Below are 115,343 nucleotides of genomic sequence, written 5' to 3' on the forward strand. Positions count from 1 at the left end.
CAACAGGTACATATTATTACATTGTTCATTTAAAAGATAGTGGTTTAGCCCCTTTTACTGGCCCTATTTACGTCGCTACAAATTAATACAAAACTTAACCGATGAAGTTATCAAAATACATAAGTATTGCTATACTGTTATTAAGTGTTTCTACTGCATTTGCTCAGCAGTTACCTCAATTTACACAGTATATGTTTAATACCATTTCTATTAATCCGGCTTATGCAGGTAGTAGAGAAACACTTAGTGTTGTTGGTTTACATAGAAGTCAGTGGGTTGGTCTTGAAGGAGGACCAGAAACGCAAACGTTATCTGTGCATTCACCTTTAAGAAATGAAAATATGGGATTAGGAATATCCTTTATCAATGATAAATTAGGGTATGAAAATTTCTCATATTTATATGCCGATTATTCTTATACAATTAAAACTAGTGAGAATACTAAATTAGCATTTGGTATTAAAGCAGGTATGACGCATTATAGTTTAGATGAAACGTTGTTAAACGACCCTACTGTTACAGAAGACCCATTCTTTAACGATATTTCTAACCGATGGAGTCCTAATATTGGTTCTGGTGTATTTTTACACTCAACACGCTGGTATTTAGGATTATCCGCTCCTAGATTATTAAATACTGATTACAATAAAGGTAGTGATGGTGTTAGAGATTTTGTCGCTTTTGAACGTATTAGCTACTATTTTACTGGTGGATATGTGTTTGATATAGATGAAACTGTAAAATTTAAACCAGCTGCATTATTAAAAGCAACAAATGGCGCACCTCTTTCTTTTGATGTTACCGCAAACTTTTTATTCAACGAAAAATTTTGGATAGGAGGAGCATATAGAGTAAATGAGCATGCCGCTGCTATTGGTGGAATTGCAGATTTCCAAATATCAAAACAAATGAGAATAGGCTATGCATATGAGTATCCTCTATCAGACCTTTCAGCCTATACAAGTGGCACGCATGAAGTGTTGCTTATATTTGAAGTCTTTAAAAGCAAACGAATTAAATCACCAAGGTATTTCTAAACACTATAGTAATATGAAAATAAAAATATTAGCACTATTATTAGTTTTAAGTAGTTCGTTATCCTTTTCTCAAACGAAATTAGCCGATAAATTTTTTGAAAATTTCGGTTATGTTAAGGCCATAGAATTATATGAAAAAGTAGTTGAAAAAGGAAAAGCTGACGCTCATGTTTTAACAAGATTAGGTGATGCTTATTATAATAATTCAAATTCTGAAAAAGCAGTTTACTGGTACGAACAAGCATTGAGTCAATATAATAATATTGAAGCAGAATACATATACAAGTACATACAGTCCCTTAGAAGTATTGGCAATTATACTGAAGCTGATGTATGGTTTAAAAAGTTAAGTGAAGCTCAAAAGGGAGATAGCCGTCTAAAGGGTTATAATCCTGATGATGTTGGTGTATTTGACAAACTAACATCCAAAAACATAGACCTTGTAGTAACACTAGAAAATTTACCTTTCAATTCTGAATTGTCAGATTTCGGTTCTTTTGTTAAAGATAGTACATTATATTTTGCTTCTTCTAGAGGTGCTAACAAGAAAGTTTATAATTGGAATAAGGAACCATTTTTAGATATATTTCAAATTGAAATCAATGAAGAGGAAAATGAAGAGGGACAACTTGTTGAAACTTATAACTCGCCATCAGAACTTAAAGGTGAAGAAATAAATACAATTTATCATGAAGCATCAGTTGCTATAACAAATGATGGAAAAACAATGTATTTTACCAGAGATAACGTAAACCATAGACAACGTTTAAAATATGATAAAGAAGGTACAACCCATTTAAAAATATTTAAAGCAAAATTAGTTGGTAAACAATGGACAAAACCAGAAGAATTACCGTTTAATGATGATGTCTTCTCTACAGGTCACCCAACATTAAGTGTAGATAATAAAACACTTTATTTTGTATCTGATCGAGAGGGAGGTATTGGACAAACTGACATTTATTCCGTAGCAATCAATGATGATGGTTCTTACGGAGAACCTGTAAACTTAGGAGATAATATAAATACAGAAGGACGAGAAATGTTTCCTTTTGTAAGCAAAGACAGTACGTTCTATTTTTCTTCAGATGGACACTTAAACTTAGGATTATTAGATGTATTTAAATCGAACATTCTAAAAGAAACTGAAGAAATAACAGCTCCAGAGAACATAGGTGCTCCATTTAATAGTGGCTATGATGACTTTGCTTATTTTGTAAATAATGAAACAAATAAAGGTTATATTTCTAGTAATAGACCTGGCGGCAAAGGTAGTGACGATATTTATAGTTTTACTATATCAAAATGTTTACAACTAATTTCAGGTATTGCTACAGAACACAGAACTGATATAATTTTAAAAGGAGTAACCGTTAAACTTATAGACGAAACTGGAAAAATAATTGAAGAAGTTGTTACAACGGAAGATGGTGCTTATAAATTTGATGTAGAATGTAACAAGACATATACCATTCTTGGAACAAAAGATGATTACCAAGATGACAAACAAACTTTTACAACAAATAACAAAGATGAAGAAGTTAATACAGTTAACTTAATATTAAAACCATTAATTCTAGAAAGTCAAATTATTATAAACCCTATATTCTTTGACTATGATAAATCTGCGATTAGGACTGATGCACAATATGAATTAGAAAACATTGTTAATGTACTGCGTAAACATAAAGAAATGATTATTAAAATTGAGTCACATACAGATAGTAGAGGTCGTGACAAATACAATTTAAAATTATCAGATAAGCGAGCTAAATCAACAGCAGATTATATTATATCTAGAGGAATTGACCCAAGTAGAATAGAAAGTGCTAGAGGTTTTGGTGAAACAAGACTTTTAAATGAATGTGGAAATGGCTCAAAATGTTCTGAAGAAGAACACCAAGTTAATAGACGATCTTATTTTTACATTGTTGATGGAGAAGAAGAAGACAAAGAATAAAAAACCCAAACTAAAATTATACTAAGAAAAGAGCAAGCTTGTAATAAGTTTGCTTTTTTGCTTTACAGAATTACACAAAACGTTATTAAGTATATCTCTACTAAAATATTTTATATTTAACGCACTATTCATTAAACTATGAACTATTTAGCTCTTTTTACCTTTACATGCATTCAAATTTCATTGTATGGGCAGACTCTAGAAGGTGAAGTTTTAGATAGTTCCAATAAAAGAGGTTTATCATACGCTAATTTAAGCATCAAAAACAAACGAATTGGTGTTTATACAGACGAAAACGGAAAATATAATTTAGACCTCTCTAAAATTTCAGAAGAAGACACTTTAATAATTTCACTTGTAGGATACCAGAAACAAAAGATAGCACTTTCTCAATTTGTTGAAGAAAAACCTTATACACTAAACTTTCAGCTAATTTCAAAAATTGAAACTTTAAAAGAAATCTTAATTCTTAGCAAAACTAAAACATACAGTAGTACTGCATTTAAAATTTCAACAGGTAACAAAAATCAAACATTTCCATTTTCTGTGCCTTACGGTAATGAAGTAGCTGTATTAATAGAAAATCCTAAAAATAAAAAGGGTAGACTTTTAGAACTTCAATTAAAATTTAAAAACATTAAAGAAGATAAATTTAAAATTTATCGAACTTATTACAGAATAGCTTTCTATAAGATTGACAGCTTAGGTTTTCCCGGAGATTTGGTTCATTTTAAAAACATTATAATTAAACCAGAAATAGATTTAAAAAATTTAAAAATTGACCTTCAAAACAAATCTATTCCATTTTCTAAGAAAGGTATTTTTGTAGCTATTGAGACCATAAAACCAGAATTTGTTAAACTAGAAAGTAAAATGTACTTAACTACACCTAATATACTATATACTCACACTAAAAATAGTATTGAATATATTCGTTTCCATGCTAATGTATGGCATAAACAAAGTAGAAAATCTCCTTTTAAAAAGAAACACTTTGCTGTACCTTATATTAAGGTAAAGGTTAATTATGAGATGGATTGACACATTAAAACAAAAAAATCCCTAATCAATAAATGTGACTAGAGATTTTTAATTCAAATTAAAATAGATAGCTTAATCTTTAATAATTTTTAATGTTTTTCCATTTTCTGTTTTTAATAAATAAACACCTTTAGACAATTCGTTAATATCTATCAGTTTATTATTTTCTAAAATACCTCGTAGAACTTCCTTTCCTAATATATTATACATTACAAAATTTTGGCTTGTTTCTAAACCAGTAACTTTAATAGTACGTTTTGCCGGATTTGGATAATATTTTAAGCTCATATTAGCTATTTCTAAATCATCGTCAATAGACAACGCATAGTTTTGCAAAGCTACAGTTGTATCTAACGGATCTTCATCCCAACAAATTCCTGCAAATAAAAGGGTGTTTTTAGGGGTAATAGCCCATTCTGATTCCACAAATGTAGAATTTGGACCACTTCCACTATTTCTTTTAACATATGAGTTAGAAAAATTCCAAGATGCATTTTCACCATTTTGGCCATCAAAACCGTAAATATCAATAACTTGATTACTGTTAGAAGAATCTACAAGTCTAACTTTATCACCACCTTCTACACTAGATAAAACTGTACCAATCGTTGTATTTTGTGGCGTTCTAACACCTGGAAAATTATCATCAAAAGCATCAATATCATTTACCACGTAAAGATACGTATCCGTATACTCTCCTACTCCAATATTATTGTTAGTTACCCAATTTGTTGCCGAGGCAAACTGAAATTGAATTTTTAAATCTGTAACATCAACGGTTCCTTCAACATATAACTCAATTACCCTTGGTGCAAGCGAACCGGTTGGACAATCACCTTCTACCATAGTTGTTATTTTTACACTTTGAGAAAAAGATGTTAGAGTAATCATTGATAAAATCAAACTATAGAGTAATTTTTTTTTCATAAATAAGGGTTTTATAATTACTGAGACTAGGGGAATATTTTAAACTAAAATTGGCACTTGTAAGCAGCTTTTATTATCTTTTAATAAACATATTGGTAAAATACCATTTACCTTCTTCATTCTGCTCTGCTGACACATCAAAATCTGTATGATCACCTTCAATATTAGCACGATGACTAGGACTATTTAACCATGCATTAACTACACCATCTGCAGAACTAAATCCATAACCTACATTTTCCGTAACTACGTTTGCACTAGCATTTGCCTGTAAAGTTTCTTTTCTAAGAAAAAAGTAATCATGAGAGACATGTGCTTCTTCAATCATATAATTAGTATGTGTTAAAGCAACTGCCTTAACTGTATCATGATTTTGAAGTGCGTTTAATCCTAAATTAATTCTATGTTCATTAATTAACTCCATAATTTCAATCTCAATTAATTTAGCTTGTGGAGTTGATGGCACTTCTATCGTAGTTATTTCATCTTCCATAGCTTCAGTAGAACAAGATGTAAAACTAAAAAGTACAATTATTGCCAGAAAAGGTAAGAGTTTTAGGGTTTTCATAGGTTAAGGTTATAAGGTTTGGGACCACTAAATTAACCTCACATACTCTTTTAAACGTTAAAGAAATGTTAAAACCGATAAACTACATGTTTTTTGTCGGATTATTTTGCGAAACATCGATGAAATGCACTATTTTAACAAAAATCAATGTAGAACAGCCGAAAAATATTATGTTTCGTCGGTGTTTTTACTTTTAAGAAAGTGTAAATATTAAACTTGAAAGAAGATTTTAAAATCTATATTATTAATGAAGAAAACAATTAATTAATAATCTGGCACTAAACAATTATGGAGATAAACGTTCAATTTTCCAATTGTAATCTTCCTGAAGTTGATAACGTATTCTGTCATGAAGTCGGTTTGGTCTGCCTTGCCAAAATTCTAATTCTATAGGTCTAATTATATAACCTCCCCAATTTTTTGGCCGTTCTATGGTCTTACCCTCATACTTGGCATCTAACTCTTTTAATTTAGCCTCAAGCTCAGCTCTATTCTTTACAACTTCACTTTGATTAGATGCTAATGCTCCTAATTGACTACCTCTAGGTCTAGATTCAAAATAACCATCACTAAGGTTTTCTGAAATTTTTTCAGCTTTACCTTTAATTATAATTTGTCGTTCCGCTGCGTGCCAAAAAAAAGATAAACATACATTTGGATTGGCTTCAATAGCTTTTCCTTTTTCACTGTTATAATTGGTATAAAAAATAAAACCTTCATGGGTATATCTTTTAAGTAATACTACTCTATTTTTAGGATATCCATCTAATCCTAAAGTAGAAATAGTCATGGCATTTGTTTCGTCTATGTTAAAATGTGTATCTACTTCTACAAACCAATCTCGAAATAACTCTAATGGGTTTTCTGGAATATTATTTAGCAATAATTCCCCTTTCTCATAAGATTTTCTGTAATTACTTAAGTCCTTTTCCATAGTTATGCGAAGTTAATTCAATATTTTGTTTCTATCAAAAAAAGCGTAGCTTTAACAACTAACCACCCTTAAAAAATTATTCCCTTAAATGCATTTTGAAAAATCCCTATTATCCAAATCACTATCTTATGAAAAATTAACTTTAGATTTTGGAACTAATTACCTATTTGAAAACTTCTTTATCATGGAAGTAAATGAAGGTGTTCATTTTAACTTTGAAAAGCTAAATGAACTATTATCAGAAATTATAGAATATTATGGTTTTCATAAAAAACTAGCCTACATTGCAAACCGAGTCAACTCTTATTCTATTGATCCCATATTGTGGTCTTATTTTGATAAGGATGACAGTTTATTAGTTGCAGCATCAATTATTACCTATAATGAATCTTCTTTTATGAATGCTAACATTGAAAAGCAATTAGCTTCAATTAGTGTTAAACGTTCGTCTAGTTTAGAAGAAGCCATTGGCTGGGTACAACGTTTGTCTGAATTAAGTTAAAACTCAAAAGACTTACCATCTTTAGCTAAAACTGTTTTATTAAATACAGTTAATGCTTCATTTTTAAACAAGCTATAATCGCTGTAACGCGTTGAGTAATGACCAAGTATTAAAGTATCTACATTGGCTTTCTGAGCTATTGTAGCTGCTTGTTTTGCTGTGCTATGTTTTGTTGTTTTACAACGTGCTTCATCTTTTTCTAAAAAAGTTGATTCGTGATAGAGAACCGTTGCGTCTTTTATTATTGGCAGCATCTCTTCATTATAAACTGTATCGCTGCAATAAGCGTAACTTTTTGGTGGTTTTGGAGCTTTAGTGACTTTTTCATTGCTAATTAAAACACCATCTTCATTGACAACATCAAAGCCTTGTTTTAATTTTCTAAAATAAGCCATATCAATATTAGCTTCTTTTACCAAATTGATATCTAATTTACGCTCGCTTTCTTTTTCTTTAAAAAGAAATCCGTTAGTATAAATTCTATGATTAAGAGGTATGGTATGTACTTCCACTTTATCATCTTCATAAATTAATTCTGATTTTTTTGAAGTCAACTCATGAAAAACAAGCGGATATTGCGTCCAGCCACCAGATAATTTCATCTGTAGCGTTATCACTTCCTTTAAGCCTTTTGGAGCATAAATATGAAGTTCTGTTTCCCTAGTCAATAAACTAAATGTATTGATTAAACCTATTAAACCAAAGTAATGGTCGCCATGGAGATGCGAAATAAAAATATGCTTAATTCTAGCAAACTTAACTTTATTCCGTCTCAGTTCTACTTGGCTACCTTCTCCACAATCAATTAAAAACACATGGTTTTTTATTTCTAAAACCTGTGATGTTGGATTTGTATTAATACGTGGTGTTGCACTATGACAACCGAGAATAGTTAATTTCATTAATTGTTTTTGTTAAGCCGAAAAGAGTGTTGTAGAACAAAATAACTAATCGTCTTTTAAAACCCTAAATCGCGTTCCATATCCTCCATCTCAATAATATCATAAGCTTCTTGGATAGTTGGTACTACTACAATTTCGTCTGGCATATTGTCTAAATCTACTTGGTCTGAAACAATAACAAAACTTTTTTTATCCGCTCTATGATTATTACTTAATCTAAGAAATTCTATAATATCTTCTAACGTTATTTTATCTAAACTAGATAATCTTACAATAAGATGGTAGTTTTTATACTTATCATAAGCCTGTTCTATATTATTTACTAAAGTTTTTACGGATGCTTTTTCTTGAGCTAATATGGTAATATTTCCATCTCTGTCTATAATCATAATCTATTGTTTTATTTTAGAAGCTAACAAATAAATTACCGCCATCCTAACAGCAACACCATTTTCTACTTGGTTTAAAATAATAGCCTGTTTAGAATCTGCTACATCACTTGTAATTTCTACACCTCTATTTATTGGTCCAGGATGCATAATCACAATCTCCTTATTTAAGCTGTCCAATAATTCTTTATTAACTCCAAATTGCTGTGTATATTCTCTCGTAGAAGGAAAATAACTAATATCCATACGTTCATTTTGTACACGCAACATATTAGCAACATCACACCATTCTAAAGCTTTTTTAAGATTAGTTTCTACTTTTACACCTAAGTCTTTTATATATTTTGGCAGTAAAGTTTTTGGTCCACATACCATAACATTAGCACCTTGTAGTTGCAACGCATAAATATTAGAGAGTGCAACTCTACTGTGCAAAATATCTCCAACAATAACAACGTTTTTTCCTTTAACACTTCCTAATTTTTCTCTAATTGAATATGAATCTAACAAAGCTTGTGTAGGATGCTCATGTGCACCATCTCCAGCATTTACAATACTTGCATTAACATGTTTTGAAAGAAATACACCTGCTCCTGGATTTGGATGACGCATTACCACCATATCCACTTTCATAGATAATATATTATTTACAGTATCTATTAAAGTTTCTCCTTTCTTAACCGAAGATTGTGATGCCGAAAAATTAATAACATCAGCAGACAATCTTTTTTCTGCTAATTCAAAAGAAAGTTTTGTTCTTGTAGAGTTTTCAAAAAACAAATTAGCAATAGTAATATCTCTAAGTGATGGTACTTTTTTAATAGGTCTATTAATTACCTCTTTAAACTGATCGGCTGTTTCAAAAATAAGGTTAATATCTTCTTTGGTAAGATATTTAATTCCTAATAAGTGATTGACACTTAATTCGCTCATTTTGTATTGCTTTTAGCTATTGGCTTACGCCTTTAGCAATTCACTTTATATATTGTAGTCTTAAACATTATTTATCTACCAAATAAACAGCATCTTCTCCCTCATTTTCAAGCCATTTTACTATTACTTTTTGATTATCTATTGCATCGACTTGTCGTCCTCTATAATTGGGTTGAATTGGTAAATGTCTACTAAATCGTCTATCAATCAAGGTCAATAATTCTATATCCTTTGGTCTTCCAAAAGATTGAATTGCGGTTAGAGCAGACCTTATGCTTCTACCTGTATATAAAACATCATCAATAAAGACAACATTTTTATCTTCTACAATAAAATCAATTATAGTGGTATTTGCTTCTAATGGTTTTTCACCTCTTCTAAAATCATCTCTAAAAAATGTGATATCTAAATGTCCGAGTTGAATATTTTTAATTTTATAGTCTTCGGTTAGAATTTTCGCTAAGCGATTGGCTAAAAATTTACCTCTTGGTTGAATACCAATTAATGCAGTTTCAGAAAAATCATCGTGATTTTCAATGAGTTGACAAGCCAATCTGTGAAGGGTTATATTGACTTCTTTAGAGCTAAGTAATACTTTTTGACTCATATAATTTCCAAACGTTGTTGGTTTACAAAGTTAGGATAAAAATATTTGTTTGCAATGGATTTTTAAGGCAAAGGCACAAAGTTATAAAGACAATATATCTGAAGTATAAAAAAAGCCTTTCATTTCTGAAAGGCTTTAGTTTATTTAAAATTCTAGGAAATTATTTCTTTCCGTCCATTTTATCTTTAAGCGCTTGTAAAGCATCGTTTGCATCACCTAAAGTTGGTTTAGCTTCTGCCGCTTGAGCTTCTGCTTTTCTTACAGCTTGCTTAACGATTTTAGCTTCTTCTTCTCTAAATACAGCAGTATGAGATGCTACAACACGTTTGAATTCTTTATTAAATTCAATGATTTTGAATTCTGCTTCTTCACCTTTACCAAGTTTAGAACCATCTTCTTTCTCTAAGTGACGTGCTGGTACAAATGCAACGATATCTTCGTTAAAGTCAATTGTTGCGCCTTTATCTACCATTTCTGTAATTGCTGCAGTATGTGTAGTACCTAAAGCAAATTCAGTTTCGTACTTATCCCAAGGGTTTTCAGTAGTTTGTTTGTGACCTAAAGATAATTTACGTCCTTCTACATCTAACTCTAATACAACTACATCTAAGTTATCACCTACGTTACAGAACTCAGATGGATGCTTAATTTTCTTAGTCCAAGATAAATCTGAGATGTAAATTAATCCATCAATACCTTCTTCTAATTCTACAAAAACACCAAAGTTTGTAAAGTTACGTACAATACCTGTGTGCTTAGAACCTACAGGATACTTAGTAGTAATATCTGTCCATGGATCTGGCGTTAATTGCTTAATACCAAGAGACATTTTTCTGTCTTCTCTATCTAAAGTTAAGATAACAGCATCGATTTCATCACCTACAGATACAAAATCTTGAGCTGAACGTAAATGTGTTGACCAAGACATTTCACTTACGTGAACTAATCCTTCTACACCTTCTTCTACTTCAACAAAAGCACCGTAATCAGCGATAACTACGACTTTACCTTTTACTTTATCTCCAACTTTTACATTTTCACCTAAAGCTTCCCAAGGGTGTTTAGATAATTGCTTAAGACCTAATTGGATTCTTGATTTGTTTTCATCAAAATCAAGGATTACAACATTTAATTTCTGATCTAACTCAACAATCTCATTTGGATGGTTGATACGAGACCAAGATAAATCTGTAATATGAACTAAACCATCTACACCACCTAAATCGATAAACACACCATAAGAAGTAATATTTTTTACAACACCTTCTAATACTTGTCCTTTTTCTAGTTGACCAATGATTTCTTTCTTTTGTTCTTCAATATCAGCTTCAATAAGTGCTTTATGAGAAACTACTATGTTTTTGAATTCGTGGTTGATTTTTACAACTTTAAATTCCATAGTTTTATTTACATACTGATCGTAATCTCTAATTGGCTTCACATCGATTTGAGAACCTGGTAAGAAAGCTTCTATACCAAATACGTCTACAATCATACCACCTTTAGTTCTGCATTTTACAAAACCATTAACGATTTCGCCAGTATCATGTGCATTGTTTACACGATCCCAAGCTTTGATTACTCTAGCTTTTCTGTGAGATAATACTAATTGACCTGTTGCATCTTCACGCACATCAATTAATACTTCAACTTTATCACCAACTGCTAAGTTAGGGTTGTAACGGAACTCATTAAGAGAAATTACACCTTCAGACTTTGCGTTAATGTCAATAATTGCATCACGATCTGTGATAGTAATTACAGTACCTTCTACAACTTGATCATCTAAAGTGTCAACGAAATTTTCAGATACTAATTTTTCAAACTCTTCTAATTTTGTGTCAGCAACTTGCTCAATTCCTTCTTCGTAATTGTGCCAATCGAACTCTTTTAAAAATTTTTCTGGGTTTGCTTGAGCTTCAGATACTACAGGAGCTTCCACTGTTACTGCTTCAGTTGCTTCAACTTCAGCTGGGTTTGTTTCTTTTTCAGACATGTGCTGAATTAAAATTTGTATTCTGTAGTTATTAGAAATAAGGCGGAAAATCTACAGAAGATATTAATTAAATTATTTTATTTCCTTTTTTATTTCTTAAATCCGCTAAAAAGGAGTGCAAAAGTATAACATTTATAAGGTTTTACAAAATATTTTTATTCAAAATATAAAGTGTTTTTTTGTGTTTCTTAAGATATTTATTTACAGCTTTTAATTTTACCAAAAGCTAAATGCAGTATCAAAAAAATATTAATTAAAAAGTGACTTATCTATTTATCTTGTTTCATATTTATAAGAATATCAAAATGATGCTCTATTGTATAAAACTTGGCACATATTTTGGTATCTTTACAATACTATTAACAATTAAAATATTATAACAATGGTTAAAGCAAAATACCAAGGCGTATTAGACTTAGGAGAAAAATTAAACATTCAGAACGGTGATGTAAGTGAAAAAGATGGTGTACTACAAGTAAAAGGTACAGCTGCTACGCAATACGAAAAAAACTTAATTTGGGATAAAATTAAAGAAGTAGGTGGTGTAGAGCCAACTGATATTATGGCAGACATTAAAGTTGCTGACGAAACTGTGTATGCAAGACATACTGTTGCTTCAGGTGAAACTTTAGGAAAAATTGCAAAGCACTATTATGGTGACGCAATGAAGTACAAAGAAATTTTTGCTGCTAATTCTGATTTACTTAAGAATCCTGATGTGATTCATCCTGATCAAGAATTAATTATTCCTAACTTATAATAGGAAAGTTAAACTATAAAAAAAGCGACTCAAAAGGTCGCTTTTTTTATTTTACGTAAATATTAGTTTTTTATTTTGAAATAATTTCTTTTGCTAATTCAATTAAACGGTTTAATTGCTCATCTATTGTCATATCAGAATTATCTATTTCTATAGCATCATCTGCTTTTACTAATGGTGAATCTTCTCTTGTAGAATCTATATGGTCTCTAGTCGTAACATTTTCTAAAACTTCATCGTAACTTAATTGATGTCCACGATCTAACAATTCTTTATAACGGCGTTTGGCTCTCGTTTCGGCTGAAGCTGTCATAAATATCTTTAATTCAGCATCAGGAAAAACAACGGTTCCTATATCTCTACCGTCCATCACAATTCCTTTATCTTTTCCCATAAGTTGTTGTTGCTCCACTAACTTTTTTCTTACTTCAGATAAAGTTGCTACAGGACTTACAAATTTTGAAACCTTAAGGGTTCTAATATCAGATTCAATATTTTTTCCGTTTAAATATACTTCAGCAAATCCCACTTCTATATTAAACTTAAATGTAATAGTGATTTCCCCTAACCTATTTATTAATTCTTCTTGTTTAAAAAAATCTTCGCCAATAAGTTCATTCTTTAATGCAAAATACGTTACAGCTCTATACATTGCACCTGTATCTACATATATATAGTTAAGGTTATTTGCTAGTTGCTTAGCTATTGTGCTTTTTCCTGTGGAAGAAAATCCATCTATGGCAATTACAATTTTTTTCATTCTTATGCTGAATTTATTTCAGTAATTAATTTATTGCAAATCTATTTGAAGTCCTAAGAAACTTGTATTTGAAGCTCCAGAATATCTTGCATGAGTATAACTAAATCGCAGTTTATTTAGTTTTATTCCTACACCAAACGACAAACCAGAAAAATTTCTTTGGTCAACAATTCTTAATTCTTCTGCTCTTCTAAAGTTATAGCCTACACGCAAATTAAAACCACCTTCTGGAAACAATTCTGCTCCTAAAATTAAATGACGTAATCCTTTACTAAAAAAACTAACTTTTTCTTCTGTTTGGTTACCATCTAAATCTGTTGTTGTTCTTGCAGGATTTGCCACTGAAATTGGCCACTTCTGTAAATTTTCTAAAGTTAAATGCCAACGCAATGGCATATTTTCTAAAGTTTGTGACATACCAAAATTAATTTCGAAAGGTAAAGGCTCATGTTGCCCTGCGTATGTAGAAAATTGAGTTCCAAAGTTTCTAATGGTTAATGCGGCATGAAAATCTAATTTTTCGTTAATATACATTACACCAAAATCTAAAGCGCCACCTACAGAATTATATTGCTCTAGTAAGGATGTTATAAACTTTGCATTTGCACCAACGTAAAAATCGGTATATGGAATTTGATAATTATAACCTAAAGATATGGCAGTTTCATTACCATTAAATGTTCCGGTTGAGTTTCCATTAAGGTCATAACCATCAAAAGAACCGTAATTAACGTAAGTAACACCAAAATGAAAGGTTTGTACATGCCTATCCCAAGTGTACGCATATGCTGCTGTACCATAACTAATTCCTCCTAAATAACTCGAGTAATTTACGGCGAGTTGATTATTCATTTGGTAATTTATTGAAGCCGGATTATATAAGGCCTCAGTAACATCATGGTCAAAATTAGTGATGATTTTTCCACCTAAAGCGGCTTGTCTAGGTGATGATACCAAATTAAGAAATTGATATGTAGATTCTCCACCTAATTGCGCAAACACAGGTAATGCCAAAAGCATAATACATAAGGTGGAAATCCTTTTTATCATAAACGATGCAAAATAACTAAATCTATCTTAAAACGCAGATATGATTTCTTTATTTTTTGATTCGAAAAATATTCTATTGTAGCTGTAATTTCTGGCCTACAGTTATGAGATTACTTGTTAATCCATTTAAACGTTTTATCTCTTCAACGGTTGTGCCATTGTTTAGTGCTATTCGGTATAAATTATCACCATCTTTAACAATATAAACCGATAGATTATTTTCTTCAAATGAAGAAGTGTCAGATTCTACAATTCTCAATTTTTGACCAATAGTAATTACATTAGAACTTAGATTATTAATTCTTTTTAATTCACTAACGCTTAAATTAAATTGATTCGCTAAACTAAACAATGTATTTCCTCTTTCTACAATATAATATTCTGAATAATTTGTTTCGGAGTAGGTATTGCTTGTGTTAGAAACTGAATGTGTTACTGCATCAAAATTATTAACTCTAAGTCTTTGTCCTTTGTTAATAAGCGTTGTTTCGAGATTATTCGCCTTTTTTAATTCGGTTAATGACACATTATATTTCTTAGACACGTCTAATAAAGTCTCACCTTCTTTTACGATATAAAAATCGGAATCTGAAACATAGCTAACATCACCATTATAAGAATGATTATGTTTGTTTGAATCGTCAGCAGTATGTGTTGTTTCCGATGAAATTTTAACAACTTTATCCTTTGGGTTTACCAATTTAACTTCACCTGTTGCGACATTTAATTTAGCCGGTTTTCCATCCAAAAAAACATCTTTATATTCTACGGTTTCTTGCGCAATTGCAGAAAAACATGTTAATCCGAGGGCAAAAATGGATATAATTAATCTATAACTTCTTTGCATTTTTTACTTTTTGCTTAGTAAGAGCAAGTTTTAAAACATCGCTCATATCTGTTACATAATGAAAGGTTAAACCTTTTAGATATTCAGGTTTTATTTCTTCAATATCTCTTCTATTATCTTCGCAGAGTAAAATTTCTTTAATACGAGCGCGCTTTGCTGCTAATATTTTTTCTTTTATACCACCTACTGGTAATACTTTACCTCGTAAAGTAATTTCACCTGTCATGGCTAAGCTCTTTTTAACTTTGCGTTGTGTAAACAAAGATACTAAAGATGTTAACATGGTAACACCTGCACTTGGTCCATCTTTTGGAGTTGCACCTTCTGGCACGTGAATATGAACGTTATATTTATGAAATATTTCTGGGTTAATACCAAATTCATCTGCATTAGCCTTAATATACTCCATGGCAATAGTGGCAGATTCTCTCATTACTTTACCTAAATTACCTGTAATTGACAAAGTACCTTTTCCTTTAGATAAGATAGACTCAATAAACAGAATATCACCTCCTACACTAGTCCAAGCTAAACCAGTTACAACACCTGCAACATCATTGTTTTCGTATTTATCGCGTTCTAGTCTTGGGCTTCCTAAAATTTCAATAATATCGTCATTGCTAATTTTAATATTGTATTCTTCTTCCATTGCAATATTCTTGGCAGCATAGCGCACCATTTTTGCAATTTGTTTTTCTAAACCTCTTACACCAGACTCGCGTGTGTAACCTTCAACTATTTTTTCTAATTGAGGTTTCGCAATTTTTAATGCTTTATCATCTAAACCATGTTCTTTTAATTGCTTAGGTAATAAGTGTCTTTTTGCAATTTCTACTTTTTCTTCTATTGTATAGCCTGTTACATTAATAATTTCCATACGATCTCTCAAAGCAGGCTGAATAGTATTTAAACTATTAGATGTTGCAATAAACATTACTTTAGATAAATCATATCCCATTTCTAGGAAATTATCGTAAAATTCATTGTTTTGCTCAGGATCTAACACTTCTAACATTGCAGAAGATGGATCACCTTGGTGACCTGCAGATAGCTTGTCTATTTCATCTAAAACAAAAACAGGATTTGATGTCTGAGCCTTCTTTAAACTCTGTATTATACGTCCTGGCATTGCACCAATATATGTTTTTCTGTGACCTCTAATTTCAGCTTCATCGCGTAAGCCACCTAAAGAGATACGCACATATTCTCTACCTAAAGCCTCTGCAATAGATTTTCCTAAAGAGGTTTTACCAACACCTGGAGGTCCATACAAACAAAGAATCGGCGACTTCATGTCGTTTCTAAGTTTTAAAACCGCTAAATACTCTATAATTCTTTTCTTTACATCTTCTAAACCAAAATGGTCACGGTCTAAAATTTTCTGAGCACGCTTAAGATCAAACTTATCTTTACTAAACTCATTCCATGGTAAATCTAAAAATAAATCTAAATAATTACGCTGAATAGAATACTCGGCAACCTGAGGATTCATACGTTGCATTTTGGCCAATTCCTTTTCAAAATGTTCTTTAACTTTCTTATCCCATTTCTTTTCTTTGGCACGTGCTTTCATATCTTCAATCTCCTCTCCAGAAGATACACCTCCACCCAATTCTTCTTGAATGGTTTTCATTTGTTGGTGTAAGAAATACTCGCGCTGTTGCTGATTCATATCACTTTGAACCTTACTCTGAATATCATTTTTAAGCTCTAGTTTTTGGAATTCTAGATTCATAAACTTCAAAGTTTGAAGCGCTCGTTCTTTTAAATCATTAATCTTTAATAATTCTTGCTTCTCCTCTACTGTAAGATTCATGTTAGAAGACACAAAATTCACCAAAAACGAATCACTTTCAATATTCTTTATAGCAAAACTTGCTTCAGATGGAATGTTTGGACTTTCTTTTATAATATCTAAAGACAAATCTTTTATAGCTTCTATAATAGCCCTAAATTCTTCATTCTCTGCCGCAGGTTTTGCCTCAGGAATATCAGAAATTGTTGCCGTTAAATAAGGTTTTTCTGCAATGACCTGATTAATAGCAAAGCGTTTTTTACCTTGAATTATAACAGTAGTGTTACCATCTGGCATTTTAAGCACTTTTAATATTCTCGCAACAGTACCCGTTTTGTATATATCCTTTGCAGTTGGGTTTTCTACTTTTTCATCTTTTTGAGAAACTACACCAATAACTTTTCCGCCTTTGTTGGCATCATTGATTAGTTTAATAGAAGCATCTCGTCCTGCAGTAATAGGAATTACAACACCAGGAAATAAAACCGTATTTCTTAAAGGCAAAATCGGTAAAGATTCTGGTAAAGATTCGTTATTAATTAATTCTTCATCTTCAGGTGTCATTAATGGAATTAATTCTGAATTCTCATCGAAATCCTGAAATGACAGATTGTCTAGATTTAAAAATTTGGATTTTTTCATATATATTATTTAGCCATTCTGTCAGAAACACTTGCAGAACAACATTTTTTTAAATGTATTAAAATTTAACTTTATACTGAATATCAAATAGTTATAAGATATTCAAAGTTATTCACACTATAGTAATTTCAATTGTTATGCCATTACCTTTATCACAGAATAAAACTTTTTTCAAATAAACTGTAACACTTCAAAAAAGACGTCATCTATAAGTAAAAGCAATTGTTTTTTGACATCAACCAATCAAAATATCGAACAGTTATTAATCCTTTGTCAATCTGGTAACCAACGTGCACAGTTGGAAATTTACAACAGATACAACAAAGCGATGTATAACACAGCCATAAGAATTGTTAAAGATTCTTTTAAAGCTGAGGACATTATGCAAGAGTCTTTTTTAACGGCTTTTACAAAATTGAAGTCCTTAGAAGACACCAACATGTTTGGTGCATGGTTAAAACGTATTGTAATAAACAATAGTATTGGCTATTACAATAAAACAGTAAAACAAAATGAAGTGCCATTAGACAACGTAATTTACAAAGTTGAAGATGATTGTGGTATTGTTGAACCAGACCAAAATAATGAGAAAGTGAAACAAATTTTAAACGTTATGAAAACTTTAAAACCTAATTACAGTTTAAGCCTAACACTACATTTAATAGAAGGTTACGATTATGAAGAAATCTGCGAGATTATGAATATCTCTTATGCCAATTGCAGAACTTTAATATCGAGAGCAAAAGAAAGTTTAAGAAAAAAATTAGTACTAAAAGCATCTTAGTTTAATTATGGAAAACGATAATTTAGATAGTTTATTTGATGATTTAAAGGGTCAATTTGATATTGTAACACCTCAAACCAATCATGAACAGCGATTTTTAGATAAATTAAAATCTAATGATATAGCTTTAACAGAAGTTAAAAAATCTTCTGGTTTTAACTGGAAACCTTTTTTAGCCATTGCAGCTTCCATAATTATATGTTTAGGTCTTTTTACCACGTTACAGAATCAACCTGAAGATTTAGATTTAGCAAGTGTATCTCCAGAAATGTCTGAAACACAAGACTTTTTTACAGTTACGATTGAAAACGAATTAAAAAAACTAAACAAAGAACGCTCACCTTTAACTGAGCAGATTATTAGTGATGCTTTAGCACAAATTAAACTTTTAGAAAACGATTATCAAAAATTAAAAACAGATTTAACCGAAAGCGGAAAAAACCAACGTGTTATATATGCGATGATTTCTAACTTTCAAAACCGAATAGATATTTTAAATACTGTGTTAGAACAGATTGAAGTAATTAAAGAACTTAAAACAAATACAAATGAACCTAAAAATACATTATAAAATTGCCTTTTTACTTTTACTCTTACCGAGTATTGTATTAGGAAATTCTTTTGAAGACCTCAAGAAATCTTCGAAAGAACGTAGCATAAAAAAGACTTTTAACGTCTCTTCTAATGCCACACTAAAAGTGGATAATAGTTTTGGAAGTGTAGATGTTATTACATGGGAAGAAAATCGCATTGATTTTGATATTCTTATTAAAGTTACAGGTAATAATACCGAAAAAGTAGAAGAAAAACTAAAAGGAATTAATATAGAATTTTCCTCTAGTAACGACATGGTCTCTGCCATAACAAACATTAGTAAAAACAAAAGCAGTTGGTGGAATTGGGGAAAAAACATGAGCCTTCAGATAGAGATTAACTACGTTATTAAAATGCCTATTTCTGGCAATGTTGATTTATCTCAAGATTACGGCTCTATAAACTTAGACCGTTTAAATGGTGCTAGTAAAATTAGTTGCGATTATGGGAAAATAACCACTAAAGAACTCATGTCTACTAATAACGATATTAGATTTGACTATAGTTCTAACTGTTATTTTGAATATATTAAAGGAGGGAAAATCACAGCAGATTACAGTGGATTTACTGTAGCAAAAACAAAAGATTTAATGATAAAAGCAGACTACACAAAATCTATTGTAGAAGTTGCTGAGCATGTAACATACAATTGCGATTATGGATCTTTAAAGGTAGATAACGTAAACAATTTTGAAGGCAAAGGCGATTACCTAACTTTAAGATTAGGCAATGTTTATAAAAATGTAAGACTAAATGCTAGTTATGGCTCTATAAAAATTGATCGTATGGCTTCTAAAGCTGGCAATATAGATATTACTGCAGATTTTACAGGCATTACCATTGGGCATGATGCAGACTATAAATTCAATTTTAATATAGATTTAGAATATGCATCTTTAAGAGAATCTGATGGTTTTAATTTTACCAATAAAGAAGTAGATCATACAGAGAAAAAATACAGCGGATACTATGGCACTAATAATTCTAACAACCTTGTGAAAATAAATTCTGACTATGGAAGTGTCACTTTTAAAAAGAATTAAATTTAGTTAAAAATATCATCAATTATAAATCAATCTAAAAACGAACAATTATGAAACTATTACAATCAATCACAGTTATTGCCATATTATTAAGCACAAGTTTATCTCATGCACAATGGGGAAAATGGAAAAAAATTAAAGGTAGCGGAAACATTACTACAGAAACATTTTCTACCTCATCTTATGATGGCGTAAAAACTGCTGGATCTATGGACTTTAATTTAGTACCAGGCAAAGAAGGCAACATAACCGTTAAAGGTGATGAAAACCTTATGGAATATATTGTTGTAGAAGTTAAAAACAACACTTTATCTGTACGAGTTAAAGATGGCTATAATCTAAAGCCAAGCAAAACTATAATTGTTACTATACCTTATAAATCTATAAATTCTGTTTCTCTAGCAGGTTCTGGAGATGTTAAAAATTCAGGTACCATTAAAGCCGATAAATTTAAGGTATCTTTAGCAGGTTCTGGAGATATTGAATTAAACATAGATTCTGAAGAAACAGAAAGTAATATTGCTGGTTCTGGAGATATTAAATTAGAAGGAAGTACCACAGAATTAACGGTAAAAGTAGCAGGTTCTGGAGATTTTGAAGGTGATGATTTAGACAGCACTAATGTTACTGCTAAGGTAACAGGTTCTGGCAGTGCTGATGTGGTTTGCAATGGCGAACTAGTTGTGAGGATTACAGGATCTGGTGATGTTAACTACTCCGGAAAACCGACAAACAAAGACACTAAAATTACAGGCTCTGGTAGCGTAAGTAACTAAACTGATATAAATTTAAAAAAAGGATGAGCTTTGCTTGTCCTTTTTTTTTACTTAGTCCCTGTTTGAAAATCAGCTTTCCATTTTCCCCAATCATCAAGGAAGTAATTAAGTATTATTGGATTATCTAAAGTGTTTAATTTTGTTTCTGCAATTTTTATATCTTGAGGAAACACAAAGGTTTGCTCAACTTGATTTGGATTTAAATATTTTAAATCTTTTGGTAAACTTTTAATATCAATTTCCCTAATGTTATTACCATTTCTGGCAATAATAAATCCCCAATCTCCAAACGAAGGAATGTAAGTATGATAAGGCTCTACAGTTTCAAAAACAGATTTTAATGTATTATTAATACAACTAAAAACCGTATTTGAGAAGTAAATTTCGCCAGACTGAGTTACAAAAACACCATCCTTTTTTAAGTTTCGCTTTGCCATTAAAAAAAACTGTTTGCTATATAATCTCGCAATAGCTTGGTTAGTTGGGTCTGGTAAATCTGCTATAATAATATCATACTGCTCATTATTATTAAACAAAAATGTAAAGGCATCTTCTGCTATTAAATTCACCTTAGCATTTAATGCCGCATTTTTATTAATTTCTTTTAGATATCGATTTTCTTTTGCCAGATGAAACATAGTACTATCAATATCTACAACATCTATTTGCTGCACCTTATTATTTTTTAGCACCTCTCTACTTGCCAAATTTTCACCACCACCAAGAATTAAAACGCGCTGTGGGTTAGAATGCATTGCTAAAGGCACATGGACTAAAGACTCGTGATAACGATATTCATCAGCAGACGAAAACTGAATCACACGATTTAAGTACAACCTTACATCATCACTATTCTTAGTCATTACAATTTTTTGGTAAGGCGTTTGTTCATTTAAAACAATAGGGCGTTTATAAATTTTCTGATCCCAGATTTCTAAAAATCGTCCTCCAAATACTACTAATACTAATAAAACAGCAATAACAAGAAATCCATAAATACTATTTTGTTTTTTGTCTTTTAGAATTGAATAATTCAAAATAATTCCCAATAAAATATTGACAATACCAAAAATTAAAGACGAATAATACAACCCAACAAATGGAAGAATAATAAACGGAAATATTAGTGTAGCAATTAATCCACCAATATAATCTAGTGACAAAATATTAGACAAATTGTTTTTTATATTACTATCCTCTAAAGCAAAAGTTAATAAAGGCACTTCCATACCTGTAAGCAAACCAATTATAAAAATTATTGCCAAACAACTTATCTGTAAAACGGTTGGTGAGACATACACAAAAAGCATGTATAAAAGGGGTACTGAAATCCCACCAATAAACCCTAAAAGATACTCAACATTAATAAAAAAAATGAGTGGTTTGTGTTTTAGAAATTTAGTTAAAAATGCGCCTATTCCCATTGAAAATAAGTAAACACCAATAATAATTGAAAACTGTCTAACACCATCACCAAGAAAATAAGTCGCTGTAGTACTAATCAATAATTCATAGATAATAGAACATAATCCTGCAATAAATACAGCAAAAGGAATAATGGCTTTTTTTTTCATAAAAATTTAACTATGTTTGAGGTATAAACAACAGCTCAAAGATGAAGAAAAATTTTATAACAGGTCTTGCTTTAACTAAAAAAATAACTTTAATAGCTGCCGTTGCTGCTACCTTAGCTTTACAAAGTTGTGGTGAAGAAGACGGAAGTCCAAGAATTAAAGATGCGCAAGAAGAAACAATTTACGAATCTACTAAAGGTGTAATAACTGAAGTTGAAGAAATTGAGCCTGGTGAAGATTATAAAATTATTGATGAGCGCCTTATTGATGATAAGGAAAAATCTATAGCTATTGTTCATAATTTAGAAGGAACTGTAGACACCTTATCATTAAGAAAATTAAAAGAGGATAATTCTTCTTCTTACCGTCACTCTGGCCTAAGAAGTATTTTATATTATTCTTTAGCAAGCTCGTACTTTAATAGAAACATGAATAATGTTTCTCCTAAACAGAGCAACTACAAAAACGCTTCGGCTTATAACAAGTCTGCAGGTTTAAAAAATGATTTAAAGAGTTCGGCTACATCTCGTCGTGTTAGTGTACCTGGTTCATCATCTAAAGGCTATGGCAGTGGAAAGTCGTTTAGATCGTTTGGAGGATAATCGTTTTAAGGAAATTAAACGCCTTAAAAAGAAACACGTACCAAATCGTTTACATTGGTTTTTAGGAGAAGATTATTTTTCTGAAGAGCTCCTTGGTATCTACCGTTCAGAAATTGAACAATTACGTCGTATTTCTGATGAAGCCTTCTATTTGTTTCAACGCGCTACAGATAAAATTATTAATGAAGACAGGTTAGGAGATTTAGGTATTCCGCTTTCATTTCAAAAATGTATTATTCATAGCTGGAAAAATAAAATTAAACACCCTTTCCTTTATGGTAGATTTGATATTAATGGTGGACTAAAATCTGATTATGGAAAAATCATAGAGTTCAACGCTGATACTTGTAGTACCATACCAGAAACTCTTTTATGGCAACCACTTCAGCTGGCTGAATTAAAGGGAAATTCACAAAGTTTTAATACGTTAAGTGATGATATAAAATCAACACTTTCTAATTTAAAAAGTACTCTAAACAAGCAAAATCCCACATTTTTAGGCACCTCTTTTGGTTATATTGAAGATGTAGAAAACGTTAATTGTATTATAGACATTGCTTACCAAGCTGGATTTAAACCCATGTACTCAGATTTAGAACATGTTACATTTTCAGATGAAGGTGTTTTCTATGAAATTGGAGGTGAGTTTGAAGAAATCAATGTCCTTTTTAAAATGGTACCTTGGGATTGGATGTTTAATGACGAGCCAGAATTGGCAAGAACCTTATCTGATTTAATTTGCAATGATAAAGTAGTCGTTTTAAATCCGCCATATTCAGCCATTTGGCAGAATAAAAAATTCTTAGCTTATATTACTCAAAATTTTCCTAATAACGTAATTGCAGAAACATATTTACAACAAGAAGCACGATTAGGAGAATATGTAAAAAAGCCCATTTATGGTAGATTAGGTGAAAATATTGCTATTGAAACTGCAACAAAAGCAAGACAAGAATCTGTAGGTGATTTTGGCAACCAAGAAATGATTTTCCAAAAATATTATCCATTAAATCAAGATTTAGAAAAATATTATTACCAAATTGGTATGTTCTTCACATCCAAAGCTTCAGCTCTAAATTTAAGAGCACAAGAGTCTCCAATTATTACAGATGATTGTGAATTTATGTCGCATTTTATCATTTAAAATCTTACATTTTTTTTGTAATAATTTTCCTTGAAAATCTTCAAAATTACATCCAAATTTTATTATTGTAACTTTGCGACGAACTAACGAAAGCTAACAATGATAAGAGATTACTGGAATGAGGAATGGAAAACTGTTGTATTTGATGATAACATCGATGACAATGAGAAATTTAAGATTTCAAACTTTGGACGTATAATTAATTGTAAGACAAGTGAAGAAACGCTTGTAAAAAAATACTACATCAACGGCTATCAAAACTTACCTGTTAAACAGAAAAAAAATGGTAAACAAACCAGTAGATATGTCCATAAACTTGTTGCTGAGCATTTTTTAGATAAAAATGATGGCCTTTACGTTATTCATTTAGATTATGATAAGACAAATAATCACGTGGATAATTTAAAATGGGCTACCAAAAGAGAAAAGGAGATTCACCAATTTAGTAATCCTGCTTATAAAACAATGGTTCGTAAAAAACCATCAAATACTAAGCTTACAGAAACTAAAGTAAAATTGATAAAAAGAAAGATTAACGATCCAAATCGTAGAACAAGAATGAAAATGATTGCAAAACAATTTGGTATTTCTACAATGCAACTTTACAGAATAAAATCTGGTGAAAATTGGAAATCAGTTACAGAGCAATAGGCTCTAGTTAAAACCTGGTGTAATTACACCAATAGCTTCTCCTCTTTCAATCTGTTTGATAATTACCTTGTCTGAACTAAATGAAGACATGAGTAATTTCTGAATTTTTTCGGCATCGAAGGGTTTACAAGAAAAAATATCTACAGCTGCAAATTGATGTTCTGGCCAAGTATGTATGCTTACGTGACTTTCTTCTAATAATATAAAACCTGTAACACCAATAGGTTCAAATTGCTTAAAGGACTCATTCACTTTAGACAATTGTAACTCTTCTACAATAGCATTTAAAACCGTTTTAACTTTTGGAATAAAAGAAATAGTTTCTGCTTTGCAGTTGTAAACATCCCAAGTGATGTGTGTGCCTAATGAAGTTTTCAATATAGATAAAAGATTATTGGGACTTTTAATTATTCTTCTCCAGAATAAGAACTCATCATTAATGCCATAAATTCTTGAGGGTCGTATGCTTTTACTAAACTTGTATAAGACTCATCAGAATCTACTTCTACCATTTCTGGCAATGACTCTCTTGGCCCATAATCCCATGTAACTTCATTAATAACATCTCTAACAACATCATAATTACCTTCCATAGGAATTCCTAAAAAAGTAACTTCTTTATTTGTTAAGTTAGCTGCATAAGTATCTTGATATAATTCTGGTCCGTAATACTCATCTGCCAATAAATATTCTGACAATGATGGATTAACCATATAGACATCAGATGTAAAATTAAATTTAATAATACTATCATTCTCTAATGTTAGTTGATGCTCTCCTTTGCCCATTTCTACCCAAACGACTTCTTTAGGAGGTACTACAACTCTAAGTGTATCTACCACAACTTCTACTGAAAACTCAGTTGGATTGTCTATTGCTAAGTCTACATTATTACTACAAGATGTAAAGAATACTGCAGATAAAATTGAAAGTATAAAGAGCTTTTTCATTGAAAATAATATTTGTTAAACGCAATATAAGAATATTTGTGAGTATTCCCTTTGATTAAACTTCAAAATAAACATGCCAGTCTAAATTCAATAGAATAATAATATGAAAATAAACTCTTATGATAATTGAAAATCATTTATTAAACTTCTTTATTCTCCTTTGGCACTCTAAAAAGCAGAATTATACCAATAAAAAAGAATACAACTAGAAACAAAATTGCATAACGCATAGAGTAATTCTCGGATACTATTGCAAAAATCAACATACCTATTACTATTCCTATCTTTTCTGCAACATCGTAAAAACTAAAATACGAAGTAGTATCTTCTGTTTCTGGTAAAAATTTTGAATAGGTTGAACGACCCAAAGATTGAACACCTCCCATTACTAAGCCAACAAAACCTGCTGCAATATAAAATTCTAAAGGTGTATTCATAAAATAAGCATAAATGCAAAGGCACATCCATAAAAAATTAATGGCAATAAGCGTTTTAACACTGCCAAATTTTGAAGCTGCACGTGAGGTTAAAATAGCACCTAACACAGCGACTAATTGAATTACTAAAATACTAACAATGAGTCCTATTGTTTTTTCACTATCTGTGCCCCAATTAATTTCTTTTTCACCAAAATAAACAGCCATTAACATTATAGTTTGCACTGCCATACTAAAAACAAAAAAAGCATTTAAATAGCGTTTTAATCTTAGATTTAGTTTTAACTGAGACCAAACAGATTTTAATTCTCTAAAACCATTAAAAACTACATCTTTTGTTACTTTATGACCAGAAGAAACTCCTGCTGGTAAAATATAAAATGTGTATTGACTAAATAAAGCCCACCAAATACCAACTGTTATAAAAGAATAACGCATCATTTCTATTTTATCTGCATTATCTTCTTGGCTCATTACCATTACTAAATTTACTATTAACAATAGTACACTTCCTATATATCCCATAGAAAACCCTTTTGCACTAATACTATCTTGTTGCTCTTCAAAAGCAATATCTGGTAGATAAGAGTTATAAAATACTAAACTTCCCCAATACCCAATTAAACCCATAAAATAAAACATAAGGCTTAAGTGAATATAATTACGATCAAACCAAAATAAGCCAATACAACCAACAGATCCAACATAACAAAAGAACTTCATAAAATTCTTTTTATTACCAACATAATCTGCAATTCCGGATAATATTGGAGACATAATTGCGACTATTAAAAATGTAAAAGCTGTGACAATTGTAATTAATGTTTCTTGTTTCATTTCAAATCCAAATGCCGCAACTAATTCTTCTTTCGAGTCAAATAAAGATGAATAAAATAAAGGGAATATAGAGGATGCTATTGTCAATGTATAGACAGAATTCGCCCAATCGTAAAAAGCCCAAGCATTAAGAAGTTTTTTACTTCCTTTTTTAAATTGATTCATAAATATTATTCAGTTAGGTTATAAGCTTAGCTAAAATGATGTTAACTACAAATTAAAGAACTCAATCAGTATTAGCTATTTAGCAAAAAAAAAGCTACTCAAATTGAGCAGCTTCTAAAATAATCAAATATTATTAATCTATTAGTTGATTGGTCTAAATGATGTAACACCAAATTTTTTAGCCTCTTCTTTAGCCCAAGGCGCCAATTCTTGTAAGTTTTTAATTCTGGTATCATTACTTGGATGTGTACTTAAAAACTCTGGTGGAGCTTCTCCTCCACTATTAGCTTTCATACGTTTCCATAGCTCTGCAGCCTCATCTGGATTATATCCTGCAATGGCCATTATAAGTACGCCCACTCTATCCGCTTCTGTTTCATGACTTCTACTAAAAGGAAGCATACCAGCTACGTTAGATACCACACCAAAAGATTGATTAAAAATACCTAAAGCCTGTTCATCACTAGCTAATGCCACATTACCAGCTACGGCTAATCCTTGTTGCAAATATGCAGCACTCATTCGTTGTTGTCCATGGTTTGCTAGAGCATGCACTACCTCGTGTCCCATAATAGCTGCAACACCAGTTTCATTAGCTGCTATTGGCAAAATACCAGTGTAAAAGGCTATTTTCCCTCCTGGCATACACCAAGCGTTAACTTGTTCTGATTCTATCAGTGTATATTCCCATTTGTAATCGTCTAAATAACCATGATTGCCGTTAGCAACCAACCAACGCTCTGCAGCAGCGGCAATACGTTGACCAACTCTAGTTATCATTTCGGCATCTGATGTACCTGTTATTACTTTACTTTCAGATTTTACTTGATTGTATTGAGCGAAAGCCGATGGAAATAATTGATCATTACCAACAAATGCCATTGTTTTTTTTCCTGTAAAAGGATTCGTTGCACAAGCATAAACAACAGCCAAAATGACCACAAGGAATATTACTTTACTATATTTCATGGTAAATAATTTTATTATAAGTTACTAAAATACAAAAATGAATTTGTTTCTATAAGACACAAAACTTACCAAATGGTCACAGCTCTTCATTATAAATCAGACTTTGTACCAATAATATGTAACTCTGAAAAATTCTTGTGTACAACAATTGAGGTTACACCATTAACTTTAATACTTTCTAATTCTAATTTCTCATTATCTAATTGAACTTCGACAACATCAAATGGTAATCCATGAAATTTAATATTAAAAGTCTCATAAGGTGTAACAAACTTTCCTTCTTTGTATTGATTAATGATTAACTCATTAGACTTTCCATTAAGTGAAAAATTTCTTAAGCTATACCTACCTTTTGTATAATCGAAACCATCATTAGCATCACTAAATAACTCACTTTTTTCTTTACCTTCTTTGTAGTAAACATCTAAAGTTATTTCTGTAATTTCCTTTTCACCAACATATTGTTGAATTGGATATTTAGGAATAATAGCACCTTCTTTTACAAAAATTGGCATACTGTCTATATCTGCATCAACCCACATTTCTTTGCCTCCTTTTACAATTTCATCTGTCCAGAAATTGTACCATTTTCCTTTTGGCACGTACATGCGTCTTCCTTTGGCATTTGGTTCTAAAATAGGACAAGCTAAAATTTGCTCACCAAAAATAAATTCATCCGTTCTATAATGCGTTTGTACATCTTCTTGATCATACAACACTAATGATTTTAATAATGGTGTTCCGTGATCGACATAATTCCAAAATGCTGTGTATAGATATGGTAATAATTGATAACGTATTTCAATGAATTTTCTAACAATATCTGTAACGTCCTCATCAAAAGCCCAAGGTTCTTGATCGCCATGATCTCCTGAAGAATGCACTCTGAAAAAAGGATGAAAAATTCCTAATTGAATCCATCTTGTAAATAATTCGCCTTGCGGTTGCTCTGCAAATCCTCCAATATCACTACCAACAAAAGAGAAACCAGACATTGCCATACGTTGCGATTGCATATTGGCAATCCATAAATGCTCCCAAGTTGCAACATTGTCTCCTGTCCAAGTAGACGTATAACGTTGTGTACCTGAATAAGCTGAACGTGTAATAACAAATGGTCGCTTAGGATAAGAATATTTCTTTAAACCTTGATAGGTTGCTCTCGCCATTTGCATTCCATAAATATTATGCGCTTTTCTGTGACTACAAGGGTTTCCATCATAATCGTGACGAACATCGTCTGGAAAAGTTTTGTTTGGCACTTCCATAACAGCAGGCTCATTCATATCATTCCAAACACCTTTTACCCCAATATCTTCAATCAGTTCTTTGAACAAACCAGACCACCAATCTCTTACTTCAGGATTTGTATAATCTGGAAAATAACATTCTCCAGGCCAAACTTTTCCTTTCATATAATCACCATCTGCGCGTTTACAGAAGTAGTCTTTTTCTAAAGCTTCTTTAAATACAGAGTATTCTTTATCTATTTTAATTCCTGGATCAATAATGGCCACAGTTTTAAAACCGTCATCTAACAATTCCTTTACCATACGTTTTGGGTCTGGAAAATATTCTTTGTTCCATGTAAAACAGCGGAAACCTTCCATATAATCTATATCTAAATAAATAGCATCACATGGTATTTGTAGTTTTCTAAACGTAGACGTTATTTCTTTAACCTTACTTTCTGGATAGTAACTCCATTTGCATTGGTGAAAACCTAATGCCCAAAGTGGTGGTAAATGGTGAGGCTTACCAGTTAAATCTGTGTAACTTTCTACAACATCATTCATCTTTGGACCGTAGAAGAAATAATAATTCATCTCACCTCCTTGTGCCCAAAAACTAGTAACATTTCTACGTTCTTGTGCAAAATCGAATGATGACATAAACGTATTATCAAAGAAAATTCCATAGGCTTTTCCATGATGTAAACCTGTATAAAACGGAATAGCTTTATATAAAGGATCAGTATCCTTACCGTAAGCATAAGAATCTGTTGCCCAGTTGCTGTAGCGTTTTCCTTTTAAATTTAAATGATTAGGTTTATCTCCAAGACCATAATAGCTCTCACCATCATTAGACGTTTTGCTCATCTTAACAATATTGCCACCATATTGGTAACTTTCTTCCCAATGAAATCCGCCTTCGTCTTGATTAATAAGAACACCGTCTTTTGCATCGTAGATAGAAACTCTCATATCATCTTTTGAAATTTCGCATCGCAATTTTGATGTTGTTATTTCATAATATTCCTTTCTATCTTCAATCTCTAATTTATTATAACCAATACTTGCATATTTAGTTATAGCATATGAAAAGTCGTTATTAAAATTTCCGACAGTTGTATATCTAAAACGCAACAAACTATCTCTTACAACTGTTAACTCTAAAATAACATCATTTGCAGCTGTAAAATAAAGTTTATCAACATCCTTCTTAAAGTCTATTATATTTGCTGGAAATAAATTTCCTTTATTTTCTAATTCTGTATTTACAATCATTGATCCTTCTTTTGCAAAAATTAATCACAAAAAAACGGAAAAAATCCAAGAATTAAAAGGGTTCTAAAAGGTTATTAAAAATTGTTGTGAACTACAGCGTTATTGAGATAAATTTTTACGATTAAATGAATTAATTAGCATAATTCAATAGTTTTCGTAATTTTTTTACTTTTAAATGAGATTAATAAAAGTCAAAACATAGCATTTTACTCATTCTAACTAAAGGATTTAATGAAATTTTTAACTAATGATACCCTAATTTCATAATTATTAATGCAATACAGCCCAAAATAATTATCATATAGAGCATTTTTAATTTTGTATTTGTACAAAGAAACAGTCCGTTTATAGCTAATACGGACATAAAACCGGTTTCTAACCTAGTAAACAGCACACCAATAATTAGCGCAATAAAAATAAGATGCGACCATGTGTTTTTAGGTTTTATTAAAATAGCCATTGCAGCTATAAACTCAACAAAAATAGTTAACCAAGCAAAAATTTGACTTCGATATCTAAGATTTGGTATAATATCTTTTAGCACAATTGTTTCGCCTAAATTAGGGTTTGTTTTACTTAAGTTCATTAAATTATCCGAATTACTTTTTGCTATCTCAATACTTTCGGGAATAAATTTCATAAAAAATTTAAATAAGGCTCCAAGATTTATAACACTATAATAAAAATCTCCACTAACAAATTGAGGAGATAATACTTTCTGAACAACTGATGCTAAAACAACAATTACAAGAACTAATTGAATATTCTTTACAAAAAACTCCTTCTCCTTATGGTAATAAAAAAATATAACTGCTAGTACCATAAAAAACAGAACAAAATGATGATTGGCTACCCAAAAATAAGAATGGATTAAGTCTATTGAAAGCAGTATTAAAAATGAAAACCAAATGATTGGATGCCTAGTTTTATTCCTATAATTGAACCATAAGATCAACCCAATTATAATAACTGGTATTTTCCAAAATAAAGCGTCTTTTAGTAAAAGAAAAACATAGACTCCCAGAAACAATATTAACAATTGCTGGCCTACTTTAATTTGGTCTTTCCATCTGCTTTTTACATCTAACTTATACTTCACAAACTCGATTTTTTAACTTGAATTTCATGAGATAAAACCCTAGTATAAGTTCCTTCTTTAGAATTAACTATTGGCTTCCAAATCTGTACATTTATGCTATCTACGTGTGTTGTTTCTAAAACTAATTTAGCTACTTTCTCTAAATTATCACTGTTAGGCATTACCAATAATCTACCAAAAGTAGATTGCATTTGCTCATTATCTTTTACTAAAGAATCTACTGAAAAGCCTGGAATATATATTTGATTATATGCATAATGTATTTCTGTATACATACCATAGCCTCCACCTTTCCATCTACTAAGGTCTTTTGTTTTAACCAAAAACAACTGAACAGCTACTATGATTATCGCAAAAACTGGAATTCCATATTTTAATAAAACTATTTTTGTTACGTTCTTCAATTTTTGAATTTGATTAATAAAAGTGATAAAAATGAAAGATTTGTAAACTTAAGAAAACATCTTTTATAATTTTATCCATAATTAAATATTATCCCTTATATAAAAAGCCTAATATATTGAAAAACAAAAGACCTTTCTGGTATAAACTAGAAAGGTCCTAAGTGATTTTAAAAATCTTTAAATTATTTAGACTTCGATTTTGGTTTAACTTTTTTAGTCGATTTTGATTTTGACGTAGTCTTTGTTTTAGAAACGGATTTAGCTACTTTCTTAGATTTAGTGCCCAACTTATGTTCATATTTAAAAGCTACCATTCCTAATGGTGGAATATTAATTTCAATAGATTGATCTCTAAAATGCCAAGGGTCAGCTTTCGTGGTTTTTATACTATTCTTATATTGACCGCTACCAAAGTATTGCTCTAAATCACTATTAAACACTTCTTTTAGTTTTCCTTTTCTAGGCATACCTAATTTGTAATTTTCTTTAGGAACAGGTGTCATATTACACGCAATGATTAAATCATCTTTCTCATTGTTTCCTTTTCTTATATAGGTGAATACCGAATTTTCAGAATCATTATAATCAATCCATTCAAAGCCTTCAGCAGAAAATTGTTTTAGATGTAACGCTGGTTCTTTTTTATATAGTGTGTTTAAATCTTTTATTAATGCCTGTACTCCTTTGTGTGGATCGTATTGCAATAAATACCAATCTAAACTAGCTTCAAAATTCCATTCACTACTTTGCCCAAATTCTGCACCTTGAAACAATAAATTGGTTCCAGGATGAGTAAACATATAACTATATAATAATCTTAAATTTGCAAAACGTTGCCACTCATCACCAGGCATACGTCCTAAAATAGATCTCTTACCATAAACAACTTCATCATGGCTTAGTGGTAACATAAAATTTTCTGTAAACGCATAGGTCATAGAAAATGTTAAGTCATTTTGATGATGTTTTCTATAAATTGGTTCTTTAGCAAAATACTGAAGTGTATCATGCATCCAACCCATCATCCATTTCATACCAAAACCTAAACCTCCCATATATGTTGGCTTAGAAACCATTGGAAATGCTGTTGATTCTTCTGCAATTGTCTGTACATCTGGAAAAGAAGAATAAACCGCTTCATTCATTTCTCTTAAAAATGACATCGCTTCTAAATTTTCTCTACCACCAAACATATTTGGTTCCCATTCTCCCTCTTCTCTACTGTAATCTAAAAATAGCATTGATGCCACAGCATCAACTCTTAAACCATCTGCATGGTATTGATCTAGCCAGAATATAGCATTACTGATTAAAAAAGATTTAACTTCATTACGACCATAATTAAATATTAAACTTTTCCAATCATTATGGTAGCCTTTTCTAGGGTCTGGATGTTCGTAAAGTGCAGAACCATCAAAGAAACCAAGTCCATGAGCATCTTCTGGAAAATGAGAAGGTACCCAATCGAGAATAATCCCAATATCGTTCTGATGTAATTTATCTACCAATAGTTTAAATTCTTCAGGATAACCAAATCGAGAAGTTGGTGCAAAATAACCTGTTACCTGATAGCCCCAAGAAGGATCGTAAGGAAATTCCATTACTGGCATTAATTCTACATGCGTAAAATTCATATCTTTTACGTAGGCAACCAATTCATCTGCCATTTCAACATAAGACATAAATCTGCCTTCTTCAACTTTCTTTTTCCAAGACCCTAAATGAACTTCATAAACCGAATATGGCGCATCTAAAGCGTTGTGCTTTTTACGCTTTTTCATCCAAGACTTATCTTTCCATTTATAATCATCATCCCAAACTATGGATGCTGTTTTTGGATTGTGCTCTGCTCTCCTTGCGTAAGGATCAGCTTTTTCGGTTTTAATATCATTATTGTTACTTTGAATTTTGTATTTGTAGGTACTACCTTTACCTGCACCAGGAATAAAGCCTTCCCATATTCCGCTAGAATCCCAACGCACATTTAGTTGGTGTTCTCCTTCAACCCAAAAATTAAAATCGCCAATGACGGAAACATGCTTTGCGCTTGGTGCCCAAACTGCAAAATAAACACCTTCTACGCCATCAACAGTTGTGATATGAGACCCGAATTTTTCGTATAAACGATAATGTTTACCTGCTTTAAAAAGATTGATGTCGAATTCTGTGAAACGACTGTGTGCAATTACTTCTGCCATAAATTAGTTATTAATTATATTTGATATTCCTTTTAACGGAATAACTGCCCAACGAGGACGTGAATTAAGTTCGTAACCCAACTCATACACTGCTTTCTCTAGCAAAGAATATTTTAATAAAAAAATACGCTCTTTACTGTAACCTATATTGAGATTTGCTTCTTGTACATTTGTAACATATGTCTCTAAAAAGACGCTTTTTAAATATTGGTAAAGGATTTCTCCGGCTTCAAAAAGATGCTCTTGGTTTTGCTTATAGAATTCTGAATTATTAAAAATAGTGGCATAAATTGCATAATGAAATGAACGAAATAAACCAGCAATATCCTTTAATGGTGGCTGTTTCACCTTTCTATCTCTAATAGTACTTTCTGGTTCACCTTCAAAATCTAAAATATAAAAATCATCATCTTTAACTAATATTTGCCCCAAATGATAATCTCCATGTACCCTTATACGTTCACCTTTTAACTTCGTCCAATCAAAATCTACAAAACGTTTACGAATAAGATTCTTTTTTTCTAAAAATTCATTGGCTAATTCTAAGGCTAATCCATCGAGTTTATGCAAACTATTCTCAATGGTATTTAATCTATTTTGAAATTGATATAGCAATCTATTTTTTAACCAAACTTCATAATCACCGTTAAAATGCGATGGTGTAAAAGCTGTATCTTCAAACTCACTGCCCAATGCTATATGCATTTCTGCAGTTCTTTTTGCCAATGTTTGAATTTTTGTAAATACATTGAGACCTACCCAATCTATAATCTGAGCTGGAACATCGCTTATTTTTAAATGACCATAATCTTCAGTTTTTGGTAATTGCGAAATATCTATTCTCTTATATTCTAAATTTGAAAAGACCTTATGAAACTCCGTTAGCATATACTCCCAAGCATCACCTTGGTTCTCTACCATTTCTTGCATTAAGCCTATGGTAATATTAATGTCTTGGTCTTTTATTTGTACGCTTCCTAAATAGGCTGGTGTATTTTTAAAATCTTTTTTATCTGAAAGAAAACGACTCATTTCGTAATCTGGATTACGGTCTGAATATATTCTTCTAAAGAATTTTAAAACATATTTCTCATTGTAAACAATAGATGTGTTACTTTGTTCTAATCCCATATAACGAGAAGACTCATACTTACAGTCTTTAAACAATTCACTTTTGTGATATCTTACAAGTGTTTTGTCTTTAGGAATAGCGGTTAAAATACGTTCGAACACAACTTTTCTAAAGGCTTCTAGGTTTATTGCATCTATAATAAAACCTTCTTGATTTTGAATACTTATAGGTAAAATTCTATCATCTTGAGCAAAACTTTCATCTGAAACAAACGCAATAGGCAAAAAGTAATGTTGATAAAATGATTCGTCAAAATTAACTTCTAATATAAGTCCATAATAAACCTCGCCATCTTTCTGAATTCTAAAAGATTCAGCCAATTCTATATATTTAAGATGACTTGCTTTGCCACCATACCAGCGTTGCTTAACAATATAGTTTTCGAGAACATCAGACAAAAACACCTTTATAAACTCTTTATTTTCTAAAAGTTCTTCCCATTTATTATTAAAATTGTATGAAGATGGTAAGGCTTTATCTATTGTCTCTTTATTTGTCATAACTACTTATTAATTTTAAATATATGAAAAGGTAGTGCTGGATGCAATTCTACATAATTCCATTCGTTATGCCAATTATAGCTACTTGCCGTAACTAAATCTTGTACTTGTACTCTGTGACCTGCTCCAATTCCTAGTTCAGTTAATGGCAACTGTACATTTCCTTGTTGCGAATAATATTGATCTAAACTAATGATGATTAATATTTCATTAGTTTTTGAGTCGTTCCATTTATAAAAAGCAATTAAATTATCATTCTCAACATTCAAAAACTTGATATTATTAGTTTGTTGCAACGCTTCATTTTGATGACGAACGGCATTTATTTTTGAAATCAACAAGGTTAATTTACTCACCTTAAACCAATCGTAGTGTTTAACTTCAAACTTTTCGGACATGTAATATTCCTCTTTACCAGGAATAGCATCATCTATCATTTGCTCAAACACTGGTCCATAAATGCCGATGCTAGAACTTAAGGTTGCTGCCAATGCATATCGTTGTAAATACTTAGCCTCGTTAGCGCCTTGTAAATGGTATGGATTAATATCTGGTGTATTGGGCCAGAAATTAGGTTGCATATATTCTCGCTGATCGGTTTGTGTTAATTCTGTTAGATATTCTATAAATTCTTGTTTAGAGTTACGCCAAGTAAAATAAGTGTACGACTGTGTATAACCTTGTTTTGCTAGCTGTTGCATTACTTTCGGTTTAGTAAATGCTTCTGCCAAAAACAATACATCTGGGTGTTTTTTCTTTACTTGAGCTATAAGCCAATTCCAAAAATAATACGGTTTAGTGTGAGGATTGTCTACTCTAAAAACGTTAACTCCACAGTTAACCCAATATAGCATTGTATCTAAACACTCATTCCACAAATTTTTATAGTCTTTACTCTCCCAATAAATTGGTAAAATATCTTGATATTTTTTGGGTGGATTTTCCGCATATTGAACCGTTCCGTCTGGTCGCCATTTAAACCAATCTGGATGAGACTCTACCCATGGATGATCTGGTGCTGCTTGCAACGCATAATCCATAGCTATTTCTATATTGTGCTTTTTTGCTTCTTTTATTAAATTTTTAAAATCTTCTACTGTACCCAATTGAGGATGTAAATCTTTATGTCCTCCATGTTTAGAACCAATTCCCCAAGCAGAGCCTGCATCACCATCTTTAGCTTCTGTGGTATTATTTTTACCTTTTCTATTAACCTCTCCAATTGGATGAACAGGTGGAAAATACAAAACATCAAATCCCATTTGTTCTATACGTGGCAATAGACGTTCGCAATCTTTAAATGTTCCGTGTTGTCCTGCAATTTCTGAGGCAGAACGAGGAAAAAATTCGTACCAAGTACTAAATCTAGCCTTCTTTCTATCAACATAAACTTCAAGTTCTTTAGACTCATTAGCTAAATGTTTGTCTGGGTATTTTGTAAAAAGTGAATGTAATTGAGAACTCAACGCTTCTTTAATGGCTTCGTTATATTTGCTTTCGTCATTAAAACAAGCGATACAATAGTTTAGATAATCTTTTTCTTCTTTAGTTGCATTTTTTAATAAAGGCTCTAGTAAGGTTACACCTTCTAATAATTCTGATTTAACATGTTGATTATCATCAATTTTTCTATCAATACCATGTTGCCAATTAAGAGCGTGATCTACCCAACCTTGTACTTTATAGGTGTAGAACCCTTGTTTTTCTAAAGAAAACGACGCTTTCCATTCGTCATTTCCGACGTCGTACATTCTAACTTCGCTCCAAGTTTTATTTTTTTCATGCTTGTATAATACAGAAGCAGCAATAATATCGTGCCCATCTACAAGGACGTGAGCATCAACATTTACAACCTCATTTACAATACGTTTTATAAAAAATTCTCCGCAGTTAATTTGAGGTTTTACTGCTTCAATGACAACTCGACTTTGGTTTAGCATTTTGTTGGTTAAATTTAGCGTTACAAAAGCAAAGCTAATAAAATTAGCTTCGTTTTTTTTAGTATAGAAAAAGTTATTACCGTTAAGAACTAACTATTGTATTATTGTACCTGAAGGAATATGAGCATCCTTTTTTACCACAACAATTCCGTCTTTAACAAAATAAGTATCAGTCTCTTGGTCCTTAAGTTTTTTACCACCATTAATTCTAACATCATCACCAATTCTACAATTTTTATCTAGAATAGCATTTTTAATAAAACAACGTTCTCCAATACCCATAAATGTACTTACTTTATGTTGCTGTACCTCCTCTAATGACTCATAACGGTCATTACCCATCATGTAACAATTAATAACTGTTGATTCTGCTCCTACTCTAGAGCGCAAACCAATAACAGAGCGTTCAATTTTAGCTGCATGCACTATACAACCGTCTGATATTACTGCTTTTTCTAATAACGTTCCAGAAATTTTAGATGTAGGCAGTATTCTTGCATTGGTGTAAATACGCTGTTTATTGTCGTATAAATTAAACTTAGGAATTGCATCAGTTAATCCTAGATTAGCTTCAAAAAAAGAATCTATGTTTCCTATATCTGTCCAATAACCTTCATATTGATAACTTAATGTTTTGTGTTTATTTATGGCTTCTGGAATAATTTCTTTTCCAAAATCTACAGTTCCATCATCCTTCATTAATTCAATTAACAAGTCTCTATTAAATATATATATTCCCATAGAGGCTAAATAATGACGTCCTTGATTATTCATCTCCTCACTTACATTAGAAGTCCAATCTGGCAATAATGAAGCATCTGGTTTTTCAATGAAGGATTCTATAATATTATTCTCATCAGTTTTCATAATACCAAAAGACGTTGCATCTTTTGCAATAACAGGATAGGTTGCTATTGAGATTTCTGCACCACTATCTTCGTGCGCTTCTATCATTTCATTAAAATCCATTTGATACAATTGATCACCAGATAATATTAAAGCATATTCAAAATCGTGCTGTAAAAAGTGATGCATACTTTGACGAACTGCATCTGCGGTGCCTTGAAACCATTCTCCACTTTGAATTGTCTGTTCGGCAGCCAAAACATCGACAAATGCCGAACTAAAAAAACTAAAATGATAGGTATTCTGTATATGTTTATTTAGAGATGCAGAATTAAACTGTGTTAACACAAACATTCGTTTTATATCTGAATTGATACAATTAGAAATTGGTATATCTACCAACCTATACTTACCAGCAATTGGTACAGCAGGTTTAGAACGATTTTCGGTTAAAGGGTATAATCTAGATCCTTGCCCACCTCCAAGAATAATGCTTAATACTTTATTATTTATCATTGTTTATTTTTATAGATTTATAAATAGCTTCTGTTTGTTTTGCAATGGCTTTCCAGTCGAAAAAATCTTCTACACGTTTTCTTCCATTTTTTGCCATTTTAAGTTGTAATTCTTTATCATTAATTACTTGATTAACACCTGCTGCCAAATCCCTAGAAAATTGGTCTGGATTAACAGGCTCAAAAGGTGCCAATTTCTGTTGCTCTAAGTTTATTAACAATCCGGTTTCTCCTTCTACAACAACCTCTTTAATTCCACCAACAGCACTTGCTACAACAGCCGTTTCACATGCCATGGCTTCAATATTAATAATCCCAAAAGGTTCGTAAATGGAAGGACAACAAAATACATCTGCATGAGAATAAAGTTGTATCACATCTTTTTTATCGAGCATTTTATCAATCCAAATAATATTATCTCTAGTTTTAGATGCTTCCTTAACAGCATCTTCCATTTCTTTACCAATCTCTTTTGTATCTGGTGCACCTGCGCAAAGTACAACTTGTGTATCCTTGTCTAAGTATTTTATTGCATTTACTAAATGAATTATTCCTTTTTGTCGTGTAATTCTTCCAACAAACAAAACATAAGGTTTGTTTTTATCTATGCCATATTCATCTAAAACGGACATTTCTTCTACAACAACATATTGTTCTAAATCAATTCCATTATATACAACTTCCACTTTACTTTCATCAACATTAAAATGTTTAAGAACATCTTCTTTTGTTTCTTTTGATACTGCTATTAAAACGTCTGCCATTTCAATAGCTGTTTTCTCCACCCAAGAAGACGCGTCGTAACCTCTACCTAACTGCTCTCGTTTCCAAGGCCTTAGAGGTTCTAAAGAATGAGTTGTAATTACTAATGGTGTTCCGTAACATAATTTAGCCATAATACCAGCAAAATGCGCATACCACGTATGGCAATGAACAATATCTGCATCAACTACGTCCGCATTCATTAACAAACCAGTACTTAATGTTTTAAATACTGCTTTTAATTTATCGTCTGCATTATCAAAATTTGGATTATCAAACGGAAAACCTTTTACGCTTAAATTTTTATTTGTAACGTCTTGATCCCCAAAAGCACGCACCTCTACCTCCATTAATTTTGCCAATTCACCAGCTAAATATTCAACATGTACTCCTGCTCCGCCATAAACATATGGAGGAAATTCTCTTGTAAAAAAAAGTGCTTTCATTGCGGTTGGTCTGTAAGGTTTTTAAAAAAGGTAGACTAATAACACAAATTATCAATCAATTAATTAATTAATTAATTAATTAGAACTTCAATTTACAACTAAAAATTAAAATTTTAAATTAAAAATAGAGTTAATTTTCAAGTAAAAAAGAATTTTAAGTAAGTGATAATACCCAAGCCTAACCTATTGTACTTATTCTAGAAATATTAGATTGAAAATGAATCCCTTATCTTTAACAAAGAAAAAAAATATGAAAAATTACATTCTTTTATTTGTTTTTATATTAAGTATAAGTTGCTCTTCAACTGCTCAAAAAAAAACCACAAATGAGAAAAACACTTTTCCCATTACTAAAACTGAAGCTGAATGGAAAGAACAGCTTACAGATGAGCAATATTATGTGTTAAGAGAAGCAGGAACAGAACGTCCATTTTCTAGTCCTTTAAATAAAAATTATGAAAAAGGCATTTATCATTGTGCAGCTTGTAACACACCTTTATTTAAAAGTGAGCATAAATTTGATTCTGGCTCTGGTTGGCCAAGTTTTGATAGAGAAATAGAAGGAAATGTAGCTTTTGGAACTGATACTAAAATTGGATATACTAGAGACGAAGAACATTGTGCAACATGTGGTGGCCATTTAGGTCACATGTTTAACGATGGCCCAAAAAAAACCACAGGAATACGGCATTGCATTAATGGTGACGCCTTAATATTTGTGCCAAGCAAATAGCATCAAAACTTTATAGCATTAGGTTATTTATATTTTGTTTTTTATTTTTCAAAAAATTAAAACCCTTAATTCCCCTTACAAATAACAATGTTGTGTATGTATTTACACATTTTAAATTAAGTAAATTATGAAAAACAATTTAGCAAAAATTAAATCTGAAATAGAAAATTATGCAAAATCTACTAATAAATCCGAATTAAAAGTATTAGAACAATTAAATGACTATTACTTTAATAAAAAAGTCAAGGATAATTTAAAACTATATAAAAAAGGAGAGAAAAAAGTTAGTGACATAACTAAAGACTTAAAGATTTCACCTCGTAAACTCTATGCTATACTAAAGGAAAAAAATATAGCACATAAAACCTACAACAAAACAAAAACGGAATAAATCAATAATTCTTTTTTATAAATAATTAGTTACTCAATAGTCCTTAAAAATAATAGGCTTTGTAAACGTCATTTTAGATTAATCCATTTAATGACGGTCTTCTTTTTTTAAAGAGACTTAAGAATTGTTCGTTGAGTTTAACGTCTTACTATTATTACATGGTAGTTAGCTGTAAACAAACTAAGTAGAAATAATAATCCCCAAAAAGACGATAAACAATTTATTATTTTTCAACAAATATGTTTTGAAAATGGCTTAAATTAAAACTATCCAAGTATTTCATTTTATATTTTGATTTAGAATTTGTCATTTTAATATTTTGAATTTCATATTTTTGTAGCTTGAAAGAATTTAATAAAAAAACTTACGCATGAGTAAATACGATATTATTGTTTTAGGAAGTGGTCCTGGAGGCTACGTAACAGCAATTAGAGCATCACAATTAGGATTTAAAACTGCAGTTGTAGAAAAGGAAAATCTTGGTGGTGTTTGTTTAAATTGGGGTTGTATCCCAACAAAAGCCCTTTTAAAATCTGCTCAAGTTTTTGAATACCTTAAACACGCTGAAGATTACGGATTAAAAGTAAAAGATTATGAACACGATTTTGAAGCCGTTGTAAAACGTAGTCGAGGTGTTGCTGAAGGCATGAGTGGTGGTGTAAAATTCTTAATGAAGAAAAACAAAATTGATGTCATTGAAGGTTTTGGTAAATTAAAAACTGGAAAAAAAATTGATGTTGACGGTAAAGAATATTCTGCTGACCACATTATCGTTGCAACTGGTGCACGTTCTCGTGAATTACCTAGTCTGCCACAAGATGGCGAAAAAGTTATAGGTTACAGACAAGCCATGAGCTTAAAAAAGCAACCTAAAAAAATGATAGTAGTAGGCTCTGGTGCTATTGGTGTAGAATTTGCTTATTTCTACAACTCAATGGGCACAGAAGTAACTATTGTAGAGTATTTAGACAAAATTGTACCTGTTGAAGATGATGACGTTTCTAAACAATTAGAACGTAGCTTTAAAAAATCTGGTATAAAAATAATGACCTCTTCTGAAGTAACTTCTGTTGATACCTCTGGCAAAGGCGTTAAAGCTACTGTTAAAACTAAAAAAGGCGAAGAAGTGTTAGAAGCTGATTTAGTATTATCTGCAGTTGGTATTAAATCAAATATTGAAAACATAGGACTAGAAGATGTTGGTATTGCTGTAGATAGAGACAAAATCTTGGTTAACGATTACTACCAAACAAATATACCTGGTTATTATGCAATTGGAGATGTTACTCCTGGCCAAGCTTTAGCACACGTTGCATCTGCAGAAGGTATTCTTTGTGTTGAAAAAATTGCTGGGCAGCATGTAGATAAGTTAGATTACGGAAACATTCCTGGCTGTACTTACTGTTCTCCTGAGATTGCAAGCGTAGGATTAACTGAAGCCCAAGCTAAAGCAAAAGGATTAGATATTAAGATTGGTAAATTTCCATTTTCTGCATCTGGTAAAGCAAGTGCCAGTGGCGCAAAAGAAGGTTTTGTAAAAGTAATTTTTGATGCTAAATATGGTGAATGGTTAGGATGCCACATGATTGGTGCAGGTGTTACTGATATGATTGCTGAAGCCGTTTTAGGAAGAAAGCTAGAAACTACAGGACACGAAGTTTTAAAAGCTGTACATCCTCACCCAACAATGAGTGAAGCAGTTATGGAAGCTGTTGCTGATGCTTATGATGAAGTAATTCATTTATAGGAGAAACTCTTCCTTACCTTCCCTGAAGAAAAGATAGATTATTTAATAGATATAAAAAAAAATGCGATTCAAAATTGAATCGCATTTTTTATTTTTAAAACCGAAACCCGGATTTTAACATAAAGCTAGATGGTGAGCCAAAATTATAATTGTAAATATTATTGGTTTGATTTATCTGATAATTAAATGAGCCTTTAAGATATAAATCATTATTAAAATCATATTGCAAGCCTGTAGATACAGACGCACCTACTTCTTTAGACAAACCAGTTTTGGTTTTATAAAAATCTAGCTTAACACCAGACAGAATGCTTAACTTGTCTGTTACTTTTATTTTAAAAAGTATTGGAACTTCAATTAAACTGATTTCGAAATTTTTAAATTCATGTTGCCCAGCCGTTAATGAAACATTTTCTGATAAAAATATTCCATTGACTTGTAAACCCCAGTTATGCGAAGCAAAATCTTCTTGTAACAATTTGAATTGAGATGATTGTTGAGCATAACAAAATATAGAAGTTAGGAGATAAAGTATTAGAGTTGTCATAAAAATAAAATCGTGGTTATTAGTAGTTTTCATAACGTTAAAATTTATAGCCTACACCAAAACGTAGAGTTCTCCGTGCTCCCGAGTAAAATTCCCCAAAATCTACTTGATTGGTAAAACTATAACCATACCTTCCTTCTACAAAAAAGCGCTTGGCAAAATTATATTGCACGCCTATTTCTAACGATAGTCCTAGAGGGTCAAATTTTTCTCCATCACTTACTTCATCAACCAAAAAATCTAATTTTGGACCTGCAAATAAGCTCAACTTCTCATTAAAATTATACTTTAAAAATAAAGGCACTTCTATAAAGTGATAATCATCAGTAAACGAAAATAATAACTCATTTTGAAAACTCCACTTTTCACTTAATCTAGTTTCAGAAAAAAAACCACCGTAAAACTCCAAACCTTGATAACCTGGTGTGTTATTGGCGCTAATATAACTTTGATTGAGACCGCCTTTAAAACCAAAGGTTGTTTGATTTTTAGTAAATTGATTTTGCTCTTGTGAGTGGATTGCAGTAAAGAATGTTATAAAAATAACACTACTTAGTAATAGTTTTTTCATAATTAATTGATTTTAGTTATGACACAAAACTATTCCTCGTCGCTGTTAAATATTACTAACTAGCTCATAATTAAACTAAAAGAAAAAGTTAATTAATTCTAAAAACTCTTAATTTTATTATGAGACTAAAACCAAATATAGAGTTCTTATTAGATTTTATTAAAGGTTTTTATAAAGTATAACCTATACCTAAAAACAAACCATTTGGTGAAATCTCCTTAAAGCCTATTACATACTTCATGTGGAAATCTATTTTGGGAGTCACCTGATATGCTAAACTTAAATCTGCTCTTACTTTTAGTTTAGCATTAAAAAAATCAAAAAAATAATTTAAACTAGGTCCAACTAAAATATGAAAGTTATCGAATACTTTATACTTAAAATATAAGGGAGCGTTTAAGAAATTAAAATCATTAAGGCCAATGTAAATTAACTCCGTCTGAAAACTATAATGTTCTTCAATCTTAAAATCAGCAAATAAGCCACCATAATAACCAGTTTCTGCTTTAGAAAAGCTTCCAAAACTAGCTTGATTTACTTTAAAAAACGTATAATTAACACCACCTTTAATTCCAAATTCAGTTTGCGCACTGCCAGTGTGATACACCAAAAAGATTGCGACAATTAAAATGGAATTAAGGTATAATTTCATGTTTTTTTGAAATTAATCAACTAAGAAACTTTCAATAGCCAAATCATAACTTTTTAAACCAAAACCTAAAATGACTCCTTTGGCATTTGGCGAAATATAGGATTGATGCCTAAACTCTTCTCTAGAAAATGTATTTGAAATATGAACTTCAACAACTGAAGTTTTAATTGCTTTAATGGCATCACCAATACCTATAGATGTATGTGTGTAAGCACCAGCATTAAGAATTATTCCGTTGTATGTAAAACCTACTTCTTGTATTTTATCAATGAGTTCTCCCTCAATATTAGACTGGTAATATTCTAGTTCAATTTTTGGGAACTTTTTCTTTAATATCTCCAAATAATCTTCAAAGGTTTGACTGCCATAAATCTCTGGCTCACGCTTGCCTAAAAGGTTCAAATTTGGACCATTTATAATAATAAGTTTTTTCATACATTTAAAAAAATAACAGACTGCTAATCAAATTTTAAGACAAATTTTAATTTAATAATTTAGAGTGCATAATAGTATATAAAAAACTGATTTAGCTATAAAAAAATAGCCAAATTTTTCACTTTATTTTTATAAATAAAACTCTATCTTTGAAATCTAATCAAATTAATTATAATTATGAAAAAAAACTTATTAAAAGGTGCTTTCTTAGCATTCGCAGCATTATCAATGACAGCTTGTTCAATAACAATGCCTGTAACTGCAACTAGTAACTCTGTTGGTTCTAAAGTTGGTACAGCTAAAGCTACAGTAATTTTAGGAGTTTTTGCTTTTGACGAAGATGCAAGTATCCGTACTGCTGCAAAACAAGGTGGAATTACTAAAATATCTACAGTAGATATTAAATCTACAAACGTTTTAGGCCTTTATGGTACTTACGAAACTATTGTAACTGGTGAATAATTCCAAGTACATAACAAAAATGGGTAAATTTATTTTACCCATTTTTTTTTATTTCTTTTTTAGCTGTGGTAATGAGCAAAAAAGGGAAATACCACTTTTTGATGGTCATATTTACCTATTAAAAACTGGTGAATTAGAAATTAATAAAACCCAAGTTGAAGTTAATGCGTCTAATGAACTAAAAAATATATTTAATAAAAAAGATTTAGTTCTGTTTAAAGCCATTAAGCACAAAGACTATAACACTTATCTTTATATAGATTTAGACACCTTACCAGTAAATAAGAACACCTATAGGACTAAAACAATAGCTAATAACACTATAGTCTTATATCAGCATATGGTAGATTCACTGAGTGAAATAACAGAAATAACACTGTTAAAAAACGATAAATTTAAAAATCGATTTTCCAAAGACTCTCTGACCTTAAACAGATTTATAATTTCAATAGAATCAGATGATCAAAACAAATAAACTATCAGTACTATTTTTAATTGCATTATTTTCTCTTAACGCTTATAATTGTGTTGGTGTTAAACCAGCCTCTACAGGTAAAATATCTAAATATGTAGAAGATTTTTATCTTGGAGATGGCAAAATGCAGTACTTTGTAAAATCGCTAGAGTACATTAGCCAAACTGAAGATGACGCAGCACTAGATGCTACATTTAGACGAGCTAGTAAAAAAAATGATTCTGTTACTGTTAACTTTTCAGTATTATTAAACAAAAACAATTCTGTAAATAAAGTTGTTATTAAAAATGGGGAAAGCGAATATATTCCAGAACCTATACAAACATTCTTCACACAAAAAGAAGATGAAAAAATTCTACATAGATTAAGCATTAAGATGCCTTATGGAGATTATAAAAAGCATTTACTAAATCAAACACATTCTATTACAGTTTTAACTGAAGACGAATCTTCAACAATTTCTTTAACTAAAAAAGGCAAGCAAAATATGGAAAAAATCATTCTCATATTAGATGATTTGCTTTAGACATTATCCATTCTGATTTTTGGCAGTCAATTAAATTTGTAATTATTTACAAGTAGAGATTCCAGTACTATTTTTCTTAATTTTAACCATGAAATGGAATCAAGCCATAACGGATTACAAAAACTATTTAAGAATAGAACGAGGTCTTTCTATTAATTCAATAGAAAACTATTGCTATGACATAAAAAAGTTAATTAAATACTTAGAGGAGCACAGTTTAACTGAATCTCCCATTTCAATAGAAAACACTGTAATAAAAGACTTTATTTATTCAGTTTCAAAAAATATAAATCCTAGATCACAAGCACGTTTAATATCTGGACTTAGAAATTTCTTTGATTATCTAATTTTTGAAAACTACAGAGACACAAATCCTTTAGACCTAATAGAATCACCAAGAATAGGCAGAAAATTACCAGATACATTATCAGTTAAAGATATAGACAACTTAATTAATGCTATTGACCTAAGTTACCAATACAATGGCGTTAATCTTGGCGAACGTAATAGAGCAATTATTGAAACCTTATATAGCTGTGGACTTCGAGTGAGCGAATTGATTAATTTAAAAATTTCCGATTTGTTTTTTGAAGAGGGATTTATTAAAGTCACAGGCAAAGGCAACAAACAACGTTTTGTTCCTATAGGACCGTCTACTCAGAAATTTATAAATATTTGGATATCAATTAGAAATCATATTGAAATACAGCCCAACTCTAAGGATGTAATTTTTTTAAATTTTAAAGGTAAAAAACTAACAAGAGCAATGATTTTTACTATAATTAAAAAGTTAGTTGAAACCACTGGTATTAACAAAACTGTATCTCCTCACACCTTTAGACATTCGTTTGCGACACATTTATTAGAAAATGGCGCAGACTTAAGAGCTATACAGATGATGCTTGGCCATGAAAGTATTACAACTACAGAAATATATATGCATGTTGACCGTTCTCATCTCAGCGAAGTTCTTAATAAATTTCACCCTAGAAAGTAATCTAAAATCGTTATTTTTATCCGTGACAAAATGTTGTCGTTTGTGTCTTAATACAAAGAATAATCCATGAAGCTCTCCGATTTTAACCTAACAAATTATAAATCAAAATTTTACGAAAAGAATAAATTATCTAATCAAAATTTTGAAGATATAAAACATAAAATAGCCTTAGAAATTTCTAAAGTAGGCGTTTGGGACTGGAATGTAAAAACTAATAAAGTTACTTATTCTGAAGCGTCTAATGAAATTATTGGCTACGGTAAAGATGAAATAAAAAACACTGCTGCGGCTTGGAATGACAGAATACATCCAGATGATAAAGAGGCTTATTTTAGTGGATTTAAATCACATTTAAAAGGCGAAATAGATTTTTACGAAAACGAATATCGTATAAAGTGTAAAGACGGAAGCTATAAATGGATACTACATAAAGGCAAGGTTATTGAACACGATACTAATAAAAAACCATCTCATATTATAGGTACTCACACAGATATTACGAAACTTAAAACCACAGAAGATAAACAAAACAAAAACTTATTACTTATTACAAACCAAAATAAGAGACTTTATAGTTTTACACACATCGTTTCTCATAATTTAAAAACGCATATTGGTAATTTTCAAAATCTCTTAGAATTATATGATAATGCCAAAAACGAAATTGAAAAAGGAGATTTAATTCTACATTTAAAATCTATTTCAGATTCATTAACAAATACCATAGTAGATTTAGATGATATTATAAGTATTAAATCTAAAGCGCAAACACATCAAATTAACGAACGTATATATTTATATAACTGCTGTAACAAAGTTATAGAAAGTCTAAGTAGCGAAAGTAAAACAAGAGGAGTTACTATACATAATGCTTTACGTAAAGATGAAGTAATTCTATCTAACAAATCTTATTTAGATAGTATTTTTTACAATTTAATTTCCAATGGAATTAAATACTCTGACCCAAATAAAAATTCACAAATCGTTATACAATCTGTTCACACTAAAGATTTTATAAAAATTCTAATTTCTGATAACGGAATAGGAATTGATATGGATAAATATAAAGACCAAATATTTGAAATGTATCAAACTTTTCATGGCACCAATAGACAAGATTCTAGAGGCATTGGATTATATATTACAAAAACACAAGTTGAAGCTTTACATGGTGAAATACAGATAGAAAGTAAACTAAATGAAGGTACTGCTTTCTCAGTTACTTTAAAAAAACAGAAATAAACAAAAACTGAATTATAAAAAAAGTGCTTATTAAAAAATAAGCACTTTTTTTATATGTAATAATACTTTTTTATTTAGCAATATTTACTGCCCTAGTTTCTCTAATCACGGTAACTTTTACTTGTCCTGGATAGGTCATATCAGTTTGTATTTTTTGAGAAATCTCAAACGATAAACTTGCCGCTTTTTCATCACTTACTTTTTCGCTTTCAACAATAACACGTAATTCTCTACCTGCTTGTATAGCATAAGCTTTCTTAACACCTGTAAACCCAAAGGCAACTTCTTCTAAATCCTTTAAGCGTTGAATATAAGAATCTAATACCTGACGTCTTGCTCCTGGTCTTGCTCCAGATATAGCATCACAAACTTGAATAATTGGAGATAATAAAGTTGTCATTTCTATCTCATCATGGTGCGCACCAATAGCATTGCAAACCTCTGGCTTTTCACCATGCTTTTCTGCCCATTGCATACCTAAAATTGCGTGAGGTGTTTCTACATCTGTTTCAGATGATGGTACTTTTCCTATATCATGCAATAAACCTGCACGTTTGGCAAGTTTAGGGTTTAAACCTAATTCTGCTGCCATAACACCACAAAGTTTTGCAACTTCTCGAGAGTGTTGTAATAAGTTCTGTCCGTAAGAAGAGCGGTATTTCATGCGACCAACCATCTTAATTAACTCTGGATGCAAACCATGAATTCCTAAGTCAATTACCGTGCGTTTACCAACCTCAATAATTTCTTGTTCTATTTGCTTTTCTGTTTTCTTTACAATCTCTTCAATACGTGCTGGATGTATTCTACCATCAGTTACTAACTTATGTAAAGATAAACGTGCTATTTCACGTCTAACAGAATCAAAACAAGATAAGATAATAGCTTCTGGTGTATCATCTACAATAATCTCAACTCCAGTTGCTGCTTCTATTGCTCTAATATTTCTACCTTCTCTACCAATAATTCGTCCTTTAACGTCATCAGATTCTATATTAAATACAGAGACACAATTATCAACAGCTTCTTCCGTACCAATACGCTGAATGGTATTAATAATTATTTTTTTAGCCTCTTGTTGTGCAGTAAGTTTTGCTTCCTCTACTCTATCTTGCACAAATGCCATAGCATCGGTCTTTGCTTCCTCTTTTAAAGACTCTACTAATTGAGACTTAGCTTCTTCTGCAGATAATGCAGAAATCACCTCTAATTGTTTTATTTGACTCTTATGTGCCTTTTCTATTTCTTCTTGTTTCTTTTCTAGAAATTCATTTCTATAATCGTAATCTTTAATCTTAGATTCTAAAGATTGATTAGCTTTTTTAGATTTATTAAGTTCATTTGTAATTTGAGACTCTTTATCTCTAATACGCTTTTCGGCTTCGGCCATTTTCTTATCACGAGAAAGGATTACTTTTTCGTGCTCTGCTTTTAACTCAATAAATTTTTCTTTAGCCTGAAGCATTTTATCCTTCTTAATAGATTCTCCATCAGATTTTGCTTGTCTTAATATTGATTTGGCTTCACTCTCTGCATTAGCAATAAGTTTAGATGCTTTACCTTTTTCTAAAGATTTAGCTATAATAAATCCCAATATTAGTCCTAATATTGCGGCTCCAACTATATATATAATTGTGTTACTGTCCATTGTTTGTTGTTTATTTTAGTATATAAAAAAAGCCTACATCAGCTATCGGTTTTGTATAAACTCCTTAAAACAAGTTTAGGGCTAACAAGCTGATCAAAAATCTGTCTAAGATACCGAAACGAGTTCAGCACTAACAGCACGATTTTACAACTTAAACTCACCCTTTTTAAAGAATTGATCGTTGAGTTTATCAAAAAATGTAACTAATGTAGGCAGTAACCTTTTATTTTAAAGAACGTACGAGTTAAATATGCTGATTTAATAGTTCATTTAAAGCTTCTAACTTTTCTTGAACTTCTTCATTAACATATTCTTTATCTATAGACTTTTGCTCTACTTGAGCCGCAAATTGCAAAGCGCACATAGCCAAAACATCTTGCTTATCTCTTACAGAGTAATTCTGCTCAAATTGCCCAATCATCAACTCAATTTTTTTTGAGGCTTTACGTAAACCTTCTTCTTGAGCCGGATTAATTGTTAAAGGATAAACTCTATTTGCAATAGAAAGTTTAATTTTTAATTGGTCTGGCATATCATCTAAATTTACAACTTTATTCCGATAATTGTCCTATACAATGGTCAATATCTCTAATAAGTGCATTTATCTTGAGCTTCGTTTCTCGTTTATTTTCGTCACTACCAAGCATTGAATTTGCCATTTTGAGTGTGTCATGTTTATCTATCCAACCAGCAATTTCTTCTTGCTGATTCAAAAGCATTTGCTGCTGCTGTTCTATCTGGTTAGAGAGTTTAGCGTTGGTTTGTTTTAAAACCTCTTGCTTATGTAAAATCTTACTGATTTTATTCTCTAAAGCATCAACAATGTCTTCTATTTTACTCATTAAAGCAATTCAATACTATTGAAACAAAGTTAACATACCAATTGTAAAAACACAATTCTTTTACAATTATTTTTTTATTATATAAAGTTAATAGGTTTAATCGGTTAGCTCTTAGACTAAAATGAAAAGCTTTAATCTCAACGCTTATCAATTATCAATTAAAGACTTCATTAATCTTAATTTCATTTTTGGCATAATGTGTACGGCTATTTAAAATAATACACTTTTAACATTTGTAATTCGTTATCAAATTAATATTTTAGCTGATCTAGTGATTAACATGAAACAAATTCTTCTTTTTTTCTTATTTTCTTGTTCTATTTATGGGCAGAATGAATACCCTCAAGATTATTTTAGAAATCCGTTAGATATACCAATTGTTCTTGCCGGAACGTTTGCAGAATTACGTTCAACACATTTTCATGGAGGTTTAGATATAAAAACAAAAAGGAAAGTTGGCCTAAAGGTTTATGCTGCAGCAGAAGGTTATATAAGTCGAATAAAAATTTCTCATTATGGCTACGGAAAAGCCATTTATATTACGCATCCTAATGGTTACACAACGGTCTACGGACATCTTCAAAAATTATCTGAACGATTAGAAGATTACATTAAACAATGCCAATACGATAAGGAAAATTATGAGGTTGAAGTTTTTCCACACGCAGAAGAATTGTTTATTAAACCAAATGAGGTAATTGCATACTCTGGTAATACAGGTAGTTCTGGTGGACCTCATCTTCATTTTGAAATTAGAGACAACCAAGAAAGACCAATGAATCCTCTTCTGTTTGGTTTAGAAGTAAAAGATTCAAAACAACCATATGTCTCAGCAGTATTTGCATATCCTAAAAACAAAAATGCTGTTATCAACGGAAAAAATGAACGTACACAATTACGTTTAATTCCTCAAAACACTGGTGATTACACTGTAGAAGAAGTATCAGCTATTGGAGAAATAGGCTTTGGAATAACCTCTTACGACAAGCAAGATTTAGCACCTAACAATAATGGCGTAAGTAACATACAAACCATATATAATGGTAATAAGAATTTTGAAATAGACTTTAAACGTTTTAGTTTTGACGAAACCAAGCACATAAAAAGGTTTGTTGACTATAACTATTTTAAGTCTAAAAAATCTAGAATTCAAAAACTATTTGTTGAACCAAATAATCCTTTAAGTATGTTCAAAAATGTACAAGATAAAGGATATGTTTTAGTTGAAGACAGCACCTCAACAGTATATAAAATAAGAATTAGAGATTACCATAATAATGAAACTTGGGTTACAATACCCATAAAAGGTAAACCACAAATTGCAAAACAAGATAGTATTATAGATTTATCTGATAAAACATTAGTTTATAGTGATAAAACAACCAAATTAAACTCTGGTTTAGTTACGGTAAATTTCTATGAAAACACATTGTACGATGATGAATACTTAGACTTTAAAGTCAGTTCTGACACACTTTTTCTTCACAAAGACAACATACCACTTCAAAAGAATTTTTATATTAATTATGATTTAAGCAATTACAAATCTGAGCATCTCGACAAGATTTTTATTGCCAATTTATATGGATACTATAAAAAACCAAGTTATGTTACAACCACCAGAAAGGGTAATATTTTAAGTGCTAAATCTAAAAAACTAGGCATTTATACTTTAGCAATGGATACAGTATCACCAACAATAAAACCTGTTAATTTTCAGAATAAAAAGTGGCTGAGCAAATACAGATATTTAAAAGTAAAAATAACAGACGACTTATCTGGAATTAGCAAATATAGAGCCACTGTAAATGGTCATTGGATTTTAATGGAATATGATTATAAAACAAACACATTAACACACGATTTTAATGATAACATCGTTAAAGACACAAAGAACGAATTAAAAATAATTGTAACAGATAATGTAGGAAATAGTTCTACATTTGAAGCTATATTTTATAGGAAATAAAAAAATAGACTTAAGACCGTTTTGCTTCTAAACTAAAGAACACACTTTCAAATAGTTGCTAACAAATATTAAGCATTGATATAGGCTTTTTATTACAATTTAATTTAAAAACCTAATTCTAACTAACATAGAAAAACAGAACATTTGAAACGCTTACATTTTATAGTCCTAATTAGCCTACTTGTTGGTATGCTTTCTTTTTCGCAGTCTGCAATTGTAAGAGGTGTAATTTTAGATGAAGGCAATACACCTATTGAAAACGTTAATATTAAAGCAAGTACAGGAGAAGGTACTGCAACCAATAGCAATGGGTTCTACGAATTAAAAATACCATTTGGTGTTGAAGTTACAGTTGTATTTACACATATTTCTCATGAACGTGTCGAACAGAAATTCAATTTAAAAAACGGACAAGAGTTAGAGTTTAATCCTATTATGCTTTTAGAAGTAGAACAAATCTCTACAGTTGTTATAAACACTAATACAAGATTAAAAACCGAAGGTGTCACCTCTATTTCACCTCAAATGTTAAGAACAATTAAAGGTGCACAACCTGGTGTAGAAAATATTTTAAAAACTTTACCTGGTGTTAATGTTTCTAATGAATTAAGTACACAATACTCAGTAAGAGGAGGAAATTTTGACGAAAACCTAGTCTATGTTAATGAAATTGAAGTGTACAGACCTTTCTTAATTCGATCTGGTAACCAAGAAGGATTAAGTTTTGTAAATACAGATTTAGTTCATAATGTTGACTTTTCTGCTGGTGGATTTCAAGCTAAATATGGAGACAAATTATCTTCTGTTTTAGATATCACCTATCGTAATCCTGTTGATTTTGGCATTAGGGCAGATTTAAGTTTACTCGGCGGAAGTCTTGCTGCAGAAACCATTTCTAAAGATGGAAAATTTTCAGGTATCGCAGGTGTTAGATACAGAGATAACAGCTTGTTATTAAATAGTTTAGAAACCGAAGGGAATGTAGAACCTGTTTTTGCTGATGCTCAAACATTTTTAACTTATCGTTTTTCGAGTAAATTTCATTTAAACTTTCTTGGTAATATTTCATTAAACAAATACAACTTTCAACCAGAAAACAGGCAGACTAATTTTGGTACATTAACCGATCCAGTAGCTCTTTTAGTTTTTTACGAAGGACAAGAAAAAGACCAATACCAAACTTATTTTGGTGCTTTAAAAGCCAATTATTTTGTAAATGAAGATTTAACTTTAAAATTAATAGGCTCTGCCTATCACACTACAGAACAAGAATATTTCGATATTTTAGCACAATACCGATTAGGCGAAGTAAATACAAATATTGGAGATGAAAATTTAGGAGAAGTAGAGTTTAGTGAAGGTATTGGCTCGCAATTAACACATGCTCGTAATGATTTAGATGCATTTATTGTTAATGCAGAACACAGAGGTGATTACAAAATTGATGAAGAAACTACAATTGAATGGTCTGCTAAATACACCAATGAAGATATTAGAGATAGACTTGTTGAATACGAAATTATTGATTCCGCAGGTTTTTCAATTAGACCACCACGTTTTAGCCAACCTAATTACCAACCTTACGAATCGTTTTCTGGCCCATTAAATGCTTTTGAAAATATTAGAGCTTTAAATAGAATTACTATAAATAGATTCCAAGCTTTTGGTCAATACAGTAAAAATACAGACTGGAATGGACATGAAGTTTTTTATAATGCTGGTATTAGAGCACACAGTTGGTCTGTAAGTGGCGAAGGTGTATCTGGTAAAACACAAACCGTTTTTAGTCCAAGAGCTCAATTTGCAATTAAACCAAATTGGGAAAAAGATGTACTATTTAGAGTTGCTGGTGGTTTGTATTACCAACCTCCTTTTTATAGAGAATTAAGAGATTCTACTGGTACTGTTAAGCCAAATGTAAAGGCTCAACAATCATATCATGTCGTTTTAGGACACGAGCAGAGTTTTGAAATTTGGGACAGACCTTTTAAACTGGTTATAGAAGGTTATTATAAAGGTTTAACTGATGTAAATCCTTATACCTTAGAAAACGTAAGAGTTCGATATAGTGCAAATAACAATGCAAAAGCTTATGCTTATGGATTAGACTTTAGACTTAATGGTGAGTTTGTACCTGGCACTGAATCTTGGTTTAGTTTTGGATATCTAAAAACCGAAGAAAATATTGATAATAGAGGCTATATTGCAAGACCAACAGATCAGCGTTTAAAATTTGGTGCTTTGTTTCAAGACTATGTACCCAATATGCCAGATTTAAAAATGTACCTAAATTTGGTATACAACACAGGTGTTCCTGGAGGTTCTCCAAGTTATGCAGACCCTTATGATTATCAAATTAGGTTAAGAGACTATAGAAGAGCTGATTTAGGTATTTCATATCAAATAGTAAATCCAGAAAGAACTTACGATGCAAAGTGGAAAAAATCAGTAAAAGAATTGTCTCTTGGTTTTGAAATTTATAACATGTTTGATAATCAAAATTCCATAACAAATACTTGGGTGAGGGACGTTTACAGCAAGAGTCAATATGCTATACCAAACTACTTAACACCTCGTGTATTTAATTTAAGATTGTCAGCCAGATTTTAAGGCTTAAGAACGAGCAAATTCATTTAACGTTTTAACAACATAATCTATCTCCTCTTTAGTATTATAAATACTAAAAGAAAACCTAACTGAAGGTTGTTTTAACTTATCGTCATTTAAAATTTCAGTTAACACATGCGATTGTTGGCTACTTCCGCTTTGGCAAGCACTTCCCCTAGAACAAGCAATTCCTTTTAAATCTAGTTGAAATTGCAACATAGCTGTTTTTTTTGGCGGAATTGGCAAACACACATTAACAAGTGTGTAAGTACTAAAATTGTAATCTAAACAATTTCCGTTAAAACTCACCTTTGGTAAATGCGTTTTTATTTGTTCTATAAAATAATCTTTTAAGCCAACCACATATGCTTTTTCATCTTCAAGATTAGTGTATGCAATTTTTAATGCTTCATCCATACCAACAATGTTATGTATAGATTCTGTACCAGCTCTATAACCTCGCTCTTGCTCACCACCAAAAATTAAGGGTTTAAGGCCAGATTCTTTTCTTATAAAACAAAACCCTACACCTTTAGGTCCATGAAACTTATGCGCACTTGCTGCTAAAAAATCTATAGGTATTGTTTGTAAATCAATTTTATAATGACCAACCGATTGTACTGTATCTGTATGGAATAAAGCATTATTAGACTTGCATAACACTGCTACACGCTCTAAGTCCAAAATATTACCAACTTCATTATTAACATGCATTAAACTTACAACCGCTTTATTACTCGATTGTAATAATTCTTCTAAATGCGAATATTTTATAAGTCCACATGAATCAATATCTACATAAGTAATTTTAATATCATATTCCTTTTGTAATTGTTCAGCAGTATGTAAAACCGCGTGATGTTCAATTCTTGAGGTAATAATCTCATTATAACCTAAATCTCTAACTGCACTACGTAAAGCTAAATTATCTGCTTCTGTTCCTCCTGATGTAAAAACTATTTCTGAGGCAGACACATTAAAATATGATGCTATATTTTTTCTACATTGCTCTAAAAGCGCTTTAGACGAACGTCCAAAACTATGCGTTGACGATGCATTACCGTAGTTATCTTGTAAAACTTTTGTCATACGCTCAATAACTTTTGGTCGTATAGCGGTAGTTGCTGCATTATCTAAGTATACTTGCTTCATTATTTTGGGGAATAGTTTAACCTGAGTTAATCACAAAAATATTATAAATAAAATTATTTAATTAATGAAGCGTTATAACTTTACAAATCTTTTATTTTTGTTTAAAATTGAATCTATGATACGTCGTTTTTTTATAATCTTTTGTTTAGTGTTTTTAACTACTTGTGATGATGGTGATATTTTATCTATTGACCTGGATTTTGAAGGCGAATTAGAACGTTGTGAAAACGACATCGATTCTTATGTGATATATGATACCCGAGAAAACCCAAATGAAGCGTTATTACTTATTATTGAACGTGATGACACTAATGAATTACTATTTACAAAACCAACTATGGTTGGATCACCAACAGAATTAACAATTACTGATGGTGGTGACACTCAATTTATTTATAGATCTTATAGTAGAGCTATTGAAAGTGGCGAATTATGTGAGGTAATACCTCCTGACGACCTTGTTGTTATAGAAAATTACCCAGCACCAAGCGGAACTGTTAAAGTTACTGCAACTGTTGTAGATGATGACAATGATGGCATACCTAACGAATATGAAGGTATAGCTGGTGAGCCAGATGAAAATGGTATTTACAATCAATCTCAAGATTGGGATGAAGACGGCATACCTGATTACCTTGACCAAGATGACGACAATGATAATGTTTTAACCATATATGAAATTGATAATTCTGATGGTGATGATGACCCAACAACCAATCCATTAGATACTGATGGTGATGGTGATTATGATTATTTAGATGAAGATGACGATGGTGATGGTGTAGATACCAGACTAGAAGATTTAAGTGAAGATGGTAAAGACCCCAGAAATCTTGCTAATAAAATTACAGATACATTAGGTATTGATGTTTATCGTTATTTATATAATTACAATGATGGCGTTATTAACGCTAATGAAGAATTTGATGACACAGGATTTATCTATAATATTTATACAAGATCAGTAACAACAAGTTTTATTATAGAAAACGCAGGTTTTACAATTATTAGCACAGACTATATTGATTTTGGAGATTTTGAAAACTCATTTGACATCACTAACGAACCAGAAGATGAAGACGAAGATTAAGAATCTACATTTTGAAGTATTCTAACTTCCGTAGCTCCTAACCCGTAAGTTTTATAATCTGCGTCGTAAAACCTTACATTGTTATAACGACTAAATAGTGTCTCTAACTCTTGCTTAAGAACACCTTCGCCTTTTCCATGGATAAATACTATTTTAGGTATGCGTTTACGTATGGCAAATTCTAATTGTCCCCTTGCTGTATCCAACTGAAGATTAAGCATATCAAAATTAGACATGCCTCTTGTTGATTTTGTTAAATGATGAATATGTAAATCTACCTCAAACTTTGGTGCATTTCGTTCCTTAGGTTTTACGGTTGGTGCCGACTTTCGTTTTTTAGATTCTTTTTCTTTTTTCACCAAATCAAAGTCAGTATTATAAACCGCATTTTCTAAAGTGTTACCTGTTGAGGATAGCATTATTTCATGCGCTTCAAACTGTAACGCAAAACCATCATTATCTTCTACAGTAATGATATCTTCAGAAATCTGAGTTATAATTCCTAATATATCATCATCAATTGTTTCAACTGTATCGCCTACTTTAAACTTCATCTTCTTTTTCAGTTTTCAAAAAAGTTTCATCTTCATTATCTAATTTACTTGGTATATTTCTAGACGTTCTATAAACCCCAAATATTAATAAAGCAATTCCTCCAATTAATATATAAGCATTTTGATTTTGTTGTGCTTGTGCATAAAACGCTACTAAGCCACCAACTAAAATGCATAAAAAATTGAGAGTTCTAGATAAATTCATAATGGTTAAATTAATTGAGCTACAAAAATAAGGTTTAGAAAAATATTATACGCAATTACGGTAATAAATAGCAAATTCTTACTTTAGCAACATGCTAATAGTTGCAAAAGGAATAGACGATTATATGTTGCCTTGCTTAAACAAAAAGATTTTAGGCTTTGAGTGTATGGGTTGTGGTATACAACGTTCTATTGCTTTAATTTTTGAAGGCAGACTTATTGATGCCTTTTTTATGTATCCTGCTATTTACACTTTAATAGTCTTTTTTGGTTTTTTAATTGTAAACAGTTTTAAGAATTTCAAAAACAGCAATAAAATTATATTTATATTAGCAATATCTAATGTTACCATTATCGTTGGAAACTTTCTAATCAAACTTTATTTTAAACAAACTTAACTATGGAACAACAAAAACTAAATCCTGCTATCGTATACGTTTTGTCAATTATTGGTCTTTTATGCTGCTGTTTTGGAGGACTAGGTATTCTACTTTCTGCACCAGCTTTTTTTATAGCTCAAAGTGGATTGAAAAAAGCCAGTGTTAGTCCAGATGACTATGAACCTGCGAGCGTAAAAGCAATGAATACTGCTAAAATAATAGCATTAGTTGTTACTATTATCTGTGGAATTACCTTATTGTATAATATTTACGATCTATCAACTGGTGGATGGGAAGCAAGACAAGAAATGATTAATGAATTTATGCAAGGTTATCAAAAAGGTATGGAAGAGGCTGCCACCGAATAACAAAAAATTCATTTTATTTATAACAAAAAGAAGCGATTTTCTTAATTAAAAATCGCTTCTTTTTTTTATGATTTAATTCTACTCAGAATTATATTTCAAACGCTTTTAAAGTCTTTGTTATAATTGAAACACAATCTAATAATTGCTCTTTTGTCATCACTAAAGGTGGTGCAAAACGAATAATATTTCCGTGCGTTGGCTTTGCTAGCAATCCATTATCTCTTAATTTAAGACAGATATTCCAGGCGGTATCACTTTCTTCTGTGTCATTAATTAAAATGGCGTTTAATAAACCTTTTCCTCTTACGCTATTTACAATAGAACTTGTTTCAATAAATTTAGATAATTCTGCTCTAAATAATTCCCCTAATTCTTGTGCGTTATTTGCTAATTCTTCATCTTTTATAACCTCTAATGCAGCTATACCAATTGCAGCAGCAACAGGATTTCCTCCAAATGTACTTCCGTGGTTTCCTGGTTTAATAACATCCATAATATCATTATTTGCTAAAACAGCAGACACAGGATATGCTCCTCCAGATAAGGCTTTACCTAAAATTAAAATATCAGCTTTAACTTCTGGTGTGCCAGAACAATGCTTATCTGCACAGCTACAGTTACCACATGTTGCCAATAAACGACCTGTTCTTGCAATACCAGTTTGTACTTCGTCTGCAATAAATAAAACATTATATTTTTCACATAAAGCTTTTGCTTTGGCTAAATAACCTTCGCTTGGCACGTAAACGCCTGCTTCACCTTGAATTGGTTCTACTAAGAAACCTGCAACATTAGAATTAGCTTTTAAAGTATCCTCTAAAGCTTCTAAATTATCGTATTCAATTTTAATAAAACCATTAGTGTATGGTCCAAAGTTTTTACGAGCAACAGGGTCATTACTAAACGAAATAATAGTCGTTGTTCTTCCGTGGAAGTTATTTTCACAAACTACAATTTCAGCTTCATTCTCATCAATGCCTTTTACCTCATAAGCCCATTTTCTACAAAGTTTTAAAGCCGTTTCTACAGCTTCAGCTCCTGTATTCATTGGTAACAGTTTGTCGAAATGAAAGGTCTCAGTAGCATATTTTTCAAACTTACCTAACATGTCATTATAAAATGCTCTCGATGTTAAGGTTAAGGTTTTTGCTTGCTCAGTCATTGCACCAACAATTTTTGGATGACAATGTCCTTGGTTTACTGCAGAGTACGCAGAGAGAAAATCGTAATACTTCTTTCCTTCTACATCCCAAACAAAGACACCTTCTCCTCTACTCAATACTACAGGTAGTGGATGGTAATTGTGTGCACCATACTTGTTTTCTAAATCTATCGCTTGTTGCGATGTTACTTGGTCTAAAACAGCCATTTTAAAAATAATTTAAGGTTTATGCCTCTTTAGAAGGCATCGTTTAACAATGTTACACAATGCAAACATTAATAATTAAATCTCGCTTAACGAGTTCCTTATCTACCTTTATCCTTTCGAGAAGTCGAAAATTCAGCGTGGGAAAGAAATCATCCCTAGAGATCGCAAATTACTAAATTATAGTCTTCAAAAATAAATTAGTTCTTATTTTTTAACATCAATTTTTAAGATATATAACTTTTTTTTCAAAAAAAATCAATTCCTATGGAGCAGTTATAATTACACTTGCTACCACGATTTTAAAAGTTGAGATTTCGTAAAAAACAGACGCATCCATGTGTCTTTTAAAATTTTTAAGTGTCTCAAATATAAATCATTAACTATTCAACTTTAATTAACCCATGGACTATTTAACAGAATTATTTAACAACTTAACAGCATCATTTGGAGAAAGCTTATCTGGTGTAATTGCAGCAATTTTAATACTAATTATCGGTTGGTTTATTGCCGGTTTTGTAAAACGAATGACTACAAAACTTATTAAAAAAACTGGTATTGATGACAAACTAAAAAACTCAAAACTCAAACTATCATCATTTATTGGCAAACTACTTTACTTTTTGGTGATGATTTTTGTGTTTATGCTAGCGTTAGGAAAATTAGGATTAACTGATGTACTAGATCCTGTAAAAAACTTACTTAACGGATTTACAGATTACATTCCTAATATAATAGGTGCTGGTTTAGTAGCTTATATTGGTTATATGTTAGCAACAATTGTTTCTGAACTAGTAGAATTATCTGGTGATACTATTCAGAAATTTACGCCAAAACTAAAATTGCCAGAAAACATCAATGTGGTTTCAATTTTAAAGAAGGTTGTATTTATATTCATATTTATTCCTTTATTGATTTCTGCATTTCATATTTTAGATATGAAGGCGATTTCTGAACCTGCCACAACAATGTTAAGCTCATTTTTTGAAGCTATCCCTAGAATATTAGTAGCAACTATTATCATTTTAGTATTTGTTTTTGTTGGTCGTTTTGTAGCTCAACTTTTAAAAGAATTATTACAAAGTCTTAATGTAGATGGCTTGGTTGCAAAAATGAATATGACCGAATATGTTGGCACTAAAAGCGTAGCAAAACTGATATCTAACATTGCTTATGCTCTAATTGTTGTATTTGGTATGCTTACGGCTTTCGAAAAATTAGAATTCACACAACTCACAGAAATTATTGATACTGTTTTAGCATATGCTGGTAAAATATTATTCGGCATTGTAATTATTGGTTTAGGTTTAGTGATTTCTAACCTATTTAATAAAGCATTAAATAGCAAGAATAATCCTTTTGTTGTCTCTATTGTAAAAATTAGCATTATCGCTATCTTTTTAGCAATTGGTTTACGCTCTATGGGAATTGCAGACGAAATAGTAAACCTTGCTTTTGGTATAACACTAGGAACCGTGGCTCTAACAGTAGTTTTATCATTTGGACTTGGTGGTCGCGAAGCTGCCGGAAAACAAATGGGAAAAATCTTAGAAAAGTTTAATAAGAACTAATTTTTACCCTTAATTATTTAAAACGGCTTAGAGAAATCTAAGCCGTTTTTTCTTTACATTAAACTCAAAATTATTAGCATCATTTTCAACTTTACTATTCGCAAAATTGCAACTATCTTTGCAGCTTAATTAATATAAGAAATGCCAAGAAGAGAACGAAACAAATTTGTAAAACGCGGACAAATCATAGACATCTTAATAGAAGACTATGCCTTTGGTGGCAAAGGCATTGGTCGCATAAGAAATGAGCATGGCGAATTTGTTGTTTTTGTACCAAATACATTACCTGGTCAATTGGTAAAAACTCAAATTAAAAAAAGTAGTAAAAAATATGCAGAAGGAAAACTTTTTGAAGTATTGAAACCATCAGAAGATGAAGTTGACATGCCTTACCAAAGTATACCAGGTGCACCATATATTAATTTACCTATTGAAAAACAACACCAATACAAAAAACAAAGTACTTTAGAATTGTTTAAGCGTATTGGGAAAGTTGTAGATATAGAAGACAAGTTTGATGAATTTGTAACCTCACCAAATACGTTTCATTACCGAAATAAAATGGAATACGGTTTTTCTGCCATTGGATATGATCATGAGAAAAAAACTGATGTAGACGAATTTACACTTGGATTTAAAAAACGTGGTACTTGGTGGTGTGGTGATGATCTTAAAAAAGATTCTGGTTTATTTGATGCCGAATTTGAAAATCATCTAAAAGACATTAAAGCTTATTGTGTAAAAACTGGTTTAGCACCTTGGCATCCTCCTAAACGCGAAGGTTTCTTTCGCTATTTTGTTGTTAGAAAATCTTATAAAACCAACCAGTTATTATTTAATTTAGTAACAACATCATACGATTTACCACAATTTGATTTAGATAAATTTGCTAATTATTTAGTAGAATTATTTGGTGATCGTGTTGCGGGATTATTGCATACTATAAATGATGAAACAGGAGATAGAACTATTGCAACAACAGGAACAATTTCTTTAGTTTATGGTGAAGACAAAATTGTAGAAGAATTATTAGATTTAAATTTTGAAATTAGCATGAAAAGCTTTTTTCAAACCAACCCAAAGTGTGCTGAAAAACTATATACTAAAGTGGTCGATTATGCTTTAGAAAATAAGGAAGCCGTTGACAATACAGTTGTTTTAGATTTATTCTGTGGAACCGGAACCATTGGGCAAATCATAGCCAACAAGGCTAAAAACACAAAAATTGTAGGTGTAGATATTGTTGCAGCAGCTATAGAAGATGCTAAAGAAAATGCAAAACGCAATAATATTGAAGGCTTAAAGTTTTATGCCGCAGATGTTGGTAAATTTTTAACAGAACATCCTGAATACACCAACAAAATAAGAACCATTATTTTAGATCCGGCAAGAGCTGGCATTGCACCAAAAACTCTTAAAAAAATAATAAACCTAAAGGCAGAACGTTTGGTTTATGTATCTTGTAATCCGGCAACCCAAGCAAGAGATACTGAGCAGTTGATGGATGCAGGTTATACTATTAAAAAGTTAAGTTTAGTTGACCAATTTCCGCATACGGCTCATATTGAAACGGTTGTTTTATTTGAAAAAAATTAAATGAAAAACATCAAATTCATCATTTTATTTATTGCTATTTCACTTATAAATTGTGAGCGCGATGATATTTGTGCCTACACAACATCTACAACACCTCGTTTAATTATTGGATTCTACGACACGGATAATCCAGATGATTTAAAAGACGTACCTAAACTAACGGTTTATGGAGAAGGGATTTTTACAGATGAAAATGGAGTTACCACACCACCAACCGAATCATCTGACAGTATTATAGCAGTTTATAACGAGGCTGAAGAGATAGATGATGAACCTTCTTATGTCTTTAACATAAACACTGACAAAATAGCTTTACCATTAAAAATAGGCGACTTACCAGAAGGAGAAAATTTTATTACAACACGTTATATTTTAGAGAAAAACACCAATTTAAGACTTGATGGAACTGGAGAATCTAGTCTCGAAGTTTTAGAAATTAGATATAATACAGAATTGGTTTATGTATCTAGAGCATGTGGTTATAAAAGTACCTTTACAAATTTAGGAATTTCCAGAGATGCAGCCGTTGATAGTGATTCTTGGATTGCTAATATAATTATTGAAGAAAGTATTGAAAGTACAGTAGAAAATGAAAACACAACACATTTACGTATCTATCATTAGCAGCCTAATAATAGTGCTATTGTTTTCTACAATGGCTTATGCGCAAGAAAAGAATAAAACAGTTAACGATACTTTAATTTACAAACAAAAGTACGGACTAAGACTTGGTGCTGATATTAGTAAATTAGCTCGCACCTATTTTGAGGATGATTATTCTGGTTTTGAAATAATGGGAGATTATCGTCTTACCAAACGCATTTATATTGCAGGAGAAATTGGAAACGAAGAAAAAACACTCGAAACTGATTATATTAACAATACTACCAAAGGAAGTTATTTTAAAGGTGGAATTGATATGAACTTCTATAAAAACTGGCTAGACATGGAGAACATGATTTACGCAGGTTTTAGAATTGGCGCAAGTACATTTAGTCAGACTTTGAATAATTATACGGTTTATGACGTGTATAACCAATACTGGAATAATCCATATACAGTTACCGAAGGTGAAGAATTTTCTGGTCTTACGGCACTTTGGACCGAACTTCAAATAGGCTTAAAAGCTGAACTTTTCAATAACTTTTTTGCTGGAATCAATTTTCAATTAAAAATTTTAATTACTGATAAAGAGATTAATAATTACGAGAATCTCTATATTCCTGGTTATAACAGAACTTATGATAGTAGTGCTTTTGGTGGTGGTTTTGGATTTAACTTATCTTACTTAGTTCCTATTTTTAAGAAAGATAAAGTAGTAATCCAAGAAAAAGAGATTGAGGAATAACTGAATGTCATTTGGACAGAGTGAAGCATGAACGACGAGAAATCACGTACTCCTAATAAGTCAACAATTATCAACAAAAACCGCTATGTGATATCTCACTATCGTTCGATATGACGTACTCGTCATTTCGACAGGGCGAAGAATGAGTGACGAGAAATCACAGAATACTAATAAACCAATAACAAATCTTAAATAACTTCATTATTTAAAGTTTCCCATTTTGGATTAAATTCAGATATTAAATTGTTCTTTTTCTCTCTTCGCCATTTTTTTAATTCTTTCTCTCTCGCTATTGCAATTGTTGAAGAATCAAATCCCTCGTAATAAATAAGATAAATACAATTATACTTGCCTGCAAAAGACTTTTTTGCATTTTGACTATCAAAATAATGTTGATCTAATCTTTTTTGTAAATTATTAGTAATACCTATATAAAGCGTCGTTCTGTATTGATTGGTTAGGATATAAACAAAATAATTTTGTAGCATTTTTAAATATACCACTTTTAAAACATTACTTATGAGATGTTTAAGCTATTGCAATAAATTTGACATCCTAAATAAATTCTGATTAAATTGAAATTAATACTCAACTTTTGAGGATGATACGATATCTCACTATCGTTTGATATTACGTACTCGTCATTTCGACAGAGCGAAGCATGAGCGACGAGAAATCGCATACCACTAATAAATCAACAATTATCAACAAAAAACGCTATGTGATATCTCACTAGCGCTCGATATGACTAAGTTTTGTCATTTCAACATAGCGAAGAATGAGCGACGAGAAATCACATTCTACCAATAATTCAATAATTATCAACTAAAACTATTATGCTGTATCTCACTATCATTCGATAAGACTAAACTTCTCTACTTTAAATACTCTAAAACATTAGCTTCTATTCTACTCTGAATATCTGAAACATCTGCTTTTACAAATTTATCGCCTGTGATGTTTTCATATAATTCTATATAACGCTCGCTTACGGATTCTATATATTCATCACTCATAAAAGGTACTGTTTGCCCTTCTAAACCTTGAAAATCATTAGCAATTAGCCACTGTCTTACAAACTCTTTTGACAATTGCTTTTGAGGCTCACCTTTATCTTGACGTTCTTGGTAACCATCTGCATAGAAATAACGTGATGAATCTGGCGTGTGAATTTCATCTATCAATACTATTTTACCTTCTTTTGTTTTACCAAACTCGTACTTAGTATCTACTAAAATTAATCCTCTTGCTGCTGCTATTTCTGTTCCTCTTTGAAAAAGTTTTTTTGTATAATCTTCTAACACCAAATAATCTTCCTCTGAAACTATACCACGTTTTATAATATCTTCTCTAGAAATATCTTCATCATGATCACCCATTTCTGCTTTTGTAGCTGGTGTGATAATGGGATTTGGAAACTTGTCGTTTTCCTTCATCTCTTCTGGCATTGGCACTCCACAAAGCACGCGTTTACCAGCTTTATACTCTCTTGCTGCATGGCCAGACATATAACCTCTTATAACCATTTCTACTTTAAAAGGCTCGCACAAATGACCAACAGCAACATTAGGATCTGGTGTTGCCACTAACCAATTTGGCACCAAATCTTCAGTTTCTTTCATCATTTTGGTTGCAATTTGGTTTAGAATTTGCCCTTTGTACGGAATTCCTTTTGGCATTACTACATCAAAAGCACTTAAACGGTCTGTGGCAACCATTACTAATTGCTCATCGTTAATATTATAAACGGCTCTGACTTTTCCTTTATAAAAACTTTTTTGATTAGGAAAATTGAAATTGGTGTCTATTATAGTATTATTCATTTTTACTGCTTTTAGCTAATGGGTTTTAGCTAGTTGTTTGTTTTGATTTTTAATTTATGGTAAAGCCCTAGCCCAGATTGCAGCGTCATCCTTTTTGTTTATTGACTGAACGAAGTAGAAGTCAGTAAATAAAAAGATATAGCGGAAAGCTGGAAATAGCTTCTTAAAAAATTAATCTCTATTTTCAATACTTTTATAGGCTGCTATGACTTTCTTAACTAATTTATGACGAATAACATCTTTATCATCTAAATAAATCATCCCAATACCTTCAACATCTTTTAGCACCAAAAGTGCTTCTTTTAACCCAGAAATAGAACGACGAGGCAAGTCTACTTGTCCTGGATCGCCTGTTAAAAGAAACTTAGCATTTTTTCCCATACGTGTTAAAAACATCTTCATTTGGGCATGTGTGGTGTTCTGCCCTTCGTCTAAAATAACAAAGGCATTGTCTAATGTACGACCACGCATAAAGGCTAATGGTGCAATTTGAATAACACCTTTTTCTATATAATTATCTAACTTTTCTGCCGGAAACATGTCTCGCAATGCATCATATAATGGTTGCATGTATGGATCTAATTTTTCTTTTAAATCGCCTGGCAAAAATCCAAGATTCTCACCTGCCTCTACAGCAGGTCGTGTTAATATTATTCGCTTTACTTCTTTATTCTTTAATGCTTGTACTGCTAAAGCAACACCAGTATAGGTTTTACCTGTACCTGCAGGACCAATTGCAAAAACCATATCATTTTTACGCATACTTTCTACCAACTTTCGTTGATTGGCAGTTTGGGCTTTAATGAGTTTTCCGCCAACACCATGCACAATAACTTCTCCGCTTTTGGTAGATGTGGTATAATCATCACTACTCTGACTGGTTAAAACACGCTCTATAACATTTTCATCTAACTTATTGTATTTAGCAAAATGTTTAATTAGCATAGTCATTCTACGATCAAACTCTTCGAGTAAATCTTCATCACCATAGGCTTTTATTTTATTACCTCTGGCTACAATTTTTAGTTTTGGAAAATACTTTTTAAGTAATGCAATATTTGCATTTTGCGCACCGAAGAATTCTTTTGGAGTAATTTCTTCGAGTTCTAGTATAAGTTCGTTCAAAAGCGTGCTTTATTTAGTGCGTTAATCTGTTTTCTTTTCTTAATTTTGTACATAGTTGCGTACACACAAAGCTAATAATTTTACAATCATAAATTTCAAAAAAATATCAACAATCAATCCATGGCAATAATCACTTTAACGACTGATTTTGGAGAAAAAGACCACTTTGTTGGTGCCATAAAAGGCGCTATTTTTAGTGAACTTGAGGAGATAAATATTGTTGACATTTCGCATTCCATTTCACCATTTAATATTTCTGAAGCGGCATATATTATACAAAATGCTTATAGTAGTTTTCCTAAAGGAACAATACATTTAATTGGTATAGATTCTGAGTTAAGCCCTGAAAACAAGCATATTGCAGTAAAACTAGATGATCATTACTTTATATGCGCTAATAATGGAATTATGAGTATGATATGTACCGAAATTGTACCAGAGAAACTTGTAGAAATTAATATCCACGACAGAGTTGAGACCAATTTCCCGGTTCTAGATATTTTTGTAAAGGTAGCTTGCCATATTGCTAGAGGTGGAACTTTAGAAGTAATCGGAAAAGTTATTAACACTATAAAGCCTATTAAGAATTTAATTCCGTTTATTAATGACGAGCAGAACCAAATTATTGGCAGTGTTATATATATTGATAATTACGGAAATGTAGTTACCAATATTAAACGTAAATTTTTTGAACAGATACAAAAAGGAAGAGCTTACCAAGTTTTTGCAAGAAATCATAAATTTGAAAAAATCTATAATAGATTTAGCGATATAATTGATTTTGAAATTGAAGAATCTAAACGCAATGTTGATGGTAAAGGACTGGTTGTTTTTAATTCTTCTGGTTACATTGAAATTGCTGTTTATAAAAGTAATTGTACAACCGTAGGAGGCGCTTCTACCTTAATGGGTTTGAAAAATATGGATACGGTAACTATTAATTTTTTAAATGCCTAGATTTTGTTAGTAAGAATTGTAAAACTGAGTTTTGACCCTTTTAAAATTGACGAATTCTTAGCTAATTTTGAAATTGTAAAAGATAAGATTAGAACTTTTGAAGGTTGCCAATTTTTAGAGCTATATAGAGACAAAAATAACACCAACATCTTTTTCACGTATAGTTATTGGGACTCTGAAGATGCTTTAAATAATTACAGAAATTCTAATTTATTTAAAGCGGTTTGGTCTAAAACAAAACCTTTGTTTAACGGAAAACCTGAAGCTTGGAGTGTGCATAAATTGGCAAGTTTGAAATGATAACTATGACGAAAAACAAATCATTAAGTCGGAATGACCTTTTTATACAAGCAGCCAATATTTTTGTGTTAACAGTGGCTTTATGCTTAATTAGTATCATAACTATTGGAGCTGGCCATGGAACAACTATTCCCGCTAAAATAATCTTTCCTTATGCTTACTTAGTTGTAAATTTTATAAATAGCATAAATAACTTTATATATTTTTTAGCTCTTATACAAATACCTACTTACGGGATTATATTCTATAATAAACCAAAATATATGAAGTGGATATTAGTTATGCACATAATAGCTACTATATTTGTTTTAATTAATTAGTCATTTAATCAATGTTAGCAATACTTAAAAAAGAAATAAACACCTTCTTCGCCTCACCAATAGGCTATTTAGTTATTGGTGTATTTTTATTACTCAACGGTCTATTTCTTTGGGTTTTTAAAGGCGAATTCAATATTTTAGATAATGGTTTAGCCAGTTTATCTTCCTTCTTTTTATTGGCTCCTTGGATTCTTATTTTCCTTGTACCAGCAGTAACGATGCGTAGTTTTAGCGATGAGAAAAAACAAGGCACTTTAGAGTTATTAGTTACTAAACCTATTTCGCATTTTCAAATCGTATTAGGAAAGTATTTTGGTGCTTTTATTTTGATTTTAATGGCTTTGGTTCCTACTTTATTATATGTTTACACTGTTTCTCAGCTAGGAAATCCAGAAGGCAACTTAGACATGGGAAGTACAATTGGGTCGTATTTTGGATTGTTGTTTTTAATTGGTGCTTACACTGCCATTGGTGTATTTGCTTCTACGTTGTCAGACAATCAAATTGTGGCCTTTATAATTGCTGTTTTTATCTGTTTCTTTTTCTACTTTGGTTTTGAAGGTGTATCTAACTACAACCTCTTTAACAATCTTGTTTATATGGAAAATCTCGGAATGTCTGCACATTACAATAGTATGAGTCGTGGTGTTATTGACACAAGAGATTTGGTCTACTTTATAAGTATTGCTTTAGCCTTCTTACTATTTACAAAACTTAGAATTCAAAAACAATAACATGATAATTACACCTTTACTCATTATATTTTTAATCGTTGTTTTTGTTCTACTATTTTTATTTTTAAAAACTGTAGATAATCGCAAATGGCTAACTGCTATAATCAGTTTGGTATTAACACCTTTTGTGTTTTTCTTTATGTTTTATCCGTTTTTAAATATTATTAGTAATTATCATCATCAAAAATATTTTAACAGTGAAGCTTGGATTGAAAAACCAGCTTTACGATACGAAATGATTGACAATACTATTGAGACTGACACATTAATTGGGTCATCAAAAGAAAAAATAACAACACTTCTAGGAGAAGCCGAATGGCTTACTTGGGATGATGAAAAAAAAGCACATGATTCTGATAAATGGAATTACGGACTTGGCATAGAACCAGGTGCTTTTAACGACCAAAAAGATTGTGTTGAAATAACTTTTAAAGATGATAAAGTTGTTGCCGTAAAACCTTATCAAGAAGAAATAACCTTCGAGAATGAAAAAGAATAAATCTATACTATATATTATCGCAATTGTTGTAGGGCTTGTTATTGTTAATGCAATATCGAGTTCTGTTTATCATCGATTTGATCTTACTAAAGACCATCGCTACACGCTTTCAGATGCTTCAAAATCATTAATAAGTGATTTAGATTCTCCTTTGATTATCGATGTGTTTTTAGAAGGTGATTTTCCTTCAGAATTTAGACTACTTCAAACGGAAGTAAAACAAATGGTAGAAGAATTTCAACTAGAATCTAACCAAATATTTGTTAATTATATAGATCCAGTTAAAGACGAAGCTACACGACAACAATATATAGAAGAACTCACAAATGCAGGATTAGAACCTTATATAAATACAGATAATAGTACAGGTAAAGTAACACAAGACATTATTTTTCCGTGGGCTTTTGCGAGCTACAAAGACCAAACTTTAAAAATTCCACTTCTAAAACGAAGCATTACCCTTGGATTACCAGAACAAATAAATAATTCTGTTCAGTCCTTAGAATATGCATTTGCCGATGGGTTTAGTAAACTGGTTAAGGCAAAAGAAAAAAAGGTTGCTATACTAAAAGGTAATGGGCAATTAGGTGACATTTACATTGCAGATTTTCTAAAAACCATTAAGCCATATTACAATTTAGCTCAATTTACATTAGATAGTGTTACTACAAATCCTCAAGGCACTTTAGACAAATTAAAGACATATGATTTAATAATATCTGCAAAACCAAGCGATGCATTTTCTGAAAATGAAAAGCTTGTTTTGGACCAGTACACTATGAATGGAGGAAAAAGTCTTTGGCTTACAGAATCTGTAGTTATGGATAAAGATAGCCTATACAATGCTACAGGAACTGGTGTTTCTATTATGCGCGATTTAAAGTTGAATGATTTCTTCTTTAAATATGGTGTTCGTGTTAATCCTACATTAGTAAAAGACTTATACTCTGCTCCTATTATGTTATCTATTGGAGAAGGTAGTCAGGCACAAATGCAACCCATTCAGTGGCAATATTCACCATTAGCTGCCTCTAACCCAAATCATCCTATTACTAAAAATTTAAACTTGGTAAAATTTGATTTTGCTAGCCCTATTGACACCTTAAAAAATGGAATTAAAAAAACGATATTACTACAAAGTTCACCTAAATCAAAAACAGAAGGTGCACCAACAACCATTTCTTTAGATAACGTAACACAAGCACCAGACGAAGCATCTTATAACTTAGGACCACAAAACTTAGCTGTATTATTAGAAGGAGAATTTTCTTCTGTTTACGACAAACGTGTATTACCTTTTAAGGTTAAAAATTATAAAGAGAAAAGCGTTACAACTAAAATGGTTATTATATCTGACGGTAATGTTGTAAAAAATGAAGTCATAAAAAACAGACCTTTAGAATTAGGGTTTGATCAATTTACCGGAAAATCTTTTGGAAACAAAGAATTTCTGCTAAACACGGTGAATTATCTTTTAGACGACACAGGACTTATAAACCTTAGAGCAAAAGAAATAAGTGTAGCTTTTTTAGCATCAGATAAAGTAAAAGACAATAAAGGAACATGGAAATTTATAAATATTGCTTTACCTCTTATTTTATTAGGCATATTTGGATTTCTTTTTAATTATTTACGAAAGCGTAAATACACATCCTAAAAAATAATACAATTAAATTACAAATTGTGTATTCTTAAGTCTATTTTGTTAATAAGTTTCTTTTATTAAACCCTTGTATTAAGATATATTTGTAAGACGAATTAAAAGTATAAAACACCATTATTTAGTATGAAGCATCTAATTAAAAGGGCTAATTTATTTCTCTAAATCCCTTAAAGATGTTACATGTGACCAATAAAAACCATTAATAAAAAAACACATGAAATTTATTGTTTCAAGCACTTATTTATTAAAACAACTTCAGGTATTAGGAGGTGTTATAAATAACAGTAATACACTTCCAATTTTAGATAATTTCTTATTTGAACTTAGCCAATCAAAGTTAACGATATCAGCGAGTGATTTAGAAACTACAATGTCTGCTACTATTGATGTTGAAAGTGATTCTGAAGGAAGCATTGCATTACCAGCAAGATTACTTTTAGATACATTAAAAACATTTCCTGAACAACCATTAACATTTGTTGTTGAAGAAAACAATACAGTAGAAATAAGTTCTAACCATGGTAAATATGCGCTAGCTTATGCTGATGGTGCAGAATTTCCAAATGCGGTTTCAATTGAAGATGCCAGCACTACGACCATAATGGGAGATATTTTAGCAACGGCTATTAGCAAAACTATTTTTGCTGCTGGTAATGATGATTTAAGACCTGTAATGAGTGGCGTGTTCTTTCAGTTTTCTCAAGATAACTTAACGTTTGTAGCTACAGATGCTCACAAATTAGTTAAATATACTAGAAATGATGTGAGTGCAACAGAAACGGCAGAATTCATTATGCCTAAAAAACCTTTAAATCTTTTAAAAGGAATTTTAGCAGGAAGTGATGACGATGTTTTAGTGGAATACAACGAATCTAATGCAAAATTTACTTTTGAAAATTCGGTATTGATTTGTCGTTTAATTGATGGTAAATACCCTAATTACGAAGCTGTAATACCTAAGGAAAATCCAAACAAATTAGTAATAGACAGAACACAGTTTTTAAATTCTGTACGTCGTGTTAGTATTTTCTCTAATAAAACCACACACCAAATTAGACTTAAAATTGCTGGTGCAGAATTAAATATTTCAGCTGAAGATATCGATTACTCTAACAAAGCTGAAGAACGTTTAACGTGTGATTACCAAGGCGATGATATGCAAATTGGTTTTAACTCACGTTTCTTAACAGAAATGATTAATAATTTAAACTCAGATAACGTACAATTAGAAATGAGTTTACCAAATAGAGCTGGTATCTTAACACCAATTGATGGTTTAGATGAAGGCGAGTTTGTAACTATGCTAGTTATGCCTGTAATGCTCAACAATTAAGCGATTCTTGCGAATTAATTAATTCAACTAAAAAAGGCTCACCAATTGGTGAGCCTTTTAAATTCCATTTCTTTTAATATCTAACTAATAAAATTAATAGACAATGGATAGCTTGGTAATTCGCCATTACTAGCTTTAATGGCATTTATAATTGGCATCACAAACACCAATATTCCTATAAGTATCAAGGTTAAAATGCCTAGTCCTAATGCAAATATTAGAGGTATACTTAATATGGAATAGACAAACATACTTATTTGAAAATTCAATATAGCTTTACCATGAGCATCCATACCTTCTACATGTTCTTTTTGAGTTACCCAAAGAATTAATGGAGCAATTAAACCTCCAAAAACTGTAGCATAAGTTAGTAATTGCGATAAATGCGTAATGACTAATAATTGATTGTCTGTGCGTTTAAGCGTGTGATAATTTGATTCCATGATTAATGATTTTACACTAATAGGACGCAAATTGAATAAAAATGTTACAAAGTGATATTCAAATTAACACGAAGAACAACTTCCATCCTCTTTTTTCACTCCTAATTTCATCAAAATTGTCTCTAATAAGCACCATTTTGTAAATGCAGACTGAATTAAATTTAAGCCAATAAATACAGTAAACCACATCCAATTTGGATTAACATATACGGTTAAAACAACGCTTAATAGCACCATAAAACCCACAATTACTCTAAAATATGTATTTAACATTTTAATTATTTTTTAATTTATACAAATTTTTCAATAGGAACTACAATCGCCTTTATAGGATTGTTAGTTTCTAAATTTTTATTAAATTCTTTTATAGCTTCAAACAAGGCATCAATGCGCTCTTCATCAGTAAATGAAAAGAACATACTAGATTCATTTCCTCCTTTTTCTGCAGGAAACCAATTAGAAGCCATTAATAAAGACGAACTATTTTTATGTCCATCAATTTCAGAACTACTAAAGTTTTCAATATCTGCCTTTTTAAAAAGTTTTAAAACTTCTTTTTGATATTGCTCTACTGCTGTAACTATGACTAATTTCATATGTTTCTATTTTATACAACCTGCAAGTTTTACCAACCATGCTGGTTTAGTTTTCAATCTTTCATACCTGCAAGGTTTTGGAAACCTTGCAGGAAAAACTCGACTTACTTATAATTCTTCTTCTCTATCATATAATACACTAATGGCACAACCAATAATGTTAATACTGTGGACACAATGGTTCCTCCCATTAATGAAATGGCTAATCCTTGGAAAATTGGGTCGAACAAGATGACAAATGCTCCAATAACAACTGTTCCTGCTGTTAGTAAAATTGGTGTTGTTCTCACAGCTCCTGCTTCAATAGCTGCTTGTTTTAATGGTATACCTTCAGCTGTTCTTAAGTTGATAAAGTCTATTAGTAATACTGAATTTCTTACCATGATTCCTGCTAAAGCAATCATCCCTATAAATGAAGTTGCTGTAAAAAATGCTCCCATTATCCAGTGTCCTAAAATGATACCAATTAATGACAATGGAATCGCCACCATCATCACTACAGGTGCTTTAAAGTTTTGGAACCATCCAACAATTAAGATATAGATAAGGATTATGGCTCCTAAAAAGGCGATACCTAAATCTCTAAAGACTTCTAATGTAATTTGCCATTCTCCATCCCATTTTACAGTATAATCATCTTCAAATTCAGGCTGACCTAAATACATCTCATTAATCTCATAGCCTTGTGGTAGTGAAATTTCTTTCAACTTCTTTTCCATTCCTAAAATGGCATACGCTGGACTCTCTAATTCTCCTGCCATATCAGCCATCACATAAACCACGCGCTTTTGATTTTTGTGGTAAATGCTTTTTGCAGCAGTATTTTGAGAAATATCTACTAAATCTGAAATTGGTACCATATTTCCCATTTTAGATTTCACCTTTAATTGCGAAATATCAGTAATAGTAGATTTCTCCTTTTCATCTAAAGCTAATACCAAACCAATTTGGTTTACAGCATCTTCATCATATAAATTAGTTATTGCTCTATTAGATAATGCCATATTCATAGTGTAAGCTATTTGTTGTGGCGCAACTCCGTATAACATCGCTTTTTCTTTATTAATATCAAATTGATATTCCGTTTGGTCATCTTCAACCATCCAATCAATATCAACAACATCATCTGTATTCTTTAATATATCTTGAACACTGTTAGCTACTCTAATTTGCTCATCATAATCAGGTCCATAAACTTCTGCAACAATAGTTGACAATACTGGTGGTCCTGGTGGTACTTCTACCAACTTTACATTGGCATTATATTTTGCTGCTATTTTCTGAATATCTGGACGTAGTAATTTTGCAATATCATGACTCTGCGCAGAACGGTCTTCTTTAGACAATAAATTCACTTGAATATCTGCCATATTACTTCCGCCACGCAAATCGTAATGACGTACTAATCCGTTAAAAGTAATTGGTGCAGACGTCCCAACATAATTTTGGTAATTAACCACTTCTGGTCTATTAGATAAATATTGAGAAATCTCTTGAGCAACTACACCTGTTCGTTCTAGGGTTGTACCTTCTGGCATATCAATCACCACCTGAAATTCATTCTTATTATCAAAAGGTAACATTTTCACTGCAACTGAATTGGTAAAAAACAATGCCATAGTTCCTAATAATACAGCGAAGGTTCCCAATAAAAATAACCATCGTTTTCCTTTACTTTCTAAAAGAGGTCTTTCAAACTTATTGTAAACTCTATAAATAAGCGTGTCTTCTATTGCTTTTTCAGGTTTTTCTTCTTCACCTTTCTTGTCCTTCTCTCTTAAGAAAATATAACCTAAATATGGTGTAATAGTTAACGCTACAAATAACGATAAAATCATGGCTATAGATGCTCCAATTGGCATAGGTGCCATATATGGTCCCATTAAACCAGAAACAAAAGCCATTGGTAATACAGAAGCAATTACCGTAAACGTTGCTAAAATAGTTGGGTTACCTACTTCGTTTATGGCATATAAAGCGGCTTGTTTAAATGGTAAGCGTTTCATTTTAAAATGCCTATGCATGTTCTCGGCAATAATAATGGAATCATCGACCACAATACCTGTAACAAATACTAAAGCAAATAAGGTGATTCTGTTCAACGTATAATCCATCATGTAGTAACTCAACAACGTTAATGCAAACGTAATTGGCACTGATAGAAATACAACTAAACCACCACGCCAACCCATGGCTAACATTACAACAATGGTTACCGCAATGATAGAGCCTATAAGGTGCAATAATAATTCTGATACTTTATGAGATGCAGTTTCTCCGTAATTTCTTGTGATTTCTACATGGACATCATCTGGAATTAAAGTAGTACGTAAATGGTCTACCTTATCAATGATTACTTCTGCAATTTTCATAGCATCTGCGCCTTTTCTTTTGGCAACAGAGATAGTAACTGCAGGATATTCGGATTTATATTCAGCAGATGCTTCACTTCCTTTTCCAAAACCTAAACTCACATAATTTTGAGGTACTTCTGGTCCATCAATAATTTTGGCGACTTGCTTTAAATAAATCGGTTGATTCTGTTGCACACCAACCACTATATTTTCTACATCTGTAACCGATTCTAAAAATTTCCCAGTGTTTACCAAAAACTCTGTATCACTTTTATCAAAACTTCCAGCACTTAATTGACTGTTGTTGGCCTTAATCATTTCGGAAACCGACAAGAAATCTAATCCGCTCGCTGCTAACTTATCCTTATCTAAAACCACACGTAACTGACGATCTCTTCCTCCTATTTTGTGGGTAATAGCAACATCATTTACCTTTTTAATTTCGGCTTCTAATTCTTGAGCCATTTGGTTGAGTTGGTAATCGTCGTAATTCTCACTCCACAAGGTTAAACCCAGCATTGGCACATCGTCAATAGCTCGTGTTTTCACTAAAGGAAACGTAACGCCAGCTGGCATTTGGTCCATGTGTTTATTGATTTCGTTGTACATCTTTACAAACGAACGCTCAATATCTTCACCTACATAGAACTGTACGATTACCATACCTTGCTCTTTCATAGACGTAGAATACACATATTCTACACCTTTAATATTTGAGATTAATTGCTCTAAAGGCTTAATAACTCGAGACTCTACTTCTGTAGGACTTGCGCCAGGATAACCTACAAAAATGTCTGCCATTGGCACATCGATTTGCGGTTCTTCTTCACGCGGAATTAAAAACGAACTATATACACCAACCACCATAAATACAATCATCAAAAGCACTGTAAGCTTCGATTGCATAAAGACTTTGGCGATTTTACCTGCGATTCCTTCTTTCATAATTGGCCCCTTTTAATTTCCCCAAAGGGGAAAAACTGTTTTGGGATTTTTTGAGTTAATAATATTTTTAAGCCCCTTTAATTCCCCAAAGGGGAAAATCATTATGGGATAAACTGAAAACTGTTACTTTTACTGCTTTCTCTTATTTGTGTTATTCTTTTATTTTACTTGACCCGATACTGAAAACTGCGACTGTTTACTGAACACTGATTTTAGCACCATTGTATAGCTTTCCTTCTGCTGATACGATATAAGCTTCATCTCCATTTAAACCCGATAATACTTCTACTTGGTCTCCAAAGGTTCTTCCTAAACGTAACCAACGTAATAATGCTGTATTACTTTGGCTTACAGTATATACACCAGATAATTGTCCGTTTGTTATAATAGCATCCGTTGGAATTAAAACCATTGCTGTCGCTGCCTTTCTTTCTACAGGAAATTGCACTGTTGTAAACATGCCAGATAAAATGTTAGCATCTGTTTTGTCTAATGCTATTTTTACTAAATATTGTCCGCCTGTATTTTTGGCAGATGTACTTACTTCGGCTACTTGTCCTTTTAAGGTTTGATTAATTGATTTCACCAATACGTCAACAGTAGTTCCTTTTTTAATCGCAGAAATTTCAGATTCTGGTACCATGGCCATTACTTCAAAATGTCCTGGCGTTTCAATACTAATTAATGGTGCGCCTGGATTTGCCATATTACCAGCTTCTACATTTTTACTTGTAATGGTTCCGTTAAAAGGTGCTGTAATATTACTATATGTAAATTGTGCATTGACTTCATTTTTCATTTGGTTAGCAGATTCTAATCGTGCTTTTGCCATTTCATAATTAGCCGTCATATCATCCATTTCTTTCTGAGATGCGCTATTCTCTGCAAATAAATTCTTAAATCGATTGTAATCTTTTTGTGCATTATTAAAAGCAGCTGTTGCTTCTGTAATACTTGCATTTACTTGTGCGCGTTTGGCTTGCAAATCGCTATTATTAATAGACACTAATAATTGTCCTTTACGTACTTTATCACCAACATTAACATGTACTTTGTTTACATAACCCATCATTCTAGTACTTAAATCTGCACTATTTGCAGCTTGAATTTTTCCACTAACCGCTAAAAACGGACTATTGGTATTAGCTTCTACCTGACTGGTTTTTACAACAATTGCTGGCGAATTATCTTCAACTCCTTTTTTATCTTCACTTCCGCAGCTTGTTATAAAAAATGCTGTTGCTGTAAGCGTTAGTAAATAAATATATTTTTTCATTTTGATTGTTTTTATGTTGACACCTACAAGGTTTTAGAAACCTTGCAGGAAAAATTATTCTTTAGTTAAAAATTGTAAATAAGCTTGTGCGTAATTGTATTCAAAAATAGTTTGATAATACTCTAATTGTTTTTGAGCATATTGTGTTTCAGCTATCAATAAATCAGACGTTTTTTCTAATCCTTCTTTAAATCTATTGGTTCTAATTCTTAAAGATTCTTCAGATTGTTCCAAGGCTAAAGTGTTTAACTGTAATTTATTTTCGGCATCCATAAATGCACGTTTCGCTTTGTTTAATTCTAAATTACTTTGTGATACATATTGCTTGTATTCTAGTTTAGATTTTTCAAATTCAGCTTTACTCTTTTGGGCTTTTCCAAAACGTTTAGACCCTTGAAAAACATCCCAACTTAATTGTGCTCCAAATAAATAACCATTAGCGTCGGCTTGAAAAATTTGGTCATCGTACAACTCATAACTACCAAATGCATTCAATCTTGGAAGAAATGCCATTTTATCAGCTTTATTCATAGCTTCATAAGCGTTAGAGGCTAATTGCATGGCTTTAATATCTGAACGATTTTCGGAAATTGATTTATCATTAATTGTAGTTGTTGTAATCTCTAACTCATCTGTTGGTGTATAAATCACATAACTTTCATCATTCATTAAAAATGATAAATAATTTGAGGCATTCTGCACATTGCTTTTTGCTGATTGTAATTGATTTTTTACCTCAGTAACACGTACTTCAACATTTAGCACATCTGCACGTTGCAAATACCCTTGTTTAAAACTATTATCCGCCAATTTTTTATTAGCATTTGCCGCTTCTAAAGCCGTTTCTAAAACTTCTACTGCTTTATAAGCTAATTGCAATTGCATGTATGCTTTCTCCACTTCAAAAGCTAAATAGTCTTGTGTGCGCTCCGTCTTTAAAGACATTGCTTCCATTTTAGATTTAGCCGCTTTACGTTGATACATACCATCAAAATTGATTAATGGTTGTTGAATTTCGAATTTAGTTGCGTAGTTTTCAATCTGCGAAGGGTCATTTAATAGCGCAGGATTAAAATCGTTTTGTGTTAAAATTTCCTGATTTAATTTAGAACCAAAAGCCATTAAAGGATTAGTTGTCGCTATAGCTGTATGACTAGCTGTAATGTTTGGTAAAAACACAGCATTGGTTTGTCTAAAATCTGCTTTGGCTTGTTTAAACTCTTCTTCAGAAATTTTAATACTGGTGTTGTTCTCCGAAACTTTAGTTAAGACTTCAGTTTTAGTAATGGAAACAACATTTTGAGCCTTCACTGACAAAGAGAGAGCTAAAAAAAATAGAGATTTGTAAATATATTTTTTCATTAATTATAATTTTACAATGCAAACATAGTTTAATGTTAAATTGAAGTTTGTAACCAATGTTACTTGGCGTCCTTTTCCTTTTATAATTGTCTCTATCTCTGGCTTTATAAAAAATGGGACTAGAATTAATAAAGCACATATAATTGCAAAACCAAAAGCTATTATTCTTTTAGTCCATTTTACTTTTATCAATTTTTGGTAAACGGCTGTTACGATTTTCCAATGTAAAAAAACATGAATTATCAATAATCCAAACAACACAAAACCTAAAATAAGATGAATCATTCCCCATTGATGCCTGTCCATATTTAGAAAATAAAGTTCTACATTTTGTCCATACACCTCTTTTCTATCTTGACCTGATAATAGGGTATATTTAATTAGAAACCCAATACCAATAATTGCAGACATACACAAGGTCATCGTTGCATTAAGTATAAAATTCCAAAAAGGTTTCCGAATTGATTTGACAGACTTTTTCATTGTGTTCATACTATTGTGAATTACGATTAAAAGTATCTACTGTAAAGAGACGCTACAATGATATTGGTCATATACTTTAATATGGATAAGACTTTGAATACAAATAAAGTATCTAAATAAAAAAGTTTGGCTTGTTATGACCCAACTAAATACAACCAAGAATAACTAAGCTTTATTAAAACTGATAGGTAACACCAAAAACCCAATAAAATGAATTTTCTAAATCCTCTTCAAAAACGGCATCATCTACTGCTAATGTTGCCGGGTTTTGAGGTAAAACATACGCAGGCAAAAATGAAAATAGCCATGGTTCGTTTACATACCATATTGGCAAACTAAACTCTATTGCCAATAGACCAAACTTTTCACTTTCTGTAAAATTAATATTGGTTGCTGTTGTCTGAGTTAAATTGTTATTTCCTTGGCCGTGTTGAACTCTACCATTACCAAAACGGTTGTTTATATAATATTGCTCATAAAAATTTTGAGAGCCAAAATATAAGCCAGCTGTTGGTGAAATTTGAAATTTTTTATTTTTTGAAACAATATCATGGCTAATTTCTGATGATAAAAAGACATCTAAATTACTATCTGAATTAAAATATAGACTTGAAGCTATTCCTAAATTAACAACATTAAAATCATATATTAATTGAGTTGTAATGTCTGACTCAACTTCAGAAATCACATTATAACTATCTTCATTGAAGAAATATTTAGTAATAGATATATCACCTTCAAACTTTTTTATAGAGAAATCAAAACCTACAGTAATCAAAAACAAATCCACTCTACTTTCATCAATTTTAGTAAGATATGAGAATGAACCAGTACCATAAAATCCTGATTTATGATGATAGGTAACTGAAGGATATAGATAAGGATTAGAAATAGAATCTTTTCTTCCCATAAAAACCGCGTCACTAATAAAATTAACATCAACTGACATATAAGATGAATCTTTTTCCGTTTCGTTTTGACCAATCACTATACCAACACAAAAAAATGCTATTACTCCAATTAGAAATTTAATTGTTTCGAATTTCATGATAAGGCACGTTTAAGAAAAAAAGGTTTTTGGAACTATACCAAAAACCTTTTTTGTTATTAACTATTTAGTTCCCTTTTTATTGATTTTCTTTTGAATTTTAGGCTTTTTTTGAACCTTTTTCTTCATTGTTGTTTTCTTATTCACCATTTTACGATGTTGATAGGTGTTTTTAAACATTTCACCTTCCATATTTAAACATTCACCTTCTCGAAGTTGTAATTTTTTGCCCTCTCTTGTTTGATACGAACCATCAGGATTTACAGTAGTGCCATTGTCAAGATTAAGTTTTTGTTGTAATCTATTTTGCGATTGGTTTCTAATTTGAACCATTTCACCATCAACTAGCATATAGTGAACTCTATTTTGGTTTCTTTCTTGAACTTGAGCTTCATTTAATCCTTTACTTTCTTGTTGAATTTTGTATCTATACTGATATTCATTGCGATACATAATTCCATCATTATCCAAACATTGTCCATCTTTTAAACGTAATCTGTCCTTATCTTTTGTTAAATAAGTACCATCTACACTTACTACTGTACCATCATTTAATGTTACATCATTTTGTAAACGTAAATGAGCGCGTTCTCTAACTTCTAACATTTCTCCATTAACCATTACAAGTTTTGTGCGATCTTGATCTTGGATTCTATCCTGATCTCTTTCTTGAGCGATTATAGCTGTTGCCCCTAAAACAACAAAAGCTATAGTTAAAACTATTTTTTTCATTTTACTCGAGTTAAATATTCATATATATAAATATATAATAATGAATCATTTAAAGAACTGACATCTATCAGTTCATCTAAGTATAAAGGGGTTATGTTACAATTATTACAAACAAAAAAGCACTCCTAAAGAGTGCTTAAAATATAAATTGACCAATTATTAATTACATTGTTCTTGATTACTTGTAATAATTAAATCGAATTCATCTTGAGATATAAATTGCGGTATATAAATATTACCTCCATTCTCAATACCTTGAATAAAACTTCTTAAATGATTTCTTGAGCCACATTGCAGACTTTCAAATACAACTATTAAATCAGGATGTGTTGTAACATCTAAATAAACTTGTAAGTCTTTTATGTCTACATCTTCTATTGTTGCTCCTATTTGCATGCTGTTAGCCACACTAACAGCGCCATCAATTACAAATTGATCATAAAAATTTTGAAGGGTTTGGTTTTCAAATTCACCTGCAGGTTGAATATCATATTCAATATTATTTTGAATTAATAAATCTTCGACCATATTCATATGTGCTTGCTCACTGTCTTTAATATTAGCAAACTGATTTATAGACCATAAATCAGTTAAATAGATATAAGTATCTCTGGCAAGTTTTTCTTCTTCGAGCATATATAACAAGGCAGTTTTATCTTCTAATGAGAGTGTTTGGTTTGTTGTATCATCATCATTATCATCACTACAAGCAGAAAAAAACGTTAGCGAAAAGATTAATACTAAAATAGAAGTTACTCGGAATAATTGTGATGCTTTCATTTTATTAAAACTTTTATTCACATATAAAACTAGACAATAAACCTAAGGCTATCAGCAACTTAAGTTACACAAAAAAGTCACTTATAATTGCTTATAAATGCCTTTTAACTAACCAACCAAAAACTGACAACCTCATAAGTTCACTTTTCTAGTGTCTCCTAATCTAACAATTACAACTATCGTTTTTATAAATTCTGATAATTGATTATAAGAAAGAATTCACCTTTATAAATCTTTAATATTTTGAGTTTTTTTGGGGCACAAATTTTATTTCTTTTTATTACTTAATCAAATTAATAAAAAACCTAAAACCCATTTGATATTACAAAAATAAACTTACAAAAAATAGAACTAAGTAACCAATATTACCAAGCAGAGTAGGATTTTTATTTTTATAAAAAATATAACTTAACAGTTATTGAAAAACCTCAATAAAACCAATGCTTTTTAAGGATAAATTCTATTTATTTTGATTCGCTTTAGTTAAAAATTCAGTACATTTGATATTCATATTTTTTGGAAATTACAATGCCATGAAAACCTTAGAAATTGCAAAATCAAGTCTTGAAAAAAAAGGCTATTTAGATATTGAAACTCCTGATATAGATTATGTAAAGGAGATACAAAAATTAAAGAAAGAAAAGAACGCTGTTTTATTAGCGCATTACTATCAAATTGACGAGATACAAGAGATTGCAGATTTTGTTGGAGACAGTTTAGCATTGGCACAAAAAGCTGCCAAAACCGATGCAGACATGATTGTTTTTGCAGGTGTTCACTTTATGGCAGAAACCGCTAAAATCCTAAATCCAACTAAAAAAGTAGTGTTACCAGATTTATTAGCTGGTTGCTCTTTAGCGGATTCTTGTCCTCCAGATAGATTTTCAGAATTTAAAAAACAGCATCCAGACCATTTGGTTGTTACCTACATTAATTGTTCGGCAGAAATAAAAGCATTAAGTGATTATGTTTGCACCTCATCTAATGCGAGAAAAATAATTGATTCCATACCACAAGACCAACCTGTTATTTTTGCACCAGATCGTAATTTAGGTGCATATCTCAACAAGGAAACTGGCCGAAATATGTTGCTTTGGGATGGCGCTTGTATTGTACACGAAGCTTTTTCAATGGAGAAATTACTGAATCTCTTTAAAGAACATCCAGATGCAGAATTAATTGCACATCCAGAATCAGAGGCTCATATGTTAAAAGTAGCAAAGTATATTGGTTCTACAGCTGGTCTTCTAAATTATGTAAAAAATAGTGATAAGAAAAAATTTATAGTTGCAACTGAAGCTGGCATCTTATTTCAAATGATGCAAGAGAATCCGGAGAAACACATTATACCTGCTCCTGCTGAAGAAGATAATACCTGTGCGTGTAGCGAATGTGCTTTTATGAAAATGAATACTTTAAAAAAACTGTATCTATGCCTTAAACATGAATTACCAAGCATAGAAGTTGATGCAGAATTAGCAAAAAAAGCCATAATTCCTATTAACAGAATGTTAGAGCTTTCAAAATAAACCGATAAAATGGTTAGTGATAAAAAAATATTTGAATCAGATGTATTAGTTATTGGTTCTGGAGTTTCTGGTTTAACCTTTGCTTTAAAAACCGCTATTAAATTCGCGGATGCTAAAATTATTATTGTAACTAAAGACAAGCTTAGTGAATCTAATACCAATTATGCACAAGGTGGAATTGCCACTGTTTTTAATGAAACTTTAGATAGTTTTGAACAGCACATAGAAGACACATTAATTGCTGGTGATGGTCTTTGTGACGAAAAAGTTGTGAGAATGGTTGTCGAAGATGCTCCTAAACGATTACAAGAACTCATCGATTGGGGAACAAAATTTGACAGAAATGATAAAGGTGAATATGATTTGGGTCGTGAAGGTGGACATTCGCAAAATAGAATTTTACATCATACAGATTTAACAGGTGCCGAAATTGAACGTGCTTTAATTGCTAAAGTTAAAACACAACCAAATATTGAATTTTTAGAACATCATTATGCTATTGATTTAATAACAGAACACCAAGCGAATAAAAAGCAAACTAAAAGAAATTCTAAAATTTCTTGCTTTGGCGCTTATGTTTTAGACGAAAAAAAATCTATTGTAAAAACATTTGTTAGCAAATTTACGATGCTAGCTTCTGGTGGAAGTGGCCAAGTCTATGAAACTACAACAAATCCTAGAGTAGCTACAGGTGATGGATTAGGAATGGCCTATAGAGCTAAAGCAGAAATTTCTGAAGTTGAGTTTATCCAATTTCATCCTACTGCATTATATAATCCAGGAGAATATCCAGCATTCTTAATTTCTGAAGCTGTTAGAGGATTTGGAGCAAAGCTAAGAGATTATAAAGGCGAAAAGTTTATGCATAACTACGATGAGCGTGAAGAGTTGGCCTCTAGAGATATTGTAGCCAGAGCGATTGATAACGAATTGAAAAAAAGTGGAGCGCCACATGTTTATTTAGATTGCACGCATTTAGATATGGAAAAGTTTAAAGACCATTTTCCTAATATTACCGAAAAATGTGCTTCATTAGGCATTGATGTTGAAAAAGATTTTATTCCTGTAGTACCAGCATCTCACTACATCTGTGGAGGTGTCAACGTAAACAAAAATGCTAAAACCTCAATAAAAAAACTTTATGCTTGTGGAGAAGTTACAAGAACTGGCTTACATGGCGGAAACAGACTTGCTTCAAACTCGCTATTAGAAGGATTGGTATATGCACATAGAGCTTACTTAAATGTTTGCAAAAAGTTTGAAAAAACTAAAATGCCAAAACATATTCCTGAATGGAATGATAGTGGTGTAATTAAAAACATGGAAAAAATACTAATTACTCACGATACAAACGAAGTAAAAACCATAATGTCTAACTATGTTGGTATTGTAAGGTCTAACGAACGTTTAAAGCGTGCCGAAAAACGGTTACATGTTTTATATGAAGATAATAAAAGATTGTATGACCATTCTGAATTATCTTCTGATTTGTGCGAATTGCGAAACTTAATTACAACAGCATATTTAATTACACAATTCTCTAAAAAGCGTAATGAAAATTGTGGTGGTTTTTATAATATAGATTTGGTTTAATTTTACACGAAAAAGGCACTTATAATTCCTTATAAATGCCTTTCTACTAACCAACCAAAAACTGACAACCACATCAGTTTACTTTTATATTACTGCTTATAAGTTGCATGGCATTGCACACAATAGTTTAATGTATTAGATAAAGCAGTAAGAGATTTTTCTTTATTTCTTTTTTTAAAAATTTCACTCATTTCATCAGCACTTTTATGAAATTCTAATCCTAAATTTTCAAAGCCTTTATCTCCAAACGATGCACACATTAATTTCATCTCTGTTGTAGAACCTAATTTTGTATAAGCTATTTCTGAAGCTTTATCATAATCATCTTGAGAAAGTAATAATGTAATTTCTTGGACGGCCTCTAAATGACTTCTCATATTAGAAAGTTGATGATTTTTCTGCATCTCATTTAAATTAAGTGAAACACGACCATCATCTATTGCTGTAGATTTAAAAACCTCTTCTTCTACCGTTTTAGGGGTTTCTTTTTTAGTTTCGCTTTTACAAGAACAAAAACCTAAAAAACTTAAACCAACAATTGCAATTAATAACTTTCTTATCATTTTATTTAGCCTTTTCTCTTGTCCCTCCATGTCCACCAGCTACAATAACCATAATTTTTACGCTTAAAATTATAAACTTGAAAAACTGAAGAAACGGATTCATCATTCTAAAACGCATTCTTGGTGATATTCTTTTCATAAGACTTTAATATTATTTACTTTTTTACTAACTACCTTAAATTCATAATTATTCTATTCTGGAATCAACCACCAAAATGGTCGCATTTTAGCTTTATAAATAAAGGCATGATGTAGCATTAATTTAAGCCAATGACCTGCCAAACCAATAGACCCAAAGGTTTTCCCTAAATGTCTACCATGCGAATCTGGGTATTTCTTAAAATCTGGAACAATAGGATAAGTCGTTATACTTACTCCACTTCCTTTCCAAAAACCAAATCCTGCTGAAGCTATACATGCAGCTCCCATATTACCCATTGACCCTTTATGATGAGTAGAGATTTTGCCTTTTTTAATAGTATCAATAATATTATCCGCCACTAACTTCGCTGTTATACCAGAAGGCATACCTGTTCTAGGTGGTGCCGGAAAAATATCAGTTCCGTTTTTACTTTTTCTTGGTTTAGAAATAGTGTGAGGTGGCGCAAAAGCAATACCTGGTGCAAAAATGTTATTATAACTTGGATTTTGATACGTTTCTGGCCAATCTTGTACAGTCCACTCCTCATATGGTTTTGGCGTATAATCAGCGTCTACTAACATAAAACCTTTAAATAGTTTTTCGGTAATATCGTTATCATTCTTATCATAAGCTTTAAAACCATGACCAGAAAACGCCGGAATCAACATTGCAAAATCATAAGTTTCTGTTTTATACTCACCTTCTAAATTTTCATAATGAGCAATACCATCTTCAATTTTGTTAACACCTGCACCAATAATCCATTTAATGTCTCGGTCTTCAAAAATCATTTCCACCAATTCACTAGACTTCATAATCATGTCTCCATAACTCATTAACATACCATCCATTCCAAAATCACCTAACTCATATTCATTGGCAATCCAAGTTATTTCTGCCATATCACGTACGTTATGGTTTCGTAATTCTTGTTCTACATTTAATATATATTCAAAAGCAGCACCTTGGCAAGTAGATTTTGCATGACCTGTACCAATAAGAATTTTAGCTTTTTTACCAGCCTTCATTTGTTGAATAACTTCATTTAATCCTTCCCAAGCATGGTCTGCATGTGTATAAGTACAAACAGAATAGGTTTTATTTTTTCCTGGTATTAAACCTTCTGTGGCTTCAAAATTTAATTTTGGACCTGTTGCATTTATTAAGTAATCGTAAGTTATTTTTTCTTGTTTTCCTTTATTATCACCAACAACATATTCTGATAAAACATATGGTTTTGATTCTGTACTATCACCTTCAGGATGAAAAGAAATGGCTTTAGCTTGTTTATAACCAATACCTTTTCTTTTATATAAAGGTGCTAACGGAAATAGGATTTTTTCAGATTTCATTCGGCCTATTCCTACCCAAATATTTGATGGAATCCATTGATAATTGCTGTTTGGCGATACTACTAATACCTCGTGTGTTTTAGATAACTTTCTTCTTAAATGCGAAGCTGCTACGTGACCAGAAATACCTGCGCCTAAAATTACTATTTTAGCCATTTCTTATATTTTGTTGTTGTGAAATTAGTTTATTAGTTAGATTTTATAAATGATATATATCATTTTTAACAATCGTAAAGGTTGAATTTTAAAACCAGTTGAATAGTAACTTTTGTTACATTAAGTATTAGGCAGTTATAGCTTTATTATCCGTTTCTCTATACTTTTTCTGCCGTTTTCAAAAATTAATATATATTCTCCAGATGCCACATCTTTTAAATCTAATGAAATAGTTTTAATACCAATAGACAATTCTAAAACCATTGATTTTACAATTTTACCAGACAAATCATAAACATTGATAGTACTTTTTTCGGTATTAGGTATAAAGACTTCAATTGTAAAAGGATTTTTAGAAGGATTTGGAAATATTTTTAAATTGTAAATAGTGTCTTCATTTAATTCAACCTCATCGATTCCAAGTGTAGTTTTATTAATAAAAACCTTAAAAGCTAAATTACTTGCACTGCTTTGGGTGCCATTATTTATAAAGAAAATATTCTCTTGAGTGCTTTCAATTCCACCAAAAATATAACCAACTTGTGTAATACCATTTGGTAAACTATTAATATCTAAAATACCATTTTCAGAAAAATTAGTGCTAGATTCTAATGGGATAAACTCAGCTCCTGAGCCTAAAAAAGTAGGCATCTCAATATCTAAACTACTCTCTACCATAGACCCATCACTAAACCTTGTTACTTTACTGATGGTTTTTACAAATGGTACATTATCATCTTGAATTAAATTATCATTAGCGTCTAATTTATACTGACTCATTCCACCAAAAAACAAGGTATGCATTGCATTATTTGAGGTGTCATATATTGGAATTTTAGCACTATGATATTGGCTTAAATACTGATTAAATGTATTATTTACTGTATATCCTGAAGAATTTACATCAACGGAATTTAACCAAGGTAAATCTGCTGTATGCTGAAAAACACCACTAAACATAGTAAAACCTTCTGTTCCATCTGGAAAAATTTGAGGTGTCATATTATAATCTCTTCGATGTAAATTGTTGGTGTCATTTTGAGCAGAGTAGTTTACTATTGAAAGGTTGGTGCCATCATCGTTAATTTCAAACGTTCTGATTTCTTCTGTGTAGTTTTGAATAAATCCTGGTCCATGACTAGGTCCTTGCGGATTATAGCGTCCTTCAAAATATTGTCCTCCACATAAATAAAACACATCATTTAACAAGCCCAATTGACCACCTGTAACTGCTAAATTTGCATCTGTAATTTGCCTAAAATAGGATGCAATAGGTGCATTATTTACAACTGCATTAGCTAAACCATCAATATCTACTGCAGTTAACTTATTATAAGTAACATGGTCGTTTTGTGTTGCACTATAGCCATAACCTCCAATAATATATAGAGTATTACCTCTTTGCACAAACTCTTGATTGGTAGACTGTAACTGCTCAAATAAAGATGCCTGTAAAACGTTTAGTGGTGAATTCCATGTTTGGTTAGCCATTGGATCAACAACATAAACACTTTGGTTATTGTCATTTTCTAAAAATGCTGAAAATGGTTGCCTTTGATGCAAACCATCTATTCTACCTCCTAAAATTATCCATTTTCCGTTGCTAGTTTTTCCCCAAGAAAATGAATGGACGTTTGGCGCATTTGAAATCACTAATGGTTCTATTTGTACTGTAAATTGCTCTTGAGAAAATAAACTGAAAAAGGAAAAAAACCCTATAAAAATGGCAATTAAAACTCTATTTTTCATCCTTATTAATTTTTACTAATAAAGATAATTAACAGCAACAGAAATGATTGCTACTTATGTTACACAATACTTGTTAATCGGTTTTTTTATAACTCCACACAGCCAGTCCATTCATAACAAACGCATAAAGTGCTGTTTTAGAAAGTTGAGGAAGTATATCATTAAATCTAGAACCTTTTAGCATCACCATACGCATTACTTCTACAAAGTATTTAATTGGATTAAACTCTGTTATGGTTTGTGCCCATTTTGGCATACTTTCAATAGGTGTAAATAAACCACTCATTAAAATAAAAATAACCATAAAAAACCACGAAATAAACATGGCTTGCTGTTGAGTATCTACAAAGTTTGAAATAAACAATCCAATCCCTAAAACAACAAGAATATAAACAGAAGTATACAAATACATAAGTGGTAAACTCCCAATCATAGGCACGTTAAAAATGACTTTTGCTAAAATTAAACCAACAGTCAATAAACCCATACCAATGACCCAAAACGGAAAGAGTTTCCCAATAATAAACTGGCTTTTTTTAATTGGTGTGACATTTATTTGCTCTAATGTACCTATTTCCTTTTCACGAACAATGTTCATTCCTGATAGAAACAAAGTTATCATAGTAACTAATAAAACCAATATACCAGGCACCATAAAGGTTTTATAATTTAGAGTTTCATTATACCAAAATAAGGGGATGGTTTCAATATTTATTGCTTGAACTTGTTGATCCGTAATTTGCATCAAATCCACCTTTAAATTTTGATTAAAACGTTGCACTATTTGTGTAATATATACATTTTCTAAGCCAGCCGCTGCTCCATCTATAGCATTAATTGTAACTCCTAAAGTGTTGTATTTATCTTTTTGGAAATCACGCTCAAAATATTGAGGAATATTTAGTAACACATCCACTTCTCCTTTTAGCATTGATGCACTTGCTAGTGCTTCTGAAGAAAAATCCGTTAACACATCAAAATAAGTTGAAGCATTAAATTTTTCAACCAAAGCTCTAGATGTAGATGTATGGTCTTTATCTATAAAACCGAATTTAATATTCTTAACTTCAAATGTTGCAGCATTAGATAAAATGACAAGTTGTAAAATTGGCATCACAAAAATAATAGGCAGCATGCCTTTATTTCTAAAGATTTGCTTGAACTCCTTTTGTATGATGTATAGAATTGTTTTCATAACATTTCCCACAAAACTGGGAATCTATTTTTTTAGTTTTTATACCTGTTAGATTTTTAAAACCATAAAAGATTTCTAACTGTTTTTACTCCAATCTAATTTTATATTTCTTTACACTAATGCCAATGAAAAAGATGGTCATGCCTACTAGAATCAAGGTTTCTTTCCATATAAATTGAATTCCAACACCTTTCAACATAATGCCTTTAATTATAATGATGAACCATTTTGCTGGAATAATATTACTAATCACTTGCAGTGGTAAAGGCATACTCGAAATTGGAAAAATAAAGCCAGAAAGTAAAATAACAGGCAGCATTAAACCCATCAAAGAAATCATCATTGCAGTTTGTTGGGTAGCAGAAATGGTTGAGATTAAAATACCTAATGCTAAGGCCGTTATTATAAATAAGACACTTTCTAAACCTAACAAAACCAAACTTCCTAAAACTGGCATTTTAAAAATAAAAATACTTAACACTACAATTACGATTGCATTAATTATAGATAGAAAAATATATGGAAATACCTTACCTACTATAACTTGAAATGGTTTTAAAGGTGACACCAATAAGATTTCCATTGTGCCTAACTCTTTTTCTCTTGCGATTGAAATGGAAGTCATCATTGCGGAAACTAACATTAAAATAATGGTCATTACACCAGGCACAAACATGTACACACTTTTTAATTCTGGATTATAAACCATACGTGTTTGTGGTACAATTTGATAACTGAAAGCGACTTTATTATTTAGTTCTTTGTTATATTGAGTAAGAATGGCATTAATATAATTACTAATTGTATTTGCTGTATTTGGGTCTGTAGCATCTGTGACAATCTGAATATTAGCTTTATAGTCTTTAATTAAATTTTTACTAAAATCCTTTTCGAAATTTAAAACTGCCTTTATTTTTCCCTTTTTAAAAATGGTTTCAATATCAGATTCTTTGTCTATAAATTGATTAATACTAAAATATTTTGAAGCTGAAATTTTATTAATTATTTCTTCCGTATTTGTATCTTTTGAATGGTCTAAAATTGCAATATCTACGTTGTTGATTTCATTGGTTATTGCAAAACCAAACAGCATAATTTGTGCAATAGGCATCCCAAATAGAATAAACAATGAGCGTCTATCTCTAAAGATGTGGTAAAATTCTTTTTTTACAAAGCCAATAAAACGTTTCATCCTCTAGCTAGTTTTAAAAACACATCGTTCATATTGGCCACTTTAAACTGCTCTTTCAATTTCTTTGGCGTATCTAAAGCTTCTATTTTTCCATTAACCATGATAGAAACACGATCACAATATTCTGCCTCATCCATATAATGCGTAGTAACAAAAACAGTAATTCCTTGGTTAGCTGCTTTATAAATCATTTCCCAAAACTGACGTCTGGTAATTGGATCAACGCCTCCTGTTGGTTCATCTAAAAACACAATTTTTGGGTCGTGAATCATAGATACAGAAAATGATAGTTTTTGTTTCCAACCTAATGGCAAAGCACCAACCAATTTGTTGGCTACTTTCTCTAACCCTAATTCTTCAATTAAAACTGCTGATTTTTGTCTTATTCGTTTTCTAGACAATCCATATATTCCACCAAAAAAAGTAATATTTTCTTTAACGGTTAAATCGTCATACAACGCAAATTTCTGACTCATATAACCTATGCTTTTTTTGATACTTTCTGCATGGGTAAATACATCGAAACCTGCAACAGTGGCTTTTCCAGATGATGGAATAGATATTCCTATAAGCATTTTCATAGCTGTTGTTTTCCCTGCTCCATTAGCTCCTAAAAAACCAAATATCTCACCTTTTTCAACTTTAAATGAAATGGCATTTACGGCTGTAAAATCTCCAAATTTTTTGGTTAATCCTTCTACTTGTATGACGTTGTGTATACTCATATCAATTTCACAAAAATGGGTATATTATTTACTCATTTTTACCTGCGAGTTCTTAGTTGTTTTTCATTATTTATTGAAGACTTGTTAAGTCTAATTTATTTACTTGGCTAATTCCATAAAGGTATCTTCAATCGTTGCTACAGTTTTTTCTATACGAATATTTGATAAATTTTTAGATTCTAAATACAGTTTTAATTCTACTGCATTAAATTCTGCTCTTTTATCTGTATAATGTACAAACTCACCAAACGGATAAACGCTATGGATGTATTGATAAGCATTTAAACTATTGATGAGTTTATACATGTTATTTGCACTAACATTATAAATAGGTTTTGGGTAATGCTTTACAATGGCTTCTGGTGTATCTATTTCTAGAATTTTTCCATCTTGTATCAAAGCAATCCTATCGCACAATGCAGCTTCGTCCATATAAGGTGTAGATACCAAAATGGTGATGTTTTTTTGTTGCAAACGCTTTAGCATTTCCCAAAATTCTTTTCTAGAAACTGGGTCAACACCTGTAGTTGGTTCATCTAAAAACAACACTTTTGGCTTGTGGATTAATGCACAACATAATGCTAACTTCTGCTTCATTCCACCAGACAATTTCCCTGCTCTGCGGTCTTTAAAAGGTTCTATTTGCACATAAATATCCTTAATTAAATCGTAGTTTTCTTCTATGGTTGTTCCGAATATTGTGGCAAAAAACTGAAGATTTTCTTCAACAGTTAAATCTTGATACAATGAAAATCGTCCTGGCATATAACCAACACTTTTTCTAATGTTTTTGTAATCTGAAACTACATCCCAACCAGACACAGTTGCTCTGCCATTGTCTGCAAATAAGAGCGTAGTTAATATTCTGAATAACGTTGTCTTACCTGCACCATCAGGACCAATAATACCAAAAAGTTCTCCTACCTTAACATTAAAAGAAATGTCTTGTAAAGCTTTTACGTTTTTGTATGATTTTGATATGTTGGCGACACAGATACTCATTATATGATTAATGAAGATTTTATAAATTCATAGTGTTTCATATTTAATTAGATTTGATAATAATCTTAGTTTCCATTGTAATTTTAGATGTAATGGAATTTGAAATTAAACAGGCTTTTTCTGCTTTTTCTACGATACGTTCTGTGCGATCTCGTTTAGATTCATCTGTAATAACAACTTCTGGAAACAATAGCACTTCACTCATTACAAATTTTCCATCTACTTTCTCCAAAATTCCTTTAGAATTACATTTAAAACTAACAAACTCTAATTTTGAAAACTCTGCAATTGCTAAAAACGTGGTCATTAAACAACTGCTCACAGCTGCAGTAAACAAATGCTCTGGCGACCAAATATTTGGCATTCCTCCAGGAAATTCAGGTGGTGTTGCAACCTCTATACAGTTGGTTTCATTGGTTTCGTTATTGCTAAGTTCTGGTGAACACATTATACCTTTTCGGTTTTCTTTCCAATTTACGTTAACGTTGTATGCATGTTTTTCCATTATTAAAAAATTTAAATTATACGTCTGTATTTTTATTTATTATTATTTTCTGAGTCATTGATCCACATTTCAGCTGGCATCCCAATTTTTAAGCTTCCATCATTTTTTACATCCACTTTTACGGCATACACTAAAGCAACACGCTCTTCTTTTGTTTGTATTATTTTTGGTGTGAATTCTGCTTCTGAGGCAATCCAACTTATAGTTCCCTTGTAAGATTTCATTGCATCTACATCATCAATTTTCACCGTTACTTTCTGGCCTATTTTAATGTTTGCCAATTGTGTCTCACTGATATAAACACGCAGTTGCATAGTGTTTAAATCAGCAATTTTATACAATGGCTTACCGAAAGCTGTTATTTCATTTGGCTCAGTGTATTTAGTTAAAACTGTTCCGTATTCCGGATTTATAATCTTGCTTTTCTGTATTTGGTCATCTATTTGCTTTAACTGTACATCAATAGATTTAAGCTCGTTAACCACTGGCGCATTCTGTATTTCAACACTTCTAATTTGGTTTCTAATAACATCTATTTCTCCAGTTACATCATCTAGTTGTTTTTGTGTGCCTGCGTTATCTTTAATTAAATTTTCAACTCTAATTTTATTAGTATTAGCCGTTTTTAATCTAGAATTTAAAACCGCTATTTGTGATAATACACCTTTAGATTTTGAACTGATTACTGCTTTGGAGACTACTAATTGTTCGCGTTTTAATGCTAATGGAATTGTATCTATATAACCAATGAATTGGTTTTTTTTGAGCACATCACCTTCATTAAGATTAAACTGTATTAACTTTCCATTACTTTCTGCTGAAATGGTAATTTCTGTGGCTTCAAAATTTCCGTAACCATCTGCTTTTCCGTTTCCATTTCCACAGGAAAATAAACTAAAAGCTATGAAGCTCAACCCTAAGATATATTTGTAGTTTTTCATATGATATATTTTCTCACACTGATTTAGGAGATTTATGAAGATTTTAATGACCTTTAATAATATTATAATTTGCTTTTGCTAGTTGTAACTGTATTCTATGTTTTACCAAGGTATTTTCATCTTCATATAAATTAGTAAGTTCTGTAATGTATGCAGAAGAGGTAATTACACCATTTCTAAGTTGTGAATCTGCCGATTGCAACACCTCTTTTCTAAGGGCAATAATTTCTAAATCTGAAGTAATAAACCTTTCAATTTTGGCTATGTCTTTTTCTTGCTGATTCAACTCTATGTTGGTTTTAAGCTCAAAAGTTTTGGTTTCAGTATCTATTATAGCTTTGTTTATTTTTAGAGATTGCTGCTGTTTTTTAACAGAATTCCAGTCAAACACATTCCAATTCAATTTAACACCTACTGTATAAAATGTTTGAAATGAATTATCGAGCATATTTAATCCTGGATTACCATAACCACCAGTTACAAAACCTAACAGTTTAGGTGAATTTTGCTTTGACAATAAGTTTTCTGAAGTTGTTAATTCTTCTTTTTTAAGCTGAAATAATTCTAACTCTGGTCTTGCCAAATTGGTATGTAAATTGGTTTCAACTAATGGATTTTCAAACTTGGTTGAGTCATCTAAAGGATGATTAATTAATCTAGACAAAGATTCAATGAGCATCAACTTATTGCTTTCTAGTCCTTGGAATTGTTGACTTATTTTTAATAATTCTGCTTCTAAAACTTTATCTGAAGATGGTAAAACAAAACCATTTTTTATACCAGATTTTACCTCTTTTAATTTGGCATGTAATTCTGTTTGTTTCGCAGTTAACAACAACTCTGATTCTTGTGCTAATAATACCGAAAAATAAAGTTGATTGATTTGCTGTTTTAATTGATATAAATTAACTTCTACCTGTTTTTGTTTGGTTTTATACTGAGCAGATTTTAAATCGAGAGACGCATCAATTACACCTCCATTATAAATAAGTTGATTAGCCGATAACGTAGCGCGATATTGGTCTTTGTTAAGTGGTTCTATATTAACGTTTGCAATTGGAAATTCAATAACATCAGATTGATACGTTGCATATGCATCTAAGTTAAATTGTGGCAATTTTGAAGTAGATACTACTTCTTTCTCTAATATATTTTGGGCATCCAAAAGTTCCGTTTGTTTTGCTAAAGGGTAATTTTTGTGTACTAATTGATAACACTCCTCTAATGTGATGTTTTGCTGTGCAACACCTGGCAATGCGATTAAAATGGTAAAAATGATTATTAGCTGTTTCATTTTTAGGTTGTCTTTATGGAATTAATAATAAAGTTGGCAACTTCAGTTTTACGCTCTTCTATGAGCTCTTTATAGTGTTTATCATCAGATTTTGTAATTGCCTTTATCAACGGTTTAGCAACAAATGGAAAAATATTTAAAGCCATTATATTAATGAATAATTGCTCTGCACTAATGGGTTTTATAAGTCCTTTATTAATTTCTTCATCCACTTGTTTTTTAAATTTTTCAATACTTGGAAACCCTCTGTCTTTTAATTTTAAAATAAAATCTTGATTTCTATTGAGCTCTTGAATAATAAAATTTGGTAAATACGGATGCTTTATAATAAACGATATATAGTTAGCAGTAAAATTTTTAATCTTGTCTTCAATAGACGAATCATCATTTAAAATAGCGTTTAATTGAGGTGCCAATAACGAAAATGCATTTTTAAAAACAGCTTCAAATAATAGTTGTTTGCTGCGATAATAATAATGCAACATAGCCTTGTTTATGCCTGCTTTATCTGCAATTTCTTGCATTCTAGCGCCATCCATTCCTTTTGTCTGAAATATATTCTTTGCAGCATTTAATATTTGGTCTTCTGTATTTTCGTCTTTTATTTTTTTCATATTAACCACTTAGTTTAACCATATGGTTAACAATAGTACAAAAAATAATCAAACGCTAATCGGTTTGATTATTTTTTAAATATGTTAACTTACTTTTATTGTAATACTTTTTATCACTATCAGTCCTATTATACTTCCAAAAATTGAGACTAAACAATTCACCACAAATAATGAGCTATGAAATATTCCATCACCCATAATAGCCCATGGGTCAAAACCTAATCTTCCAAACGTTTTAATAAATAAAATACTGCCAAATACACCTATTAAAGTATTTCCTGTAAAGCCAAAAGAATACTTGTTTTTAAAATAGGCAAATACGTTGGCTGAAATGATACCTATAAAAATACTTATTAAAGAAATTAAAGTACCTGTCATAACACCAAAACTAATTAATGTTCGCCATAACCAACATCGTCCATTTTTCCTTTAAACACTCTATATTGAATGGTCATATATACACCTACCAAAAATGCAGCAATGACAAACCAATATACACCAACGGACAAACCATATTCATGTGCAGCGACATTATACAGTGTTAAATCTGGATTTATTGCGTTTGTTGAAGGCAATACCTTTGGAAATATAGATGCGACAGTAGAAGCTAATCCTCCTCCCAAAAACAAAGATGAAAACAAAAATCCTTTTCCATGTTTTTTGAAGGTTTTCACCTTAAACATTCCGAACAATCCCGTAAAAGTTATTACTGGAAATATCCATAACCAAGGGTGCTCAATAAAATTATGAAATGGTTGTGGTTCAATAATATGCCAAATTAACAATGACACTATAACTAAAGCTAATAGTACAAAATTAAGAATAAAAACGACCTTCTTTAATTTTTCATTAAGGTCTGAATTGGTTTTAAAAATAATCCAATTGGCACCATGTATGGTTAAAGCAACTACGCCAACTACACCTAATAGAACCGTAAACCAATCTAAAATACCCAATTGTTCTGCTTGTGGACTAAACGTAGGATTCCAAAGCGGTAAAAAGAAATAATGAGCTTCATGAGTAGATACACCATTAACAACACTACCTAAATTTACACCTCTAACGACATTACCCAAAGCGACGCCAAAAAATAGTGCTAATAATAAGCTTGCGATTCCGAAGGCTTTGTCCCAAATGGCTTCCCAAATAGGATTGTGAACCTGACCTCTTAATTCTAAACCGATAGCTCTAAAAATCAATAACCAAAGTATCATAATTAAAGGCAAATAAAACCCACTAAATGATGACGCATATAAGGTTGGAAAAGCAAAAAACAACACTCCTCCAGCAGCAATTAACCAAACTTCATTAGCGTCCCAAAACGGACCAATAGCATTAGTAATTGCTTTTTTATCTTTTTCTTTTTTAGCAAAAAACAAATGAATGATTCCTGCACCAAAATCGTAACCATCTAATATTACATAAACAGCTAACATTGTCATTAAAACGATATACCAAAATAATTCCATAATTAGTGGTGTTGATTAAGTTGTGGTCCTTTATTAATAATTTTTCCGGCTAACATTAAAAATAGCAAGCCTAATAGTAAATACAAGCCTATAAAGCCAAGTAAAGTAAATAATGTATTTCCTGAAGAAACAGTTGGCGAGGCACCATCTGCAGTCCGTAATAAATTATATACCAACCAAGGTTGTCTACCTAATTCTGCCGTATACCAACCTGTTGTATTTGCGATATAAGGAAATGGCAGCATAAACATTATAGACCATAAAATCCATTTGGTTTTGTATAATTTTTTTCTGACTAACTGTACAACAGCCAGTAGCATTAACCCAATAAAAATGGTACCTAAGCCTACCATAATATGATACGAGTAATATAATCCAGGAATATTAGTTGGATGTACACTCTCATCAAATTCATTAAGCCCTTTTATTTGAGCATTCCAATCTTGATACGTTAAAAAACTCAGAATATTCGGTACAGCTATTTTGTTATCTAGTTTCTTTTCTAGCATGTTAGGTTGCCCAATCAAAACAATTTCTGAGCCACCTTCTTCGGTTTCAAAAATACCTTCCATAGCTGCAAATGTTACTGGTTGATGTTCTGCTACATTTTTAGCAGCCCAATCTCCTGTAGGGAAAGCAACTAATAAACTTGAAATTAATCCGAAAATAACACCTGTTTTTAAAAACAATTTTCCGAATTCGTTATGTTTATTATTTAATAAATAAAAGGCTCCAATTGCTGCAACTACAAAAGAAGAGGTAACAATAGAGGCGGCTTGATTATGAAGGTATGAAGGCAATAGCCATGGATTAGAGAATAGTGCTCCAAAATTGTTGAGAATAAATTTTCCATTTTCTAGCACTTCATAGCCAACAGGATATTGCATCCAAGAATGTGTAGCTATAATTAAATAACCACTTGCCCAAGAACCAAGGAACACCAGAAAACCAGTAACAAAATGTAGCTTATGACCTAACAGTTTTTCGCCAAATATAAAGAGTCCCAAAAAGGACGATTCTAAAAAGAATGAAAACATCCCTTCCATGGCTAAAGTCTGTCCTATTATTCCTCCTGTAAGCTCAGAGAACTTCGCCCAATTGGTACCAAATTGAAATTCCATAGGAATACCTGTAACGACTCCCATGGCAAAGTTGAGTGCAAAAATCTTCATCCAAAATTTTGCAGCATCGTTATATTTTTCAACTTTTGTCCTCAGGAATTTCCATTTAAAATAGACTATCATTAAGGATAATCCCATGGTTAATTGTGGAAATAAATAGTGAAATGTTATCGTAAATGCAAACTGCATACGATCGTAGAATAGCATATCTTCCATAATGGAAATACTTTTAGATAGTAATTAACTTCAGTGTAGTAATTAAGTTTTGTAAAGATATTTTAAATGATCCTAAATTATGTAACATAAGTAACGTATTACATTATTTTATTGGTTACTTTATTAGTCAAATAATTAGATTTATTTCAAGCTAAAAAGGTACAAAAAACCGCAATAAATCTATTGATTAAAGCGGTTTTAATTTAACTACAATTAATTATTTTTATTTCTTTACACCAACAAACCGTATCACTTCAGCCTTTCCTTTATGATGCTCTCCCTCAGAGAGTTCTATAGTCTTTTCTTCTATGATTTCAAAACCCAACTGTGAAAACTCTGCGTTGATTTCTTCAATAGAAAACAGCATATCTTTATTTTTAGGTCCACCAGATGCATTACCTAGTTGCGCTTTGGCAAATGCTTCAAAAATAACATGTCCTCCAATTTTTAAGAAACTTAACAAATGTTGATGTGCCTCCTTACGAATTTCTGCCGGAAAATGCACATAACACAGACCGATAACATCAAATTTTTCATCGGATTTAAATTCCTGTACTCCAGTAAGCTCATAAGAAATATCGACAGCTTTCATCTTGGCTAATTTCAAGGCTTTTTCTTTACCTGCAATGCTAATGTCAAAAGCCTTTACTTTCCAATCTTTAGAAGCTGCATACACAGCATTGCGACCTTCACCTTCTGCTGGAAGTAAAATTTTTCCTGGCTGTAATTTATCTAGTTGTTGCTTAAAGAAGCTATTAGGCTCTATGCCATAGACAAATTCTTCATTAGCATAGCGCTCGTTCCAAAAATTAGTTTGTGCGTTTTTCATAAATTACAATTATATAAATCGTTTTGTTTTTATTTTATAATCTGAATATTTCAAAAATTTCTCTTTTAACAATTGCTCTTCATAATTAGATTTAAAATAAAAAAGTAACCATAGCAGTAGAAAAATAATGAATTTAAAAAAAGAAGATTCGTATAGAGCAAATCCAAAAGTTATGGCTAAAACACTTGTATAAATTGGGTGTCTAGAAATTGAATAAGCACCAGATGTTAGAAGTTTTCCTCCTAAAACAGGAGTTGGAAACGGCGACAATTTTTTGTTGAGCTGAAACAAAGCTAATAACCCTAAAACCAAACCCAAGCTTAAAATAAACAATCCCAAATAGTTTAACCATTCGGGAAGGTTTATATAAATTATACGCACTGGCAATATATAAGTTACAAATAGTACTAATTGAATACCTACATAAATATAATCCTTTTTTATCTTCAATACATTTACTATTTAAATTGCTCTACTGCTGTACTTAAATCGTAAACCTTTGTTCCCTCTAATGCTTTTTGTATAATACTTGCTCCTGCAGCACTGCGATAACCACCTGCACAATGTACTACAATCGGTTTATCCTTTGGAATGTTACTTACTGTATCTCTAAGCTCATTTAAAGGATGGGGTTTAGCATTTTCAAAAAACTGTTCTTCTGCTAGTTCGCTTCTATTTCTTATATCTACAATAGTATAATGACTTGGGTGTTTTTTAAAATCTTCTAAATTCAATGTCTCGGAAGTTTCAAATGATGCATCGTCTATGGTTAACGAGCCTATGACTTGTTTTTCGTAGCCAATTTTTGCAATACGATGTAAAATTTCATCTCTATCGTCTACCGAATTTAAAACCACAAAGAATTTTTCTTCAGGTTTAATAATAGAACCTAACCAAGTTTCAAGCTTATCATCCTCGGTTTGTGCCATAATATTTATACTTCCCGAAATATGATTTCTTTTAAATGCTTCTTCACCTCTAACATCAATAACTAAAGCTTCTTCTTTAATATTATTTGCTTTTAAATGAAATTCCGCTTTAGCAATGCTACGTTCTAAATTATCTGCACCAGATTTATTTATATCTACATTATAACCAAAATATGAAGGAATAAAAGGTTGATCTGCTAAAATATGATTTACAAATTGGTCTTCAGATAAATTTTTGAATGCCCAATTTTCCTTGCGTTCTCGACCTAACGTACTAGAAGCATCAGTACTCATGTTTTTACCACATAAGGAACCTGCTCCATGAGCAGGATATACAACGGTATGATCTGGCAATTCATTAAATTTACTTTGTATGGTTTGGTACATGTTTTTTGCTAGTTCTTCGCGTTTGGCTTTCATATTACCAGCTTTTTCTCGCAAATCTGGCCGACCAACATCACCAATAAATAGAGTATCTCCAGAAAACATAGCGTAGTCTTCCTTGTTTTTTGCAATTATGGTAATACTATCTGGTGAATGTCCTGGTGTATTTATTGCCGAAAATGTAACCTCTCCTAATTTAAGGGTATCACCATCATCAAAAGAATTATGTGGATAATTAGCACCTACCAATTTACTAACATAAACCGTAGCACCTGTTTCTTTATGGATTTGTAAATGACTGCTCACAAAATCGGCATGTGGATGTGTTTCAAAAACAGCTTTAATCTTAACATTGTGTTTTTCTGCCAATTGATAATATGGCTTTGAATCTCTTGCAGGATCCACTAATGCCATTTCATCGCCACTAATAATAGCATATGAATAATGTGCTAATGGCTTATCTTCAAACTGTATAATATTCATAGTTTTTCTTTATTATTTTGACAACCTTTAAGGTATAAAAAATCGGTCTAAATTTGAGAATTAGACCGATTTTTTAACAGTAATTTTGGATAGATTTTATCGGTAAATAATCTGCTTAATTTAAGTATGTATAATACTAGAGTTAGTATTAAAATGAATTAAATATTTACAAATAATAACACTAAAGGTTATAATTCTTTTAAAATTTATTTTTTAAGAATTTCGTTTAAAACCAAATCTTTATCTAGCTTCTTAGTGCAGAAAAACCAGTCTTTACATTCTAAATCTTCAGTAGATGTCATTCGCTCTTCAGCTACACCACAAGATCCAGCTGGAGAAACAATAACATCATCTCCAGGATTCCAATCTGCAGGCGTTGCTACGTTAAATTTATCTGACGTTTGCATTGCTATTAAAGCTCTGTAAAGCTCATCGAAGTTACGACCTAAACTTAATGGATAATAAATAATAGCTCTAACGGTTTCATTTGGATCTACAAAAAACACTGCTCTTACAGCTTGTGTTTTACTTTCTCCTGGTTGAATCATTCCGTATTTTTTAGCAACATCCATAGAAATATCTTCAATTAAAGGAAACTTAACTTCTATGTTTTTCATGCCATTAAACTCTATCTTATCCTTAATAGTTCTTAACCAAGCTATGTGACTATACAAGCCATCAATTGATAAGCCAATAAGACTACAGTTTGCTTTTTCAAATTTTTCTTCTAAATGCGCAAAGGTCATAAACTCAGAAGTACAAACTGGTGTAAAATCTGCTGGATGACTAAATAAAATTGACCACTTCCCTTTATAATCTGATGGATAATTTATGTCTCCTTGTGTTGTTACCGCTTTAAACTCTGGTGCTTTGTCTCCAATTCTAGGCATTGAAAATACTTGCTCTTCTTTTGTTGATTCCATAATATTCATATTTTGTTTGTATTTGTTTTATTTATAACAAATGTAAAACATTATAGATTTTAACTATGTAACCTAAGTTACTAAAACGACGTGCTTTTTAATCGCTTTAGATACTCAAAAGAACTTTTAGTTATTCTTTTTTAGTCTTCAACTAATTTAATGAATTTAAAACTATAAGTATACAAAGCTTAAAACTTATAACCGACACCTAAGCCAATGGTTGCAGTGCTGAAGCCATCAAAACGATGATCATAAAAAAGTGTAGGCATCATATAAAAATCAGAACCAAACTCATATTCGTACTCTAATCCTACTCTAGCCAAAACATAAGATTCATTCTCCTCTATTTCAATTCCAGGACCGACACTAATAACAAATCCATTAGAGATATGGTATAGTGCATCTAAGGTTAATACTAATGGATTAATACGTTCAATTTCTTCACCAGAGTTTTTTTCAACGATGAAGCTTTCAATTTCCACATCATTATGTAATCCTATTCCCCATTTATGGTTGAACCAATAATCAACATCAAGTCCCCAAGACGGAATAAAAAGATGACTATCTGTACCTTCACTCTTTATATAAGTATGACCAATAACTACGGCTACCCTAAAACCTTCTCCAGATGACTCTTCGTGTTTATCTGTATGAGATTTATGATTTTCTTGGGCTGAAACATTATTAAAAGTTATTAGAAATAACAATAGAAATGATATTTTTTTAAGCATAATTTAATTTATTAATTAATGATATTTTTAAGGTATGTGAGAAAGGTTTCTTTAAATGTAAAGTTTACCAAAACTCCGTTTGTTTTTTTATTATAAGATCGCAAGATTACATTTTTTCAAACGAAGAAAAACTGACAAATGTCATTCAAATACATTTTATACATTAAAATTATAAAACCCTATATGCTCTTGTTTTTGATTACGGAGTTGTAACTAATGTTACCATATTAATTCATTTTTATTAAGAACTTACACGGCCTAATTAAATTCAATTCTAAAATACATATACTTACAATTTCATGCGTTTCTATTTTTAAAATATGACAAAAGTTAGCCAAGAAATAAATATGCTATATTATATTTGCACCAAATGAAGGTAAACGTTTACATTGTTTTAGTTTTCTTAACCTCTTTGATATTATTTAATAGCGCAAAGGCTTCCCTAACTTATGCGTATTTTGAGTTAGACCCAATTGGTTTTATTGATAGACTATGTGAAAATAAAGACAAGCCAGAATTACAATGTAACGGAAAATGTCACCTAAAGAAAGTCGCAGAATCGCAAGACAAACAGCAAACTACACCAGAAAGTATTGTTGATTTTAAAGAACTGATTTTATACCCAAGTCCATCATCGGATTTTGAATTACCTATTAAAATATTTTTAGAAAAACAGGAGCAAATTGCTTACCAAAACCTATATTCTTTTCATAACTCTAACAACTGTTTTCATCCACCACGCGTGTAATTTTTCTTAATCGATTGGCTGAATTTTCTGCCACAATTATTTAAGTTAATTTTAATTATACTATATATGAAAACATATTTTAGTATGCTATTGTGCATACTACTTTCGACCGTATCTTATGGTCAAGAAAAAAACGAAACTAAACAAGATACTACAAAACAAAAAACAACAAAATTAAATGCGGTTATTGTTACTGGAGATTTAAAAACAGACCCAGTACTTACTATTGTTGCCAATAAATATGATGAAAAAATTGTGCAGCCAAAAAATGTAGCGGATTTATTTAATAACATTAATGGCTTTTCTGTTATCAAAAGAGGTAATTATGCTATAGATCCATCATTTAGAGGAGCACAATACGAGCAACTCAATATTCAATATGATGGTGGTACAAAAGCAATGCATGCTTGTCCAAACCGTATGGATCCGATTACAACACATATAATACCTGAAGAAATTTCAAAAATAGAAATTATAAAAGGGCCCTATACAGTAAGATATGGAGCTACTTTTGGAGGCATTGTTAATTTAGTGACTCAAAAACCAGATTATGAAGATACTGGGTTTCATGGAAAAGTTTCTGGTGGCTACGAAAGTAATGGAAATTCATTGGTTAACTTGGCACAAGTACAATACATTCAAAAAAAATACGATATCGTTGCCAATACAGGTTACAGAGATTTTGGAAATTATGAAGATGGCGATGGCACAGAAATTCCATCATCTTTTAGAAGTTTAGACTATGGTTTTAAATTAGGCTATAATTTTTCTGAAGACCAACGTTTTCAAGCACATTGGAGACAATCTTTTGGAAGAGATGTATTACATGCTGCTTTACCAATGGATACTGAGTATGATAATAGTAGTATTATAGCTTTAGATTATTCACTAGAAAATATAGGTACAACAATACAATCCTTAACCGCAAAAGCGTATTACAGTTATGTAGATCATTTAATGACTAATGATAATAGGCCTTCTTTTATGATGATGGAAGCGGCATCTGCGGTAGATGCAACAACCCTTGGAGGCAAATTGGAGTTAAATTGGCAACCTTCGGAAAAAATCAATGTGTTTTCTGGAGTGGACGCTATGCATGTTGCCAGAGATGGTGGTAGAACGCGTTTGGTAAAAGTAATGAATGGTAATATGTTGGCTACTCCGATGCTGTTTAATGATAAAGTTTGGCAAGATTCTTACATTACAGATATGGGTTTGTTTACAGAGTTAAAATATAGTATTAGTTCTAAAACGGTTTTAACTGCTGGTATGCGTTATGATAATGTAATTGCAGAGATACAAGATCCAGAAGATGACTTTGCCGAAATGTATGATTTAGAAAAACGAACAGAACACAACATCAGTGGAACTGTTTCTGTAAAACACAGGGTTTCGGATTATTTCACTTTTGAAGCAGCCTATGGTCGCGGTGTACGTTCTGCTAACATGATTGAACGTTTTATCAATCATTTTACAGTTGGACAAGATCCATATGAATATATAGGGAACCCAAATCTCGATGCCGAAATTAATAATCAGTTTGAAATTGGGTTTAAAGGCAATACATTATTAAAAAATGGTTTCAACAGTTTAAAATATCAAACCTCATTATATTATTCATTTCTAGAAAACTACATTGTTGGCATTGTAGATGATAATTTAACCCGAAAATATAATCCTACTTTAAATCCTATAAACCCAAAAGTGTTTAGAAACTTAGATAATGCATATAAAACTGGTGTAGAAGCCATGTTGCAATTAGATTTTTTGAATCACTATTTTCTAAAATCTGAATTTTCTTATGTTTATTCTAGAAACAAAGACCTCAACGAATCATTACCACTAACACCTCCTTTTACATCTAGATTTGTTTTTGGATTTGAAAAACCAAAATTCTGGGCTAATGTTCAATACAATATTGTCGCTACCCAACATAATATTTCGCCTAGTTATGGAGAGACTAAAACTGATGGTTACCAAACCATGGATTTAAGATTAGGGGTAAAACCTTTTCATAATTTAACTTTAGGTGTCGCTGTAATTAATGCATTTGATAAAACTTATAATAATCATTTAAATTTTTCTTTCACAAATCAAGCCGATTTTGGAAGAACACCAATTACAGAACCTGGTAGAAATTTTTCTGCTTTTTTACAATACGCTTTTTAAAACTAAGTTATAGTGGTATAGTTTTTGCGACTATACCACTTAATTAATATATTATGTTTAGACTTTTTTTATTTAGTATTATTTTTATCAAATTTGGCTATGCACAGGACAAAAACATTACGGATCCCGAAGCTAGCCATGTAGAAATTGAATCTAAATACTTCAATAATTTATATAGTATCAATGATTCTATTTTGCGTTCTGAGCAACCTAGTAAATCTGGCTTTAAAGAATTGGAAACTGCTGGCGTAAAAACTATTATTAATTTAAGACGTTTACGCGATGATAATAAAAAAGCTGAAGATACTAATCTACAATTAGAGCATTTGCCTTTAGCCACAAAGCAAATAACAGAAGATGATATTATTGAGGTTTTAAAACTAATTACCAGTGCAGAAAAACCCATTTTAATTCATTGTTGGCACGGTTCTGACAGAACTGGTGTAATGGTCGCTGCTTATAGAATAGTTGTTGAAAATTGGACAAAGGAAGACGCTATTAATGAATTTAGAATTGATAAATTTGGTTATCACCAAAAAAAATATCCAAATCTAATTAGTCTCCTAGAAAATATGGATGTGGACACAATAAAAAATCAGCTTTTTGCTGAGAATTAAAAAATAATTAAGAAGGTTAAACTTCAATTAAAACTAAAATATTCATTTAAATTATAGAGCATAAAAAAGAGGGTAATAAAAACTTACTACCCTCTTTTTAAATGAATATATAATTAGTTTATTTAATACTCTGAACTATTGTCTTCATTTAGCTTTTTAGACTCTTCACTTCCTTTGCCTTTAGACATAAAGTGGATTAAAAAACCTACTAAAGTAATACATACTAAAGCGAAAATTGCAATCATTATAACGCCATTAGTCCAACTATATAATGCTATTAATGTATTTATCATACCTATGTTGATTTAGTTTAGAGACTGTAAAATTAAAAACAATTCTTTCTAAGAAAGATGATATTTGTCATTAAATTAAAAAAAAAATCTAATTAATTTAATTAAGCTGAAGTAATCACATTAATAATATCTTCTTTCTGAACCACTCCAGACTGCCGCCACACTTGCTTTCCGTTTTTAAATAACAACAGCGTTGGCACACCTCTTACTTGGTATTTGGTTGCTAAAGCTTGATTTTTGTCTACATCTATTTTTATTATAGAAACACGTTCACCCAAGCTATCTTTAACCTGTTTTAAAATTGGGCTCAACATTTTACAAGGACCACACCAATCTGCAAAAAAATCAACTAAAACGGGTTGATCTTGATTAATAATTTCTGAAAACTTGCTCATACCTGACTTAAATTTTATTTATCGAAAGTGATACTCCAAATACCTCGTACTTCATTAACATTATAACCAATTGCTTTATCCATAGGATATAAACTCTTTATTTTTGTTAATGTTGAATTTTCTAATGTTTCATTAGGCTTTCCGTGGCATTGAAGACACATAGTATTAGTCGTAATAGGATAATAAACCTTTACTTTATTGTCCATCTCCTTTACAATCGGACTTGCCTCTTCTTTATTGGCTACAACCTTTTTAAAGGTATTAATATAACCTAATTCTTCTGTATTTGCTTTGTTATTAGGATTTCTTGGTTTATCCGAAACACGTTTTATTGACGCATTATGTACAACCGCCATACTATCTGTTAATGGGTAAGCACGCTCATTACAAAATGATAATGCTTCTATAGTCCCTTTTTTTTGAATAGTTCCCATTAAGTTTTTACCTAAAACTGCCTTTGTAGTTAAAGCATATTTTAAGCCACGTTCTCCATAAGGTAAATCTTTAAAATTTGTTTCTGCTTGTTGTTTGTGTATTCCTTTTCCATTACCCATTCCATTGCCCTTGCCATGGCCTTTTCCATTTCCCATACCTTTTCCATTATGGTTGCCATTTTCTTTATTAAAATGTTCTTCAAACCATTCAGGTTGCTCAATTTCAAAGTCGTACATATATTCTGCAATTTGTGCTATTGTTTTTTCTGGATATGCCTGCTTTGGCATAACTCCAAATCGTTTAACAGCACCAAACATTTTAGCATCCGCTTCGTTAGGATTTTTTATCCAAGCTTGCATAGAAGCTATAAAGTCTTCTTTTGTCGTATTTTCATCTATATAATGTTTCTTAATTGCAATCATTGGCGGTCCAATTCTATTAGCTTCTGTTGCGGTTGGGTTATGACAGATGTAGCAATTGGTCTCCATTAGTTTTTTTCCAGGATGGTTTGATTCTACAGCAGTTTTACCAACATTGCTATAAGTATCATTCTTCTTTTTATTAGAATTACAGTTCATTAAAACCGCCATTAAAACGAGTAACCCAATACTTTTTTTCATGTAATTATATATTTGAATAAAAATACAACATTATAAATTTTTACTAGGTAACTTATGTTACATTCTAAGGAAAGATATAGCAGAAAGAAAATGTATTTTTACATCATTATATGGATTCACTCACACAAATTGTTTTAGGTGCAGCCGTTGGCGAAGCTGTTTTAGGAAAAAAAATAGGCAACAAAGCTATATTATATGGTGCTATTGCTGGTACAATACCAGATTTAGATGTTTTTGCCTCTCATTTTACAGATACTGTTTCTGCATTAGCTATGCATCGTGGATTTACACATTCTATAGTGTTTTCTGTGCTTTTTGCACCTATTTTTGGTTGGCTTGTATCTCGTTATGAAAAATACAAAGATTTTAAAGGATGGTCTTGGTTATTTTTCTGGGCACTGATTACTCATCCTATTTTAGATGCACATACTACTTGGGGAACACAATTGTTTTGGCCCTTAGATTTAAGACTAGCTTTTAAAACCATTTTTGTTGTTGACCCTCTATATACTTTACCTTTTTTAGTATGTGTTATATTGGTAATGTTTCAAAATAGAACATCAAAAAAAAGACGCCTTTACAATAATATTGGGCTTACAATGAGCACAGTTTATTTAGCAATAACCTTTCTTCTAAAAAGTTTAGCTTTTACAAAATTTGAAAAAGCCTTGCAAAGGGAAAATATTAATTACACTCAATTAGACACCAGACCTTCACCTCTAAATACCATTTTATGGAATGCTAATGTAGAAACAAACGACTATTATCTTTTAGGAGATTATTCTTTTTTTGACACTAAAAATATCACATTTAAAACCTATCCTAAAAATCATGATTTATTAGGTGATTTACTCGAAAATGAAAAGGTAAAACGCATGATTGCCATTTCTGAAGGTTGGTTTACCATTAATAAAATAGATGACAAATTGTATTATAACGATTTACGCTTTGGATTAATGAACTTTGAACCCAATTCTCAAGATTTTGTGTTTAGGTACTTAATTGATGTTGATAATTTTGGAAACGTAAATTTTATTGAAGAAGAAAAAACGCAACGCGATGGTAAAAAACTAATATGGAGTTTATGGGAACGCATTAAGGGAAATTGAGTTTTCACAAAACAATTAATGCTTTTAAAACTTCAAAACTTATTTAAGTTCATTTTTAATGCCATTTTAGTTCTTTTCTTTCTTGCCAATAATCATCTACTGACAAGCCAAAAGAACTTAAGTGTTCTATTTCGGATTTAGATAAATTAAATTGATTAGCTTTTAAATTAGCTTCTAAATGCTCACTATTATTTGCACCACTCAAAACGATAGCATCAGGAAATACATCTATACAATAACGTAGTGCTATAGCATCTGTGCCTACATTATATGAATCTGCTAACTGATTACAATAATTATACAGTGGTTGATATTTTTGATACTTATTATTTGTAAGCAATCTTCCGTTTGCTAGCGCTTCTTTTATGATAATTGGCCCTGAACACTTTGTTAAAGCTTCTGAAAATTTTAAAATACTTTGATCTAGTACATTAAAGGTGCATTGAAAAGATTGAAACAACAACTCGTTATCAACTTGTGTGGATAAAGCTTTTTCTAACACTTCTGTTTGGTTAGCTCCAGTGGTTGTTAAACCTATAGTAATATTATGCTCTTTTTTTAACTCGTGTAAGCGCTTTAAAACTTCCGTGTTTTCAAGCACACCTGTATCTAAGGTTGCTGAATGAATTTGATAAACATCTAAATAAGGTAACAGCTTTTTTGTTGTTTCCCATTGTTCATTTAACTTCTTTAAAGAGTGTTCTTTTACTTCGTGCTGTTTTGCTTTTGGATTAAAATCAGCTACATACGTATAACCCCATTTTGAAGATACTTTAATGCTTTGGTCATTTTTTGTGCTTAACCATTGCAGTAATAATTCTTCTGCCATACCATATCCTGGTGACGTATCAAAATAACGTATCCCTTTTTTGTAAGCATCTTCTAAAACTTGTATACCCTTTTCTTTAAATTTTGATAATGAAAAAGGAGAACGGTCTATTTGTTGTTTAATATTAATATAAACTGGCCTTCCTATTGCTGCAGTTCCTAATCCTATGTTTCTAATTTTCAAAATAACTGAATGTTTAAACTTTTATTTGATAAAACTTTCATCAAATCTTAAGAAATGACAAGTATAACCATTTGGGTTTTTAACTAAATAATCTTGATGGTAGTCTTCAGCTTTCCAAAACGTTGACCAAGGCTCTAACGTTGTTACAACTTTACCTTGCCATTTTCCCGAAGCATTAACAAGGTTAATCATGTCTTCCGCTATAGCTTTTTCTTCATCATTTTGATAGAATATTGCAGATCGATAACTAGAACCTTTGTCATTGCCTTGTTGGTCTATTGTTGTGGGATTATGCATTCTAAAAAAATAATCTAAGATAACTCTAAATGAGGTTTCATTAGGATCATAAGTTAGTTCTATACCTTCCGCATGTCCTGGATGATTTTTATATGTCGGATGGTCATTTTCACCGCCTTGGTAACCTACTTCTGTATCTATAATTCCGGGTTGTGTTCTAAACAAATCTTCCATTCCCCAAAAACAACCACCTGCTATATATGCTTTTTTATAAGTACTCATAATTTTATTCTTTGTGCTAATTTAACTAATCTAAGTCTTTAATTTTATTGTTAAGAGCTACAAGACAACATAGAACAACCTACTTTATGTCTTGCCCATTCTGGTCGTTTTGCAAACCATTTTTTAGATGCTATTTGTTCGTCGTATGGTTTTTTTAACAAATTAAATAATTCATCTATTAATTTATAATCTCCCTTATCTGCATCGTCAATAGCTAGTTGAGCCATATAATTACGAAGTACGTATTTAGGGTTTACTTTATTCATTGCCGTTTTACGTTGATCATCGTTAAGCTCCTCTAATAACAATCGTTCTTTATAAATTTTAAACCATTTGTCCCAACGTTCTTCTATATTACTTTTAATATCATCAGGATGATAAAATGCATCTTCTATAACTTTAAACCATTTTTCAGGTTCATTAATCTTGAAGTTTGCAAGGTTTCTAAAAAAGATTGTCATATCTGTTTCTGAAAGTTGTAAAACATTCTCAAGGTCTTCAATTAATAAGGCGTCGTTTTTATGGTCATTTTTTAATCCTAGTTTAGACTGCATCATTTTTAGATATTCTACTTCTAGATTAGCGTGGTATGATTCTAAAATTTTCTCTAATGGTTCGGCTTCATCTATCAAAGGATAGATTGCATTGGCTAGTTGAAATAAATTCCAAAGTACAATTTGTGGTTGCGTGCCATAACGATATCGTTTATGTGTGCTGTCTGTTGTATTTGGTGTCCAATCTTGATCGTAACCTTCTAACCAACCATAAGGTCCATAATCGATGGTTAATCCTAAAACAGACATATTATCCGTATTCATTACGCCATGTACAAAGCCGACTCGTTGCCAATGGATTACCATTTCTAAACTACGTTGCGCTACCTCTTCCATAAAAGCGATATAAACTTCTTTTGAAGGTACTCCTAAATGTGAATAATGATTATTAATAGTATAATCTACTAAAGATTTTAAGGTTTTATCATCTCCTCTTGCGGTAAAAACCTCATAACTCCCAAAGC

Annotated in this window: 117 protein-coding genes and 1 other RNA gene (2 of these 118 only partly in view); 42 read left to right on the forward strand and 76 right to left on the reverse strand. The window is 31.2% G+C overall.

Annotated features, from left to right (window positions below):
- From HNV10_RS04690 to HNV10_RS04705, 4 genes are all read left to right on the forward strand, one after another.
- Positions 1 to 86, forward strand: partial view of a DUF7507 domain-containing protein gene (locus tag HNV10_RS04690; protein ID WP_173300196.1) — the end only. The gene continues 13,978 nt to the left of window position 1, outside the view; 86 of the gene's 14,064 nt are visible here — the last part of the coding sequence; its start codon lies beyond the left edge, outside the window; the stop codon is at positions 84 to 86.
- Between the two features lie 15 nt (positions 87 to 101).
- Positions 102 to 1,037: a PorP/SprF family type IX secretion system membrane protein gene (locus tag HNV10_RS04695; protein ID WP_173300197.1), complete on the forward strand. Its 936-nt coding sequence runs from the start codon at positions 102 to 104 to the stop codon at positions 1,035 to 1,037.
- Positions 1,038 to 1,050: 13 nt separating this feature from the next.
- Positions 1,051 to 2,997, forward strand: a complete 1,947-nt coding sequence (locus HNV10_RS04700; protein WP_173300198.1) for an OmpA family protein — start codon at positions 1,051 to 1,053, stop codon at positions 2,995 to 2,997.
- Between the two features lie 138 nt (positions 2,998 to 3,135).
- Complete coding sequence (locus tag HNV10_RS04705; protein ID WP_173300199.1) at positions 3,136 to 4,038, forward strand: carboxypeptidase-like regulatory domain-containing protein; 903 nt, start codon at positions 3,136 to 3,138, stop codon at positions 4,036 to 4,038.
- Between the two features lie 72 nt (positions 4,039 to 4,110).
- Here HNV10_RS04705 and HNV10_RS04710 read toward each other — a convergent pair whose 3' ends face one another.
- The 3 genes from HNV10_RS04710 to pdxH form a co-directional block, all read right to left on the reverse strand.
- Positions 4,111 to 4,965 carry a T9SS type A sorting domain-containing protein gene (locus tag HNV10_RS04710; RefSeq protein ID WP_173300200.1) on the reverse strand — a complete coding sequence of 285 codons (855 nt, stop codon included), beginning with the start codon at positions 4,963 to 4,965 and terminating at the stop codon, positions 4,111 to 4,113.
- Between the two features lie 73 nt (positions 4,966 to 5,038).
- Positions 5,039 to 5,533 (reverse strand): CAP domain-containing protein, encoded by a 495-nt coding sequence (locus tag HNV10_RS04715; RefSeq protein WP_173300201.1) that lies wholly within the window; start codon positions 5,531 to 5,533, stop codon positions 5,039 to 5,041.
- Between the two features lie 286 nt (positions 5,534 to 5,819).
- Positions 5,820 to 6,467, reverse strand: coding sequence for a pyridoxamine 5'-phosphate oxidase (gene pdxH / locus HNV10_RS04720; RefSeq protein ID WP_173300202.1), 648 nt, complete (start codon positions 6,465 to 6,467; stop codon positions 5,820 to 5,822).
- Between the two features lie 88 nt (positions 6,468 to 6,555).
- On the opposite strand from pdxH, the gene HNV10_RS04725 reads away from it, so the two are divergent.
- Positions 6,556 to 6,969, forward strand: coding sequence for a hypothetical protein (locus HNV10_RS04725; protein WP_173300203.1), 414 nt, complete (start codon positions 6,556 to 6,558; stop codon positions 6,967 to 6,969).
- Here HNV10_RS04725 and HNV10_RS04730 read toward each other — a convergent pair.
- The 5 genes from HNV10_RS04730 to rpsA form a co-directional block, all read right to left on the reverse strand.
- A complete protein-coding gene (locus HNV10_RS04730) occupies positions 6,966 to 7,871 on the reverse strand; it encodes a ribonuclease Z (protein WP_173300204.1) in 906 nt (301 codons plus the stop codon). The two genes, HNV10_RS04725 and HNV10_RS04730, sit on opposite strands and share 4 nt — an antisense overlap.
- A 56-nt stretch (positions 7,872 to 7,927) precedes the next feature.
- A complete protein-coding gene (locus tag HNV10_RS04735) occupies positions 7,928 to 8,260 on the reverse strand; it encodes a ribonuclease Z (RefSeq protein ID WP_173300205.1) in 333 nt (110 codons plus the stop codon).
- 3 nt (positions 8,261 to 8,263) lie between these two features.
- Complete coding sequence (locus HNV10_RS04740) at positions 8,264 to 9,193, reverse strand: aspartate carbamoyltransferase catalytic subunit (protein ID WP_173300206.1); 930 nt, start codon at positions 9,191 to 9,193, stop codon at positions 8,264 to 8,266.
- A gap of 67 nt (positions 9,194 to 9,260) precedes the next feature.
- Positions 9,261 to 9,800, reverse strand: coding sequence for a bifunctional pyr operon transcriptional regulator/uracil phosphoribosyltransferase PyrR (gene pyrR / locus HNV10_RS04745; protein WP_173300207.1), 540 nt, complete (start codon positions 9,798 to 9,800; stop codon positions 9,261 to 9,263).
- Between the two features lie 160 nt (positions 9,801 to 9,960).
- Positions 9,961 to 11,796 (reverse strand): 30S ribosomal protein S1, encoded by a 1,836-nt coding sequence (rpsA, locus tag HNV10_RS04750; RefSeq protein WP_173300208.1) that lies wholly within the window; start codon positions 11,794 to 11,796, stop codon positions 9,961 to 9,963.
- Between the two features lie 382 nt (positions 11,797 to 12,178).
- Here rpsA and HNV10_RS04755 point away from each other — a divergent pair, with 382 nt between their 5' ends.
- Positions 12,179 to 12,556 carry a LysM peptidoglycan-binding domain-containing protein gene (locus tag HNV10_RS04755; RefSeq protein ID WP_173300209.1) on the forward strand — a complete coding sequence of 126 codons (378 nt, stop codon included), beginning with the start codon at positions 12,179 to 12,181 and terminating at the stop codon, positions 12,554 to 12,556.
- A 70-nt stretch (positions 12,557 to 12,626) separates the two neighbouring features.
- Here the strand turns inward: HNV10_RS04755 and cmk are convergent, their stop codons facing one another.
- From cmk to lon, 4 genes are all read right to left on the reverse strand, one after another.
- The gene (gene cmk, locus HNV10_RS04760; RefSeq protein ID WP_173300210.1) at positions 12,627 to 13,316 is read right to left on the reverse strand and encodes a (d)CMP kinase; all 690 of its coding nucleotides are present in this window, start codon (positions 13,314 to 13,316) and stop codon (positions 12,627 to 12,629) included.
- Positions 13,317 to 13,346: 30 nt separating this feature from the next.
- The gene (gene porQ, locus HNV10_RS04765; RefSeq protein ID WP_173300211.1) at positions 13,347 to 14,366 is read right to left on the reverse strand and encodes a type IX secretion system protein PorQ; all 1,020 of its coding nucleotides are present in this window, start codon (positions 14,364 to 14,366) and stop codon (positions 13,347 to 13,349) included.
- Positions 14,367 to 14,439: 73 nt separating this feature from the next.
- On the reverse strand, positions 14,440 to 15,213 hold the full coding sequence (locus HNV10_RS04770) for a LysM peptidoglycan-binding domain-containing protein (protein WP_173300212.1): 774 nt from the start codon (positions 15,211 to 15,213) through the stop codon (positions 14,440 to 14,442).
- On the reverse strand, positions 15,197 to 17,650 hold the full coding sequence (gene lon / locus HNV10_RS04775; protein ID WP_173300213.1) for an endopeptidase La: 2,454 nt from the start codon (positions 17,648 to 17,650) through the stop codon (positions 15,197 to 15,199). The genes HNV10_RS04770 and lon overlap by 17 nt, the downstream gene beginning before the upstream one ends.
- Before the next feature lie 229 nt (positions 17,651 to 17,879).
- On the opposite strand from lon, the gene HNV10_RS04780 reads away from it, so the two are divergent.
- Genes HNV10_RS04780 through HNV10_RS04795 form a run of 4 tightly spaced genes read left to right on the forward strand, consistent with a single transcriptional unit; the run spans position 17,880 to position 20,847 of the window.
- The gene (locus tag HNV10_RS04780) at positions 17,880 to 18,434 is read left to right on the forward strand and encodes an RNA polymerase sigma factor (protein ID WP_173300214.1); all 555 of its coding nucleotides are present in this window, start codon (positions 17,880 to 17,882) and stop codon (positions 18,432 to 18,434) included.
- Between the two features lie 7 nt (positions 18,435 to 18,441).
- Entirely contained in the window at positions 18,442 to 19,005 is a 564-nt protein-coding gene (locus HNV10_RS04785; protein WP_173300215.1) for a hypothetical protein, read from the forward strand.
- Positions 18,983 to 20,071 (forward strand): hypothetical protein, encoded by a 1,089-nt coding sequence (locus tag HNV10_RS04790; protein ID WP_173300216.1) that lies wholly within the window; start codon positions 18,983 to 18,985, stop codon positions 20,069 to 20,071. Before HNV10_RS04785 ends, HNV10_RS04790 begins: the two co-directional genes overlap by 23 nt.
- Positions 20,072 to 20,121: 50 nt before the next feature.
- On the forward strand, positions 20,122 to 20,847 hold the full coding sequence (locus HNV10_RS04795) for a head GIN domain-containing protein (protein WP_173300217.1): 726 nt from the start codon (positions 20,122 to 20,124) through the stop codon (positions 20,845 to 20,847).
- Positions 20,848 to 20,894: 47 nt separating this feature from the next.
- Here the strand turns inward: HNV10_RS04795 and HNV10_RS04800 are convergent, their stop codons facing one another.
- On the reverse strand, positions 20,895 to 22,421 hold the full coding sequence (locus tag HNV10_RS04800) for a polyamine aminopropyltransferase (RefSeq protein ID WP_173300218.1): 1,527 nt from the start codon (positions 22,419 to 22,421) through the stop codon (positions 20,895 to 20,897).
- A 41-nt stretch (positions 22,422 to 22,462) separates the two neighbouring features.
- Between HNV10_RS04800 and HNV10_RS04805 the strand changes: the two genes are divergently transcribed.
- The 3 genes from HNV10_RS04805 (at position 22,463) to HNV10_RS04815 (ending at position 24,818) form a co-directional block, all read left to right on the forward strand.
- Entirely contained in the window at positions 22,463 to 23,023 is a 561-nt protein-coding gene (locus HNV10_RS04805; protein WP_173300219.1) for a hypothetical protein, read from the forward strand.
- The gene (locus HNV10_RS04810) at positions 22,986 to 24,167 is read left to right on the forward strand and encodes a glutathionylspermidine synthase family protein (RefSeq protein WP_173300220.1); all 1,182 of its coding nucleotides are present in this window, start codon (positions 22,986 to 22,988) and stop codon (positions 24,165 to 24,167) included. Before HNV10_RS04805 ends, HNV10_RS04810 begins: the two co-directional genes overlap by 38 nt.
- A gap of 99 nt (positions 24,168 to 24,266) precedes the next feature.
- Positions 24,267 to 24,818 (forward strand): HNH endonuclease, encoded by a 552-nt coding sequence (locus HNV10_RS04815; protein ID WP_173300221.1) that lies wholly within the window; start codon positions 24,267 to 24,269, stop codon positions 24,816 to 24,818.
- A 3-nt stretch (positions 24,819 to 24,821) separates the two neighbouring features.
- On the opposite strand, the gene speD is transcribed toward HNV10_RS04815, so the two are convergent.
- The 12 genes from speD to glgA form a co-directional block, all read right to left on the reverse strand.
- Positions 24,822 to 25,196 carry an adenosylmethionine decarboxylase gene (speD, locus tag HNV10_RS04820; RefSeq protein WP_173300222.1) on the reverse strand — a complete coding sequence of 125 codons (375 nt, stop codon included), beginning with the start codon at positions 25,194 to 25,196 and terminating at the stop codon, positions 24,822 to 24,824.
- 29 nt (positions 25,197 to 25,225) lie between these two features.
- Entirely contained in the window at positions 25,226 to 25,768 is a 543-nt protein-coding gene (locus HNV10_RS04825; RefSeq protein WP_173300223.1) for a hypothetical protein, read from the reverse strand.
- Between the two features lie 140 nt (positions 25,769 to 25,908).
- Positions 25,909 to 27,207 carry an MFS transporter gene (locus HNV10_RS04830; protein ID WP_173300224.1) on the reverse strand — a complete coding sequence of 433 codons (1,299 nt, stop codon included), beginning with the start codon at positions 27,205 to 27,207 and terminating at the stop codon, positions 25,909 to 25,911.
- Positions 27,208 to 27,348: 141 nt separating this feature from the next.
- Entirely contained in the window at positions 27,349 to 28,176 is an 828-nt protein-coding gene (locus HNV10_RS04835) for a M48 family metallopeptidase (RefSeq protein ID WP_173300225.1), read from the reverse strand.
- 89 nt (positions 28,177 to 28,265) lie between these two features.
- On the reverse strand, positions 28,266 to 30,683 hold the full coding sequence (locus tag HNV10_RS04840) for a glycoside hydrolase family 31 protein (protein ID WP_173300226.1): 2,418 nt from the start codon (positions 30,681 to 30,683) through the stop codon (positions 28,266 to 28,268).
- Positions 30,684 to 30,927: 244 nt separating this feature from the next.
- The gene (locus tag HNV10_RS04845) at positions 30,928 to 31,782 is read right to left on the reverse strand and encodes a hypothetical protein (RefSeq protein WP_173300227.1); all 855 of its coding nucleotides are present in this window, start codon (positions 31,780 to 31,782) and stop codon (positions 30,928 to 30,930) included.
- Positions 31,779 to 32,186 (reverse strand): hypothetical protein, encoded by a 408-nt coding sequence (locus tag HNV10_RS04850; protein ID WP_173300228.1) that lies wholly within the window; start codon positions 32,184 to 32,186, stop codon positions 31,779 to 31,781. The genes HNV10_RS04845 and HNV10_RS04850 overlap by 4 nt, the downstream gene beginning before the upstream one ends.
- Before the next feature lie 182 nt (positions 32,187 to 32,368).
- Positions 32,369 to 34,384, reverse strand: coding sequence for a 1,4-alpha-glucan branching protein GlgB (gene glgB, locus HNV10_RS04855; RefSeq protein ID WP_173300229.1), 2,016 nt, complete (start codon positions 34,382 to 34,384; stop codon positions 32,369 to 32,371).
- A 3-nt stretch (positions 34,385 to 34,387) separates the two neighbouring features.
- Positions 34,388 to 36,016, reverse strand: coding sequence for a maltokinase N-terminal cap-like domain-containing protein (locus HNV10_RS04860; RefSeq protein ID WP_173300230.1), 1,629 nt, complete (start codon positions 36,014 to 36,016; stop codon positions 34,388 to 34,390).
- A 2-nt stretch (positions 36,017 to 36,018) separates the two neighbouring features.
- Positions 36,019 to 37,956 carry an alpha-1,4-glucan--maltose-1-phosphate maltosyltransferase gene (locus tag HNV10_RS04865; protein WP_173300231.1) on the reverse strand — a complete coding sequence of 646 codons (1,938 nt, stop codon included), beginning with the start codon at positions 37,954 to 37,956 and terminating at the stop codon, positions 36,019 to 36,021.
- Positions 37,957 to 38,049: 93 nt separating this feature from the next.
- Positions 38,050 to 39,318, reverse strand: a complete 1,269-nt coding sequence (locus HNV10_RS04870; RefSeq protein WP_173300232.1) for a glucose-1-phosphate adenylyltransferase — start codon at positions 39,316 to 39,318, stop codon at positions 38,050 to 38,052.
- On the reverse strand, positions 39,308 to 40,525 hold the full coding sequence (gene glgA / locus HNV10_RS04875; protein ID WP_173300233.1) for a glycogen synthase: 1,218 nt from the start codon (positions 40,523 to 40,525) through the stop codon (positions 39,308 to 39,310). Before glgA ends, HNV10_RS04870 begins: the two co-directional genes overlap by 11 nt.
- 250 nt (positions 40,526 to 40,775) lie before the next feature.
- Between glgA and msrB the strand changes: the two genes are divergently transcribed.
- The 3 genes from msrB (at position 40,776) to lpdA (ending at position 43,396) form a co-directional block, all read left to right on the forward strand.
- A complete protein-coding gene (gene msrB / locus HNV10_RS04880) occupies positions 40,776 to 41,258 on the forward strand; it encodes a peptide-methionine (R)-S-oxide reductase MsrB (RefSeq protein WP_173300234.1) in 483 nt (160 codons plus the stop codon).
- Between the two features lie 127 nt (positions 41,259 to 41,385).
- Positions 41,386 to 41,649: a hypothetical protein gene (locus HNV10_RS04885; RefSeq protein WP_173300235.1), complete on the forward strand. Its 264-nt coding sequence runs from the start codon at positions 41,386 to 41,388 to the stop codon at positions 41,647 to 41,649.
- Between the two features lie 370 nt (positions 41,650 to 42,019).
- The gene (lpdA, locus tag HNV10_RS04890; protein ID WP_173300236.1) at positions 42,020 to 43,396 is read left to right on the forward strand and encodes a dihydrolipoyl dehydrogenase; all 1,377 of its coding nucleotides are present in this window, start codon (positions 42,020 to 42,022) and stop codon (positions 43,394 to 43,396) included.
- A 94-nt stretch (positions 43,397 to 43,490) separates the two neighbouring features.
- Here the strand turns inward: lpdA and HNV10_RS04895 are convergent, their stop codons facing one another.
- From HNV10_RS04895 to aroQ, 4 genes are all read right to left on the reverse strand, one after another.
- Positions 43,491 to 43,976, reverse strand: a complete 486-nt coding sequence (locus HNV10_RS04895) for a hypothetical protein (protein ID WP_173300237.1) — start codon at positions 43,974 to 43,976, stop codon at positions 43,491 to 43,493.
- Positions 43,977 to 43,980: 4 nt separating this feature from the next.
- Positions 43,981 to 44,514, reverse strand: a complete 534-nt coding sequence (locus HNV10_RS04900; RefSeq protein WP_173300238.1) for a porin family protein — start codon at positions 44,512 to 44,514, stop codon at positions 43,981 to 43,983.
- A gap of 169 nt (positions 44,515 to 44,683) precedes the next feature.
- On the reverse strand, positions 44,684 to 45,166 hold the full coding sequence (locus tag HNV10_RS04905; RefSeq protein ID WP_173300239.1) for an outer membrane beta-barrel protein: 483 nt from the start codon (positions 45,164 to 45,166) through the stop codon (positions 44,684 to 44,686).
- Between the two features lie 12 nt (positions 45,167 to 45,178).
- Positions 45,179 to 45,601, reverse strand: a complete 423-nt coding sequence (aroQ, locus tag HNV10_RS04910; RefSeq protein ID WP_173300240.1) for a type II 3-dehydroquinate dehydratase — start codon at positions 45,599 to 45,601, stop codon at positions 45,179 to 45,181.
- 177 nt (positions 45,602 to 45,778) lie between these two features.
- Here aroQ and HNV10_RS04915 point away from each other — a divergent pair, with 177 nt between their 5' ends.
- The 5 genes from HNV10_RS04915 to HNV10_RS04935 all read left to right on the forward strand — a co-directional run bounded on the left by HNV10_RS04915 (position 45,779) and on the right by HNV10_RS04935 (position 49,303).
- Positions 45,779 to 46,063 (forward strand): TRL-like family protein, encoded by a 285-nt coding sequence (locus tag HNV10_RS04915; RefSeq protein WP_173300241.1) that lies wholly within the window; start codon positions 45,779 to 45,781, stop codon positions 46,061 to 46,063.
- Positions 46,064 to 46,082: 19 nt separating this feature from the next.
- On the forward strand, positions 46,083 to 46,538 hold the full coding sequence (locus HNV10_RS04920; protein ID WP_173300242.1) for a hypothetical protein: 456 nt from the start codon (positions 46,083 to 46,085) through the stop codon (positions 46,536 to 46,538).
- Complete coding sequence (locus HNV10_RS04925) at positions 46,522 to 47,064, forward strand: hypothetical protein (RefSeq protein ID WP_173300243.1); 543 nt, start codon at positions 46,522 to 46,524, stop codon at positions 47,062 to 47,064. The genes HNV10_RS04920 and HNV10_RS04925 overlap by 17 nt, the downstream gene beginning before the upstream one ends.
- A gap of 88 nt (positions 47,065 to 47,152) precedes the next feature.
- Positions 47,153 to 48,061 carry a site-specific tyrosine recombinase/integron integrase gene (xerA, locus tag HNV10_RS04930; protein ID WP_173300244.1) on the forward strand — a complete coding sequence of 303 codons (909 nt, stop codon included), beginning with the start codon at positions 47,153 to 47,155 and terminating at the stop codon, positions 48,059 to 48,061.
- A 66-nt stretch (positions 48,062 to 48,127) separates the two neighbouring features.
- Positions 48,128 to 49,303, forward strand: a complete 1,176-nt coding sequence (locus HNV10_RS04935; protein WP_173300245.1) for a sensor histidine kinase — start codon at positions 48,128 to 48,130, stop codon at positions 49,301 to 49,303.
- A gap of 70 nt (positions 49,304 to 49,373) precedes the next feature.
- Here the strand turns inward: HNV10_RS04935 and rny are convergent, their stop codons facing one another.
- From rny to HNV10_RS04955, 4 genes are all read right to left on the reverse strand, one after another.
- The gene (gene rny, locus HNV10_RS04940; protein ID WP_173300246.1) at positions 49,374 to 50,951 is read right to left on the reverse strand and encodes a ribonuclease Y; all 1,578 of its coding nucleotides are present in this window, start codon (positions 50,949 to 50,951) and stop codon (positions 49,374 to 49,376) included.
- Between the two features lie 57 nt (positions 50,952 to 51,008).
- Positions 51,009 to 51,138, reverse strand: a non-coding RNA gene (gene ssrS / locus HNV10_RS04945) — 6S RNA.
- A gap of 57 nt (positions 51,139 to 51,195) precedes the next feature.
- Positions 51,196 to 51,483, reverse strand: a complete 288-nt coding sequence (locus tag HNV10_RS04950; RefSeq protein WP_173300247.1) for a cell division protein ZapA — start codon at positions 51,481 to 51,483, stop codon at positions 51,196 to 51,198.
- Between the two features lie 19 nt (positions 51,484 to 51,502).
- On the reverse strand, positions 51,503 to 51,793 hold the full coding sequence (locus tag HNV10_RS04955; protein ID WP_173300248.1) for a hypothetical protein: 291 nt from the start codon (positions 51,791 to 51,793) through the stop codon (positions 51,503 to 51,505).
- A gap of 280 nt (positions 51,794 to 52,073) precedes the next feature.
- Here HNV10_RS04955 and HNV10_RS04960 point away from each other — a divergent pair, with 280 nt between their 5' ends.
- Both HNV10_RS04960 and HNV10_RS04965 read left to right on the forward strand, forming a co-directional pair.
- Positions 52,074 to 53,762: a M23 family metallopeptidase gene (locus HNV10_RS04960; protein ID WP_173300249.1), complete on the forward strand. Its 1,689-nt coding sequence runs from the start codon at positions 52,074 to 52,076 to the stop codon at positions 53,760 to 53,762.
- Between the two features lie 189 nt (positions 53,763 to 53,951).
- Positions 53,952 to 56,372, forward strand: a complete 2,421-nt coding sequence (locus HNV10_RS04965) for a TonB-dependent receptor (RefSeq protein ID WP_173300250.1) — start codon at positions 53,952 to 53,954, stop codon at positions 56,370 to 56,372.
- 3 nt (positions 56,373 to 56,375) lie between these two features.
- Here the strand turns inward: HNV10_RS04965 and HNV10_RS04970 are convergent, their stop codons facing one another.
- Positions 56,376 to 57,521 (reverse strand): cysteine desulfurase family protein, encoded by a 1,146-nt coding sequence (locus tag HNV10_RS04970; protein ID WP_173300251.1) that lies wholly within the window; start codon positions 57,519 to 57,521, stop codon positions 56,376 to 56,378.
- A 64-nt stretch (positions 57,522 to 57,585) separates the two neighbouring features.
- On the opposite strand from HNV10_RS04970, the gene HNV10_RS04975 reads away from it, so the two are divergent.
- Entirely contained in the window at positions 57,586 to 58,611 is a 1,026-nt protein-coding gene (locus tag HNV10_RS04975; protein ID WP_173300252.1) for a hypothetical protein, read from the forward strand.
- Here the strand turns inward: HNV10_RS04975 and HNV10_RS04980 are convergent.
- Both HNV10_RS04980 and HNV10_RS04985 read right to left on the reverse strand, forming a co-directional pair.
- A complete protein-coding gene (locus HNV10_RS04980; RefSeq protein WP_173300253.1) occupies positions 58,608 to 59,165 on the reverse strand; it encodes a Smr/MutS family protein in 558 nt (185 codons plus the stop codon). The genes HNV10_RS04975 and HNV10_RS04980 overlap by 4 nt on opposite strands.
- Positions 59,155 to 59,370, reverse strand: coding sequence for a hypothetical protein (locus HNV10_RS04985; RefSeq protein WP_173300254.1), 216 nt, complete (start codon positions 59,368 to 59,370; stop codon positions 59,155 to 59,157). The genes HNV10_RS04980 and HNV10_RS04985 overlap by 11 nt, the downstream gene beginning before the upstream one ends.
- Positions 59,371 to 59,461: 91 nt before the next feature.
- Here HNV10_RS04985 and HNV10_RS04990 point away from each other — a divergent pair, with 91 nt between their 5' ends.
- On the forward strand, positions 59,462 to 59,767 hold the full coding sequence (locus HNV10_RS04990) for a DUF2752 domain-containing protein (RefSeq protein ID WP_173300255.1): 306 nt from the start codon (positions 59,462 to 59,464) through the stop codon (positions 59,765 to 59,767).
- Positions 59,768 to 59,769: 2 nt separating this feature from the next.
- Positions 59,770 to 60,117 carry a CCC motif membrane protein gene (locus HNV10_RS04995; protein ID WP_173300256.1) on the forward strand — a complete coding sequence of 116 codons (348 nt, stop codon included), beginning with the start codon at positions 59,770 to 59,772 and terminating at the stop codon, positions 60,115 to 60,117.
- Positions 60,118 to 60,205: 88 nt separating this feature from the next.
- Here the strand turns inward: HNV10_RS04995 and rocD are convergent, their stop codons facing one another.
- On the reverse strand, positions 60,206 to 61,486 hold the full coding sequence (rocD, locus tag HNV10_RS05000; protein ID WP_173300257.1) for an ornithine--oxo-acid transaminase: 1,281 nt from the start codon (positions 61,484 to 61,486) through the stop codon (positions 60,206 to 60,208).
- Between the two features lie 401 nt (positions 61,487 to 61,887).
- On the opposite strand from rocD, the gene HNV10_RS05005 reads away from it, so the two are divergent.
- The 4 genes from HNV10_RS05005 (at position 61,888) to HNV10_RS05020 (ending at position 65,998) form a co-directional block, all read left to right on the forward strand.
- Positions 61,888 to 63,054: a mechanosensitive ion channel gene (locus tag HNV10_RS05005; RefSeq protein WP_173300258.1), complete on the forward strand. Its 1,167-nt coding sequence runs from the start codon at positions 61,888 to 61,890 to the stop codon at positions 63,052 to 63,054.
- A 141-nt stretch (positions 63,055 to 63,195) separates the two neighbouring features.
- Positions 63,196 to 64,650, forward strand: a complete 1,455-nt coding sequence (gene rlmD / locus HNV10_RS05010) for a 23S rRNA (uracil(1939)-C(5))-methyltransferase RlmD (RefSeq protein WP_173300259.1) — start codon at positions 63,196 to 63,198, stop codon at positions 64,648 to 64,650.
- On the forward strand, positions 64,651 to 65,274 hold the full coding sequence (locus HNV10_RS05015; RefSeq protein ID WP_173300260.1) for a DUF6452 family protein: 624 nt from the start codon (positions 64,651 to 64,653) through the stop codon (positions 65,272 to 65,274).
- Positions 65,240 to 65,998, forward strand: coding sequence for a DUF6048 family protein (locus HNV10_RS05020; RefSeq protein ID WP_241695459.1), 759 nt, complete (start codon positions 65,240 to 65,242; stop codon positions 65,996 to 65,998). Before HNV10_RS05015 ends, HNV10_RS05020 begins: the two co-directional genes overlap by 35 nt.
- Positions 65,999 to 66,186: 188 nt before the next feature.
- Here HNV10_RS05020 and HNV10_RS05025 read toward each other — a convergent pair whose 3' ends face one another.
- From HNV10_RS05025 to HNV10_RS05035, 3 genes are all read right to left on the reverse strand, one after another.
- On the reverse strand, positions 66,187 to 66,501 hold the full coding sequence (locus tag HNV10_RS05025; RefSeq protein WP_394353346.1) for a GIY-YIG nuclease family protein: 315 nt from the start codon (positions 66,499 to 66,501) through the stop codon (positions 66,187 to 66,189).
- 372 nt (positions 66,502 to 66,873) lie between these two features.
- A complete protein-coding gene (locus HNV10_RS05030; RefSeq protein WP_173300262.1) occupies positions 66,874 to 67,821 on the reverse strand; it encodes a phosphoribosylaminoimidazolesuccinocarboxamide synthase in 948 nt (315 codons plus the stop codon).
- Between the two features lie 171 nt (positions 67,822 to 67,992).
- Entirely contained in the window at positions 67,993 to 68,946 is a 954-nt protein-coding gene (locus HNV10_RS05035; RefSeq protein WP_173300263.1) for a PhoH family protein, read from the reverse strand.
- A 120-nt stretch (positions 68,947 to 69,066) separates the two neighbouring features.
- On the opposite strand from HNV10_RS05035, the gene HNV10_RS05040 reads away from it, so the two are divergent.
- From HNV10_RS05040 to dnaN, 6 genes are all read left to right on the forward strand, one after another.
- Positions 69,067 to 69,903 (forward strand): SAM hydrolase/SAM-dependent halogenase family protein, encoded by an 837-nt coding sequence (locus HNV10_RS05040; protein WP_173300264.1) that lies wholly within the window; start codon positions 69,067 to 69,069, stop codon positions 69,901 to 69,903.
- 3 nt (positions 69,904 to 69,906) lie between these two features.
- Complete coding sequence (locus HNV10_RS05045) at positions 69,907 to 70,203, forward strand: putative quinol monooxygenase (protein ID WP_173300265.1); 297 nt, start codon at positions 69,907 to 69,909, stop codon at positions 70,201 to 70,203.
- Between the two features lie 331 nt (positions 70,204 to 70,534).
- Positions 70,535 to 71,257 (forward strand): gliding motility-associated ABC transporter permease subunit GldF, encoded by a 723-nt coding sequence (gene gldF / locus HNV10_RS05050; protein WP_173300266.1) that lies wholly within the window; start codon positions 70,535 to 70,537, stop codon positions 71,255 to 71,257.
- Position 71,258: 1 nt separating this feature from the next.
- Positions 71,259 to 71,756 (forward strand): hypothetical protein, encoded by a 498-nt coding sequence (locus HNV10_RS05055; protein WP_173300267.1) that lies wholly within the window; start codon positions 71,259 to 71,261, stop codon positions 71,754 to 71,756.
- Positions 71,743 to 73,413, forward strand: coding sequence for a gliding motility-associated ABC transporter substrate-binding protein GldG (gene gldG, locus HNV10_RS05060; RefSeq protein ID WP_173300268.1), 1,671 nt, complete (start codon positions 71,743 to 71,745; stop codon positions 73,411 to 73,413). The genes HNV10_RS05055 and gldG overlap by 14 nt, the downstream gene beginning before the upstream one ends.
- A gap of 220 nt (positions 73,414 to 73,633) precedes the next feature.
- Positions 73,634 to 74,752, forward strand: a complete 1,119-nt coding sequence (gene dnaN, locus HNV10_RS05065; protein WP_173300269.1) for a DNA polymerase III subunit beta — start codon at positions 73,634 to 73,636, stop codon at positions 74,750 to 74,752.
- A gap of 80 nt (positions 74,753 to 74,832) precedes the next feature.
- Here the strand turns inward: dnaN and HNV10_RS05070 are convergent, their stop codons facing one another.
- From HNV10_RS05070 to HNV10_RS05115, 10 genes are all read right to left on the reverse strand, one after another.
- Complete coding sequence (locus tag HNV10_RS05070; protein ID WP_173300270.1) at positions 74,833 to 75,195, reverse strand: DUF4870 domain-containing protein; 363 nt, start codon at positions 75,193 to 75,195, stop codon at positions 74,833 to 74,835.
- A 63-nt stretch (positions 75,196 to 75,258) separates the two neighbouring features.
- Positions 75,259 to 75,468 (reverse strand): YgaP family membrane protein, encoded by a 210-nt coding sequence (locus tag HNV10_RS05075; RefSeq protein WP_173300271.1) that lies wholly within the window; start codon positions 75,466 to 75,468, stop codon positions 75,259 to 75,261.
- 17 nt (positions 75,469 to 75,485) lie between these two features.
- Positions 75,486 to 75,791 (reverse strand): hypothetical protein, encoded by a 306-nt coding sequence (locus tag HNV10_RS05080; RefSeq protein WP_157362084.1) that lies wholly within the window; start codon positions 75,789 to 75,791, stop codon positions 75,486 to 75,488.
- A 104-nt stretch (positions 75,792 to 75,895) separates the two neighbouring features.
- Positions 75,896 to 79,090 (reverse strand): efflux RND transporter permease subunit, encoded by a 3,195-nt coding sequence (locus tag HNV10_RS05085; RefSeq protein WP_173300272.1) that lies wholly within the window; start codon positions 79,088 to 79,090, stop codon positions 75,896 to 75,898.
- A 196-nt stretch (positions 79,091 to 79,286) separates the two neighbouring features.
- On the reverse strand, positions 79,287 to 80,366 hold the full coding sequence (locus HNV10_RS05090) for an efflux RND transporter periplasmic adaptor subunit (RefSeq protein ID WP_173300273.1): 1,080 nt from the start codon (positions 80,364 to 80,366) through the stop codon (positions 79,287 to 79,289).
- Positions 80,367 to 80,420: 54 nt separating this feature from the next.
- Positions 80,421 to 81,728, reverse strand: coding sequence for a TolC family protein (locus HNV10_RS05095; RefSeq protein ID WP_173300274.1), 1,308 nt, complete (start codon positions 81,726 to 81,728; stop codon positions 80,421 to 80,423).
- Between the two features lie 3 nt (positions 81,729 to 81,731).
- Complete coding sequence (locus HNV10_RS05100; RefSeq protein WP_173300275.1) at positions 81,732 to 82,211, reverse strand: DUF4405 domain-containing protein; 480 nt, start codon at positions 82,209 to 82,211, stop codon at positions 81,732 to 81,734.
- A 175-nt stretch (positions 82,212 to 82,386) separates the two neighbouring features.
- Positions 82,387 to 83,259: a hypothetical protein gene (locus tag HNV10_RS05105; protein ID WP_173300276.1), complete on the reverse strand. Its 873-nt coding sequence runs from the start codon at positions 83,257 to 83,259 to the stop codon at positions 82,387 to 82,389.
- A 63-nt stretch (positions 83,260 to 83,322) separates the two neighbouring features.
- Positions 83,323 to 83,991: a DUF6799 domain-containing protein gene (locus HNV10_RS05110; RefSeq protein WP_173300277.1), complete on the reverse strand. Its 669-nt coding sequence runs from the start codon at positions 83,989 to 83,991 to the stop codon at positions 83,323 to 83,325.
- A 159-nt stretch (positions 83,992 to 84,150) separates the two neighbouring features.
- On the reverse strand, positions 84,151 to 84,771 hold the full coding sequence (locus tag HNV10_RS05115) for a DUF2202 domain-containing protein (protein WP_173300278.1): 621 nt from the start codon (positions 84,769 to 84,771) through the stop codon (positions 84,151 to 84,153).
- A 533-nt stretch (positions 84,772 to 85,304) separates the two neighbouring features.
- Here HNV10_RS05115 and nadA point away from each other — a divergent pair.
- Positions 85,305 to 86,300: a quinolinate synthase NadA gene (gene nadA, locus HNV10_RS05120; RefSeq protein ID WP_173300555.1), complete on the forward strand. Its 996-nt coding sequence runs from the start codon at positions 85,305 to 85,307 to the stop codon at positions 86,298 to 86,300.
- A gap of 9 nt (positions 86,301 to 86,309) precedes the next feature.
- Positions 86,310 to 87,893, forward strand: a complete 1,584-nt coding sequence (gene nadB, locus HNV10_RS05125) for an L-aspartate oxidase (protein WP_173300279.1) — start codon at positions 86,310 to 86,312, stop codon at positions 87,891 to 87,893.
- A gap of 89 nt (positions 87,894 to 87,982) precedes the next feature.
- On the opposite strand, the gene HNV10_RS05130 is transcribed toward nadB, so the two are convergent.
- From HNV10_RS05130 to HNV10_RS05225, 20 genes are all read right to left on the reverse strand, one after another.
- Positions 87,983 to 88,456 carry a cytochrome C gene (locus tag HNV10_RS05130; RefSeq protein WP_173300280.1) on the reverse strand — a complete coding sequence of 158 codons (474 nt, stop codon included), beginning with the start codon at positions 88,454 to 88,456 and terminating at the stop codon, positions 87,983 to 87,985.
- Position 88,457: 1 nt separating this feature from the next.
- The gene (locus HNV10_RS05135) at positions 88,458 to 88,595 is read right to left on the reverse strand and encodes a hypothetical protein (protein ID WP_173300062.1); all 138 of its coding nucleotides are present in this window, start codon (positions 88,593 to 88,595) and stop codon (positions 88,458 to 88,460) included.
- Positions 88,596 to 88,648: 53 nt separating this feature from the next.
- Positions 88,649 to 90,106 carry an NAD(P)/FAD-dependent oxidoreductase gene (locus tag HNV10_RS05140; RefSeq protein ID WP_173300281.1) on the reverse strand — a complete coding sequence of 486 codons (1,458 nt, stop codon included), beginning with the start codon at positions 90,104 to 90,106 and terminating at the stop codon, positions 88,649 to 88,651.
- 135 nt (positions 90,107 to 90,241) lie between these two features.
- A complete protein-coding gene (locus HNV10_RS05145) occupies positions 90,242 to 91,855 on the reverse strand; it encodes a T9SS type A sorting domain-containing protein (protein WP_173300282.1) in 1,614 nt (537 codons plus the stop codon).
- Positions 91,856 to 91,928: 73 nt separating this feature from the next.
- Positions 91,929 to 93,050: an ABC transporter permease gene (locus tag HNV10_RS05150; protein WP_173300283.1), complete on the reverse strand. Its 1,122-nt coding sequence runs from the start codon at positions 93,048 to 93,050 to the stop codon at positions 91,929 to 91,931.
- A gap of 85 nt (positions 93,051 to 93,135) precedes the next feature.
- Complete coding sequence (locus tag HNV10_RS05155) at positions 93,136 to 94,242, reverse strand: ABC transporter permease (protein WP_173300284.1); 1,107 nt, start codon at positions 94,240 to 94,242, stop codon at positions 93,136 to 93,138.
- Positions 94,239 to 94,967: an ABC transporter ATP-binding protein gene (locus HNV10_RS05160; protein ID WP_173300285.1), complete on the reverse strand. Its 729-nt coding sequence runs from the start codon at positions 94,965 to 94,967 to the stop codon at positions 94,239 to 94,241. Before HNV10_RS05160 ends, HNV10_RS05155 begins: the two co-directional genes overlap by 4 nt.
- A 99-nt stretch (positions 94,968 to 95,066) precedes the next feature.
- A complete protein-coding gene (locus HNV10_RS05165; protein WP_173300286.1) occupies positions 95,067 to 95,969 on the reverse strand; it encodes an ABC transporter ATP-binding protein in 903 nt (300 codons plus the stop codon).
- 43 nt (positions 95,970 to 96,012) lie between these two features.
- Positions 96,013 to 96,474 carry an OsmC family protein gene (locus HNV10_RS05170; protein WP_173300287.1) on the reverse strand — a complete coding sequence of 154 codons (462 nt, stop codon included), beginning with the start codon at positions 96,472 to 96,474 and terminating at the stop codon, positions 96,013 to 96,015.
- Between the two features lie 32 nt (positions 96,475 to 96,506).
- Entirely contained in the window at positions 96,507 to 97,415 is a 909-nt protein-coding gene (locus tag HNV10_RS05175) for an HlyD family secretion protein (protein WP_173300288.1), read from the reverse strand.
- A gap of 43 nt (positions 97,416 to 97,458) precedes the next feature.
- Positions 97,459 to 98,709, reverse strand: a complete 1,251-nt coding sequence (locus tag HNV10_RS05180; protein ID WP_173300289.1) for a TolC family protein — start codon at positions 98,707 to 98,709, stop codon at positions 97,459 to 97,461.
- Positions 98,710 to 98,711: 2 nt separating this feature from the next.
- Positions 98,712 to 99,323 (reverse strand): TetR/AcrR family transcriptional regulator, encoded by a 612-nt coding sequence (locus HNV10_RS05185; protein ID WP_173300290.1) that lies wholly within the window; start codon positions 99,321 to 99,323, stop codon positions 98,712 to 98,714.
- Between the two features lie 84 nt (positions 99,324 to 99,407).
- Positions 99,408 to 99,701 (reverse strand): hypothetical protein, encoded by a 294-nt coding sequence (locus HNV10_RS05190; RefSeq protein WP_173300291.1) that lies wholly within the window; start codon positions 99,699 to 99,701, stop codon positions 99,408 to 99,410.
- Positions 99,702 to 99,715: 14 nt separating this feature from the next.
- Positions 99,716 to 100,792: a cytochrome d ubiquinol oxidase subunit II gene (gene cydB / locus HNV10_RS05195; protein ID WP_173300292.1), complete on the reverse strand. Its 1,077-nt coding sequence runs from the start codon at positions 100,790 to 100,792 to the stop codon at positions 99,716 to 99,718.
- 2 nt (positions 100,793 to 100,794) lie between these two features.
- Positions 100,795 to 102,129, reverse strand: a complete 1,335-nt coding sequence (locus HNV10_RS05200) for a cytochrome ubiquinol oxidase subunit I (RefSeq protein ID WP_173300293.1) — start codon at positions 102,127 to 102,129, stop codon at positions 100,795 to 100,797.
- 223 nt (positions 102,130 to 102,352) lie between these two features.
- Positions 102,353 to 102,958, reverse strand: coding sequence for a class I SAM-dependent methyltransferase (locus HNV10_RS05205; RefSeq protein ID WP_173300294.1), 606 nt, complete (start codon positions 102,956 to 102,958; stop codon positions 102,353 to 102,355).
- 9 nt (positions 102,959 to 102,967) lie between these two features.
- Positions 102,968 to 103,408, reverse strand: coding sequence for a methyltransferase family protein (locus tag HNV10_RS05210; protein WP_194241020.1), 441 nt, complete (start codon positions 103,406 to 103,408; stop codon positions 102,968 to 102,970).
- 8 nt (positions 103,409 to 103,416) lie between these two features.
- Positions 103,417 to 104,754, reverse strand: coding sequence for an MBL fold metallo-hydrolase (locus HNV10_RS05215; RefSeq protein ID WP_173300295.1), 1,338 nt, complete (start codon positions 104,752 to 104,754; stop codon positions 103,417 to 103,419).
- Positions 104,755 to 104,960: 206 nt separating this feature from the next.
- A complete protein-coding gene (locus tag HNV10_RS05220) occupies positions 104,961 to 105,677 on the reverse strand; it encodes a peroxiredoxin (RefSeq protein WP_173300296.1) in 717 nt (238 codons plus the stop codon).
- Positions 105,678 to 105,865: 188 nt separating this feature from the next.
- Positions 105,866 to 106,408 carry a hypothetical protein gene (locus HNV10_RS05225; RefSeq protein ID WP_173300297.1) on the reverse strand — a complete coding sequence of 181 codons (543 nt, stop codon included), beginning with the start codon at positions 106,406 to 106,408 and terminating at the stop codon, positions 105,866 to 105,868.
- 370 nt (positions 106,409 to 106,778) lie between these two features.
- Between HNV10_RS05225 and HNV10_RS05230 the strand changes: the two genes are divergently transcribed.
- The 3 genes from HNV10_RS05230 (at position 106,779) to HNV10_RS05240 (ending at position 109,942) form a co-directional block, all read left to right on the forward strand.
- Positions 106,779 to 107,156: a hypothetical protein gene (locus HNV10_RS05230; RefSeq protein WP_173300298.1), complete on the forward strand. Its 378-nt coding sequence runs from the start codon at positions 106,779 to 106,781 to the stop codon at positions 107,154 to 107,156.
- Between the two features lie 66 nt (positions 107,157 to 107,222).
- The gene (locus tag HNV10_RS05235; protein WP_241695460.1) at positions 107,223 to 109,325 is read left to right on the forward strand and encodes a TonB-dependent receptor domain-containing protein; all 2,103 of its coding nucleotides are present in this window, start codon (positions 107,223 to 107,225) and stop codon (positions 109,323 to 109,325) included.
- Between the two features lie 53 nt (positions 109,326 to 109,378).
- Entirely contained in the window at positions 109,379 to 109,942 is a 564-nt protein-coding gene (locus HNV10_RS05240; protein ID WP_173300299.1) for a fused DSP-PTPase phosphatase/NAD kinase-like protein, read from the forward strand.
- Between the two features lie 122 nt (positions 109,943 to 110,064).
- Here HNV10_RS05240 and HNV10_RS05245 read toward each other — a convergent pair whose 3' ends face one another.
- From HNV10_RS05245 to HNV10_RS05255, 3 genes are all read right to left on the reverse strand, one after another.
- On the reverse strand, positions 110,065 to 110,235 hold the full coding sequence (locus HNV10_RS05245; RefSeq protein WP_173300300.1) for a hypothetical protein: 171 nt from the start codon (positions 110,233 to 110,235) through the stop codon (positions 110,065 to 110,067).
- A 101-nt stretch (positions 110,236 to 110,336) separates the two neighbouring features.
- A complete protein-coding gene (gene trxA / locus HNV10_RS05250; protein ID WP_173300301.1) occupies positions 110,337 to 110,630 on the reverse strand; it encodes a thioredoxin in 294 nt (97 codons plus the stop codon).
- 14 nt (positions 110,631 to 110,644) lie between these two features.
- The gene (locus tag HNV10_RS05255; protein WP_173300302.1) at positions 110,645 to 111,685 is read right to left on the reverse strand and encodes a c-type heme family protein; all 1,041 of its coding nucleotides are present in this window, start codon (positions 111,683 to 111,685) and stop codon (positions 110,645 to 110,647) included.
- Between the two features lie 110 nt (positions 111,686 to 111,795).
- On the opposite strand from HNV10_RS05255, the gene HNV10_RS05260 reads away from it, so the two are divergent.
- Entirely contained in the window at positions 111,796 to 112,794 is a 999-nt protein-coding gene (locus HNV10_RS05260) for a metal-dependent hydrolase (protein ID WP_173300303.1), read from the forward strand.
- Positions 112,795 to 112,849: 55 nt separating this feature from the next.
- On the opposite strand, the gene HNV10_RS05265 is transcribed toward HNV10_RS05260, so the two are convergent.
- The 3 genes in view from HNV10_RS05265 to HNV10_RS05275 are tightly spaced (at most 50 nt apart) and all read right to left on the reverse strand, a layout consistent with a single transcriptional unit that may run on beyond the window.
- Positions 112,850 to 113,806, reverse strand: coding sequence for an aldo/keto reductase (locus tag HNV10_RS05265; RefSeq protein ID WP_194241021.1), 957 nt, complete (start codon positions 113,804 to 113,806; stop codon positions 112,850 to 112,852).
- A gap of 21 nt (positions 113,807 to 113,827) precedes the next feature.
- Entirely contained in the window at positions 113,828 to 114,325 is a 498-nt protein-coding gene (msrA, locus tag HNV10_RS05270) for a peptide-methionine (S)-S-oxide reductase MsrA (protein WP_173300304.1), read from the reverse strand.
- 50 nt (positions 114,326 to 114,375) lie between these two features.
- Positions 114,376 to 115,343: the 3' portion of a protein adenylyltransferase SelO gene (locus tag HNV10_RS05275; RefSeq protein WP_173300305.1), read on the reverse strand. It continues 601 nt past the right edge of the window; the window shows 968 of its 1,569 coding nt (coding positions 602–1,569); the start codon falls outside the window, past its right edge; the stop codon is at positions 114,376 to 114,378.

The organism is Winogradskyella litoriviva (assembly GCF_013249065.1).
Classification (GTDB): Bacteria; Bacteroidota; Bacteroidia; order Flavobacteriales; family Flavobacteriaceae; genus Winogradskyella; species Winogradskyella litoriviva.

Coding starts and splice junctions, on each gene's coding strand:
- HNV10_RS04925 (WP_173300243.1), top strand. CDS start 46,522: ATGATCAAAACAAATAAACTATCAGTACTATTTTTAATTGCATTATTT.
- cydB (WP_173300292.1), bottom strand. CDS start 100,792: ATGGAATTATTTTGGTATATCGTTTTAATGACAATGTTAGCTGTTTAT.
- HNV10_RS04840 (WP_173300226.1), bottom strand. CDS start 30,683: ATGATTGTAAATACAGAATTAGAAAATAAAGGAAATTTATTTCCAGCA.
- glgA (WP_173300233.1), bottom strand. CDS start 40,525: ATGAAAGCACTTTTTTTTACAAGAGAATTTCCTCCATATGTTTATGGC.
- lon (WP_173300213.1), bottom strand. CDS start 17,650: ATGAAAAAATCCAAATTTTTAAATCTAGACAATCTGTCATTTCAGGAT.
- HNV10_RS05080 (WP_157362084.1), bottom strand. CDS start 75,791: ATGAAATTAGTCATAGTTACAGCAGTAGAGCAATATCAAAAAGAAGTT.
- HNV10_RS04870 (WP_173300232.1), bottom strand. CDS start 39,318: ATGATAAATAATAAAGTATTAAGCATTATTCTTGGAGGTGGGCAAGGA.
- HNV10_RS05260 (WP_173300303.1), top strand. CDS start 111,796: ATGGATTCACTCACACAAATTGTTTTAGGTGCAGCCGTTGGCGAAGCT.
- rocD (WP_173300257.1), bottom strand. CDS start 61,486: ATGGCTGTTTTAGACCAAGTAACATCGCAACAAGCGATAGATTTAGAA.
- HNV10_RS05230 (WP_173300298.1), top strand. CDS start 106,779: ATGAAGGTAAACGTTTACATTGTTTTAGTTTTCTTAACCTCTTTGATA.
- HNV10_RS04900 (WP_173300238.1), bottom strand. CDS start 44,514: ATGAAAAAACTATTACTAAGTAGTGTTATTTTTATAACATTCTTTACT.
- HNV10_RS05160 (WP_173300285.1), bottom strand. CDS start 94,967: ATGAGTATACACAACGTCATACAAGTAGAAGGATTAACCAAAAAATTT.
- HNV10_RS04740 (WP_173300206.1), bottom strand. CDS start 9,193: ATGAGCGAATTAAGTGTCAATCACTTATTAGGAATTAAATATCTTACC.
- HNV10_RS04795 (WP_173300217.1), top strand. CDS start 20,122: ATGAAACTATTACAATCAATCACAGTTATTGCCATATTATTAAGCACA.
- HNV10_RS04985 (WP_173300254.1), bottom strand. CDS start 59,370: ATGAATTTATCTAGAACTCTCAATTTTTTATGCATTTTAGTTGGTGGC.
- msrA (WP_173300304.1), bottom strand. CDS start 114,325: ATGAGTACTTATAAAAAAGCATATATAGCAGGTGGTTGTTTTTGGGGA.
- HNV10_RS04805 (WP_173300219.1), top strand. CDS start 22,463: ATGAAGAAAAATTTTATAACAGGTCTTGCTTTAACTAAAAAAATAACT.
- HNV10_RS05140 (WP_173300281.1), bottom strand. CDS start 90,106: ATGGCTAAAATAGTAATTTTAGGCGCAGGTATTTCTGGTCACGTAGCA.
- aroQ (WP_173300240.1), bottom strand. CDS start 45,601: ATGAAAAAACTTATTATTATAAATGGTCCAAATTTGAACCTTTTAGGC.
- HNV10_RS05205 (WP_173300294.1), bottom strand. CDS start 102,958: ATGAAAAACGCACAAACTAATTTTTGGAACGAGCGCTATGCTAATGAA.
- HNV10_RS04790 (WP_173300216.1), top strand. CDS start 18,983: ATGAACCTAAAAATACATTATAAAATTGCCTTTTTACTTTTACTCTTA.
- porQ (WP_173300211.1), bottom strand. CDS start 14,366: ATGATAAAAAGGATTTCCACCTTATGTATTATGCTTTTGGCATTACCT.
- HNV10_RS04970 (WP_173300251.1), bottom strand. CDS start 57,521: ATGAAGCAAGTATACTTAGATAATGCAGCAACTACCGCTATACGACCA.
- HNV10_RS05215 (WP_173300295.1), bottom strand. CDS start 104,754: ATGAATATTATACAGTTTGAAGATAAGCCATTAGCACATTATTCATAT.
- HNV10_RS05105 (WP_173300276.1), bottom strand. CDS start 83,259: ATGAAATTCGAAACAATTAAATTTCTAATTGGAGTAATAGCATTTTTT.
- HNV10_RS05040 (WP_173300264.1), top strand. CDS start 69,067: ATGGCAATAATCACTTTAACGACTGATTTTGGAGAAAAAGACCACTTT.
- gldF (WP_173300266.1), top strand. CDS start 70,535: ATGTTAGCAATACTTAAAAAAGAAATAAACACCTTCTTCGCCTCACCA.
- HNV10_RS05180 (WP_173300289.1), bottom strand. CDS start 98,709: ATGAAACAGCTAATAATCATTTTTACCATTTTAATCGCATTGCCAGGT.
- HNV10_RS04905 (WP_173300239.1), bottom strand. CDS start 45,166: ATGAAATTATACCTTAATTCCATTTTAATTGTCGCAATCTTTTTGGTG.
- HNV10_RS05070 (WP_173300270.1), bottom strand. CDS start 75,195: ATGGAATCAAATTATCACACGCTTAAACGCACAGACAATCAATTATTA.
- HNV10_RS04950 (WP_173300247.1), bottom strand. CDS start 51,483: ATGCCAGACCAATTAAAAATTAAACTTTCTATTGCAAATAGAGTTTAT.
- HNV10_RS04980 (WP_173300253.1), bottom strand. CDS start 59,165: ATGAAGTTTAAAGTAGGCGATACAGTTGAAACAATTGATGATGATATA.
- HNV10_RS04770 (WP_173300212.1), bottom strand. CDS start 15,213: ATGCAAAGAAGTTATAGATTAATTATATCCATTTTTGCCCTCGGATTA.
- HNV10_RS05110 (WP_173300277.1), bottom strand. CDS start 83,991: ATGAAAAAAATAGTTTTAACTATAGCTTTTGTTGTTTTAGGGGCAACA.
- xerA (WP_173300244.1), top strand. CDS start 47,153: ATGAAATGGAATCAAGCCATAACGGATTACAAAAACTATTTAAGAATA.
- HNV10_RS04815 (WP_173300221.1), top strand. CDS start 24,267: ATGATAAGAGATTACTGGAATGAGGAATGGAAAACTGTTGTATTTGAT.
- HNV10_RS05055 (WP_173300267.1), top strand. CDS start 71,259: ATGATAATTACACCTTTACTCATTATATTTTTAATCGTTGTTTTTGTT.
- HNV10_RS04920 (WP_173300242.1), top strand. CDS start 46,083: ATGGGTAAATTTATTTTACCCATTTTTTTTTATTTCTTTTTTAGCTGT.
- HNV10_RS04785 (WP_173300215.1), top strand. CDS start 18,442: ATGGAAAACGATAATTTAGATAGTTTATTTGATGATTTAAAGGGTCAA.
- HNV10_RS05150 (WP_173300283.1), bottom strand. CDS start 93,050: ATGAAAACAATTCTATACATCATACAAAAGGAGTTCAAGCAAATCTTT.
- HNV10_RS05240 (WP_173300299.1), top strand. CDS start 109,379: ATGTTTAGACTTTTTTTATTTAGTATTATTTTTATCAAATTTGGCTAT.
- HNV10_RS04705 (WP_173300199.1), top strand. CDS start 3,136: ATGAACTATTTAGCTCTTTTTACCTTTACATGCATTCAAATTTCATTG.
- HNV10_RS05155 (WP_173300284.1), bottom strand. CDS start 94,242: ATGAAACGTTTTATTGGCTTTGTAAAAAAAGAATTTTACCACATCTTT.
- HNV10_RS05075 (WP_173300271.1), bottom strand. CDS start 75,468: ATGTTAAATACATATTTTAGAGTAATTGTGGGTTTTATGGTGCTATTA.
- HNV10_RS04715 (WP_173300201.1), bottom strand. CDS start 5,533: ATGAAAACCCTAAAACTCTTACCTTTTCTGGCAATAATTGTACTTTTT.
- HNV10_RS05130 (WP_173300280.1), bottom strand. CDS start 88,456: ATGATAAGAAAGTTATTAATTGCAATTGTTGGTTTAAGTTTTTTAGGT.
- gldG (WP_173300268.1), top strand. CDS start 71,743: ATGAAAAAGAATAAATCTATACTATATATTATCGCAATTGTTGTAGGG.
- HNV10_RS05135 (WP_173300062.1), bottom strand. CDS start 88,595: ATGAAAAGAATATCACCAAGAATGCGTTTTAGAATGATGAATCCGTTT.
- HNV10_RS04825 (WP_173300223.1), bottom strand. CDS start 25,768: ATGAAAAAGCTCTTTATACTTTCAATTTTATCTGCAGTATTCTTTACA.
- HNV10_RS04975 (WP_173300252.1), top strand. CDS start 57,586: ATGAAGCGTTATAACTTTACAAATCTTTTATTTTTGTTTAAAATTGAA.
- HNV10_RS04710 (WP_173300200.1), bottom strand. CDS start 4,965: ATGAAAAAAAAATTACTCTATAGTTTGATTTTATCAATGATTACTCTA.
- HNV10_RS04810 (WP_173300220.1), top strand. CDS start 22,986: ATGGCAGTGGAAAGTCGTTTAGATCGTTTGGAGGATAATCGTTTTAAG.
- HNV10_RS05185 (WP_173300290.1), bottom strand. CDS start 99,323: ATGAAAAAAATAAAAGACGAAAATACAGAAGACCAAATATTAAATGCT.
- HNV10_RS05030 (WP_173300262.1), bottom strand. CDS start 67,821: ATGAATAATACTATAATAGACACCAATTTCAATTTTCCTAATCAAAAA.
- HNV10_RS05005 (WP_173300258.1), top strand. CDS start 61,888: ATGGACTATTTAACAGAATTATTTAACAACTTAACAGCATCATTTGGA.
- HNV10_RS04990 (WP_173300255.1), top strand. CDS start 59,462: ATGCTAATAGTTGCAAAAGGAATAGACGATTATATGTTGCCTTGCTTA.
- HNV10_RS04830 (WP_173300224.1), bottom strand. CDS start 27,207: ATGAATCAATTTAAAAAAGGAAGTAAAAAACTTCTTAATGCTTGGGCT.
- rpsA (WP_173300208.1), bottom strand. CDS start 11,796: ATGTCTGAAAAAGAAACAAACCCAGCTGAAGTTGAAGCAACTGAAGCA.
- HNV10_RS05100 (WP_173300275.1), bottom strand. CDS start 82,211: ATGAAAAAGTCTGTCAAATCAATTCGGAAACCTTTTTGGAATTTTATA.
- HNV10_RS05200 (WP_173300293.1), bottom strand. CDS start 102,129: ATGGAAGATATGCTATTCTACGATCGTATGCAGTTTGCATTTACGATA.
- HNV10_RS04995 (WP_173300256.1), top strand. CDS start 59,770: ATGGAACAACAAAAACTAAATCCTGCTATCGTATACGTTTTGTCAATT.
- HNV10_RS04755 (WP_173300209.1), top strand. CDS start 12,179: ATGGTTAAAGCAAAATACCAAGGCGTATTAGACTTAGGAGAAAAATTA.
- HNV10_RS05170 (WP_173300287.1), bottom strand. CDS start 96,474: ATGGAAAAACATGCATACAACGTTAACGTAAATTGGAAAGAAAACCGA.
- lpdA (WP_173300236.1), top strand. CDS start 42,020: ATGAGTAAATACGATATTATTGTTTTAGGAAGTGGTCCTGGAGGCTAC.
- HNV10_RS05095 (WP_173300274.1), bottom strand. CDS start 81,728: ATGAAAAAATATATTTACAAATCTCTATTTTTTTTAGCTCTCTCTTTG.
- HNV10_RS05175 (WP_173300288.1), bottom strand. CDS start 97,415: ATGAAAAACTACAAATATATCTTAGGGTTGAGCTTCATAGCTTTTAGT.
- nadB (WP_173300279.1), top strand. CDS start 86,310: ATGGTTAGTGATAAAAAAATATTTGAATCAGATGTATTAGTTATTGGT.
- nadA (WP_173300555.1), top strand. CDS start 85,305: ATGAAAACCTTAGAAATTGCAAAATCAAGTCTTGAAAAAAAAGGCTAT.
- HNV10_RS04915 (WP_173300241.1), top strand. CDS start 45,779: ATGAAAAAAAACTTATTAAAAGGTGCTTTCTTAGCATTCGCAGCATTA.
- glgB (WP_173300229.1), bottom strand. CDS start 34,384: ATGGCAGAAGTAATTGCACACAGTCGTTTCACAGAATTCGACATCAAT.
- HNV10_RS04965 (WP_173300250.1), top strand. CDS start 53,952: ATGCTTTCTTTTTCGCAGTCTGCAATTGTAAGAGGTGTAATTTTAGAT.
- msrB (WP_173300234.1), top strand. CDS start 40,776: ATGAAAAATTACATTCTTTTATTTGTTTTTATATTAAGTATAAGTTGC.
- rny (WP_173300246.1), bottom strand. CDS start 50,951: ATGGACAGTAACACAATTATATATATAGTTGGAGCCGCAATATTAGGA.
- HNV10_RS05145 (WP_173300282.1), bottom strand. CDS start 91,855: ATGAAAAATAGAGTTTTAATTGCCATTTTTATAGGGTTTTTTTCCTTT.
- HNV10_RS04895 (WP_173300237.1), bottom strand. CDS start 43,976: ATGAAAACTACTAATAACCACGATTTTATTTTTATGACAACTCTAATA.
- HNV10_RS04735 (WP_173300205.1), bottom strand. CDS start 8,260: ATGATTATAGACAGAGATGGAAATATTACCATATTAGCTCAAGAAAAA.
- HNV10_RS04865 (WP_173300231.1), bottom strand. CDS start 37,956: ATGCTAAACCAAAGTCGAGTTGTCATTGAAGCAGTAAAACCTCAAATT.
- HNV10_RS05015 (WP_173300260.1), top strand. CDS start 64,651: ATGAAAAACATCAAATTCATCATTTTATTTATTGCTATTTCACTTATA.
- dnaN (WP_173300269.1), top strand. CDS start 73,634: ATGAAATTTATTGTTTCAAGCACTTATTTATTAAAACAACTTCAGGTA.
- HNV10_RS05225 (WP_173300297.1), bottom strand. CDS start 106,408: ATGCTTAAAAAAATATCATTTCTATTGTTATTTCTAATAACTTTTAAT.
- HNV10_RS04955 (WP_173300248.1), bottom strand. CDS start 51,793: ATGAGTAAAATAGAAGACATTGTTGATGCTTTAGAGAATAAAATCAGT.
- HNV10_RS05255 (WP_173300302.1), bottom strand. CDS start 111,685: ATGAAAAAAAGTATTGGGTTACTCGTTTTAATGGCGGTTTTAATGAAC.
- HNV10_RS04700 (WP_173300198.1), top strand. CDS start 1,051: ATGAAAATAAAAATATTAGCACTATTATTAGTTTTAAGTAGTTCGTTA.
- HNV10_RS05115 (WP_173300278.1), bottom strand. CDS start 84,771: ATGAAAGCATCACAATTATTCCGAGTAACTTCTATTTTAGTATTAATC.
- HNV10_RS05220 (WP_173300296.1), bottom strand. CDS start 105,677: ATGGAATCAACAAAAGAAGAGCAAGTATTTTCAATGCCTAGAATTGGA.
- HNV10_RS04730 (WP_173300204.1), bottom strand. CDS start 7,871: ATGAAATTAACTATTCTCGGTTGTCATAGTGCAACACCACGTATTAAT.
- HNV10_RS05165 (WP_173300286.1), bottom strand. CDS start 95,969: ATGAGTATCTGTGTCGCCAACATATCAAAATCATACAAAAACGTAAAA.
- HNV10_RS04885 (WP_173300235.1), top strand. CDS start 41,386: ATGAAAAACAATTTAGCAAAAATTAAATCTGAAATAGAAAATTATGCA.
- HNV10_RS04960 (WP_173300249.1), top strand. CDS start 52,074: ATGAAACAAATTCTTCTTTTTTTCTTATTTTCTTGTTCTATTTATGGG.
- HNV10_RS04935 (WP_173300245.1), top strand. CDS start 48,128: ATGAAGCTCTCCGATTTTAACCTAACAAATTATAAATCAAAATTTTAC.
- HNV10_RS05235 (WP_241695460.1), top strand. CDS start 107,223: ATGAAAACATATTTTAGTATGCTATTGTGCATACTACTTTCGACCGTA.
- HNV10_RS05090 (WP_173300273.1), bottom strand. CDS start 80,366: ATGAAAAAATATATTTATTTACTAACGCTTACAGCAACAGCATTTTTT.
- HNV10_RS04695 (WP_173300197.1), top strand. CDS start 102: ATGAAGTTATCAAAATACATAAGTATTGCTATACTGTTATTAAGTGTT.
- trxA (WP_173300301.1), bottom strand. CDS start 110,630: ATGAGCAAGTTTTCAGAAATTATTAATCAAGATCAACCCGTTTTAGTT.
- HNV10_RS04835 (WP_173300225.1), bottom strand. CDS start 28,176: ATGAAATATAGTAAAGTAATATTCCTTGTGGTCATTTTGGCTGTTGTT.
- HNV10_RS04725 (WP_173300203.1), top strand. CDS start 6,556: ATGCATTTTGAAAAATCCCTATTATCCAAATCACTATCTTATGAAAAA.
- HNV10_RS05085 (WP_173300272.1), bottom strand. CDS start 79,090: ATGAAAGAAGGAATCGCAGGTAAAATCGCCAAAGTCTTTATGCAATCG.
- pdxH (WP_173300202.1), bottom strand. CDS start 6,467: ATGGAAAAGGACTTAAGTAATTACAGAAAATCTTATGAGAAAGGGGAA.
- HNV10_RS05190 (WP_173300291.1), bottom strand. CDS start 99,701: ATGACAGGTACTTTAATTTCTTTAATAAGTATTTTTATAGGTATCATT.
- cmk (WP_173300210.1), bottom strand. CDS start 13,316: ATGAAAAAAATTGTAATTGCCATAGATGGATTTTCTTCCACAGGAAAA.
- pyrR (WP_173300207.1), bottom strand. CDS start 9,800: ATGAGTCAAAAAGTATTACTTAGCTCTAAAGAAGTCAATATAACCCTT.
- rlmD (WP_173300259.1), top strand. CDS start 63,196: ATGCCAAGAAGAGAACGAAACAAATTTGTAAAACGCGGACAAATCATA.
- HNV10_RS05245 (WP_173300300.1), bottom strand. CDS start 110,235: ATGATAAATACATTAATAGCATTATATAGTTGGACTAATGGCGTTATA.
- HNV10_RS04860 (WP_173300230.1), bottom strand. CDS start 36,016: ATGACAAATAAAGAGACAATAGATAAAGCCTTACCATCTTCATACAAT.
- HNV10_RS04800 (WP_173300218.1), bottom strand. CDS start 22,421: ATGAAAAAAAAAGCCATTATTCCTTTTGCTGTATTTATTGCAGGATTA.
- HNV10_RS05020 (WP_241695459.1), top strand. CDS start 65,240: ATGAAAACACAACACATTTACGTATCTATCATTAGCAGCCTAATAATA.